Below are 103,337 nucleotides of genomic sequence, written 5' to 3'. Positions count from 1 at the left end.
TCCGTGAAGATGAAACGCTTCATCTTCGGGTTCCAACGACGGGTCTGGTGACCGAAGTGGACGCCGCTCTCCAGCAGCTCCCGCATCGTGACGACACCCGTGCCCCTTGGTGCCTGCGCTGTGCCTATTCCAGCCCGCATCTTCTGCACCATGGCCAGGCGGTCGCTGGCAGACTGCACGATCCTCCGCACAGCGGAGTCGATGTCCGCTGTGGGCGCGTTGCCCAAGCTGGAGGGCGCTGGCCAGACGATCTCACGGGCCAGTTCTCCTGAGGACTTCTTCCTTGGTGTATTGCGCGCCACAATTAGACCTTACCTATGTATAGTCGCGGGACTATCGGTTGAATTTGCCAGGGTTTGAGCAAACCCAGCAACAGGCCGCGTAAAGATTAATACGCTCAAGCAGCGCGTCGCGGGCAAAATTCTCCGCCTCCCTATCTGCCTCGAATACGGAAAACCCTTCCAGCGCCTTCCAATTACGCAAAACATATTCGACGGTACGCTTCCAGCAGTCTTTCGCCAGGGCGTCATTTCCCTGATGGCACTTATTTATAAAGGGATTGACGAAGGTGCTATCGCCTTCGTTCCTAAGCTCTAGCAGGCAGCGTAGCGCCATCATGGCCTGCCCATCGTCTCGAAGCCGTTGATGATTTCATTCTTGATCTCATCGGTATCTTGCGAGCGTCGACGATCCATTCTCCCTCCGATCATGGAACCCGCCACACCGCCTACAAGCGCCGGGACGAACAGCCATCCGCCTAGAGAGACACTCCACGCCCAGCCTGGCTCTGGTGAGCCAACTGGCGAAGAAATGCCCACCATGATCTCGTATGCCTTGCCCCAGCCAAGATGTTGACTTGCGATCGCCATCACTGTCGCCCAGATGCCGGTAAGGGGGAGGCCAAAGAGGGCCAACCACACAGTGACGTTACGGAATGCTCCTTTGGACACGCTAAAACGCTAGCCGGACCAGGGGCTGCCCGCACTTCGGCTACCGCGCAGCTTCGCCCGGGCGATCCGGATCGATCGCATCAGCAAGATCCTCCGCTGCAGTACAAGCACCTCAACAATCGCCGCACCAATGGGCGTTCCTTTGTGACATCAAGGCACTGTTCCCTACCAAGCGGCTCGGCGCCTCGGTTGTGCTGGACTATGAGCCCGCAGTTCGCCGCGCGCGCCGCGACGAGCTCGTCGTCCCGGCCCTGCAGGGTTTACCGGCAGGTGGTTCGACCACCCCCGTGACCGCTGGCGCACCCTGGTCACTGCCCGGCGCGGAGGAAGCAGGTGATAGCGCTCGTCCTGCCAGGTCGTCACCCCTGATCAAGGACCCCGACGGCGTCACCCACCGCGCCCGAAACCTTCACACCGACATCGACGCCGCAGGTCTCCCCTTCCTCCACCAATTCATAGAGCTCGCCCTCGCCTTCCACTACGCCGTCCGCAACGAGGACCAGGACCCGGCCGCCACCATCGACCGGCTGCGCGTGCTCACCGCCACCGGCGACTTCGCCCACTTCACCGACATCGCCCACTACATGGCCGGCCTGCGCCTGCCCGGTCCCACCGCCACGCACTGGATCGATAGCCCCGAGGCCGTACGCACCCGCTGGCAGCACCTCGTCCACGCCCGCCGTACCCACAGCGACCGATAGACCGGCGTACTCGTCCCCCGGCGTGGGCGGCATCAGCTCTGGGGCCGTGGCCGGCGCCGGGCACGGCGGCCACCACGGTCGTAAGAGGACCGCAGTCACGACGCTCCTCTACGGAGCCTGGGGACTGACGATGGTATGCGGCCGCCCGTGGTCAGGGGCGGGGCGTGTAAGGGTCGGCGTAGGGCTCGACGGCCTGCCGGATCTTCTCCTGTGCGCTGGCCATGCGAGGGCCTGGGGCGTAGTAGCGGGACCGTGCCCGGCCCTGGGCTTCGAGCCAGCCGAGGCGAATCAGTTCGCGGATGTCGCGGATGGCCTGCTGCTCGGACAGACCGGCGTCGGCCTGGTAGACCGTGCGGCGCACCTTGGATCCCCAGAAGGCCGGCAGCAGTGCGTAGACCACGCGCTCGTCCAGGCCGTCGCGCTCGGCGGCCTCGCCGAGGTGGATCCAGGCGCGGGAGAGCAGGTCGGTACGGCGCTGTGCCTGCTGGGCCTGGCGGTGGTGGGCCTCCAGGCAGAAGCGGATCCACGGGTGGGTGTCACGCTCGGGGGTCCAGCGGGGGCCGCCGACCTGCTGGAGGACGCGATAGTAGGCGTAGGTGTTCTGGGCACGGCCGAGCCATTCCTCGATGGAGGAGAACTCCGGCGGCAGCAGCTGCCCGGCCTCGCGGGCGAACACCAGCGTGGACACCGCACGGGACATGCGCCCGTTGCCGTCCTTCCACGGGTGGACGTTCACCAGGTTCAGGTGCGCCATCGAGGCCCGGACGTGGACGGGGGCGTCCAGGTCGCCCGTGTTGAGCCAGTCGATCAGCTCCCCCATCAAGGCAGGCACGTCCTCGAAGTCCGGAGCGGTGTAGGCCGGGACCAGAGGGTCGTCGGGGCTGGTGACGTAGACCGGGCCGTCGCGCCAGCGGCCCGGGCGTTTGTCGAGGTGGTGGCCCTGCAGCATGAAGTGCAGCCCGTTGAACAGGCCCGCGTCATAGCGGAAGCCCTCCCCGGCGTCGGCGAGGGCCTGGATGTAGGTCATCGCCCGCTGGTAACCCTCCAGCTCCACCCGGGTCCGCTCCGCCGTCTCCAGCGGCTCCTCGCCCGCCATCAGGGCCTCGACGTCATCGACGGTAGCGGCGTAGCCCTCGATGGTGTTCGACCCGGCGATCGCGCGAGCCGTGAGGTTGCGCCGCAGCTGACCGGACCAGCGAGGCTGCGCCCGCAGCTGGTGGCGCAGGCGCATCCGCATCTGCTCGATCTCTTCGAGCACACGGTGGTCATCGGCGTCCAGGGCCGGAGTCTTGTACAGCATACCCACATGCCACCATGACAGGATTATCCTGTCAAGCGATGTGGCGTCAGGCTACCGGGCACATGCCCGGCCCGCCCTTGAGCCGGTGATGGCGTTCAACGCGGGTGATCGGAGCCGGGGCGGTGCGCATCAGCAGCCAGACGGCACGGGTGTTGCCCGCGCACCTGGGCGCCCAACTACTCACACCCCCTGCGCGTCCGAGCCGGGCCAGCCCCGGAGAATGCCATGTTCGCAGAGCCCGGTCGTCCTCCGCGTGCCCGGGCCAGCCCCCCTCTGCCGAGGACGAGTGGGACGTGCGCGGTCGTCCCCCCGCACGTCCAGGCCGGACGCCACCAGCCCGCCTCCCGGGGATGCGTCTTCCGACACCGCCAAAACATAGCGACGCCGAACGTCTGGCCCCAAGACGAAACGCCAGGGCATGCTCTGGGCCCCGGCTTCATCGGCGAAGACAATCGTGGCATGGCGCTTCTCCGGTCAGCGGAGCACAGACAGGAGATGCCGGCTTGATGGCCGGGCGCCTTCTGACGCCTTCTGCTGCCATTGAGCTACCCACTGGAGTTGAGGTGGAGGCACGGTTCGCGTTGCTGGTAGCCGCCGGGTACGTCGGCGCCGACGGCGATCCAGAACGCCTGCGCCTCAGCGAAATGGCCGCCGAGGGTGTGCCACGCCAAGCCGGGGTTGTCAGCCCGCAGGGCGGCGAGGCCAGCGGAGGCCAGCCCACATCGCTGGTACTCCGGGTCGGTGTGTGGCTCCTCGACCCATCCGAGTTGGCAGTGTCGGCAGATCCGGTAGTCGACGCTGAAGATGCTCTCGCCATCCAGATTGGCCGCACGCTCACGCCAACCCCTGCGCAGAGGCGAGATCGTGTCCTGCCACGGTGTGTCCAACTGGGGTGGAATCTGCCAGCCGTGTCGCTGGCCGAGCCGCCCACGGCTGACCCACTCCAGTGCCTTGCGCCAGGGGTCACGTCCGGATACCCGTCCTACCTCGTGGGCCCGCTCAGCGAGGCGTAACGCCGCTTGCCTGTCGTCATTGTTCGCCATGCTGCCCATCGTGCCCACGCCGAGGGGGCCAGTCATCACCTGTGCCGCAGGTGGGCGCGGGCGTGCCGCAGCCATCTGGCTTCGGAGGTGAAGCCGAGCATCGCCTGCATCATCGCCAGGGTCACCAGCTCCGCGTCGCGTTGGTGGCAGGGGCTGCGACCGGGCGCCGGGGCAAGTCGGATGCGAGGGTCACAGGCCGAGCAACACGGGTCTGGCCGGGACCCCGCTGGTGATCAGCGCCGCCAACGGTGTGGCGAGGTCGCGGGGCGAGAACAGCTCAGAGCCGTGGTAGTCGGCGATGTCCCGTAGCGACCACCAGCGGAAGCCGTCGATGTTCTCGGCGGCGAGCTCGTCGTCGGACATCGCGCCGCGGGGACGGAACGCCGCGGCGCGGACAAGGAAATAGTCGTTGACCACGCCGTCGTAGCCAGTCGCGTGTCCGGGCGCGACGACTTGCTGGTGCCAGACATGCGGCGGGTCCGTATCGACCGCCAGCCCTACCTCTTCATGCAGCTCTCGGCGGAGCGCGGCGAGCGGCGTCTCTCCGAGCTCGACGCCTCCACCAGAGGCCGCCCATACGACCGTGCCGACCGGGTCTGGGATAGCGAAGCGACACAGCAGGATGCGGTCGTCCTCGTCGAGGACGACCGCACGCACTGAGTGACGCAGGTTCACCGAAGACATCCGCGCATGCTAGCCACCAGTGACCACCACGATCCCTTGGAACAGATCATCTAGTGGCCGAGGTACCGGCTGAGGATCATGGCGAGGGCGGGCAGGGTGCCGCTGAGAATGGCTGCGGCGATCTGGATCCGGTCCGCCCGGGACATCTGCCGCCTGCGGCGTGGAGGCCGGGAGTGTTGTTGGCGGAGCATTCGGGCCCTTCTCGGAATGGCGGACATGGCGGTGCCCTGCGGCTGGCGAGCGGCCGCAGGGCACGAGGGCGGGCCGGGTCAGTGGTGGCAGAGAAGCTCCTGTCGTTCGTGGGGGGTGGCGTCCTGGAGGTAGCCCTCGGGAATGGGGACCGAGCCGGCGCCGGGACCGGTGCGTACTTCGCAGATGTGCTCGTTGACTTCGGCCAGCCAGGTGCGCCTGGCCGGGGCCGTCCGGGTAGTGGGGGTTTCCCAGTCCTCGTCGCACAGGGGGTCCCAGCAGTAATCGCCGAGAAAACATCGGAGCAGCCCTGACCTGCGGCGACACGCCAGGGCTGGCCACGCCGGACCTGCAATGGCGTATCGGAAGCGCGTGGAACAAGATGGAAATTGTCAGACGGAGGGCAGATCCGCGTACGGCATCGGCGAAGCGGCGTAACGCGGCGGGTACCCAAGATGTGCGGGCCCCGCCTGAGAGCGAACAGGCCGTTCACTGGGCGGGCTCGGGCTCGTCGGCCACGGAATCCACGTGGCTGGTGGCACAGGCGGAACTGGTGCCGCGGCTGGTTGCGGTCTCCGCTCTCGTGACACCCATACGGGGGGAGAGGGAGCCAGGGCATGGATCCGATATCGGCGGCCCTGCTGGCTTCGTTGGCCGGCGGTGTCGGCGGCGAACTGGGTCGGCAGGTGTGGGCAGGACTGGGCGTGCTGGTGCATCGACCATTCCAGCGTGACGAGGACGGCGGGCAGCTCCCGGCAACGCGTCCGGGAGAAGCGGAGCTGGCGCGGCTGGAAGAGCGGCCCGCCGATCCGGTGCGGGCCCAAGCCCTGAGTGCTGCGCTCGCGATGGGGGCGGCGGTGGACATGGACTTCCACGCAGGACTGCAACAGTGGCTTGCGCAGGCAACAGCGTTGGTGCACAGCGTGGGCGGAGACACCCGTAACGAGATCAGCGGAGGGACCTTCCGCGGTCCGGTTCTCCAGGGCCGTGACTTTTCCGGGGCGTCGTTCACCACCCACACTCAGCCATCGCCGCCGACTCCTCCGGGAGGCGCCGACCCCGGGCAGCGGGACTGAGCGGAATGGCAGAGGTCAGCGGCCAAGGCCCTGTGCCGCGTAAAGAACCGGTGGCAGGGGTGGAGAACCGGATCAGCGGCGGGGTCTTCTTTGGGACGGTGATCCAGGGGCGCACCGTGAACGTGGACCTCCCCCAGTCGATCACCCCGGCGCTGAGCGGCCTGCCCCTGGTTTCGGCCGTCTTCACCGGCCGCGACCGGGAGATCGGTGAACTGCTCCAGGTTCTCGAACCTGGAGCAGCGCAGGCGGCGCCGGCCTCGCTGGTGGCCGGTCTGGCGGGGATCGGCAAGACGGAACTGGTCGTGCAGACCGCCAGGCGCGCCCTGCAGAAACAGGACTGGTTCCCCGGCGGGGTCCTGTTCGTGGACATGTTCGGCTACGACCCCGAGCGTCGGCTGCCGCCCGAACAGGCTCTGAGCGGCCTCCTTCATGCCCTGGGCATGCCACCCGAGTACATACCGCCGGGCCTGCAAGACCGTTCACGTCTCTATCGCAGTGCCCTGGCTGCTCTCGCGGGCGCGGGAAGCCGGATCCTGGTCGTGCTCGACAACGTCTCCAGTGCCGACCAGGCGCGCCCGCTCCTTCCCACCGACGGCCTCACCGCCACCCTCCTCACCTCCCGAATCACCCTGGATATCGGCGCCCGCCTGTTCGAGCTGGATGTCGTCGACGAAACATCTGCGATCGACATGCTGGATCGGGCTGTGCGCGAAGCGCGCGGCCCCGGTGATACCCGCGTGGCGGACTCGCCGGACGACGCTGCCGCCATCGCCCGGTCATGTGGGGACCTGCCCCTGGCGCTGCGCATCGCCGCCGCCCTCCTGGCCGACAGTCCTGCCCGCCCGTTGTCATCCCTCGCGCAGGCCCTGGCAGCCGAGCATCTGCGCCTGAACAGGCTGCGCAGGCAGGAGCGGGCCGTGCGGAGCGCGTTCGACCTGTCCTACGAGCGACTCGACCCCCTCCACGCGCGGGTGTTCCAGCTGTTGTCACTCAATGCGGGTCCTGACATATCCACCCAAGCCGCAGCCGTCATGGCCGACATCGACTGCTACGAGACCGAGGAACTGCTGCAGGATCTGGCCCGTGCCCATCTCATCGAGCCCGGGCGCACCTGGGGCCGTTGGCGGCTGCACGATCTGGTACGCCTGTATGCCGAGGAAATCGGAAAGATCCACACTGACGCCGACGACCGCGAGGAGGCCCACCGCCGCCTCTACAAGTACTACATCGGCACGGTGTCAGCGGCCGTCTATTCCAGGCCGACCTACCCCATCATGCGGGCAGCACCGTTCCACCCGCCCAGATTTTCCGGCGCACCCCAGTTCAGCAGCTCGGCGAACGCTAAAGAGTGGCTCGATGACGAACGCCCGAATCTGGTGGCCGCGGTCACCGCTCCGCCGCTGGAGGACCGTAGCGGCTGGAGCGTGGCGCTCGCCTGGTTCGTTGGCCTGTACCTCAGTTCCATTTGGCGCTTCGACGACTTGGTCACCGTTACCAAGACCGTGCTGGCCATATCGCACCTCTCGAACAGGTCGGCAGTCATAGATGCGAAGGCTCTGGCGGCCCTCGGCCGCGAGCTCGAGCACCACGGCAGCCACGAACAGCACGACGACCTACTGGCTTGTGCTGTCGAAGCCCAGGCCAGGGCGCTGAACATCTTCCGCGAGCACCACGCCCGCAGATGGGAAGCCTGGGCACTGGTCAATTTCAGCCGCCTACTCCATGAAGACCGGCAGTTCCGCAAGATGGGTGAGGCACTGGCTCAGGCCGCAGCAATCTTCCGCGACGTAGACGATCAAGAAGGCGTGGACACTGCACGGTACGTGAGGGACTGCCTCAGACCTTGGTGACCAGGGCGGACCTGACACCCGGAGGCCTGCGTGGGACAGCAGCGGGTCCTCGACGAGCACGACGACGGGGACAGCCGGACTCCACGCCGACACCGTCGTCAAGATGCCCCGCACCGCGGCGCCGAGAACCGTCTGGGGACGCAGGAACTCCGGTCACCCGCCTCGTCTGTGGGCGACGCGTGAATCGTGGCTCTGTCTCACATTCCGTGCCAGAGCCAGAAAAATGACCCCGACAGCGCTGGACGCCTGGGCCTCCTTTCACGGAAGCCACCAGAACAGACAACGCATGGTGAAGATGCACAACGGCTTCTGAGGTAGTGGACGGGGCAGTCGTCCCCGGGCAGTCGAACGGGTCTCCGTGAAGCGGCCAACAGCCCCTCGCCCAGGCATCGCTTCGGAGCAGTGCCGGCTCCGGTCAGTGGCTGCTCCCGCCCATCGCGGCGGCCAGGCCCCAGGCTGCCGCAGCGGTGCTGAGCAGTTCGGTGCTGCCCGGCTGGCCGAGGATGAGCAGGATGCAGCCCGTGACGAAGGCGATCGTGCCGCACACTATGAGCCCGCCGCGTACCGCGATGCTTGCCAGGCGGCGAGCCGCGCGGCGCAGGACTCGGCGGCGGGCACGGGCCTGACGGCGCCGGATCCGGCGCTGTTCGGTCCTGGCGGCCTGGTACTCGGCGCGACGCTAGGCACCGCACCGGGCAGGAAGAGTGGCCACGGTGCGCATCACGGCAGCTCAGACTCCTTGCAAGCCATATCCGTTGTTTTTGCGGCCGATGATCCGGCTACCCCTCAACGACGTGGGACCAGCACCTGTCACCGGTTTCCATCTCGATGATGTCGGCGAGAGCGCCGGGAACATCGAGCAGGCCGCCGTGTACGGGTGGCGGACAGCGCGAAGGTGTTCGCCGAACCGGGGCTTGGTCGTCAACCTGGTCCACCGCCTGCCTCAACGACCCCGACATCCCCACGAAGAGCGGCGGCCGGTGGCATCCGACCGTCGTCGCCCGGATCCTCAGCCCAGAAGCCCGCGCCGCCAGCAACGCCCGCAACCGCGCCCGCAAGAAAGTGGGCCCCGGCTGCAGCCCACCGAGAAGTTGGTCAAGCTTCACCGGGCCGCGCAGAACTCAGCCTTCGCCCAGGGCCTTGGATGAGATGCCGGACTTCGGGTGACCGCGCAGTGACGTTACGTCAATATTTTTGTGTTCCGGGCTGGACGCGGGAGGCGGTTGGTACGGCGTAGGGGGTGAGAGCGTCGTGTTCTCCCGGGCTGCAGGGGAGGCTGCCTGCTCCTGCGTACGAAGGAATCACAACGTGTGTGATGGCACTGCGCGCTTGGCGCGCTGTGCGGGGGCGATCTGCGACAGGCTCGTCTGTCATTGCGTGCCCCGCTCGGCCTGGTCCGGTCCCCTCTGCTGGACTCGGCTGTGAGCGGCGGGGAGGCGGTGATCGGAGCCGATGCCCAGGGCCGCCGGCTGCTCGTCTTCGAGTCGTTCGCCCGGCGCAAGCACGACAGCTACGTGATGGGCCTACTCCCGGCTGTTCGCCTGGGACGACGCCCTGGAAGCCGCGAACATCTCGCTGTTTCGGATCTTCGCGCGGTGGGATGCCGTGCTGGCCAGCGACAGCATCGACGCCTTCGCATTCAAGATCCTCAAGGACGCGGTGGTCGACGTGCTGCGCACCCGGGACCGCCGTCCGCTGCCGTTGGCGGCGCTGGAGGAGACCGTCCGCCCCATCGCCGGCATTCCCCACGACGAAGCCGAGCAGGCCGCCCTGCGCCTGGATGTTCACCGGGCGATCGCGGCCCTGCCCGACCGACAGCGCACCTGCGTCTTCCTGCACCACATCTTCGGCAGCCCGATCCCGGAGATCGCCGACACCACCGGGCTGGCCACCTCCACTGTCCGCTCGCACCTGACGGCCGGCCGGGCGGCCCTGGCCGCCGCGCTCCGCGACGGCCCCGCAGCGAAAGGAACCTCGTGATCATTGACGACATCCTGCGCGGCATGCAGATCCGCGCCCCCTTCCCTGTCCTGCTCCAACAGGCTGAGGACCGCCACCTGCTGGTGGAACGCATCGAGCGCACCGAGCGGACCCGCGCGGAAGCCAGCATCCGCCCCTGGGCGGAGCTGGCCGCGCGGCCAGCCCAGGGCCACACCCCACAGAGGTGGGAGCGGCAACGCCACCAGCTCCGGAACGACGTGCAGGCACTGTGCCGGTACCTGCTCACCGTCCCCAGCGTGCGCCGCCGCACCAGTCGCTTCGTCGCCGCCGAGCACCCGATCGACCCGGCCGGTGCCCGCGGGCTGGGCTGCCTGATCTACCTCACCGCCAGCAACAGCAGCGGCGCGCAGTTCTGGTGGCGGTACGCGGCTGGCATCGGCGATGCCACCGCCGCCTACCTTCTGGTCCTTGAAGCCCTCCTGCGTGGCGATCGGCGCGAGGCCGCCCACTGCTACCGCGCCTGGGGGGCCGCCGGCGCCCTGTACGACGAGGACCTCGAAGAGTGCGCCCAGGACGCCCGGACAGCCCGCCTGTCCTTCCCCGAGAACTACCTGCGCAATGTGCCCGGTGCCACCGACCAGGGTTGGAGCGCGACGGAGGACGACCTCGACCGCAAGGCCGGCGGAGGGTGCTGCCGGTCACGGCGGGCCGACAGCCCGGAGACCGCCGAGTGTCCGTTGGCCGAGCGGGGCGTCGTGGGACGCCTGTCCCGGGGCTGACGGGCCGCGAGCGGCTCAGTGCTCGCGGACGAATCGGCGGAGCCCTCAGCACCGCCGGCGGCATCCGGGTGACCGTGCACGTTCGCCGGCAGGCCGCCGCCAGACCTAGTCGCTGCGGGGCCGCCCTGACCGAGGTAGCGGTCGGGGCGGCCGTGCCAGCAAGACCAAGCACTCCGTGCGCAAGCTCCGTGCGCAACGCGCGGATCGCCTGCCAGCAGGACCCCGAGGTGTGCCCTGCGTGCGCCCCGACAGCGTCACCCGCGCCACCAGACGCATTTCCCGCCGGGCCGGATGCCCGATCGACTGGACCGGCCACCCCCTGCGCATCGGCCTGGCCTCCACCGGCCGCAAGAAGGGCAAGGACGCCATCGCCGAACAGGGCGGCTGGGCCCGCCACTCCTGCTCCATGCTCGGCTACATGCAGATCGACGGCGGCTGGGACGACAACGCCTCTGCAGCCCTCACCTGATTGGTTGTCACCCATCTGTGCCGGACAAACGCACCGGAAATCCAGTGAATTGACCTCTCGGCAGGTGACCACGGTCACATTCGGCGCGTGGTTGTGGATCCGGCCGACCGTCGAGTTGAGCGCGGGCAGCCTGTTCTGACCTGCGGCTTCCCTACCCAACAACCTCACGTACGGCGGTCAACGCGCGCCCCGGGTATCAGCGGTGGGCCGTATCGTGGTTGGACATCGAAGCCCCTTCGGCCTGACAGACGAAGGAGGCCCTCGGCGAATGCTTGGCGGCGCGCCGGAGCCTCCTTGTCGTGCCGACAGGGCTGCGTGTCCTCAGTGCTCAATGCCGAGAGAAACGAGGTACACCTATCCATGCGGCACATCGACCGTACCCCACCGGAGCCACGCCCGCGTAGGCGAGTATCTGAGCCGCAGGCTCCCGCACCGCTGCCGTCGATCCCATCGCAGACGGTGTCCCCTGCCAACGAAAACGCCCTCAGCCACCGGCCGGCGGTGGTGACTGCGGCGCTGGCCTGGACGCAGACCTCGATCCTGGCCGTGTGCATCATCACCGCGGTCGTCATCGGGTTCACTGGCCCCCTCCCGCTCGCCCTCGCCGTGGCTGCAGGCGGTGCCGCTGTGGCGGGCGGCATTCAGGTAACCATCCACATCCGTCACTAACCAACCCACGAAGCCCCGGACACGTCACGGTCCGGGGCTTCGCACATGGAACATCCGGCTCAACGAGGCAGGAGGAGCACCGGTCACCGACCCTCTGCCAGATCGGCCCGCCGAACGGAGGCCGAGTGGGAACGGAACAGGAACCGGTCGTGCTGTCAGAAACTGACGCGGCGTAACCGGTGAGTGAGGCTCGACTCAGCCGGCGCCGGGCCGGTTGCCCTCACCGAACCGCGGGGTGTCGGCCGGAGCCATGTCGGCACGCAGCCGCACCCAGCGCACCAGGTGCCTCCACTTCCCGGCGTCCACCGCCGAGTCGGCCCTCACCTCACCACGTTCTCAGGGACGGCCAGGGCAACGGTCAGCGGCTCGACCAGCCGGCCATGAAACTGCGCCCCTGCCACGGGTGCTCCGGCCCGGCCGAGGCCAGCTGGTCCGCCATAGATTGCGCCCCCTCGAGCCACTGAATCGCGCATGAGGACGCGACTGTTCCACCGCGGCCTCGGGCAGGGTTCACCAGTCGCCGGGCGGCCCGGCGCGAGAGAGGGAGAAACCTGATGAGCCAAGGTCTGAATGCTGAGCTGTCCCGCATCTACGAGCGCTGCATCGAGCAGGTACGCACGATCGCCGCGCTCGACCCGACCAAGCCCGTCGAGGGATGGAGCCAGTACACCTGCACGTGCGCCAACGAGTTCGCGTCGGACGTCGAGATGGCATGGATCGCGGCTCACCCCGAGCACGAGGCGCGTGAAACGTACTGGGCAATCATGGGCGGCGTTCCCAATGAGCGGGGTGAAAGCGTCTCCGGGGACTCGCCTACGCGATACATCACGTACGGTCTGACGTCCTTCGCCCGTGTCCTGCAGTGCATCGAGGCCATGCGCGTCGGCCGATTCGACCCGCACTTGCCAGGCGGCATCATCCGAAACGACGAGGACTGAACCAACCAGGGCTGGCACTCAGCACCTCCGGTGGCGGCACGGCCCGCGCGGTGAACCGATTCCGCCGGCTCCGTGGAGCGGGAGGCGCTGGTAAAGCGGCGCGGTCAGTCCTCGCGGAGCGCGACGAGGGTGTCGTCCTGCGGCCAGCTCATGGACAGGCCGGTCTTCTCCGGGGTGCCGAGATCGAGGGCGTCAGCCAGGACCGCCGCGAGCGCGGCTCGGCGCTTGTCCTGTGGCAGGTAACCCGGACCGATTGTCATCGAAGTTGGACCGACGGAATCGCTCCAGCTCTGGGCGTGGTGGGTGGACCGGCACTCGCCTCGGTATACAGCTTGTCACGCCTGGGCAGGCAGCTTGAGGGCCAGTACATCCAGCCCGCTCACTGCGCAGTTACTACACACGGGAGAGAGAGATGTCGAACGTTCCGGCGGAACTCAAGTACGCCACGTCACACGAGTGGGTACGCGACGAGGGCAACGGGGAGTACACCGTGGGCTTGACGGACCATGCGCAAGAGCTGCTCGGAGACTTGGTCGCCGTTGACCTGCCCGAAGTCGGCGCCAGCGTCTCCGCAGGTGAGGTTGGCGCGGCGGTTGAGTCGGTCAAGGCGGCCAGCGACACGTACGCCCCCATCTCCGGTGAAATCGTCGCTGTCAACGCAGCACTGGAGGGCTCCCCGGAACTGGTCAACGCTGAGCCCTATGGAGACGGATGGCTCTTCCGCGTCAAGACATCCGACACGAACGAGTTTTCGACGCTCCTAGGTGCCGACGCCTATCTCGCTTCCATCGACGAGTAACGGAACCGGCCAAACCGAGAGGCCGCCGCCTCACAGGAGGGAATGGCCGGCCGTCCTTGTGGAACTGAGGGGTGACGCGGTAGGTCGTCGGGTTTGGTGCTTACTGGTGGGCTCGCGCACCGGGTGCTCAATCGCGGTCAACGGGCTCGAACAGCTCGTCGCCCCACGATCGGACACCCGTGCAACTCGTCTCGGAAGCGTGAGCTTCCGCACACGCTTCCCTCCCCCCAGCGCACGGCAGCAAAACCACCCTCACGGCCTTCGTCTTGATGAGTACACCTTGGCCGAAGCGCATGATTAGACGAAGGGTGCCGCATTATTCGGCGCATGCCTGATTCAGCGACCCAGTTCGAGGAACATTTCGACCCGGGGGTGTAAAGGACTGGGCCACATGAGTGATACGACTTCCATTGCGCGAGCCTGGCGAACGCTGTAGCGTCAAGCTGGCCGATATCCGCCAGCAATTGAAGGGGAAATCAATGCCCCCGACCCCACTCCCCGTAATTCCGCTGACCCTGGCGAACTGGCAGAAATTGGGGGAGTTTTCGTTCCGGCGCGTGAATGAGATCCTCGACGTAAAGGAAATCCCGAATAGCGGCCGAACGAAGGCCCTGACCGAGGCGATGGACAACCGCATCGCCGACATCCCGGTGAGGCTGGAAGGCACCGCGGCGACCCCCACGGTGCAGGAGATCATCGATGCCACGGAGACCGACGGCCTGCTGGTGCTGCACCGCGACAATGTGGTCTTCGAGAGGCGCCCCGGTAAACGGCCGTACCCCGGTGAATACCCCGGCCAGATGCCAGCGGATACGCAACACCTGCTAATGTCGGTGACCAAGTCACTGACCGGGACCGTCGCCGGAATCCTGGAGCACATGAACAGTGAGAACTTCTCCGGGAAAGTGCTCAATCCCGACCTGCTGGTGACCGACTATGTGGGAGACCAGGGTCCTGATTGGGGCTACAACGGCGCCACAGTCCGGGATGTGCTCGACATGCGTAGCGCCATCGATTTCTCCGAGGAGTACTTGGACGAAACGTCCGCGGTGGCGAAGATGGAAGCCGCGTCCGGTGGGCGCCGCTGGCCTCTGGCGACAAAGACAACGTCAAGGACTTCCTCAGAGACCTGCGCGCGGTCCCGAAGCGTCCCCATGGTGGGCCCTTCACGTACCGTAGTTGTGAAACCGCCGTGCTCGGCTGGGTCTGCGAGGAGGCCTACGACAAGGCCATGCGCGGCCGGTTCAAGCCCTTCTGGGAACTGGTTTCGGAACTGCTCTGGTCGAAGCTGGGGGCCTCCGATTCCGGTGCCTACGTCACCGTCGACAGCCAAGGCACCTCAGCGTTCGACGGCGGCATCTGCGCCACTCTTCATGACCTGGCCCGGTTCGGGGCGATGATCTGCAAGGGCGGCACGTCGCTCACCGGAGTGGAAGTGGTGAAGCCGGAATGGGTGGACGGCATCTTCGCCGGCGCGTCCGACTCCGCGCAGGCATTCCGGGACGACCCCAATTACCCCGAGCTGGGGATGCTCGACGGCAAGTTCCGCAACATGTTCTGGTCCCGCGCGGGCGATCCCGACGTAGTGCTCTGCATCGGCGTTTACGGCCAGCTGGTCTACATCAACCGGCGAACCCAGGTGGTCGGAGTGAAGCTCTCCAGCTGGCCGAAGCCGAAAGAGACAGCCTGGAACGGCACCTGGAAGGGCTCCTCCGCAGTGAAGATGTTCGAAGCGATCAGCGCCTTTCTGTCCTGAGCTCCGAGGACTGCCACCGGGGTGACCCGCTGTTGAGCCGGTCACCCGGTGCCAAGGTCAATCTCAGCGCCAACCGCTGTACCGACGTACCAAGCCCGGTCGTCACCGGGCGGGCTCCGTCTGCTGCGGAGTGCGCGGGCTGGGGAGTTCGCAGCCTTGGAGGGCGGCGAAGTCGGCATGGGCCGCCTCGACGGCTTCGGGGTACGCCTCCCGCTTGGCGTGCTCGGCGAGCGCCCGGTAGAAGCTGGCCACCGACGGGTTCCGTCCCTTGCGCTTGCCGGTGGGGATGATCAGGTCGGGCTGGATCTGCTCGACGGACTCCCCGCCCGCACGGCGGCGGAGCACGGTGTGCAGCATGTCGTCGGTGATGACCGGCGGCCGGCCGCCGTGCTTGCCCTTGCGGGCCGCGGTGTCGAGCCCTTCCAGCGTGGACTCGCGGATGTTCTCCCGCTCGGTCTCCGCCATCGCCGCGAAGAACGCGAACAGCAGCTTGCCGGGGCCGGTGGGGTCGTAGATGCCGGGCAGGGGCCCGGCGAGCATCTCCAGGAGCACGCCGTGGGCGGTGAGGTGGTCGGCCAGCGCGGTGAGCTCGGCGGCGTCGCGGCCGAGCCGCTTCATCTCGTACACGGTGAAGATCACCCGGCAGTGCGGGGCGTGCGCCTTGACCTCCCGCGCCGTCCTCAGTGCCTCCTCGAACCGAGGACCGGGCTTGGGGAACGTCGGTACAGCCATTAACGCTAAGCATTTGATCATGGTCGGCGGACGGGCGGCGTCGTGTCGCTGACGAGCCGGAGGGCGGGGCGCTCTGGGGCGAACTCGCCGAGTTCCAGTGCTGCCTCGCGCCAGTTCGCGGCGAGCTTGAGCAGGCGTTCGCTGTCGTGGCGGTATCCGGGCGGCGGGGTGTTCGGGACGGTCGGCCACAGGATGGTGGCCGCAAAGCGGACGGCGTGCATGGCGGCGGTCGCGTGAGCGTCGACGTTTCCGCCTTCCAGGCGTCGCACCATGTCGAGCCGGGCGGCGGCACCGAGGAGTTCGTCGTACACCTTCGCGTACTCCTGCGCGCGGACGGCCTGGAGATCACCCACGAGAGGTACCTCCGGCGTTCGGGTGAGGCTGGGCCTGGAGCCGGTCGCGGAGGTCAATCTCCTCGGGCGTGAGCGGGCCCTCGGGCCGGCGGATGCGGACGGGCTTGGGCCGCAGCGGCAGGCCGTCGTCCACCGCGGTGGCCTCGGCTTCCGCGAGGGCCCGGTACAGCGAGGCGACCGAGGGGGACTTGCCCGCGTTCTTCCCGACCTTGATGGTGAGCTTCTTGGCGATCTCGGGGACGGGGACGCCCTTGTCCTTGAGGGCGACGGCGAAGGTGAGCATGTCGTCGTCGATGACCTTCGGGCGTCCGCCGTGGTTGCCCTTGGACGCGGCGATGACCTGGCCTTCGAGGGTCTTCTCCCGGATGTAGTTGCGCTCGATCTGCCCGGCCACGGCGAGGACGGCGAAGAACATGGCGCCCATGCCGTTGGGGTCGTAGATCCCGGTGAGCGGACCGGTGAGGAGTTCGAGCTGGATACCGCCGGCCTGGAGCTCAGCGGACAGCGTCATCAGCTCGGCCGCGTTCCTGGCCAGACGCTTCAGCTCATGCACCGTGAAGATCACCGGCGTCTCGGGCGCGGCCTCCTTGAACTGGTGGGCCAGCGCGAGCGCCTTCTCCAGCTCGGGCCGGACCTTGATGCGGGTGCTGATCTGTTCCTTGAAGACCTTGTGGCACTCCGCGCGGTGGAGGGCTTCGAGCTGGCTCGCCAGCTCCTGGCGGGCGGTCGAGGTGCGGGCGTACCCGATCCTCACCGGCCGCTCGGTGCGGGGCGCGGGCACGGCGGCGAGCGCCGGGCCCTGCTTCCACGCGCGGCCCGGGTGCCGGTCGGCGGGGACGGGGATCTCCAGTTCCTCGCGGAGCGCGGGGACGAGGACGAAGCAGGGGGTGTGGTACTTCGCGGCGGTCTTCCCGCCCCGGGTGCGGCAGGCGCTGCCGGCGGGCGCGTCACAGTTCGGGCAGTCGTGACGTTCTACCGCGAATGCGGCCTGATCGGGCGTCAAATCCATGAAGGCAGTCTCTCAGAAGTGCCTCGCACAACGCGCGGGTTTGGAGAGGGCTTTTGCGAACGGCGACCTGCGGAAATGTGATCGCGGTCGGGTCGTTCTCAGAACTCTCACAGATGGTCATTTGTGAGAGCGATAGCCGAGCCGGCAAAGGGTCAGCAGTACCCGGCATGGGCATGCTCGTGGGGTACGCTCAGCGTGATCGCGTCACTACACTCAGCGACGCGTAAAGGAGGCAGGAAAATGCCATCACAGCCGGACAATTACGATGAAAATGCGCGTGCCCAAATTCTTAAAGGCGTCAACTCTCTCGCTGACGACGTGAAGGTGACTCTGGGGCCGAAAAGTGCCATGGTGGCGCCCGTGGAGGAGCGAGTGCGGGAGCTTGGCGCCGAGGCTTCGCCCGAGGGGCGGCATGGAGTGACGTCGGAGATTTCTTACCCGGTGATCCGCGACAACCTGGGTGCGCTCCTGACCCACCTGGCGGATCAGGGCTACGCGGACCATGTGGGCTCGTGGGTCAGCGACAGCGTCGCCAACGTGCCAGTCACCGGCGAACAGTTGCTGAGCGCCCTGCCCGAGAGCGCCCTTGCCAAGGCTGCCGGGGCAGCGGGCCTTTCGGTACAGGAGTACGCCGATCAGCTCGCAGAGGCCCTGCCTGTTCTCGTGGATACGGCGACCCCGCACGGTGAACTGCCGCCGGAGGGCGAGTTCGAGAGTTTGGTGAAGCGGTTCGTCTCCATCGGCGAATAGCGTCTGTCCGGTGGGCTGGGTACCCGCTCCGCGAGTAGATCGTTCCCGTCGGTGCGGGGCAAGGCGGGTGTCAGGTCCGCCGCTCCTGCTCCTCTAGTACCGCCTGCGACCGGCGCTGCTGCTCTTCCATGAGCACCAGCTCGGCGGCGGCCGCGACCGCGGAGATGCCTTCGGCCTCCCGCTCGATGGCCTTTACCTAGGCCACGGCCTCCTCCTCGGGTCAGTCGGCCGCAGACGAAGCCCACCACCGCGGCAACCACCTGCTTCTCCAGCTCGGCCGCCGCCTCGACGTACTCCTCACCCCTCATACCCACGGACAACGAATCCGGCAAGAGCGGTGACACGGTGCCAGCCAGGGACAGTCAGGGGCGACCGCTGATCTCGTGCCCTACAGGCCCTCCGCCGCTCAAGATCAACTCATTGCCCCTTTGACGCATACCTGGGTCACACCCCCTGCAGGGGTGCACAGATGGCCAAGCACGAGGACTGGTCACGACGCGCTGACGGGGAGGGGAGGGTCCTGGGAGGGCTCTTTCCCTCCGCTGCTCTCCCTATTTGCGCAGGTCAGCGCTGGCAGCAACTTCGGGGCTTGCTAGAACTCTTCGTTCGGTGATATGGCTTCGCACTGAGAAGCCCATCTTTGACAAAGCCCGCCTCTTCAAAGGAGAGGTGGGCCTTGTCGCGTGTGCGGCAGGGTTCATGGAATCGGGGCCCGCCACGATGCCTCCGGGAGGGTGCTCCGTGGCAGGCCCCCGGGAACCACCGGAGTGGTCCAGCATGGATGCCCGCACCCTGCTTTTGCTCACCGTCGTGGCTGTGATCATCTGCTACGCCGCGTACCGCGATCCTGCGTTGGGGAGCGCAATTGCGATCGCCGCCGCCGTTGTCGGCTTCCTTTACGTCGTGCTGCGCGACGACGACAAGCCCCCGAAGTAGCACAAGGCCGTCGCCAGGGCCCGCCGGGTTCGCGGCCGTCGGCAGGGGAGGACCAGGCATGGACACCTCTTTGCCGTTCGAGACCGCCCAGGCCATCGTGACGCGTCATGCGGAGTCCGTCGGCGCATCGACACTGCTGACCGCGAAGCGGGAAGAGCACGAGCGCGAACAGGCGGCGGCCAAGTGGAAGGCGATCGAGGCGCGATACGACTCCCGCCGCCCCTCGCACCACGGCGACGAGCCGGACGATGAGCCTGCCGCCATACCCCGGCCTCTGGCCGTCGGCGAGTTCGTACCGATCCCCGCCTATCTGCGCGAACGTCTCCATCCGCAGAACAACAGCACAAGTCGCAGTCGGCGATACCCGATGGCGGTCCTGTAAGCGCTTGACTCCGCCGGGGATCTTGGGCGCCAGGCTCAGTGCCTATGGCGGCCGGTGGGCTCGTCCCGTGCCCACCGGCCGGTTCCGATGAGATTTACCAGCACTGCTCGACCGCCCCGAAGCCTCCGATGAGCGTGGCGACCGGTCGGGCCTAAGTGGGTCTTTCACAAGTCCGCCCTTTCCCACTCTGAGATACCGCCGTCCTACGTCGTCGGCCTGAGCGGACTTGCTCGCTTGTGCGGAGGGGTCTTCAAAGGTCCCGAGTTCGGATAGCTACGCTGGTCCGCACCTTGGAGGAGGTCGCGATCGGTATGTGTGACGGACACGGGCCCGGACGGTCTGAGCGGGAGGATTCGCTCGGGACCGGTTGGGAGCGGCACCGGCCTGCGGTTTTCGGTGTGGCCTACCGACTGCTGGGAAGCGTGGCCGATGCCGAGGACGTGACCCAGGACGTGTGGTTGCGGGCGGCCGGAGCGGATCTGCAGGACGTCGGTGACCTGGGGGCTTGGCTGGTGACGGTGGCCGCGCGGCGGTCGTACGACATTCTCAAGAGTGCCCGTTTCCGTCGGGAGAGCTATGTCGGGCCGTGGCTGCCGGAGCCGCTGCTGACGGGGCCGGACGCGTCGCAGCCGGTACTCGTCGATGAGTCCGTCGGCTCGGCCATGCTGCTGATCATGGAAGAGCTGAGCCCGCCGGAGCGGGTGGCTTTCGTCCTGCACGATGTCTTCGGTCTCGAGTTCGCCAGGATCGCCGAAGTGCTGGACGTCTCCGTGCCGGGCGCCCGGCAGCACGCCTCGCGGGCGCGACGACGGGTCGCCAAGGCCAAGCAGTCCGTGCCGCAGGCGTCGAAGGCGGAGCGCGAACGCGTCCTCGCGGTGTTCCGCGCCGCGTACGAGGCCGGGGACCTGGCCGGCCTGGTCAAGCTCCTGCACCCGGACGCCGTCTTCGTCACCGACGGTGGCGGCAAGGTTTCCGCGGCGCGCAAACTCATCCACGGCGGCGAGCGCGTCGCCGAGGTCATGGTGCGTGTGGGGCGCCGGTGGCGTCCGGACCGCATCGTCTTCGCCGAGGTCGGCGGCGAGCTCGCCCTGGTGTCCTACCGCGAAGGCCGGGTCCACTCCGTGGACACGGTCCAGATCACTGACGGTCTGATCACCGCGTACCGCAGGGTCGTCAATCCCGAAAAACTCGCGCGCGTCTGAGCTGTCACACCCGCGGGGGCTACCTCGTCTCCCTGATGAGAAAGCAAAAACGGGCGACGAATCGAAGGAACGATGAACGACCCCCAGCGCGTCAACATAGGCAAGCAGCACCCGGCCTCCTACAAGGCCCTCACCGCCCTGTCGTCGGAGGTGCAAGAGGCTGCTGCCGCAGTGGGCCTCGACCCGCTCCTGGTCGAGCTGCTGAAGATCCGCGCCTCCCAGATCAACGGCTGCGCGTTCTGCCTGCGCATGCACACCCGCGACGCCCTCAAGGTGGGCGAAAACCCCGACCGGATCGCCGTACTGCCCGGATGGGAAGAGACCGGTTACTTCTCCGAGACCGACCGCGCCGCCCTCCGCCTGACCGAGGCGGTCACCCGCGTGTCGGACGGGCACGTCAGCGACGAGGACTACAACGCCGCAGCGGCTGTCCTCACCGAAGACCAGATCTCGGCCATCACCTGGCTGGCCATCCTGATGAACGCGTTCAACCGCCTCGCGATCACCAGCCGGTACCCCGTCGAGAGCTGACCTCAACGCTGACACCGACGGTGATACGGGCCGGCGAAGCCCCCACCGTCATGAAATTGACCGCCTCGCGCCGCACCACGCGGCACGATCCTTAAGGAGCCCTGCCATCATGACCACGCCCGCCCCGACCGCTTCTTCCGCCGCTGCCGTCCCGCCGGTCGTCGCCATCGCCCATCACTCGGGCTTCGGCCACACCGCGGTGCTGGCCGAAGCGGTGCGCGAGGGCGCAGCCGACACCGGGGCGACCGTCCACCTGATCAAGGTCGACGAGATCACCGAGGAGCATTGGACGCTGCTCGACACCGCCGACGCGATCATCTTCGGCTCGCCGACCTACATGGGCACCGCGTCCGGCGCCTTCCACGTCTTCGCCGAGGCCACCTCGAAGCGCTGGGCGACCCGCGCCTGGCAGGACAAGCTGGCGGCGGGCTTCACCAACTCCGGTGCGAAGAGCGGCGACAAGCTGCACACCCTGCAGTTCTTCTCCGTGCTGGCCGCCCAGCACGGCATGCACTGGATCAACCTCGGCCTGCCGTCCGGCTGGCACTCCACCACCTCCTCCGAGAACGACCTCAACCGCCTCGGCTTCTACCTGGGCGCCGGCGCGCAGACCGACACCGACCGGGGCCCGGACGGCGTCCACAAGGCCGACATAGCCACCGCCGAACACCTCGGCCGGCGAGTCGCCGCCCAGGCCGCGGTGTACGCCGCCGGTCGCGCCGCGGTCGCCGCCTGATCCGCGCAGTACGTCGACGGCGAGGCCGAGGTATTGGGTGTGCCAGCACCGCATTTATACGGCGGTGCAGGTCAGCGGCGTCGTGCGTGTCGGCCATTACCCTGACGGAACAGCGACAGCAAGGGCCAACGGGTTCGGGCCCCGGGAGCTCGACCGACGCTTTGCTCTGCAGTTGGTGAATTCCCCTTCGTTGGCCAGATGAGGAGCCCCGAAGGGGCATCCTCAGTCTGGGGATGTGGCTCTGGCAGGGTGGCGCCCGTGGGGTGGCTGAGCAGTGGCCCGGCGAACGCTGGCCTGTACTCCCCGGGTGTCCTGTACTGGGCCGGGTAGATCACGGTGATCTCTACGGACGTCATAAGGAGACGCCGAGCCCTCATGGTGGCCGAAACACCTGCCGCATGGGAGGTGAGCAGCGTGCCGGGCGCGGCCATCAGGCGGTCATGTTTCGGCCTGACGGCCGCCAGGCGCAGTGGTCTTCGATGGGGAGGGTGGAGGCGCTGACCCCTATGTACAGCTCGCCCTGGTTTGCGTGCCTGCTGGGAGACAGCTTTTCGTATCCGGCCATGGACTCCCGACGGTCTTGGGTGACGTAGGGGCCGCATGGGCCGTAGGCGTGGCGCAGTTGGTCGGCGGTTGTGGTGGCGATGGTGGCCTGGGCGGAGGCGACGGTGGCTTCGGCTTCTTTGAGTACGGCGTCGGCGTGGGAGCGGTCGGCTTCTTCCTGGGCGGCGGTCAGTTCTGTGCGCAGGAGGCGGACGCGGTCCTCCAGCTGTCCTCGGCGTCGGCGTTCGGTATTGAGGCTGGCCCGCAGGATGGCCAACTGTCGCCTCGCAGCCTGCTGGAGGCGGCGCGACAGCGCGAGATGCTCCTGGAGCCGCTCATGTTGACGCGCCAGGGCTTCGGCCCGCTTCGCTCGCTCTTCGGATTCCCGCAGCGCCCTGCCGGTCTCTTCGATGGTGGCGTGGGCCTCGGTCTGACGGGCGTGGTGCTCGAGGTGTTCTTGGTGGTGTTGTTTGCGGAGGGCGGCGACCTCGTCTTCGAGGTCTGCTGCGTGTGCGCGGCATGCTGTCAGTTCGTCGTCCATGTACTGCTCGTACTGGGCGGGGGCGTAGTGGCGGAGTAGGACCGCATCAGGTCCTGGAAGTCCTGGGGGGAAGGGGCCAGGCCTTCTTGGGCCAGTACGTGGAGGAGTACGTCGAGCTCGTGCCGCTGGGGCGGGCGGATGCCGCCGGCGATGTTGGCGAGCGCACCCGGTGACATGCGGCTGCCGGCGTGATGAAGCCGTTCGCTGACGTCGGTCACGCTGGTCAGTGGGGCCAGGACGAGGGTGCGGAGCCGCGCGGTGAACGCTCGCGCCGCGGGGACGTCCGGCAGGGCGATCCTTTTGTTCTTCTCGCGGTCCGCAGCGGACCACAGGGACTCGAACTGAGCCAGGACCTCGGCCTCGGAGCCGGCCTGGGACTTGTCCATACGCAGGAGCTGCACCACGACGGAATGAAGCCTTGTCCACTGTGTCAGACGCCTGCCGCACAGGATGTCCGAGAGTGTCTGACGCGAGACGGTCGCAGGGAAGGAGTCATCCCGGTTGATCCGATCGCAGACCTTGCGGTACGACGGCGCGCCCGCGGCCCTGTGCAGCCCCTGGACGGCATCGGTCAGCCGGCGCAGTGCGCCGTCGGGGTCCGGGAAGAAGCCCGGCATCTGTGCGGGCACCGTCGGGCTCCCTGCTGTCATATCTGCTTAGACAGCCAGATAGTTCCACAGGTCCTAACTGTGTCACGCAATATCGGAAAACCACTTGACTGTCAGATGTGTCAGCCCCTCATCGCGGCACGGTCCACTGGAGAGGCGAGCCGGCAACTGCCAGTGGACTTCCGGATGGCCGGGCTGCCGTGGCCAGCGGGCAAGCAGGAACCACACAGCCCGGCCCTAACCCCCGAAGGGGCCACATGTCCAACCTTAAAGAACACGGTGACTACGCACCTGCCCTTGGCCGAATCCGCCGCCAAGGGGCACTCGGGCGTCGTGGCCGCCGCAGCGTGGCTCTCCTCGCCCTGCTCCTGGCCGTCATGGCTCCCGTCGATCGCGCCCAAGCAGAGTCGGCAGCCCCGGCGGCATCAGCCGGGCCCGTTCCCGGCACCGCTCCTGTGCTGGGGCCCCAGCTCACCGATTGGTCGGGCTACGGCCTCCTACGCGTCTGCTTCCCGCCCTTCCTCGCCTCCCTCGCCTCCGGCGGCGTCCTGGCCATCAGTAGCTGGGGCATCAGGAAGCTAGGAGGCCGGCAGGGCCCGCTGTGAGGCGGGCGCGCTGGAGAACTGGTGTGCAGGCAGGGAGCCTGTTCCTCGGGACCTTACTGGGCGGGCCACGGCACCTTCGTGACCAGCCAGGTCCACTCGTGGTCGCCACGGCCAGGAACAGCACGTCCGGCGGCAACCCAGTCGGCGGCCAACTTGTCGAAGACGGGCGCCCTCGGCGGACGCCTCGGGGCCGGCGGACCGCCAGAGGTGATGAGCGGCACCGAGGCAGCGTCACCGTCGTCACAGAACCTCCAACGCGCGGCGGGTAGCGAGGTCACGCCGTCGGACCCAACAGGGAAGGCTCAGCTGTCCCAACCTGCCCACCTGCCTCACCTATGAAATTCAGTCACGACTCTGTTGTGTGGCCGAAACCAGTGCCATGCTGAAACAGCGGTGATCTCCCGCCTCCCCTGGCAGAGATCCCCCATCGGCCCCGCCCGCGCCCCCCGCGCATGGGCGGGGCCGCGCCCTCCCTCCCGGCCTCCCCACGGGAGGCCCGACGCGCGCCCCGAGACCGTCGGCTGCCCGGCCTGGGCAGGACGTCTCTGGCGGCGGCGCCCGCCTACTGCCGTCCCGCCACCGGCCCGACGTCCCATTTCCCCTGGAGACGGGGACTCCGAGCAACCGAGTGCCTTCGTATGCTGCGCCCAGAACTTCCGAGGGGCTTCAGCTGACCGTCGTTCCGTGGCGCCGGGCGGACTACCGGTCGGTGGCCTTCGGGTGGCTCGTCGAGGCGTGGTCGATCCAGACGGTGCGGCGCTGGACGTCGAGCAGGTACCAGATGCGCCCGGCGGCGGTGACCTCGATCTGCCAGCGGTCCATCGTCTCGCTGCGGTGTGTGCCCCGGGCGAGCTCGCCCTTGAGCCGGTGATGGCGTTCGGTGCGGGTGGTCGGAGCCGGGTTCGTGCGCATCAGCAGCCAGGCCGCGCGGGTGTTGCCCGCGGCCTGGGTGCCCAGCTGCTCCCACCCCGTTGCCGCGTCGCCGTTGGCGAAGCGGACGTCCCACTCGTCCTCGGCCGGTGGTGGGGCGGCTCCTCTCCGCGCTTTGGACTCACGCGGCGGCGCCCGGCTCAGGCACGGGCCCAAGGTCTTCGCCGGAGTCGGTGGTCAGCGCGGCGTACAGCTCGGGGTCAGCGTGCACCTCGGCGGTGTGCCGCCACTCGGTGATCAGCTGGGCGACGGCGGCGGTGTTGTCCAGCTCCACGGCCGCCTGCAGGGCCTCGACCAGCTCCACGGAGAACTCGCGCACGTCGTGCGCGGGCAGGTAGTGCACCCACGGGAACGTCGCTGGCAGCACCTCCCAGGACCAGAGTGCGGCCCGGGGAGGTGCGCATCATCTCCACGAACAGGCGGCTGGCCGCGCCCATGACCTCGAGGTCCTGCTCGGCGCGCGCAGCCGTGGTCAGCACCAGGTCCTCGTCGTCCCGCCGCCGTAGCAGTATCCGCCGCGGGCCGCGCAGGGCGGCCAGCGTCACCTTGGGCTTATTGAGCAGCTCCGACAGGGACATCTCCAGCACGCTCATGACTTGAAGTTCAGTTGACAAGTCCGGCCCGTGCAGGTGATCACCAGCAGGACACGGCGGCGGACCAGATCCGTCCAGGTGGCTCATGTGCAGTCCGTCGAAGCCTGTCGCTCTCAGCGCGGGACCGGGGAATCCAGCAGAGACGTTCGCCTCGGCGAGCGCGAAGCGGCCGCCCTTCAGTTCCCGGCAGGTCCCCATCCAGCCGCCTCCGCGGAGGCTGTGAGGCTCATGGTGCTCACCGCAGCGGTTGCTGCGCCTCTCCGGCACGATCTCCAGCACATTCGGCGTGTCCCTGATCACTCCGAACTTCATGCAAGACAACCATGATCGTGTGCTTGCATCCTTGCTGCCCGGGCTCCGGGAACTTAGGACCCCTATGGCCTCTGGCTACCTCTACCTGTTGTCGCTGCTCCTTCTACTCGGCCACAGGATCCCGGATCAGGCTGAAGTCCATGAGCCCCTCAAACTGCTCTATGGCGTCGCGGGATGGATAGGGAGGCCGGCAGCCCTTGCGACCAGCGCATTCGTCGCCTACGTCCTCGGCAGCGTGCTGGAGGTACACGCCGCAAATCTCCCCAAGTTTTTCCGCAACGCTCGATCGCGGCTCGGGAGTTTTCACAGGAAGCTTTCCCGGCTTCCCCCCAAGGTGCAATACATGATGGAGCCTGACGAGCTGACGCGTGCCGAATCCTTCTTGCAAGTAGAGGCGGCTAGGGCAGAGCTGACCAAACCGGCAGTCGATGGGCTCTTGGTCTACATCGCGGACAGGCTCGGCTATGAGGGGGGAAGGAGAGGGCGGGCCCCTTTCGCGTTGCATCCCCTCATACAGGACCTGCCCCAGCTCCGTACGCGCCTGTACGGATCCTCGAAGGACCTATACGGAGACTACGACCGGCTAGCCGCCGAAGCTGACTTCAAGGTGAACGTCGGAGGGGCAGCAATCATCCTGTGCTGTGTAGCCGCCATCCTGGTAGAACCGTGGTGGGCCCTTCTCTCCGGCCCCATGGCCTTTCTCATCTATCGCGACCTCTCCACGACTCGCCAGGCCAATGACGTCCTGGTGCAAGCGATCGTCACAGGCGTCGTGAAGTCTCCCAAGTTCGAGGAGATCATCAGCGAAATGAAGGCACGGGCTGACAGACCGTGAATAAGCTGAGTATCAATCTCGAAGTTCAGGCGTCGCCGACAAGCGAGCGCGGAGCGCGGCCATTGAGCTGAACTGGGCCAGCAGCTGCCCCGGTGTGCGTGCGGTGTGTGACCTTACGGAAGTACCTCCTGCAACCCTGTGAGCATGGACCGTGCGAGCTCCAGCACACTGCCCGTGACGCCGGTGGCCAGTGCCGTGCCAAGGGCACTGATCACCGGCTCGGCAAGTCGGCGCAGGCGGGTCGGGTCGGGGGCGGGGACAGATGCTTCGTTGTGAAGGGCTTGGGCACCTTGCAGGACGACTGACTCGTCCTCGCGGGACAGGCCCAGGTCACCGGCTCGGGAGTAGATCAGCTGCGCTACTTCCCGCAGCCCTTCGATACCTATACCCGAGGCATGGTGCTGGGTCTGGCTGACATCCTGGTTACCCCAGGCAAGCTGACTTCCATGGACCGACCCATGGAAGACCGGGCCCTCTCCACCGATCATCACTCGTCCTCTCCCCGAGACCGGGCGGCGTCTTTGCTGAAGCAGGCCCGCAGGTCGGCCGTATCCTTGGTGATCACGTCTCGCACGTGCGCGGTTTCTTCGGCGATCACCGGCTGCAAACTGGCGGGAGTCCCGTTGAAAGCGGTCCGCAGGCCGTCAGCCAGCCGCGCGGCCTCGGGGCGGTGCAAAGTCCGAGCAGCGCTTTTCAGTCGCGCGACGATGACGGCGAGTTCCTGGCGAACGGTGTCTTGATCAGCGACTGGCTGCATCAGTTGCGCTTCAACGTTCGCGACAGCCTGACGCACGGCCCTGACCGTCACCTCGTCGAGACGCAGCATACGAAGTCGGCGCCTGAAGTCGTCCAGGACCGGGATCAGCTCGGCGGCCTGCGGAGCCACTACCGCCAGCCTGCGCATCGGGTCGGCAGAATCTGGTGCCTGATGCGGTTCGGGCATGGCGGTGTGAGGGGGCCACGAGGACAGGCTCCGTCCCGTGAAGGGACGCCATGCGAGCCGGTACGGCCGGAGGCCAGGCAGGTCCCTCATCTGCCACTGCCGGGCATTGCGATTACCTATCGCGATCTGCGACCCGATAACAGATTCGCGGAATTCGACCGTGTAGTTAAACAGGATGAACGTCCGCTGGTTCTTCGCCTTCGAATTACTCGGCACAGGAGGCACGGAAACGGCTCCGTTACACTTATCCGAGCCGAGATGATTGTGAGGTGGCGGAGGGTCCCGAATGACGGATGCCTCGTTGGTGTGAAGGAACTGTAGTGCGTCTTGCGCGACTAGTTCTTCCCACTCAGTTTTGGCCACTTTCTGCGCACGAGGCACTGAACTCCCGACGCCATGTTCCGTAACACGCCCCACTTGGTGTACCGGTGGAGACGTCGACTTCCTGGGATCATCTTTTGTGATCGTGTTCATCGCTGGAACACCACGTTGTGCCGAAGTCTCGGGCTCGGGGGCCGCGCCTATGTTCCTTGCCGACCTCTTTTGTGGCTTCACCTGCACCATGTGCGTCGCGGAGGCCGGCTGGGTGACGTTCCGATGCAGTGAAGGCATCAGCGATCCGATCTGCTGACCACTCTCAGGGGCATATGAATACCCATCCCGAACTCTTCCATTCCCGGAAGTGGGAACAGGTTCTTTCCTCCGATTACTGGAGTATGAGCATGCCTCACAGCACCACTCCCGCCACCGGCTGGCGGGGGGGCGCCGCCCGTACTCGTTCCGAACAACTGTTGGTCAACACCGGCGGCTGGTCTGACGTGAACGACCTTCAGCGAGGTGGCTAACACATGCTCGGCGCCCGCACATGCGAACACATCCCATTCGGCCGGGCGCTCCGGGGCCCCTGGCCTACTTGCGGAGTTGAATGTGGGCGCACGTGAACGTCTTCGGACCGGTTCTGGCTCGAGCGACGACTGCATGGCGGCGCCTTGGGCCACGATCGCGACGGGAGGGCACCACGATTCCGTTGGTGGATCAGGCTGTGGTGCGCAGTCCCCCGCACTGCACGCCACAGCGGCAGTAATTCCAGCTTGCTGAGCGAGGCACGCTCGGCCCGGGGCCTGGCGCTGCGCCAGGCCCCGGGCGTCTTCGAGCGCCGTCAGTCCTGCGGCCAGCTGGTCGTCGGCGAAGGACTGCTCCCGCTGTTCGCGCAGGGCGCGGTTCCGACGCTCCCCTGCGCTGATGCCGGGCAGCCAGCGCCGGTGTCCGGCCGGATGGTGGAGTCCCACCACTGGTCCAAGATGCGCTGGACTAGGCCCACCGGCCCGCGCTGAAGGCGTCGGCATCGGCCGAAGCAGAGACCGCCAACAGGGGGGAACTTTTACGGAGCTTCCCAAACAGGCAGTTCTTTCTTCGCCCCGCCCCCGCCCCCGCCCCCGGGCTGCGGCGCAGGCTGGTGACAGGCTTGGGAGGTGCAGGGATTTACTGTCCCGCCTGAGGGCGGTGGTGTGCCGCCGTCAGGGCCGTCAGCGGTGGCAGCCGATGCGCCTGCCAGAGTAGCTGCAGTGACAAAAAGCGTAGCCAGCGCAGTGGCCATCTGCCTGCGGAATTTCATGGCCGAGCTCCTTTCTCTCCGAAGAGATTGACATAACCGACCCTAAGGGAGGGATAATCTCTTCAAAAGGTAGGAGAAGTACGTATACCCCGCAGAGGTTTCTGATGCTAGGAACGCTGCTGGCCATCAGGAAGGGATCATGACTTCCTTGAACATGCACGACTACGAAGCTCTGCTTCAACTGGCTACCCAGATCATTGACCCTCGCGCCCCAGGGACGCCGCGCCTGCAGCTGGGCGAGCAGCTTGCGGAACTGTTCCAGGCCGAGGCGATCGCCATCACGGAAGTCAACTTCCGTAACTGCAGCAGCCGTTACTGGGGTGGCTACCCATCCTGCCTGTTTTTCGACATCGGCCCAACATTGCCTGGCTTTCACTCGTATGTCCTTGGTCATCCAGTGGTGCAGTGCTACCGAAGCTGCCGTATCGCAAGTAGCGTGCGTGTCAGCGATGTCCTGCCCCTCAAGGCATGGAAAGCGAGTTCAGCCTACGGTTTTCTGCAGGACAGTATCGGTATGGCGCACCAGCTGATCTTGCCTCTCTCTATTCACCCGGAGAAGCAATGTGCCGTCGCCGTTATGCGTACCAGCACCGACTTTTCAGATCGAGATCTGGAAGTTGCCCAACGTCTTGAACCTCTGCTGGCTGCAGCCTACGCGAATCAGCGGCTGCAAGAAGCCCAAGCGCCACAGAAAACCCTTCCTGATCCCGACGTACGGCTGACCCCACGGGAAATGCAAATCCTAAAGCTGTGGCCACTCGGACTAACTGCTGTAGCTATTGCTCGTCGCCTGGGCGTATCTGTACGGACAGTTGAGAAACACTCCGAAAATCTACGCAACAAGCTCAACGCCCGTGACCGTGTCAGCGCAGTGGTGCGCGCTCAGGCTCTGGGAATGATCCGCAGTAGCCTCGAGGAGCTTACGAACCATCACAGCATCTCCGACTGAGCTTGTTTTTGAACTCTTCAGTCGTTGCAGGTCGATGAGTGTCTTCTCGGGCAGACGGTCAGCGCAGGTCCCAGCACAGCCGACGACCGACCTGGCCGCCGTGACCACCGCCTTCCTTCTGCTGGGTCAGTCCCCCGGCGGCGCCCTGCAAGGCGCCGCCGGGGGACTGACCCAGACCGTCGGCGCTAGGAAGCCGTGAATCTCGACGGCTGGGCGCCTGTGCCGCGCACGCCGACTCCCACTCCTGGCGCAGGTCCACATACGCGCGGTTGAGCGACCGCAGGGCCTCCCACTCGTGCTCGCTGAGCGGTCCGAGCTCGGTCAGCTCGGGGAAAAGGCCCCCACCCTCATCCCCTCCCACTCCTGGCGTGCAGGCCCCCGCCTTCCCTGGACGCAGCCTCGCACCTCGAGTACGAGCAAAACGAGCACACCGCCCCGGCGAGATCATGCGGGCCGGCTCAGCGGCTCGGGTCGCCCGGAAGGCAGCAGACCGGCCCGCTCGGCCCGCGCCCGGCGCAGAGCAGCGGCCTCGGTCGCCGCGGCCTGGTGGCGACGCTGTGCACGAGACACCTCGATCGCGGTCAGCACTTCGTCCGGTACGGCCTCGGTCTCGGGGAACGCGCGGGCGCTGAGGGCACGCATCGCTCGGTTCTGCCGCTCCACCGCTTCCGCGAGGGCCGGGTCCACCCTGCGCGGCAGGGCCGCTGCCTGGTGTGCGGCGAGCGCGCGGCGGTAGCCGTCCCAGGCGTTCTCCCGGGCGCGTACCGGCCCGCAGGGCGCGGCGGCGGGTGCCGGATCGGCGTCGGCCGGCTCGGGGGCGGGCACCGTGCCGGGGGGGGCAGGATCCGTAAGGCGCGGACGACCGTGCGACTGGCTGTGGCGTTGGCGGCCACGATGACGCGGGCCTGCTCCAGGCGGGCCTTCGTCGCCCAGGCCGTCGACTCCGGGCATACGGTGAGCCGACCGGAGTCCGCGTCGTAGCCGACGGCCGCGACGTGCTCGGCGAGGTCGGGGGCGATGGCCGCCCCCTCCCGTAACGTGGCGTCGGCGGTTGGGAGTTCCCAGGCCCGCTCGGTGACCAGCGCGCCGATCGCCGCTGCGAGCCCCATCGGCTCGCGCCCGTCCCGCCGCACCGTGGACCGGCCGCGGCTTGTGCTGAGCCTTCTGTCCGCCGCCGTTCTGCCGTACCGCCTCCTCGCGGCCCGCAGCGCGACCCGGGCCAGGGCGATACCGGACATCTCGCCGCCGCTCATGCCTGACACCCCCAGGTGGTGTGCCCGAGGACCAGGTTGCGGGTGCCCGCCAGGCGCAGGACCTGGTGGACGAACCGGCTCAGCCGCCTCGCCGAGAGCTCGCCGTACTCGTCGATGTGGTCGAGCACCAGCTGGTGGTCGTGCTCGCGCGGGCCCGCCAGTCGATGACCTGCTGCCGAGTCAGATCTCAAGCACCAGCGGCACCTGGCCCTCGCCCACGTCCTGGCGCTCCGGCTCGAGTGGCGGGGCGTCCTGGACCGGACGGGGCGCGGGCAGCACCACCGTCACCGGCACGGCGGCCGGGATAGCCGAGCCGGCCGACGCCGGCCCGGTCTCGCGGGTACGGTCCTGCAGCGCGGCATGCTGCGCCTTACACCGGCCCGCTCGGCACGAGCCCGGCGCAGCGCGGCCGACGCCGGCCCGGCGGCCTGGCGGTGGCACTGGACGCGGGCCTGTTCGATCGGGGCCGGCGCATCGGCCGCCGCTGCCTCCGGCTCGGGGTACGCGCGACGACTCAGCGCGGCCGTTTCCACTGGAACGGACCCGGTGGCCGTCGGCACGGGAAGCAGCGGGCAGCCGGTGGTCGCATGGCCAGCGACCATCGCCTCCAGGACGGCCTGGCACTGGCACAGCGCCGGGGCTGGACACCGTCGGCCTACCGCAACTCGTTGTCCTCCAGGTACGCGCACCCCTCGGTCTGTCCCGCCAGTACTCCGAGGGCGGCCGTGATGAGAACCGCGGGCTCGTGCTGGCCGTCGGCCATCACTTGGTCTGGTGCCCACCAGCGGACATCAAGGACCTCGTCTTCCTGCCGGCGGATGCTGCGGAACTGGTCCGCGGGGACATTCATGGCGAACACGAAGTGCAGCGAGTCCCGCGTGCGCTGCAGTGGCCCGAACCAGGTGCCGGGACGTGCGTGGCGAACTACCAGGAGCCGTCCGGCCTCTCCGCGAAGTCCGGTCTCCTCGAGGACCTCCCGTACCGCTGCCTCCCTGAGCGTTTCCCCTTCCTCCACCCTGCCTCCGGGCAGGGTCCACAGCCCCGAGCGGGCATGGTGCACGAGGAGCACGTGCCCGTCCTGCCGCCGGATCAGCCCCCAGGCACCCGCGCCGAAACGCATCCGGTCGTCCACCACGCTCACGGAGCCCCCCACTGGCTGCCTCCCCTGCCGCCAGGACCCGTCCGTCGCGCCCTGCTGTCGCAGATCATGAAGCGCCCAGCCCCTCGGCGCGCCGCCGATGCCCCCGCCTGCCCGAATTCACCGCAGGCAATGGCCGAGAAGACGCTGTTGCCAGGAGGACGGGGCCTCGCCTGCTCGATGCGCCAGGCCAGGCTCCCGGTAAGTGCCCGTTTCCGATTTCGCAGTCCGTTGAGGTCAGAACGTTTGGAGCGTTCAACGGACGTGGTCGATTCCGATGATGAGGGTGTCGGGGGCCGAGGAAGCCGTCGGCGACGAGCTCGGCCTGGGCAAGGAAGCTGACGGACGAGGACCGGCGGGGCTGACGTGCTTCTGGTCGAACATCAACCCGATGCGGCGTCTTTCGCCGCGACGCGGACGATCACTTCGACCTGCCGCCTGTGATCGTTGCCAGCCCCTGTCGAGATGTGGGCCACGCGAGCAACACCGCACCGTCCCGCTGAACTCATAACGCCTCCCCCACCCCACACGGCCGTCATGGAAGCAAAAACGGCGGCATATTTAAGCCCCCGCGCCCTTTCGGCGCGTCGTGTCATTTCATCAAACTATATTCATGACCGAGGAATTCTCGATCACCCGTGCGCGACCGATACTTGGCGACCTCGCTCGCCGCGTCGCCACCACCCGTAAGCCGCTCATCCTCACCGACCACGGGCGGGCTATCGCCACTCTCATGCCGTTACTCCCGGAACAGCAGCAGGAGCTGGCCAATCGTGCCACCGGGTGCCCATGCGTCGGCATGGACTGACCCATGTCCGACGAACCACGGCTTATCGCCGGCCGCTACCAGCTCATACGCCCGCTTGCCAGGGGCGGCTTCGGCCGGGTCTGGCAAGCCCGCGACGATCGTCTGCGTGCCCCCGTAGTCGTCAAGGAAGTCTGCCTTCCCCCCCACCGGCAGCCCCGAGGAACGGGCTAAACGCCTCGCATACGCCGAGCGAGAAGCCCGCAACGCCGTCCGGGTGCGCCACCACCCGAATGTCGTCGCCGTCCACGATGTCGTCGTCGAGGATGGCAAGCCTTGGATCGTCATGGACCTGGTCGACGGGCAGTCGCTGGAGGAGCGGCTTGGCAAGGGCCCGCTACTGTTGACCGAGGCCGTTGAGCTTGCCGACTCCCTTCTCAGAGCCTTGGAAGCGGTCCATGACGCCGGCGTCGTCCATCGCGACGTCAAGCCCGCGAACGTCATGCTGGCCACCAGCGGCCGGATCCTGCTGACCGACTTCGGCATCGCCGCGCACCTGACCGATACCCAGATCACCACCGACAGCTCGGTCATCGGCTCCCTGGAGTACATCGCCCCCGAGCGTCTCAAAGAAGCTGCCGGCACCCCGGCAAGCGACCTGTTCTCCCTCGGGGTGACCCTGTACCGCGCCGTCGAGGGCATCTCTCCGTTCCGGCGCGACTCGCAGACCGCCACCATGGCCGCCGTGGCCCTGGAGAACCCCCGGCCGCCGGGCCGTGCCGGAAGGCTCACCCCGCTCATCCTCGCGCTACTCGCCAAAGACCCCGCTGCGAGGCCCACCATCCCCGAGGCATTCACACTCCTCGACACCCCGCACTCCCGTCAACGAGAGGGGATGGCGAGGTCGCAGGTGGTCCTGCCGTCCCTCTGGAGGGCGTACGACCTGCTGGGTTCCCTGTTTCCCGGGATAACGAGACCGAAGACCCCGTCGGCCGCGCCCACCACCGAGTCTGTCCCGGAGCACTTCGAAGAATCATGGACCGGCGACGAAGACGTCAGTGAGTTCAGCAAGTACAACACAGAGGGGGGTGCAGCGTTCTTCGCGGCCCTCTCCGCCGCGTGCTGCTACGTGCTCGGCTTCGCGGGGGTGGGCGACGGCGCTCTGGGGGCAGGGCTTGCCTTCCTCGGGCCGGCTCTTTTGTCGACGCTGTTCGCCGGAGAAGAGTGGAAAGGCTGGTTTTCGCGTCGAGCGCTGCGGAAGGGCATGCAGGCCAGAACTCTGCGTATCGACCGATACGGCATCACGGCCACTGACTCCTCCGGCATGCAACGCATTCCGTGGTCCGCGATCGCAGGGGTGACCGCCCGCCACACCGACACGGCCGTGCACAAGCACAATCCTCTTGCGCTCCACCTGGAGATGCGCGGGCCGACGCGCACCACATCTAACGTCCTGTACCGCCCCGCCGGATGGCCGATCTATGCGGAACTGCCGGACATCTGCCGCGGCACCCAGACTCTCTTCAACAACACCCAGACTCTCTTCAACGACTGGGTGCCGGTGTGTGTGCTCGGCCCGCTGCCCGGACCCCGACGCCTCGACCTGAAGAACGCGATCGCGGCCTACGCGAAAAAACCTATGACCAGTACAGAGAACTGGTGACCGACCCGGCGGACAACACCCGGCGGGCAAGCCGCCATCTTCATACGAGAAGTAGAGAATCGTCAGCCTGACGACGATGAGCTGGATGTTGCTCAGACCGCGGCCGGCATGACGGCGGGGACGGCAGGTGCCATCTTCCGGGCGGGTTTACGGGTGAGGCGGCGGGTCATCAGCGTGATGGACGCCCAGGTGATGAGCGATTCGCTGACCTGCGGCAGCCTCTCGTGGTCCCGGCAGTGCCGACGGGCCCGCATGATCCACGAAAGGGACCGCTCCATCACCCAGCGGCGGGGCAGCACGACGAATCCCTTGGTGTTCGGCGGCCTGCGGACGGTCTTCAACGTGATGTCTGGCTGTTCGGCCCGGCGGCTGGGGAAGAGCCATCGGGCGTCGGGGTTGGTCGCTGGCATGCAGCAGTCGTCTGAAGCCATCCCCTCTGACCGTGAAAGGCCCCGGCTACGACCACGTCAGCGTGGCCGTAGCCGGATCAAGACCGTGCAGGGAGTACGGCAGTTCTCAGCCTTCGAGCCAGGCCTGCCCAGGAGGGGTCCGGTAGCCGCGCCAGTTCGGAAGGCTGTAGCGGTTGACCAGTGTCCATGCGGTCCGGGTGGCGTCCTCCACCCATGCATGCCCTGCGGCAGGCAGACCGAACGCGCCGCGCAGACGGCTGGTGATCTGCTCCTGCGAGATGTGCTTGTTGCCCCGCCCGAGGTACTTCAGGACGTAGACCGCAAGGTAGTCCACGTCCGTTGCATGGCCCTGGCCGCGGAGGATGGCCTTGAGCCGGTACTCGAACTTGGACCCGATGCTGTCATCGCCTTCGCCCCAGAAACTTGAGTCCTCCGGGTGCGGCAGCATGTCGATCAGGTCGATCAGGTGGGCGAGGTCAGGGTCGTCAGCGAGGGTGATGTGATCGGACACGAGCGGCTACCTCCACAATGCTCTGGTCCGCCGATCATCACGCCACCCGCACAGCGCCGTGCCACGGATGGGAAGGACTGCCCGATATGCACTCTGGGAATGGCCGAGAACGTCACCAGTGCCCGGTACGGGGTTGTCGGTGGCTGTTTTGATCTCCCCGTAGGCGGCCAGGAGCACCCACTCCGGTTCGACGCCGAGCAGCACGCTGCCATCCTCGCGCTCACCGAGCTCGGCAACGACGAGAGCAACGCGGTGTCCTCTGCGAAGGCAGCCCCGTGAGCCACGCTGTTGAGGACCTGGTCGGAGAGATTGCTGCCACCGCGTCCCGGCTCGCGCAGCAGCAGGACGTTTTAGACAGCGAGGAGCCGCAGCAAGCGTTGTACGTGCCGGCCGGAGCCATCGGTTCGCTCGCTGTACCGGTTGCCGCTCTCTGGGCCGGCACTCCCGAAACGGCCGCAGCGGGCTGACGCCCTGCGTGCTGCGGAGCGGGCGTGCGCGCCGCACAGAAGCTCCTGCCGTGACGATAGACACCGAGCCGGCCGACATCATCGACGCTGAGGTCCTTCCTCCCCCGTGAGTACCTGGCCGCCGTCGCCAGCGCCCGCCGCTACGCGGACCACCATCTCGTGGCCCGCTTGCGCACCGCGCTCGACGAAGCCACCCGCGCCGACGCCCGTACCGGCCCGCGCCAGGCACTGCCCGCAGCCCTGGGCATCCTCGGCACCATCGACCTTTGTCTTTCAGGTGTTGGCCGCGGGATCCGTTTCAGCTGGCTCCGGCTGCCCCGCGTCCGGGGCGGGTCGGGCAGGTGGCACGGGCTGGCTCATGTCGACGAAGCGGCTGTAGTGGCCTTGGAAAGCGACGGTGATTGTCGCGGTGGGTCCGTTACGGTGCTTTGCCACGATCAGGTCGGCCTCGCCTGCGCGAGGTGACTCCTTTTCGTAGGCATCTTCACGGTGAAGCAGGATGATCATGTCTGCGTTGTCCTCCAGGGCCCCGGAGTCTCGCAGATCACTGATATGCGGCTTCTTGTCGACGCGCTGCTCAGGGCCCCGGTTGAGCTGGGAGATCGCGACGATGGGCACGCCGAGTTCCTTGGCCAGGAGTTTGAGACAGCGGGAGATCTCGGAGATTTCCTCGTACCGGGAGGAGAAGGGACGGGTTCCGTAGGTCAGCATGTGCAGTGCATCCACGACGATGAGCCGGATGTCCTGCTGGCTGCGCAGTCGGCGGCTTTGGGCGCGCAGATCAGTCAGGGTGGAGTAGGCGCCGTCTTGGATGTAGAGGGGGGCTGCGGCGATGTCGGGCAGCCGGCGCGCCAGGCGGGTCCAGTCGTCGTCGGCCATGGACCCGGAGCGCATGTGGTGGAGGGCGACGCGTGCTTCCGCGGCGAGCAGCCGCATAGCGACCTCTTCCCGGCCGGACTCGAGGGTGAACAGTGCTGCGGGCAGGTTGTTCTTGATCGAGGCGGCGCGGAGGAAGTCCAGGGCGAGGGTGGACTTGCCCATGGCGGGGCGGGAGGCGATGACGGTCAGGTGGCCAGGCTGCAGGCCGTTGGTCAGGGCGTCGAGGTCAACGAATCCGGTGGGCACACCGGTGAGCTCGGTCCGGAGGGATCCGATGGCTTCGATCTGGTCGAGGGCGTCTTCCAGTACATCGCTGAGCGAGTACAGCGGCGGCAGCACGTTGCTGCGGTGGGTGGTAGCGGCGAAGATCTCTGCCTGGGCCGCTTCGATGATCCGGTCCGCGTTGTCGGCGGATCCCTCGTCCACGAGGTTCTCGATGTGGACTGCGGCCACTCTGGTGCGACGCAGGCGGGCCAGGGCCTGGAGACGGGTGGCTTCCTTCACCCAGGCCGAGCCCCGGCTCGTGGAGCCAGCCAGGGCGGCCAGGTATTCGGCGCCGCCGGCTTTGTCGAGTTCCTTGCGCTGGGTGAGCCGCGCCGCGACTGAGGCAGGGTCGGGTGTGTCGCCGTCGGCGTAGACGGAGAGGATGGCGTTGTAGATCAGCTCGTTCCCAGGGCGGTAGAAGTCATCGCCGCGAAGGACTTCCACGACGTCGGCGATGGCCTCCAGCGAGCGCAGCATCGCGCGCAGGACAGCCTTCTCCGCTTCGACATCGTGCGTGCTGTGTGCCGACCCCGTCTCCTTCAGCGCCATCTGGCCGTCCCCCTCTTCCTTGCGCGGGAGCCCACCCCCACGTCATGGTCACCGGGTCAGCCTAAGCGCTGGTCGGCGTTGCGCTAGGGCGAAGGAGGGGCTCACCAGGTTGTCTCGGATCGCTGTGTGCGGGCCCTGAGCACGGCGCAGGCGTACGCCTCGTCCGATGCCGGCCGGTGCCTGGTGGCGGCGAGGGCGTGCACGGGCTCACGGGGGAGGCAGCGCGATTGCCGCTCGGCGGCGGCCTCGACTGCCCCGTTCACCGGGGTGGTTCTCTCCCTGGCCTGGTCTGGGCCTCGAACAACCGGCGATGGTGCGGCCGCGGCCGACGATCCGGCTCCGTAGCCAGAGTCCTGGTCCTCCGGCTCCCGAGAGGCTCTGGTGTCCGGATGGTGTTTTGCTCGCCCCGTGGATCCGGTGCCGCTGTCTGCCGTCGTGCGCAGCTGCGCCGTTCCGTCTGCCGAACCACTGTCGAAGTGCAGCTTCCCGTCGTGTCCAGAGCCGGCCATGAGGTCGCTCGCTGGCTGGGGCGGTGCAGCGGGTTCGGCTGCCCCATGGCCTACAGGCCGCGCGGGTTTGGGCACCAGGATGTTGATGGACCGTACAGCCTGGGCGTCCATGCGTTGGTTGAGGCGTTGAATGAGCATCGGTACAAGGAGCCGTGTCTGCGTCGCCCATGCCGGAGAGTCGGCCTGCACGGTCAGTTTCCCAGTATCTGGGTCAAAGCGGATTGCGCGGACTCTACGGGCGATGTCTACCCCGACGCTGTCGTCCCAGTGAGTCAGTACTGCGGAGCGGGCGAGAGCGCCTGCTGGCATCCGGGCTGCGAGGAGTTCTTCAAGTGCGACGGACAGGGCGACTGGTTGTGACCGTCCTCTGCGCACGGCGCGCGGCGTGGCCGTACGAGCCGACGACACCCTGCGGCGCCTTGCGTCCTCCTGGGCACGACGCAAGGCGATACGTGCCAGATCTGGTGTTTCGACCCGTTCGTTCAGCAGAGACCTCCTGGATGGATGCCCAGTATCCATGGCATCCGAGACTGTTGTGCAGTCCTGACCAGCATCGCGCCCGACCCTGTACGTGCTGGCTGTACGCCCCCGTTCGGCGGGGCTTATGAACAGACAGCGCGGCACAGGCGGCAGCCTTCGCCGTGGTCGGGGTCGTACGGGCGGCCGCAGGCGCAGCGGGGCCAGCCCAGGCAGGAGGGGCACTGGGTGTGGGGTGGGGCAACGGGCACTCCGCAGGTGCCGCCCTTGCCGACGCATTCGGCCATCGGCGGTCGGTAGGCGATGGCTTCGGCCGGGGTCCGGTCGGTGGCCGGCGCTGGGTCGGGCTCAGCTTCGTCGACTGCGGCGTGGGTGCTGTCCTTGCAGGCGGGGCAGGGCCAGTCGGGGTTGTCGGCGCTGAAGCCGTCCTCGCAGCGGGCCGAGCACGGTGTGGGGGCCAGCAGCCAGAGCACGACGTCGTCGGGCCCGTAACCCTCCTGCTTCTCATCGGTGGCCCGCTGGAGAGGGCGGCTGGCCCAGCTGTTCCACCAGCGGCGTTCGATGCGTGCGGTGATCTGTCGCGTGGTGCGGTAGCTCAGCTCGTCATGGATCATCTCCATCGCGGACCGCGGGATGACTCCACCACAGGCGCGCAGGAGTTTGTCCGGGATAGCGGCGAGGACGGCGCGGATGGGGTCGGTGGAGTTGCCTTGGTTCAAGCAGGCGTCGCATCGATCGCGTCCTGCGGTGTGGGGGGAAGTAGTGGCGGGGCCAGCGCCGTTTGCGGTCTTTGCGGTTCTCGGGCTCGACCACCTGGACCGCACTGGGAGGCCGCTCGGGCAGCGGGGCCTGGCAGGTGCGGCACTTGCCCTGACAGGTCAGGCACAGGCCGCCGGTGGATGAAGGAGCCTGGCATCCGGGGCATTCACGCCGACATACATTGCACAGGTGGTCTTCCGCGTGGGGCACAGGCAGCCAGCGGTTATCGCCCTGGCAGCGGATGCACTTGGCCGGGTTGGCCTCTTGGCTGAAGGTGGGCAGAACCGGATGGCCCGGGCACAGGTCACAGCGGATGACCGCCCGGTTTCCCGAACGACGGGTAATCATGCGGCGCTCCCGGTGTAGTGGGCGGCGAGGACGTCAGCGTAGCGATCGGTGATCGCGCCGAGAATGGCCATCGCAGCCGATACCCGTTCGGCATGATCAGCGTCGGCTTCCTCGTCGGATGCGGGGCCGTAAACCGTGCGGGCGGCCGTCTAAGCGATGCACCCGGCACGTGGATCAGCGGTGGCAATCACCCCGATCTGCTCCCGCACGATGGCCGGCAGGCACATCTCCCCCACGTCGGCGGTGACCCCGGCGCTGCTTTCCCCGTGCGGCAAGGAGCCAATGGGCATGCTGGCGGCAATACGCGCACGGAGCACATCGATGGGCGGTGGCGGCGCCACGTCACAGGCCGGCGGCCGACGGGTAGCCTTCTGCACAGCCAGCTCACAAGTGTCACAACGCACATCGTCCGTCGCCCGCCCCAGCACCAGACTCCCGCACCACCGGTTGCGGCAGGGCACCTGCGTCATCCCTCCGGGCCGGTACGGCAGACCGATACTCAGCGCCCACGACAAACCGTCACGACGAAACCGGTACGGACAGCTCGAGTCACCCGTTCACCAGCCGGTCCAGCCGGTCCCGCTGGTAGCCGTTCACTTTCCCGACAACCTCAGCCAGGAGTTGTGCCGTCCGCGGCACCCGGAGGGCTGTCTTGCTGGTGAGAGCGATGGGGGAATGCCGTTCCGCGCGAAGCGCGAAATCACCGGCCCCGCCCGTACGCGTCCGTACGCTACCGGGGCTTTCCACAGCCTCAGCGCCATCAACTACCGGTACCTCGCCTACGGCGGAAGAGAAGAACGCGCGCTCGTCATCGGGTGAGTCAGTCCTAGGTGATTCCTCATTCGCGAAGGATCCCTCACCAACCGGGGAACCCGACCCCTCACCAACTTGGGAACTGCACGACCCCTGCGAACCGCTGCCCACGGCCGCCTCCAGGACCCCACCGGCCACCGAGCAGGCACCAGCGGGGCGGGCCTCGGGGGCGATGTCGTACGCGATGTACCGGTGACGCCCCCGCTCCCCCGCCCGCCCGCCGCTGCACCGTCACCCAGCGCGCCGTCTCCACCTCGTCCACGACTGCCGACGCTGCCGGTACCGACTGCGGCTCGCCCGCCTTCTTCCCCGAGTGGTGACGCAGGCCGGCCGCCAGCTCTGCCTCTGTCAGCGGGATCCCCCGCACCTGCGCGTACGCGTACGCGATCAACGCATACGCTCGCAGCTGCCGGGGCGAGAGGTCCTCGGCGGCCGCCGCCGGCAGCCACACGAACTCCTTCGCACGCGTCATCGGCCGCATCGTCCGCAGCGCCGAATCACCCTTCCCGCACGAGGACGACGACCGGGTGACTTCACGGGGTGGCGGAGCCGTCCTCCGTCCGGACGGCCCGGCCCATGGCCAGAAGGGCCGGATACGGTCAGGCCCCGCACCCAGCGGGCGATGCTCACCGGCATCGACTCCGCCAGGGCCATGGCCGGCTCGCCGGGCCGAACATCGTGAACTTGTGGGCGGGGCTCCCCTCGGCCCGCCTGCGCGGGCCGGCACTAAGCGGCGGCCTGACGGCGGCGCTGTGTGCGGGCCTGCGCGATCGGGGCTGGCGCATCGTCCGCCCCGTCTCCAGCTCAGGAAACACGCAGTGGCTCAGTTCCGGCATCGCGGCGGTCTGCCGCTGTACCGCCTGGGCGATGGCCGGCTCCACCCGGCACGGCGGTACGGCCTTGCGGTGGGTGGCGCGCTCAGCAGAAGTGGGTGCGGCTGGAGTCGCATCTGTTGCAGAACACAGGGCCGGGCGGGTGGTGGGCGTGTCACCGCAAGGTGATCGACGGGCTCTTGTTCCGCTTGGGCGTTCACTGTGCGTCGGGATATTGGTGCACTAGGTGGCGCATAGGGGTGCGGAGCGGATGGTTGGCACGCCAGTCCTGCGCGGGGTTGGGGTATCGATCTGGCCAAGTGGCCGATACCTCTGGGCTAATGGCTGAACCGTGCACCACTGTCCCGAACAGTCATTAGGAGGAACCGTGCTCGCCGGCATACGCTCCCGGACCTTCGGCACCACCCTTGCGCTCGCTCTCGCGGTCAGCGGTCTCCTCGTCCCCACCACCGCCCACGCCGCCGTCGGCGACCTGGTCTGCAAGGGGACGCAGAAGACCACCTTCGACCCGCCCCTGACCAACACCACCCAGGACACCAAGGTGAAGGTCCGCGAAACGTGGTCCACCTGCACAGATCCGGTCGGCATCACGTCCGGCCACGGCGCTCTCGAGGTGACCGTCCCCTCGTCCTGCCAGTCCCTGGGCCTCGGCCCGGAGTCCACCATCGAGTACAAGTGGAACAACGGCCTGAAGTCCACCGTGCACTGGACCACCGTCTCAGTGACGAGGCTGACAGCCACCAGCGTGGTGACGAAGACGGGATCCGTCACCGACGGATACGGCAAGAACGACGCAGCCACCGAAACGATCACCCTGACCAACCCGGCCCCCCTGGCATGCGCGGGATCGGGGGTATCCCGCGTGGAGGGGACCACGACACTGACGTTCCAGTAGCCCCATACGCCGCACCACCGAGCGTGTCCGGTGTGAACTCGTCTGACCTCGCCGGACACGCCAACATCATCACCTCCCGGGGCCCGCTCGCCACCCAGACCCAGTTCCACCTGCACGCCCACGACGGATGGACCACCGTCGCTGTCGCCACCTACCGCGACGACAAGAGCGTCCACCTGCACGGCGAGAACCACCTGCGGCAAGTCGCCCTCGTCTACGACACCCCCGGCGAAGCCCTTACCGAGTTCGAGCGGCTGTACGGCGATGCCGTCCGCCCCGGCCCGGCCCGTGCCACCGACACCGAGCTGCAGGCCACCAAGGCCCTGGCCACCACAATCACAGGAGCACCACCTCACCCAAGACGTCGTCCGAGCCAACCGGGCTGAAATCGGAGACCGTCCCTGTATGCCGCCGACCCCGGCGACCACGAGGGGCTGCTGAAGGAATTCCTCGAGTCCCAGGGCGAGTGGGAGAAATACCCCAGCTTCCCTGTTGGATCTGCGTGTTGAAGCGGATCGAGAGAGATGAGCCCGTACCCGGCTGGTGTACGTTTTGGGTGCTGGAGTACCGGTCGGTCGATCCCCGGCGGGTGGCGGCAGCGGCTGGTTGGGAGCCTTGCCGCGCGCGAGGAGCGGGTTGGTTCATGCAGGTCCCGATCCTCTCCATACCGGCACCACGCGGCTCATAGGATCCATGGATCTGCGACAGATCCGTCCGCGTCCAACCCAAATCGGTTAAGTCGCTCGGCCCGCTCAATATCGCCGATTCCCTTCCACAATGCTGCAAGACTGGCCGTTCCTCCCATGTCTCCGGCATCGGCGGCTCGCTGCCACCAGATGGCCACCTCCACTGTCCGGCCCTTTTTCTCCAGCAACTTGGCCATGACGCCAAGACCGCGAACGTCCCCCTTTTGGGTTCGTTCATTCAGCCATCCCGCTGCCTTCTCCACATGCCCCGCGGCCACGAGCAGACCAACCGCACCTTCCATGGCCGCGGATCCATAGCCGCAAGAGCCATCGTCCAAAGCCGAGGCGCGCCGGTACAGTTGGACCGCTTCTTCCGGGTCCGCGTCCTGCAGCAGAGAAGCAGCCCTCCATAGGACGTAGGCGGTCTGTATGGAGGGGTAGCGTTCGCCCAGAGCAATCGCCTCGTCCGTGCGCCCGTTCCTCCGTAGTAGTTCGGCGGCAATGCCTGCGGCTCTGATCTCACCCTCGCTGATTCTTCTCTGCAACCGGGTGATTGCCTCCTCCGCCTGGCCAGCGTGCACCAGTCGTTGGGCGGCCTCGACCAGCGCGACGACGTCTCCGGCCTCGGCGCGGGCTTGCAACCAGGCGATCGCTTCTTCGGTTCGGCCCGATTTCTCCAGCAGATCGGCCGCACGACATAGCGAGCGGTGGTCATCGGTGTCTTCCTCGGCGGCACGCTGGTACCAGGCGATCGCGCCGTCCACCCGTCCCGTTTCCTGGAGGAGACCAGCCGCACTGGCGGCGCCCCAATCGCCTGATTCGGCCCCGCGTTGGTAGCACATGATCGCCTCGTCGAACCGTCCTGTTTTCTCCAACAAATATGCCAACGGAGTGAACGCATGGGCGTCTCCGGCGGTGGCACGGGACTCCAACCAGGAAAGCGCCTCCCGCGACCGGTCTGCCCGCACCAACAAATTGGAGGCCGATCTCAAGGCGTGTGCATCGCCTGCTTCCGCGCGCTCCTTGCACCAGGCGACGCCTTCACCCACTTGCCCCGTGGATTCCACGATGCCGGCCACTCGGTTGTAAGCATCGATTTCGCCGGCCTCGGCGGCGCGGCGATAGTAGGCGAGTGCCTCGTCCTCTCGTCCTGCTCGCCTCAGGATGCCGGCTGCCGTGTACAGGGCGTTGCCCCCTCCGCGTTCGGCAGCCGCCAGAACCATCCGCTCGCTGCCGGCTCGGTCGCCTGCGTCGTCGAGCACGCCAGCGAGTTTCACCAGCGCGTCGGTGTAGCCCATATCGGCGGCACGCCGGTACAGCTCAGCGGCATGGCGCTTACGTCCCCTGTTGGCCGCGGCGTAGGCGAGAGCCATACAGTCGACACTCGAGCGGACATGTCGGGCAGCAGCGCTCCAGAACGTCGATGGCGGGCAGAGCATACGGCGTCTGTCCCGGCCATAGTGGTCAAGGTAGTCGGCAAGACCGTATACGTCGGGAAGGGCACCCATACCGCCCGGGTCGGCCACGGGCTCCAAGGCCGAAACCACACCCTTGATCCTGGTGCGCGCGTAGCTGAGAGCATCAGCGAACCAGGTGGCCGGCGCTGCGGCTCGCTGTTCCTGGGTCAGATAGCCGGGAGCTGCGGCCTCCAGGAGAGCGGTCGGCAGGGGGCCCGTGTGGCCGAGGCGGCGGGCGTCCATGGCTGCCGTGACAATCGCCTTCCCATAGGGGCCGTGGGGTAGGGCGGCGCTTTCGTAGTAGTCGACCAGCTGCGGGCCGGCAGCCAGAGTCTGGGTGATCGCACCACGTGCTCGTGATGGTGGCCCTGTCGAGCGAGGGGTGGCACAGGGCACGCAACTCGTGGAGGTCCGCCTCGGTGAAAGCCTCAGGAACGTCCACTAGGGTCAAGGCGCCTAGCAGTGCACGAGCGTACGGATGTGGGTCGTCACCAGCACCGGGGGTTGCGGTCAGCGCCTGATAGTAGGCGGGCCAGAGGGTCGCCAGAATTGCGACTGGGCCGGGCTGTGCTGCTCCGTGACGGTCGCCGTCCGCTGAGCGCGGCTATCCGGCCAGCAAGCCAGGCACACTGCCGAATCATCGTGCGGCATGTCTATGGGCTCTGCCGTCGGTCGGGCTGCTTGACGCGGGCGGGCTTCGAGCTCTAGATATGGGCGGTCACGAGGGGCTTGGATTGGGTGTGGGTGAGCTCCCTCCCGGTAGGCCGAGCGGTGTGGCCAGGATCTGCAGGGCACTCTTGATCAGCTTGAGGGTTGATGACAGGCGTGCCCGGGTTGCTGGCTCGAGGCATTGTGACGCCTTGTCAAGGACCCCTTCGAAGTTGGCCTCCGCAGTCGTCAGAAGCTCTTTCAGCCTCTGCACTTCGGCTTGGTCGTAGTGGCCGGCCACGACCTGCTGGGCGACTGCGCGGGCCCCGTCGTCGATAGACTGGGCTACCACTGGGACGCAACGCCGCACCTGCTGGATGTCGTCGCGGTTCGGCACTCCCCACATCGTCAGGCCGACAACACTGGTCACAAGAGCCACCGCCGCAATGGCGAGCGAGATCTGTGAGCGGATGGTGGTCCGCCGGGAGCGCCAATCGGCACTCTTGGCAAGCTCCAGCATCCTGCGCATGGCGGATGGCGGGGCGGTCGGTACCTCTATGTCCTTGGACGGCTCATCCTCGTGCTGCACCTTCCAGGCCTCCTACGAGTGCCAGTGGCTCCGGCTCGTTCTGGGGTTCGGAACGGGGTCGTCGCTGTCCAGGGTGAGCCGCTGGTGGCTGGGGCGCAGCAGGAGTTAGCCCAGTGCGGGGCCCGCCGTTCCCTGAGCATGAGGGTCTCGGGGGCGTGGGGGCGGTCTGCTCCCCGATGGGTGCCAAATGCCTTGGCGTGTGGCGGGGTGGTTGTGCATGTGGGTGGCGCCGCTGGTGGGTAGAAGGCGCCGTCGCCCTTCAGGCGGCGGTCGCGGAGGATCCCCCAGGTCTTCACATCCGGGGCGCTGCTGCGGCTCTCTTCATCTTCGCCGCAGCGGCATTGGCTCCGGGTCGTTCAGTGACTTACCGTCCGGGAAAACGTCTCTGCAGACTGACGCAGGGTAACCGGTTGTGAAGCCTTTGTGATACCCGCTCGGCCTCGTTATGCGTCGGGTTTCATGACTGGAGTGCCGACTCCCGACCGTTCTGCCATCCGCGATGCGATCATGCTCTACTCGAATTTCGCTGCCATTCTCGCCGGATTCGCGTTTACGGCGGTGATCGTCATCATCTCGCACTTCCTCCCGAGGGAGCGATTGAGCGGAGCCAGGGATCAGGAACTCGGAGAAATTCTCACCGTCGGCATCTCGGCATTCTTCTCGCTGAGCATCACCGCCGTGACCCAAGGAACTGTGGTGGTCGCCTCCGACGATGTGTACAGAACCGCGCTGGGCGGGCTGCTGTCAGGTCTGTCCCTGTCCTTCTCTGCCCTCCTGCTCACCCTTTTTCTGGTGCTGCTGCTCGAGGCCCTATCCCCGGAGAGTGCCGCAGCTAAGTACACGCGTCACATTCTCGGCCAGGTCCTTCCATTGTTATGCTTCGCCAACCAGCAAGGACCGCTTGAGGAATGCCTGCACAACAAATTTGGGAACAGCGTTCCGATACCCGTCCGTATCGTCCTCGGTTGCTTCTTTGTGATCTTGGTGTCATGGAGCATCGTCGGATTCCTCGCCTACGGACGAGGGACTGTCGCGGCCGCCGCGGCCCGCTATGCCATTTCGCGAGCGGGTGTCCGCCGACTTGTCTTCGGCACCCTCTGCGCGTGCCTCGCGTCGACGACGGCCACGGCGCTATACATGAACTACAGCAAGCCAGGATCTGCTGTCGGTCTGGGCGTCATGATGGGGGTCATGACCCTCGCGTTCCTGGGCTTCCTCGGCTTCTCGGTCTGCACTTTCCTTTCGAGACCGACCCCGCGACCAGCTGACTGAGAGCGCTACCGCTCCTCCTGAACACTGGTCGTTCACGCCGGCGACCCGCCAGTGGACCACAGCGTCAACGACGAGGCGCCCAACGATAGGCAGCACAGAAACGCCCCCGTTCCGGCAGGGAGCCGGAACGGGGGCGCGTTGTTTCATCGGGCGGCGGTGGCTTGCCAGAGGGTGACGGCGAGGCCGAGTACGGCGACGAGTGCCGCAATGCTGGGCAGCGGCCATCGCGAGCGTTCAAGCGCTGTGAGGCGGGTTTCATGGTGGGAGAGCTGGCGTTCGCTCTGGTCAGAGCGTTGGACGAGGAGGGCAAGGGCCCCGTCCACCCTGGCCAAACCGGCCCCAGCTCCAGGGCCACAGTTGCCGTATCGGTCGTGGTGGGGGATCAGTCATGCCCCGCCCTCGGTACGAAGCCATGTCGGCATGAGGGCCTGCACGCCCGGAATGGCCATGGTGCGAGTGAGGCCCGCGGCGAAGGCGAGAGCGCCTGCCGCCCACGGAAGGGTCTCGGGGATACCGGCTGCCGAGATGATCGCGGGCAGGAGCGCGGCAACGCTGATTGCCGTCTGAACGGTCGTGCGGATGGTGCGACGGGTTGCGTCGGTCAAGACTTCTCCTCTTCTGGCGGGGGGGGCAGGGTGGCATCCCCCTGAAGCGGTACGACTCCGACCCTGTTGCTGTCGGTGATTGCGGCGTCGGAAGGAGCCGCGCGGTTTGTCCTAGTCTGCACTTTGGGCACCCGCCGTTGTGTCCTTGCCCACGGCCTCGCTGGCAGCGCGGGCAAGTGGGTACAGCCGATTCGGTGCCGGAGCAGTGTTATGAGTGCGGGCAGCGCACGCGGCGGGTCCTAGGTCGGATCAGCCCGTGGGATGCCCGGGCTTCTGCGCGCAGTCACGGAGATCCAGCGATAAAATTAGGAAGGACGCGTCCCCCGCTATCGGCTAACCCGAAGGGGGTACTGAGGTCATGCCCGTCCCACCCCGCACGCACCGCTATGGCGTGTGTCGGCCGTGCCTCGTCGCCGTGCTCACGCTCGCCTTGGCCGCCCCAGTTAGCACCGCGAACGCCGCTGTCGCCCAGCGTGCCCGCGCACCCTCAGCGATAGCCTCCACCGACGAGCTATGCAAACACTTCGAGGACTACAGCTGGCTCGATGAGAAGGCCGATAAGACCGTCATAAAAGGCGTCTTGAAAGGGCTGATTGAAGGGATCAGCAAGACCTCTTGGGGCCGTAATCATGGCCTCGGAAGCTTGAAATTGCCGCCCGCCACCTACGGTGCTGGGTCGACCGCGATCCTCGGGTTTGCGAAGGCATCCTGCCCAACCGAGACACTGCTTCCCGCCGCACAGTCCCTGCAGTATCTGGCCCCCGACCTGCCGCAGCAGCGGCCTGTCCTCGGCCCGCAGGACTACAACGCGATTTACCCCCCACGCACAGATGCCGACCGGTCCGCCCAGCAGGCGGCTCAAGGATTCAACAGCAGCGGATCCACCGGCATGACCGGGCAGCAAGTCCTCAACCTGTCTGACGCGCTGTGCGCCGACATAAAGCGCGGGGAGAAGAGAACCAACCTCAGCGCCTCCCTTGGCCGACCCGATCTGAACGCCACCGACGCCGCCAATATTCTCGTGTCGCTGACCCGCGACCGCTGCCGCCTGTCGCCGCCGGAGACGGATGCCGTGGCCGGACGACTGAACGACTTCCTGGTCGTCAATCAACAACTCGCAGAGCTGCCGCCGTTCCTTTCGAACCCCACCTGGGTCTGCGGCGCCTCTCCAGAGCAGGCCAAGCTGAGTTGGACAGCGGGCGGGGTGAACCCCATCACGCTGTATGAGCTGTACCGCCGAAACGCGGATGGCACCTGGAGCCCGTACCCCTACCCCCGAGATACCAGAGGGACCGACACAATCACTGTGCTGAACCTCGGACGAGGCATCCATGACTTCGCCCTTCGCGCCACCGACGATCACGGCAACCAGAGCGCCTGGGTATGGATCCGCACCAACCAGCAGCTCTGTTAGGCCTGCAACGCTTCCCAAATTGAGCCGGAGTTGCTCAATAGCAGTGAGATCAGACCACAGTGCTGTACGACGGCAAGGGGGTCGGGGCTGGGGTCGGGCCATCGGTAGGGGCGCCAGGCCGTCAGGGTGGCGGGACGGACTGGGCGACTCACGCCTGATCACTGGGGGATCTTCAGCAGGTCCCACTGACGCGGTCCAGGCCAGCCGTCGCAGTATTCGGGCGCGTCACCGAGTGCCCGCTGCCAGAGGCGGAAGGATTCGCGGTCGGCGCTGGTCCACTGGGGTCCGGGGCCTGCTTCATAGGCGGAGCACCCGACCTCGACGAGGCGCTCGCCCATGCGGGTGATGATCGGTGAGTTCGGCGCAGTGCGGAACCAGTCCGCACCTGGGAACCGCTCGTATTGACCGTCCTCATCCTTGTACTCGAGGTAATCGCTGTGCTCGTTGGCGCCGTCTCCGGGGATGTCGTCGGTGGTCGCCTCGTGCCCGAAGTAGATGACGCCCTTCTGACCGTGCCACGACGGATCGGCGAGGACTACGCCTTCTGGGTAGTCCGGAATCTTGTAGCCGTGGATGTAGGAGCTGTGGCGCGGGCGGGTCTTCAGGTAGACGCCGTCACCCTCCGACGATCCGTCGTCGTTTGTATTGCCCTCGACCGTGGTGATTTCGTCGTCGGTGTAGGCAATGACGATGCCGGTGTGGGAGCCGCCGCCGGGGCTGAAGTACACGACACCGCCGATCACGGGGTAGTCGGTGTAGCGGTCCTGGTCCTGGAACCACTCGACGCCCTCGGCACAGGACGCGGTGACGGGGACGAGGTCGGCGGCGCCGGCTTCCTGGAAGCACCAGGTGACGAAAGTGCTGCACCAAGGTTCACCCTGGGCCCACTCCAGCGCCGGCACAGCCGGGGCGTACTTCTGAATGTTGTTCCAGTGGCCACGGGAGCGGCCCTCCTGGTAGCCCACTTCGTCATGGGCGATGGCGATCACCTTGCGGGCAAGGGACATGCGGATAACTCCTGTAAGGCGTGCAAAAGCCCCGCGCCGTGGGCGGCGCGGGGCCGTGGTGGTCAGGTTTGGTGGGTGGCTACAGCTGGCCGTCGGCGACGGAGTACAGGCCGGAGAAATTGACTTGGTCACCGGCCTTGAAAGGGATGCCTTCGGCGTTCCAGTCGCCTGCGGAGCCGGGGTTCTGCTGGAGGTAGAGGCCGGCGGTGGTGCCGCCGTTGATCAGCAGCTTGCACCCGGTGATGTTGGGGTCGGAGTTCTGGTCGGCCTGCCAGCGGAGACCGTCGATGATCTTCCGCCCCGTTGTGGCCGCGGTGAATGGCAGGTTGGGGCGGAGGCTGCGGCCGGTGAGGGTGAACGATTTCTCGACGGTCATCGACAGTTCGATGTAGACGAGGTTGGCTCCCGCGATGCCATAGGACCCGGTGGCGCTGAGTTCCTCGAGGCCGGTGGCCACGCTGTACGGGGTGATGGCGGCGCCGGTGTCGGCGATCGTGCGCCAGGTGGCGTCCGGGCCTGCCGTGTCGTCGATGGTGGCATGGAGGCGCAGACGGCCGGTGTCGGATTCGTAGAGAAGCTGGCCCGAGTAACCGGGGACCGGACGGGACTGGCTTCGCGAGAGGATGATGCCCCAACCGGTATAGAGGCGCTCGTCGGATAGATCCGCCGGCGTGATGGCGCCGGCCTGGGGGCGGACGACGAGGCGGACCAGTGGGATGTCCCAGACACCGTTTCCCCTTGCGCCAATACCGGGGGCTGCGGCTGGGCGGTGGGAGTGCCCTGGAGGTAGGCCAGGGCTATGCGCTGGCCGGGCCGGTCCAGGCGGATGGTGATCCGGTCGATACGGGGCTGAGTACCGGTGCTTGGGTGCGATCACCGCGGCCTCCTGCTTCGCCGACAACCCCGCCGAGTCCGCCAAGGTCCCCGCCGGCGCCCCGAAGCTCGCCACCAAGGCCGTCATCGGCCGTACCGACCTGGCCACGACCTCCGGCGCTGAGCGCACCGTCGTCAAGCTCGTCCCCCGCGACGACCGGGACGTGGTGCTGGCCAAGCTCTCCGCCCCCGTCGCGAACGTCCGCCCCGCCCAGATCGCCGCCGCCTCCGCACAGGCCGGTGAGAAGCTGACCCTGACCGGTTACGGCCGTACCAAGGACGAGTGGGCCCCGCTCAAGGCACACAACGGGACCTTCACCGCGGCCGCCGCCGGCGCCACCGACGTGGACGTCACCGGCGACAACGCCGCGATCTGTTCCGGCGACGGCGGAGCTCCCCTGTTCCGTACTTCCGGGGACATCGCCCAGGCGCCGAGGCCCAGCAGGACCTGGTCGACCTCGGCGTGCAGATCCTCCATCGCTCCCTCGGCCGCGCGAGCACCAGGTATCGCGGTCTCACTCGTCCGGCGGGCACGCGGGACCGCCGTCTGGGCGGCGACGGAGGCGACAGTCTCCAGGCCGAAGTGGTCGGAGCCGAAGAAGCGGTAGCGGACCAGGTCGATGCTGCGCCGGTGCTCGCGGATCGCGTGGACGTCGTAGCGGGTGAAGTTGCCAGCGACGCAGATCAGCCTCCGTGCGCTCCACAGCACCTGGGCCGCGACCGCTGCCCCGAGCCGGTCGCGGAGCAGGTGCCCGAACTCCGCCTTGTGGTCCAGGAGCCACGACAGATAGAAGAGCCCCTGGTTGATCACGCCGGCATCAGTGGCTCGCTTGAACTCGATGACGACTGGGGCACCATTCTCGTCGATCCCCAAGGTGTCGATCCGGCCGCCGTGCACGGGCCCGGTGCTGTACTCGCTCGCCAGGAACCGCACACCGAGCATCGCCTCAAGGTTGGCCTCGACAAGATCCTGCACATCGGCCTCAACCTCAGCGAGGTGCGACTTGACCTCCGTCACGCCGCCCTTCGTGTGGAACAGCTTCAGCCCCGACACCTTCCCCTCCTCAGTTAACACGACCACAACGTCAACGAGGCGGAGAATTGTTTCCGCGAGGGAACGGCGGTCCGCGAACTGGGCATGATCGAAACCTTCGCCACACGGCAGCCCATGCAGGGGCCTACAGGAGAACAGCCAGGCGACCAGGCACACCACGCCCGCATGGGGAGCGGACACGCCATTGACACGAACTCCTCAGAGGGAATGCGGAACACTGCGCAGGAACTTAACCCGCCGGAAGGTGGCAGGAGCCCCATGGACTACTGGACACGGACGCGGCGTGCACTCGTCAGTTTGTGTTCGTCAGCTGCTACCGCGCCGGGTCAATCATCCTGCCGTCGGCAGCCTCACCACGCGGCGGACCGCCGAGATGCCAGACGGGCGGAAACCAGCTGCCCCAACCTCGGGCCCGGGCCAGCGACGAACACGGCCAGCACTCGCGTTGACACTTACACCGGAACCACACCCACGGACAAAGCCAGCTACCGGAGCTGCAAACGACCAGCCACTGCCGTCCTGCTGCGGAGACCCGGAGCTGTACGCCGGGACGGGCAGCAGCGGCCGTCTCAGCTCTCGAACCGAGTACAGCGGTAACGGTAAGTGTGGGCGTGTTATCGGGGACGGATTCTCGCAAGTACCTAACCGACGAAGGAGGTTGGCGTAGCATCTGATGCGCTGTCGCGTAACTGACTCCCAGCAGCACGTCCCGGGCGCCCAGCCAGGGGCAGGGGCCTTCACTGGTCCCACAGGCAGGGCCTTCACAGGTCCTTCTTCGAAGGGAGGCATGCTCCTATGGGCATGCGACAGCAGGTGCGGAAGGGGTGTCGCACGTTACAGTCCTGGGGCAGTAGGGCCCTCGACTGGATCGAACGGCGTCACCTGGCCTTGACGGTAGTCACAGCTTTCGTGACACCGTTCTTGGTGGCATTGACCATCAAGTAGCACCACCCCCCGAAATAGCGTCGGGGGGTGGTGGTCTTGAGGGCGCCGCGCTAGCGGCTGGTCCGGCCCCTTCCGGGCTGGGCCAGCCTGCTGCCCCGAAGATGGTCCCGTATGGGTAAGTCCATCGTAGTCACAGGTTCACAGCCAGCTCGGTCGGCGTGACACATAAGAGTCGATGTCCGTAGCCTTGCACAATCCCCAGGTGCTGTGCAGTCATTCGGCGAAAATGGGTACAGCCCACGTCGCAGGCAGCGTCGACGCTCCAGTTCGCACTGTCATCGTTCGCGACCTGTGACGCGAGCTGTACCATTTTTGCGCATCGTCGCCTACAGCGGTCGCGTAAAGGCCGCCTTCAGGGCAGTAACGCTTGACCACGCCCTTGAAGCGGCGCGGTCTGCGCGTCCCTGCGACATACCGACTTGGCGCAGAGGGGGTCTTGTTCGCGCCGCCGAGGTTGAGTCCGTGGCCGAGAGCACGGATCCGCCGCGCCGCTGCGGCCGGTAGGTGAATGCGTCGTTGAGGAGCCTGGTCCGGCGGCAGGGGCGCGTTCGCTACCGTGCTCAGCTTCGCGATGCCGTCACTGGTGAGGTGCACGTGAGAGGCGGCCTCGGCTGGCCGACGCAGCGGTCAGCCCGAGTAATCACCCAGCGCGCCCACGGAAGTGCTACCCCCTCGGCTCACCACCACCCCCAGACGGCGATTCTTGGGGAGAATCCGGGGAGTATGGGCGCTGCTGGGGAGCGCTGGGGGAGGACCGACCGCGTAATACGGCACAACGCTGAAAGATCCGTCTGCCCAGGTCAGCCCTGGTGGCAGCCGCATCACCACAGGTTTCACGCCACTACGTGGACAACTTCATGACGAACGTGACGTGCTGGGACGAGCACCCCGACGAACCACCATGTCCGTTCGGACAGACTTGATCACGGCCGATTGCGTCCCGATCACTCCCATCACCGGACACTGCACGCCGGCAGGCCAGCTACCTGGCCCGCCGCGACCAGGCCTCATATCCCACAAACTCTGACTTGCCCAGCCATCACCGTCGCAGGGGCTCTCAACCCTGGCTGCCGCACTCACGACAGCAGTCAGGGAGGTCTCCACCTGATGGGGCTCACTTACTGCGACAGCGGAGTCTCTCAGCGCACCGGCCTCAGTACCCTAGGCCCATCACGCTGAGTAGTGCGCCATTTGACTGACGAGCCGTCAGCAAAGTCAGCATTAGGTCAGCATCAGTACCGCCACAGACCGCCACCGACCGCCAGAGCCCGCCAAGATCAATTACTCCCTTCATTGCAGCTGACCTGCGGAAATGCAGGTCAGTGACCTAACCCTCCGTTACTGAAGGAGCCCGCTATGAAAATGCTCATCAACGTCCCCGAAACCGTCGTAGCCGACGCCCTGCGTGGCATGGCCGCCGCCCACCCCGAGCTGTCGGTCGATGTGGAGCGGCGTGTCGTGGTGCGGCGGGACGCGCCCGTGGCGGGGAAGGTGGGGTTGGTGTCGGGTGGGGGGTCCGGGCATGAGCCGTTGCACGGGGGGTTCGTGGGGGCGGGGATGCTGGACGCCGCTTGCCCCGGGGAGGTTTTCACCTCGCCCGTTCCGGATCAGATGGTGCGTGCCGCGGCCGCCGTCGACAGCGGCGCCGGTGTGCTGTTCATCGTAAAGAACTACACGGGTGACGTGCTCAACTTCAACATGGCCGCCGAGCTCGCCGAGGACGAGGGCATCCAGGTCGCCAGCGTGCTCGTCAACGACGACGTCGCCGTGACCGACAGCCTCTACACCGCGGGGCGGCGCGGCACCGGGGCCACCCTCTTCGTGGAGAAGATCGCCGGCGCCGCCGCCGAGGGCGGTGCGCCGCTGGAGCGGGTGGAGGCCATCGCGCGGCGGGTGAACGAGGCCTCGCGCAGCTTCGGGGTCGCCCTCGCCTCGTGCACCACCCCGGCCAAGGGCGGGCCCACCTTCGACCTGCCCGCCGGCGAGCTGGAGTTGGGGGTCGGCATCCACGGCGAGCCCGGCCGGGAGCGGCGGGCCATGATGACGTCGGGGGAGATCGCGGACTTCGCCGTGCACGCGGTGCTGGAGGACCTGCGGCCGAGCGGGCCGGTGCTGGTGCTGGTCAACGGGGCCGGCGGGACGCCGCTGCTCGAGCTCTACGGCTTCACCGCCGAGGTGCACCGCGTACTGCGCGAGCGCGGCGTGCCGGTCGCGCGCTCCCTCGTGGGCAACTACGTGACCTCGCTCGACATGGCGGGCGCCTCGGTGACCCTGTGCCAGGTCGACGACGAACTGCTGCGCCTGTACGACGCCCCCGTGCAGACCCCCGGGCTGCGCTGGGGGCGGTGACCCCCGGGGCCCCTCACCCCCCGCCCGGCTCCGCCCCGTGCCAGACCGTCGTGACGTTGCAGAACTCGCGAATGCCGTGGCCCGACAGCTCCCTGCCGTAGCCCGACCGCTTCACTCCGCCGAAGGGCAGCGCCGGGTGGGAGGCCGTCATGCCGTTGAAGAAGACGCCGCCCGCCTCCATGTCCCGTACGAAGCGGCGCTGTTCGGCCTCGTCGCGCGTCCAGACGTTGGAACTGAGGCCGAAGGGCGAGTCGTTGGCCAGCTCGATGGCCTCGTCCAGGTCGCGTACGCGGTACAGCGAGGCCACGGGGCCGAAGGCCTCCTCGTGGTGGATGCGCATGTCCGGGGTGATGCCGGTCAGGACGGTGGGTTCGTAGTACCAGCCCCTGGTCAGCTCGGCGGGGTCGGTGGGGCGGCGGCCGCCGCACAGGGCGGTCGCGCCGCGGTGGACCGCGTCGTCGACGAGCTCCTCCAGGTCGGCGCGGCCCCGTTCCGTGGCGAGGGGGCCGACGTCCGTGGAGTCCGCCATGGGATCCCCGACGGTCAGCCCCGCCATCAGGGCCGTGAAGCGCTCGGCGAAGGTGTCGTAGACGTCGGCGTGCACGATGAAGCGCTTGGCCGCGATGCAGGACTGGCCGTTGTTCTGGACGCGGGCCGTCACGGCGGTGCGCACCGCGCGGGCGACGTCGGCCGAGGGCATCACCACGTAGGGGTCGCTGCCGCCCAGCTCCAGGACCGTCTTCTTCACCTCGTCGCCCGCCACGGCCGCCACCGAGCGGCCCGCCGGTTCGCTCCCGGTGAGGGTCGCCGCGACGACCCTGGGGTCGCGCAGGACGGACTCGACCGCCCCGGAGCCCACGAGCAGGGTCTGGAAGCAGCCCTCGGCGAAGCCCGCCCTGCGGAAGAGGTCCTCGAGGTACAGCGCGGTCTGCGGCACGTTCGAGGCGTGCTTGAGCAGGCCGACGTTGCCGGCCATGAGGGCGGGCGCCGCGAAGCGCACCACCTGCCACAGGGGGAAGTTCCACGGCATGACGGCGAGGATCACCCCCATCGGGCGGTAGTGCACGCGGGCGTGCGCCGCCCCGGCGTCCTTCACCTCCGCCGCCGGCGGCACCTCGTCGGCCAGCAGCCGCTCCGCGTTGCCGGCGTACCAGCGCATCGCCTTCGCGCACTTCGCCGCCTCCGCCCGCGCCGCGGCGAGCGGCTTGCCCATCTCGGTCGTCATCGTGCGGGCGATGTCGTCCTGGTCGTCGTCCAGGAGGTCGGCGGCCCGGCCGAGCAGCCGCGCCCGTTCGGCGAAGTCCGTCGTGCGGTAGCTGCGGAAGGCCGCCGCGGCGGTGGCCAGGCGCCGCTCGGTCTCCTCCGGGCCGAGCGCGTCGAAGGTCTTGAGCGTCTCGCCGTTCGCTGGGTTCACCGTTGCGATGGCCATGCATCGACTCTGCGGCGCCGGGCCCCGCCGCGCAAGACGTATGGCCTTCCATAGCCGGCACTGGCCCGCACTGGCCGGCACTGGCCTGCGCTACCGGTAGCGCGCCACGCCACGCTCGGTATTCTGGTGGTCACCTTAGGGTCCGGATGCTCTCACCTGGAGCGGAATGAGGCCGAGGAGTCCACTGGTCGCGACCGTCGCACTGTTCGCGCTGGCCTCGCTGGTCTCCTGCGGCCGTCAGGGCGTTCCCCCGGGCAGCGTCGCCGCCCTGATCGGGGACGGGGAGCACCGGATGGCCTATCCGGTCAACCCGGATGTCACCGTCAGCGGGTCGCCCGCCCTGCGGCACGCCAGGGCCGCCCACCGGATCGTGATCGGGGTGAAGTCCGACCATCCGTTCCTGGGCTTCGAGGACCCCGTCACCGGCCGTCGCTTCGGCTTCGACATCGAGATCGCGAAGATGGTCGCGGCCGACCTCGGGTTCGGGCCGGGGCGGATCACCTGGAAGACCGTCTCCCCGCAGGGCCGCGAAACGGCCATCGCCAAGGGGGACGTCGACTTCTACGTCGCCGCGTACACCATCAACGACGAGCGCAAGAAGCACGTCTCCTTCGCCGGGCCGTACTACGTCGCCGGGCAGGACCTGCTGGTCAGACAGGGCGAGAAGAACATCCGCGGCCCCGGCGACCTCAAGGGCAGGCGGGTGTGCTCGGTCACCGGCTCCACGCCCTTCCACCGCATCGAGGACCCCGCCTACGGCGCCCGGGTGAGCGGGCACGACAGCTACGCCCAGTGCGTCCAAGACCTGATCAGCGGCGAGACGGACGCGGTGACCAGCGACGACACCATACTGAAGGGGTACGCCGCGCAGAACGGCGGCAGACTGCGCGTCATCGGCAGGCCCTTCTCCCGGGAGCCCTACGGCGTAGGGCTGACCCGCGGTGACAAGGCCCTGCGCGACGCGGTCAACGACGCGCTGGAGCACCACCGCCGCAACGGCGACTGGCTCAGGGCCTACGACGCCACCCTCGGCCGGTCCGGCGCGCCCGCCCCCGCCCCGCCGGAGGTGATCCGGTACTGACCCGGCGGGACCGCGGCTTCCCGCGCGGTCACCTCCCGCCCCCGAAGTACCCACCCGCCCGGGCCGGCACGCGGGCCCGCCGAGGCCACGGAGGCGACCGTGCACGTACTGCTCGACAACGTCGGCCTCTTCCGCAGAGGTTTCCTCGGTACCGTGGCCCTGACCGGGCTCAGCGCGCTGCTCGCCCTGAGCCTGGGCACCGTCCTGGCCCTCTGCCGGGTCTGCCCCGTCGCTGCGCTGCGCGCGTTCGGGGCCGCCGGGGTGACCGTGCTGTGCAACACGCCCCTGACGCTGCTGTTCTTCGGCGTCACCCTGGGCCTGCCGATGGTGGGGCTGTCCGGGCTGAGCTACTTCACCCTCGCCGTGCTGACCCTGGGCGTCTACACCTCCGCATTCGTCTGCGAGGCGCTCCGGTCGGGCGTCAACACCGTCGACGTCGGCCAGGCGGAGGCGGCGCGCAGCCTGGGCATGTCCTTCTCCCAGACGGCCCGTCTGGTCGTGCTGCCGCAGGCCGGCCGGGCCGTCGTCCCGCCCGTCGGCAGCCTGATGATCACGCTCACCAAGAACTCGGCGCTCGCCGGCGGCTTCAGCGTCTACGAGCTGTTCAGCGTGGAGAAGTCCCTCGTCGAGCGGGGCTACGCCATCCTGACGGTCTTCCTGTGGGTCTCCGCCGCCTACCTCCTGCTCATCCTCACCATCAGCGGCCTCTTCCGGATCCTCGAACACCGGCTGGCGGTGGCGCGGTGAGCTCCGTCCTCTTCGACACCCCGGGCCCCCGCGCCCGCCGCCGCCATGCCCTCATAGGCGTCCTGGCGGTCCTGGGCATCGCCGCCCTGGCCGGCTATGTGATCGTGCGGCTGCGCGACGCCGGGCAGTTCACGCCGGCGATGTGGGAGGCGTTCGCCTACGAGGGGGTGCAGCGGCGGATCCTGATCGGCGCGCTGGAGACGCTCAAGGCGTTCTCCCTGGCCGTGGTGCTCTCGCTGCTGCTGGGTGTGCTGCTCGCCTGCGGACGGCTCTCGGAGCACCGTCTGCTGCGCTGGCCCGCGACGGCGCTGGTGGAGTTCTTCCGGGCCATGCCGCTGCTCATCATGATCTTCGCGCTGTACAACACGGGCTGGCTGCGGTCCTGCGTCACCACCGCCGGGCGCTTCCTGCGGACGGAGCTGGGCCGCACCGGCAACTGGCTCGCGGACAACTTCGCCAGCCCCACCCTGTGGGCCCTGGTCATCGGCATCACGCTGTACAACGGGTCCGTGCAGGCGGAGATCCTGCGGGCCGGGGCGCTGGCCGTGCCCCGGGGGCAGCGGGAGGCGGCGTACGCCCTGGGGCTGCGCAAGACCCAGGTGATGCTGACGGTCGTCCTGCCCCAGGCCGTACGGTCCATGCTGCCCGCGATCGTCAGCCAGATCGTGGTGACCCTCAAGGACACCTCGCTCGGCTTCATCATCACCTACGAGGAGCTCCTCTACGCGGGAAAGCTCCTGGCCCAGAACACGGCGACCCCTTCCGGCTATCCCTACATACCCGTTCTCCTCGTCGTCGGCCCGATGTACATCGGGATGTGCCTGGCGCTCTCCGCCTGCGCCAAGTGGCTGGCGCGGCGTGGCAGGCGGCGCCGTAACGGGATACGGATCGGCCCGGTTCCGCGACCTTGACCGAAATCCCCCGCGCACGAGACGGCCGCGTTTTCGGGACCGTCCGCACGGGAAGCCATGCAGCGGATTTCCACGGTGTCCTTGGAAATTTCACAGCCCTTCGTCCCGGTATCCCCGATACTTCAGGAGTTGCGGCGATGTCCTCCTCCCCCGCGCCCGGCACCGCGCACGATCCCTATCCCACCCGCTATGTCACCGAGTCGGTCCCGGTCGGGCGGAGCCACCCGGTCGTCTGGGGGGACGACACGGACGGGCCGCTGGACGCCGGGCGGCTGGCGGCGTACGAGCGCGACGGGTTCCTCTCCTTCGACGCGCTGCTGAGCGAGGAGCAGGTCGCGCGATGCCGGGCGGAAATCGGGCGGATGACCGCCGACGGTTCCCTGCGCGGCAGCGAGCGGATGGTGATGGAGCCCGATTCCGACGGCATCCGTTCGCTCTTCGAAGTGCACGAGCTGTCCGAGGTGTTCGGCGCCGTCATCCGCTCCGATCCGCTCGCTTCGCTGGCGCGCCAGATCCTCGGTTCGGAGGTGTACGTCCACCAGAGCCGGGTGAACTACAAGGCGGCCTTCGGGGGTTCGCCGTTCGGCTGGCATTCCGACTTCGAGACCTGGCATTCCGAGGACGGCATGCCCGCGCCCCGGGCGCTGAGCCTGTCCATCGCGCTCACTGAGAACATGCCGTTCAACGGCCCCCTGATGATCATCCCGGGGTCGCACCGGACGTTCGTCCCCTCGGTCGGCGAAACGCCCGCCGACTACCACAAGTTGTCGTTGCTGGGGAAGAACCTGCCGGCCGGCTCGGCCGACCGGGCGGGTGTGACGGCCCTGGCCGAGCGGCACGGCATCCGGCAGTTCACCGGGGCGTCCGGTTCGGCCGTCATGTTCGACTGCAACTGCCTGCACGCCTCCAGCGGAAACGTCTCGCCCTTCCCGCGCACCAACCTCTTCGTGGTCTACAACAGCGTGCGCAACCCCCTCGGCGTCCCCTACGCGGCCCCCCGGCCGCGCCCCCGCTACCTGGCCAACCGCGACGTCATCCCGGTCCCCCGGACGGCCCCGGAGCCCGGCGGCCGATGAGGCGGGCCACCTCCCGCGTCGTATAGCCGCGTTCGAAGTGGCGCGGTTCGGAGAGCATGCGCGCCACGAGGCCGAGCAGCATCCGCGCGTACTCCCGCCGCGGGCCGGGCCACGCCGAGGCGTCCAGCATCCAGGGCTCGGTCGCCTCCGACAGGTCGGCCGCGCCCTGGCGGATGAGGGTCTTGGACAGCTTGGCGCCGGAGTCGGAGAGCACCACCGGCGTGAAGACCCGCGGCGGCGGCAGGGCGCCCGGGTAGCACAGGAACGCCTCGTCCACGAGGCGGCAGCCCGGCGCCCAGTCCGCCCCCTTGACGATCACGGGCAGCGCGTCCTCGCGGTCGGCCACCCGTTCCTTGACGAGGTTGCGGTGCAGGGTCGTCAGCCCTATGAACGCCTCCGCGCCCGGCGCGACCTCCACCAGGTACTTGCCGTGCTCGAGGCAGACCGCCGCGAAGTGCGCCTCCCGGGCGCCGGCCGAGAGCAGCTCGGTCTGCTCGCCGTGCTTCTGCGACCAGCCGCAGCGCGGGCACGGAAAGCTGACCGGCACCGTGCCGCTGGAGGGCGCGAGCACCCAGCGCAGCCGGTCCATCAGCTCCAGCGACGCCAGGAACTCCTCCCGGAAGGCACGCCCCGACTGCTGGTCCGTGTACGTCTCCACCTCGTAGGGGACGCCCGTGGCGGCGGACAGCTCGTCGAAGAACCCGCCGTAGTACCGCCCGACCAGTTCCCCGACGCGGGCCGCGCCGAGGACGTAGCCGAAGGAGCGCTCGTAGAGGCTGCCGGTCTCCGGGCAGCGGCGGGTCTCGTACGGGGCGTTGTCCAGGGCCCCGAAGCGTACGAGGACCCGCACCCCGAAACGTTCCCGCGCCGCCCGGGCGAGCAGGAAGGCGGCGGTCTGCATGACGTTGGTCCCCAGGTGGGGGGTGCCGTTGATCTGGACGCCCGCGTAGAGCACGACGCGGTCGTGGCCCGAGGCCAGCAGCCGCGGACGGATGAAGTCGGCGCTGTGCAGCACCGCGTCGGCGGTGACGCTGACGGGCGAGACGAGCGCCGGGAGCGCCGGATGCGCTGCGTCGTCGTTCACGTGTCCTCGTCTCCCCTCGGCTCACCAGTGGTGGCGGACCGCGGCCGCCGGCAGATCCAGGACCCGCAGGGGGCCTCTCCAGCCGTCCGGGCGCGGTCCGTCCAGGGCCTCCAGGCGGGAGGTGTGCGAGCGGGCGGCGATGCGCAGCAGCCCGAGCAGCCCGTCCCCGGAGAGCCTGTCGTGCGCGGTGGCCGTGCCCGGCCCCGTCCAGCGGCAGGCCAGGCCCACGATGAAGTAGGCGGGCACGCCGTCGCCGGGGCGCCACAGGACCGCCTCGCCCGCCTCTTCCAAAGCGAGCACCTGCTCCATGTTGGCCAGGGTGAACTCGCCCAGCGGCAGCGGGCAGAGCGTGACGGCGTGCACGCGGTAGCCGGCCGCCTCCAGCAGCTGTACGGCCTTGCGGGGCGTGGAGTAGCTGCCGATCGTCAGCCCCAGGTCGCTGCGGAGCGCACGGCCGTGCCCGATGATCGCCGGGGCCCACTTCAGTCCGTCCGGGCCCCCGCTGATGGAGCGGCGCCGCATGTCGGCCTGCGGGGTGAGCGGGACGTAGGGCGGGTTGCTGGTGACCACCAGCGGCCGGGGCAGCGGGGCGGGGGCTGTGGCCAGCAGTTCCCCGGTGGTCATGCGCGCGAAGTCGCCGCGGGCCACGGTGACGCGGCCGTCGCCGTTGCGGGAGGCGTAGTGCTCGCTCGCCCAGGCCACCGTCTCCGCGCCCGAGTCGACCCCGTGGACGCGGGCGGCCCCGGCGCGGGCCATCGCGGCGGCCGCCGCCCCGCTGCCCGATCCCAGGTCGAGGACGGAACAGCCCTCGGTGAACAGGTCCTGGGCCACCCACACCCCGATCTCGGTGTCGGCCGGTTCGAAGAAGACCTGCGGGCAGCTGGGCGGGACGAGGTCGGTCCTGGTCAGGTGCTCGTAGGTCAGGACGCGGGAGACGTTCGGCATGAGGACCCCTGTCGGTGAAGTGGTACGGGCTCGGTCGGGCGGGCTCGGGGGTCTCAGCCGTGCGGCGCGGCGGCCCACTCCAGCACCGCCATCGCGCTGGACAGCTTCATGGCCGCCTGGGTCCAGGCCAGCGACCGGGGGCCGTCCAGGACGCGGCCGGCGACCTCGTCGCCCCGGTGGGCGGGCAGGTCGTGCATGAACGACGCCCGGGGCCAGCGGTCCAGCAGCGCCTCGTCGACGTGGAAGGGGCGGAACGCCTCTCTCCAGTCGGGGTCGTGCTTGACCGTGCCGGTGGTCTGCCAGCGGGTGGTGTAGACGACGTCCACGTCGCTCGGGGCGGGCTCGAGGGCGTGGACCTCCTCGACGACCGCGCCGACCGTGCCCGCCCGGCGCTCCGCCGTGCGCAGTTCGTCCCGCGGCAGGCCGTATCCGGGCGGGGTGGCGAAGGTGACGTGGGCGCCGGGGACGGCGGCGAGGCCGTGCGCGAGGGCGACGGCGGTGTTGTTGCCCTCGCCGACGTAGAGCACCCGGATGCCGGTGAGGTCGCCGAAGGTGAGGGCGAGGGTGGCGAGGTCGCACATGCCCTGGCTGGGGTGCTCCTGCGCCGCCATGGCGTTGACGACCGGCAGCCCGCCCTGACGGGAGAGCTGCCGCAGTTCGTCGAGGGGGCCGGCGGTGCGGGCTATGAGCAGGTCGAGCATCGAGCCGAGGACCCGCCCGGTGTCGGCGACCGACTCCCCGGTGTTCAGCTGCAGATCGCCGGGGCCGAAGGCGACGGGGGCCGCGCCCAGCCGGATGGCGCCGACGGTGAAGGCGGTACGGGTACGGGTCGAGGATCTGGTGAACAGCACGCCCGCCACCTGGCCGTCCAGGGGGCGGTCGTGAGCCCTGGCGTCGTGGAACAGCTCGACCGAGCGCGCGGTGAGGCCCGTGATGAGCGGGGGTGGCAGCTCGGCCAGCGAGAACAGGCCGTGCTCCTGGCCGGGGCCTCGCGGGATGGGGGTGTCGCCCATCGGAAACCTCACTCCTCGGGTCGGATGGAGGGCCCGGCTCCTGGCCGCAACCCCTGGCGGGCCGGCCCGTGCCGGCCCCGGACCGCTCGTCAGCGCAGCAACTCGGCCGTGGCGAAGGCGTCCCGGCCTCCGGGCACGTCCAGCACCCCGGTCTCCTCGAACAGCCGTACAGCGTGCCGGGAAGCCCTCCTGACGTCCTCGTCGACCCGCCGCGCCGGATAGGAGTCCGCCACGACGGCGGCCACCGCGGCCGGGCCGAGGCCGGCGGCGGCCAGCGAGGCCCGCACCGGGCGCAGGTCGGGCAGCAGGCTGGAGCGGATCAGGCCGGGCAGGCAGCGGGCGACGCGGGCCCGCAGGGGTGCGGGCTGCTGGGCCCACAGCTCGCGGAAGAGCGCGGAGAAGAAGGCGTGGTGCCAGCCCTCGTCCCGTGCGTGGTCGCGGACGATGTCGCGGACGACCGTCAGGACGCGGGCGTCCTTGGGCACGTCGTTGAGGATCGACGTGATCAGCGTTTCGAAGACCACGACCTGCAGGAGCTGGGCCAGCGGGCCCTCGTCCGGAAGGGCCCGCTCCCCCACCGCGTCCAGCCGGGCCAGGAAGGGCCCGAAGTCGTAGGGGGCGGGCGGGATTCCGGACGCCCGGGAGACCTGGTCGATGACGTCGAGGCTGTAGAGGGAGTGGTACCCCTCGTCGACGTAGATGCGGTAGGCGTCCAGGCGGGTCGCGGTGGAGGCCCGCAGTCCGCTGCGGCCGCCGGCGATGCGGTCGGTGGCCCGGTTGACCACGCGGGTCTCGAACTGCGCGGTGAATCCAAGGTAGTGGTAGAGGTGCCGGGCGAGCAGGTCCCGCCGCCGGTCGGCGGGCAGGGCCCGTACCAGCGGATGGTCGAGGTAGGGGACGAGCGCGGGCGGGAAGAACAGCTGCCCGCGCTCCAGTTCGTCGCCGAGGACGCGGCGCGGGCAGGAGCGTACGCCGGCTCGTTCGTCCCACTCGCGACGGGGTTCGGCCGCGGTCATCACGACCGTCCCTTCGGGGGTTCGCCGGGTGCGGGCGCTCTGCGGGCCGCGGACCAGGCCGCGCCCGAGGCGGCGGGGTCGCGGGGCGGATGGTGCACGGCGACGATCTCGACGCCCCGGCCCACGTCCAAGGGCGCCAGGCCCTGGCGGTCCCGCCAGGAGGCGGAGTACACGCTGTCGAGGTAGCGGTCGGCGCCGTCGGGGCACAGGCAGGCCACGCTGGTGCGCCGGGAGGAGGACCGGAAGAGCCGCAGGGCCGTCGCGATCAGTGCGCCCGAACTGCCGCCGACGCCCACGCCGGTGGACTCCGCGAGCCACAGGCAGGCGCTGACCGCTTCCTGGGGCGTGACCCAGACGGTGGGGCGGTGGCCGTCGGGCAGGAACGCCGAGCGGCGGCTGGCGCCGATGCCGGACAGGACGCGTCGGCCGGAGCCGGCGCCGAGGGCCGCCGAGCCGACGACGTCGACGCCGACCAGCTCCCAGTGGGGCCGGGCCGCGAGCGCGTAGTCGCGGAAGCCCGCCAGGGTGCCGCCCGTGGAGACCGCCACCAGCACGCTCGTCGGCCCCTCCGGTATCTGCGCGCGTAGCTCGGGGGCGGTCTCGCGGGCGTGCACCGCGGGGTTGGCCGGGTTGGCGTACTGATCGGGCCAGACCAGCCGGGGCTGGGCGGCCAGCCGTTCCCGGATCAGGGCGAGCCTGCTGAGCAGGTAGCCGCCGGCGCCGTCGGGCTCGTCGACGGTGACCACGCGTCCGTCGAGCGCGCGTACGGCGTCCACGAGCGACGCGCTGCTCCGGGGGTCCACGACGGCGGTGAACGGCACCCCGTTGGTCGCCGCGACGGCGGCGAGGGCGAGGCCGAGATTGCCCGAGGTCGATTCGATGATGCCGAATTCCGGGTCTACCCGGGCGGCGACGTCCTGCCACAGGGCGAGCGCGGTACGGCCCTTTACGGATCCATGCGGATTGTGTGACTCCAATTTGAGCCACAGGACGGTTGGATATCCGTCGACGGACAGGTGTAAAGCGACAACCGGGGTGAGCGGCAACGGAGATCCGCCTTCCCTTGGCGGATTCGCGGGTCCGGTCGCAAGGCCCACCAAGACGCCTCCCCGAGACTGCCCGGCACCGGCCCCTTCGCCGACCCGGGAAACCTGCCCCCGGATCTTCGAATTTATGGGGCGGGCCGCACCTACTGCAAGGTAGTGAACGCGCCAGGTTCACCGGGGAGGATTCCATGACAGCCGCATAATTGCCTGCCCTGGAAGGGAAGTCAGCGCCTTCCGCCGACGGCCCGGGAGTCCGGCGACCGCGCGGTGCGCGGTCTTTTCCGTGGCCGGATCTCCCGGGAGGGCGAGGGCGAGCGGTGCCGGAGGCGTCCGGCACCGCTCGCCCCGCGGCCCGCCGCCGTCAGCGGGGTGGCTGGTCGGAGGTGTCGTCGGTGGCTCTGGCCGGGCCGGGCAGCCGGGCCGTGTCCGGGGGCCTGATGCCTTCGCTCGCGTTGGCCGCCGACTCCAGGGCGGGGGTGGGGCGCTGGGGGCCCTTCGCCGCCGAGGGGGTCCCCGGCGTCGCGGGAGCCATCGGGACGACGGGGGCCGCGGCCCGCTTGACGACCGCGGTGCCCATCACCTTGCCCATCGTCGCCGTGCCCACCACGGGGCCCTCGGCCACGGGTGTGCTGGACGGCACGGGCACGCCGGGCAGCATCCGGGCACGGTAGAGCATGGCCACCGCGCCCGCCGAGGCCAGCCCGAAGGACAGGCAGCACACCCAGGGCAGCCAGTAGAGGCCTGCCTGCTTGCCGATGTCCATGGCCCGGCCGACCACGGCGTTGCCGCCGGTGGCGGCGATGCCGGAGAAGACGTAGAAGAGCCCGAAGTACGTACCGGTCAGGCTCTCGCGGCCGAACTGCGGGATCAGCTCCATCGCCGTCGGGTGGGCCACCATGATGCCGAAGAAGAGCATGACCGATCCGGTCACCATGACGAGCGTCCGCGCCATCGCCTCGCTCGTGCTGCCCGGCGGCTCACTGCCGCACACCAGCAGGGGCGGCAGGAAGCTCACCCCCATGATGACGAGCCCCGAGCTCACCCACCGGGTGCCGCCGCCGTTGCGTTCCAGGGCTCTGGTGATGCGCAGCTGGAACATCATGTTGGCGATGGCCCCCGCGGCCAGCAGCACGCCCGCCGCGCCCTTCCAGCCCGAGGCGTCCAGCGCCCCTTCCGGCAGGAGCAGGTAGAGCTGGTTCTCCATGGTGAACATGCCGGTGGTAGCGAGGGAGAACAGCAGGAACCTGCGGTTGCAGCACGCTTCGCGCCAGTCCGCCAGGACCGTGGCGGAGGGGCCGCGCGGCGGAGCCCCGCGCGTGGGCAGGACCATGGCCTGGGCGATGGTCAGCAGTCCGAAGACCGCGGCGGCCACCAGGGCGCACAGCCGGAAGTCGGCGAGGAACAGCACGCTGCCCAGGAGGAGTCCGATGAGGGAGCCGCTGGTGGCGTAGACGTTGAGGAGCGCGAAGGCCTCGGCCTTGCGTTCGCCCGACTCCAGCGCGACGTAGGTGCGTACGGCCGGGTAGAACAGGGCCGCCGCCAGGCCGGTGAGCACGGAGGCGCACAGCAGCAGCCACAGCGAGCTCCCGAAGGCGAAGAGGGCGAAGCCCACGGTCCGTAGCGCGCACCCGGTGATGATCACCACGCGCGGGCCCAGCCGGTCGGCCGCGGAGCCGCCCAGGATGAACAGGCCCTGCTGGCTGAGATTCCGCGCTCCGAGCACCAGGCCGACAAGCGCGGCCGACATTCCCAGACCCTGTTCCAGGTATGCCGCCAGAAACGGCATCAGGAGATAGAACCCGATGTCGATTCCAAACTGGTTGAACAATAGCAATCGCAATGCGAGGGAGAAGTCGCGGGTCGCCCGAATGTTTCTCATGCGCGTTCCTGGATCCAGCCCGGGCAGGCGAGAGCACCCTGGAACCAAGGGCGCGCCATACGACCGGGGGGTTTGACGGTGCGCCAAGCGGCGGGGACGGCGACCGGGTCGACCTCAGGCTTCTTCCTGATCAGAAGCCTGATCAAGGGTCAGAGCGCCCCGGTATCCAGCTCGTCGGCTCGCTTGTCCGTTCGCAGGAACGGCCGCACACGCTGACTTTTGAGTGGGCGGTCGATCATATGCTTTTGCGATGCATCCTCACTGACCCCCGATTGCTCTCGGAAGATGAGCAGAGGACACTTTAGCAAAGCAACCTGTTTCCCAACAGTGCGGGAAGTCGTGCGGTATCACCACGGTGGGCGAAGCGTTGGCACCGAATTGCTTCCGGTTGTTTCTTCGAGCGCTGGAACGACCGTGCCTACGAACTGGCCTCCGAGCGCTCCTTTACGTACCGGGCGACTTCCGCGTGTGTGGCGAACCAGATGCCGTCGTGGCCGGCGATGTGCTCCAGCAGTTCGTCCAGGACCACGATGCGCGAGCGATGCCCGATCACATGCGGATGCATCGTCAACTGGAAGAGCCCGCCCTCCTCATAGGCGACATCGAACTCATCGCGCCATATTCCGCCGATGACTTGGCGCGGCATGCCGTGCGGGCGCAGCGGCGAGTACCGGTCCATCTCGAAGTAGATGTCGTCGTCACGGATCCACTCCGGCGGGAGTTCGACGATGCCGGTGGGCTCCCCGTCGGCGAGGATTTCGTAAGGGTCGTCGTCGGCCATCAGCGAGGAGTCGTAGAGCAGGCCGAGTTCGCGGGTGATGTCCAGGGTGTGGTCGCTGAAGTCCCAGGACGGGGTGCGGATTCCGACGGGTCGCGTGCCGCTGAGCCGTTCCAGGGTGTCCGCGCACCGGAAGGCGAGTTCGCGCTCATCCTTGGGTTCGAGCTCCATGTTGCGTTCGTGGATCCAGCCGTGGATGCCGACCTCGTGGCCCCGGTCCCTATAGCCGCGGGCCTCCTGAGGGCGCAGCAGGGCGGAGACGGCCGGCATGAAGAAGGTGGCGGGGATGGAGCGCCGCTCCAGCAGCGCGAGCACGCGCGGCACTCCCCTGCGGGCGCCGTACTCGCCTTGCGAGAGCTTGCCTGGGCCGGTCCGGCCGTCGCGCAGCGGGATGGTCTCGTGGTCGGCGTCGAAGGACAGCGCCACGGCCGCCCGGGCGCCCTGCGGCCACCCGTCGGGCTTGAGGCTGCGGCCCGCCCGGACGCGGTCGACGTGCCCGCGCCACTCGTGCTCCTCCCACTGCCAGGGGTGGCGCCGCGGCGAGGGTTCGCGACGGTCGGGTGCGGCCATGGTCGGCTCCTCGCTCTCGGGCTCGCTCACGCACGGGCCGGCGGCGCCGGGCCCCGCCATCCTGACAGTCCGTCAGTCGGCGGTCACGGGGGTGAACGCGCCACCCCGACGTTGGCCGGAAGTCCCGTCGCCCGTCCCTGACGGGCTGTCGGCCGCGCGGCGCCGGAGCCTAACGTGGGGCGACGCGGCCGGAATTCGACGCGCGCCCGGCCCGCCGCGACGCCGCGGTGATCCCTTGGGCGCGTCCCCGCAGCGGCCGCCCCACGAGGAGGGTCGACCATGACGGCCATCGACGGTCCGGGCGCGGGTGCCGCGCCCACCGGCGTACGCATCATCACCACCATCGCGGGCACGGGCGAGGCCCGTTCCGACGGCGACGGCGGGCCCGCGTCCCGCGCGGGCCTCGACCAGCCGCGGGCCCTGGCGGCGGACGCCGCCGGAGGCGTGTACGTGGCGGAGTGGAAGGGCCACCGGGTGCGCCGCATCGCCCCCGACGGCACCATCACCACCGTCGCCGGCACCGGCAAGCCCGGCTTCGGCGGCGACGGCGGGCCGGCCGTCGAGGCCCTGGTCCACGAGCCCGGGGGCCTCGTCGTCGACGACGAGGGCGGCCTGTATCTCGCCGATTACTGGAATCACCGCATCCGCAGGATCTCCCCCGACGGCGTCATCACCACCGTCGCGGGCACGGGCTTCGCCGGCCACGGCGGCGACGGCGGGCCCGCCCTCCTGGCCCGCTTCGCCGAGCCGCGCGGCCTGGCCCTCGACGGCGCGGGAAACCTGTACGTGGCGGAGTGGAAGGGCCACCGGGTGCGCCGCATCGCCCCCGACGGCACCATCACCACCGTCGCCGGCACCGGCGAGCCCGGCTTCGGCGGCGACGGCGTCGAGGCGACCGCCTCCGCGCTGCGCAACCCCATCGACGTGGCGGTCGGCGGCGACGGCGTCCTCTACATCGCCGACTGCTGGACCCACCGGGTCCGCGCGGTGTCCCCCGACGGCGTGATCACCACGGTCGCCGGCACGGGCCTGCCCGGCTACGACGGTGACGGCGGGCCCGCCGCCCGGACCCGGCTGGACCAGCCGCGCGGCGTCGACCTCGACGCGGCCGGGCGGCTGTACATCGCCGACTCCCTCAACCAGCGGGTGCGCGTGGTCACGCCGGACGGCCTGATCGCCACGGTGGCGGGCGGCAGCGCTCCGGAGCACGACGAGGACGGCGGGCGGGCCCTGGGCGCCGAGCTGTACTTCCCGCGCGCGGTCGCGGTGGCCGACGACGACCTCCTCGTGGCCGAGTGCGACAGCCACCGGGTGCGCCGGATCTTCACAGTCGCGGGCCTGTCGGACGCGGCCCGCACGGGCGGCGGCACGCGAGAGGCGTCTGTCGAGCCGGTCACCCCGGCGACCGTGCAGCGCAACCACGAGTTCGCCCTGGGCGCGAGGATCGGGACCGCCGCAGCTACGGAGGGGCTGACCGTCGAACTCGCCCTGCCCGAGGGCCTGGTCGGCGCGGTGGACGGCACGCGAGGGCCCCTGCGGCGTACGTACCCGGGTGCGGAGGCGGGTCCGGCCGGTGCCACGGCCGACGGGGTCTTCCGGGTGCGGGCGCCCGAGACCACGCCGCCCGGGCGCTACGACGCCACGCTCACGGTGCTACGCGGCACGGGCCCGGCGGCGCACCGCACGGAGCTCACCCTCTCCGTCGTGGTGGCCGCCCCGCTGCCGGTCTCCGACGAGCAGGCGCTGACCGTCCTGCAGGAGAACGTCCCCCAGGCCGCGCCCGGTGCGGCGGCGGTCCTCGACGTCGCCTACCTCGCCCCCGCGGGCCGGCCGGTGAACCCCGGGCGGATCGCTCAGCGCTTCACCGCCCCGACCGGCTTCGCCTTCGACGGCCGCCCGCTGTTCCGCTACCCGCACGCGCTCGGCGGCACGGTGGCCAAGCGGGTGGGGTACCGGATGGAGGACAGCGGCAGGACGCTCGTCGTGTGGGCCAATCCCCACGTCAACACGGTCGCGGCCGACAGCGGCCGGCTGGTGTGCACACTGCCGCTGCGGGCCCTGCCCAACGCGGCGCCGGGCCGGTACGAGGACGGCTCGGCCGAGGTCGGCGACCTGGCACCAGTGCCTCTGGTGGCGACGGTGGTGACGGCCGGGGCGCACTGACCGGAGGGCCGATCGGGCCGCTGGGCACCCTCTTCTGTCGACTTGTCATCAAATGGCGGATGTATTCGCTCTGTCCATTCGCCCGCCTATTTGCCCCGGAAGATGATGAATAGGCGCCATACGGCAAGCGACAAGTCGATGCGTCACCACATGACAGGAGAGTGCCTTGTCCCGGAGAAAGCGCCCCAGACACTCGGCGGCGAAACCCAGGAGGGCCAGGAGGGTGACGGCACGCCGCGCCCTCCTGGTGTCCGCCGTCACGCTCGCGACCTTCACGGCCACGACTCCCCCGGCCCGGGCCGACGCACCGCCCATGCCGCCGGTGGTCGCGGTCCGCTGACCGGAGCCCGGGCCGGGCCGGGCCGGCGGGAGCCGCCCCGGCCGCACGCCCTTCGACGTGCGGCCGGGGCGGTGCGCTGTAAAAGATCACTTCCATCACCAACTCACCGATAACGATTCCCAGACCATTGGGGCAAGCTTCACTCGGGCGCATCAATGCGATCTACCGATTGACCTACGAAGATCTTTGTCGGCATGGCTCGGCCCCTACGGAGCGCGAGTGGCCTCCGTCACTTCGGCAAAGGTTGTAGCCGAATGCGTCTCGATTCGATGGATCCGGGATTGCATGGAAGTCACGATCATGACAAAAAGCCCTCCCCCTTGATCAAAGGGTGGGTAAAGGCCGTATTTTCGGTGCTCCCAACGGAATCGGCGTCGTCACGGCTGAGTGAACTGCGCGCAGAAGACGTTGTTCACCGACCAGAAGAAAGCCTTTCCATGCGCCGCAACACCGTCCGCCGTACCGCCGTCGCCGCTTCCGCGCTCTCGCTGGCCCTGCTTGTCAGCGCCTGCGGCTCCGACAAGGCCGCCGACGCCAAGCCCGAGGGCAAGGAGAAGGGCAAGGAGAGCGCGGCCGCCGCGCCCGCCGGCAAGGCCCTCTCCCAGGCCGAGCTCGACAAGCGCGCCCTGACCGAGAGCGACCTGAAGGACCACAAGGTCGGCAAGGCCACCGAGGCGGACATGGCCTCGGTCAAGAACGTGAACGCCGACAAGGCCGAGTGCAAGCCGGTCCTCGACCTCATGACGCTCCGGCCCGTGGGCACGCCCGCCGCGTCCACGGCGCTCAAGATCATGTCTGTTCCCCAGAAGCCGGCCGAGAACGCCTCGCCCGAGGAGAAGATGAAGGCCGCCCAGGCCATGTTCGCCGGCACGATCACGGCCGACGTGCTCGGCTCGTACGACGACAAGGGTGCCGCGGACTCGCTCGCCAAGGTGCGCGCGGCGGGCACGGCCTGCGCCGGGGGCTTCAGCACGAACGCCAGCGGGGACCTGCCGAAGGTCACCAAGGTCGCCCCGGCCACCTTCAGCGGAGGGGACGAGGCCGTCTCCTTCACCCTCAGCACCGAGCTGGAGGGCACGGCCGGCACGGCCCACCTGGTCGTGGTCCGCAAGGGCAGCACGCTCGCGTCCTTCTACGCGCAGAGCGTCATGGGCAAGGCGGAGCTGCCGAAGGCCGTCATCGACGCCCAGCTGGCCAAGCTCGGCTGACCCACTGAATCTCGAACCCCCCGACCCGGCCCTCGGCCGGGACGGGGGGTTCGGTCTGTCCTGCCGGTGGAGCAGACCGGCCGCCGCGCCTCACGCCCGGGTCACCGCCGCCCGCCCCGGCGCCCCACGCGTGCCGGCCCGGCCGCGGCCGAGCCGGGCCGCCCCTGTGCGGGCCCCAGGACGCCCGCGGCGGCCACCAGCACGCTCGCCAGCACGGTGACCAGCCCGAACGACACCGTCAGCGAGGTCGCCTGCGCGATCGAGCCCACCGCCGACGGGGCGATCAGCCCAGCGGTGTAGACGATGGTCGCCACGCCCGCGATCGACTGGCTGGGCACGGGCCCCCTCCGCCCGGCCGCCGCGAAGGCCAGCGGCACGACGAGTGCGACGCCCAGCCCCATCAGCCCGAACCCGCCCACCACCGCGCCCGGGTGCGCGGCCGTCACCACCACCGCCCCGCCGAGCACCGCGAGCACACCGCCCGCGCGTACGGCACGTACCGGCCCGAAGCGCTCCACCAGCCGGTCGCCGGCCAGCCGGGCCACGGCCATGGTGCAGGCGAAGGCGGTGGTGGAGACCGCGGCGGCCCCGGGCGAAGTGCCCGCCACGTCCCGAAGATAGACCGCCGACCAGTCCAGGCTCGCTCCTTCCGCGAAGATCGCGCAGAACCCGACCGCACCGATGGCCAGCGCCGACCGCGGCGGCAAGGCGAAGCGCGGCGGCGGCTGCTCGTCCGGAGCGCTCCGCAGGTCCAGCACCCCCTGGCAGACGAGGACGCCGAGCACGGTGAGGACGGCCGAGACGAGGGGCAGATGCAGCCGGGCGTCGACGTCCGCGTGCGCGGCGGCCGTGCCCACCGCGGACCCGGCCAGGACCCCCACGCTCCACATACCGTGCAGACCGGACATGATCGAACGGCCGAGGCGCTGCTCGGTCTCGACCCCGAGCGCGTTCATCGCGACGTCCGCCATCCCGGAGGTGGCGCCGTACGCGAACAGGGCGAGGCACAGCGCGTACAGGCCGGGACAGAAGGCGGGCAGAGCGAGCGAGAGGCACCACAGGACGAGCAGCCCGCGCAGCGCCGCCAGCGCACCGAAGCGGTGGGTGATCCGCCCCGCCAGCGGCATCGCCACCGAGGCGCCGATCGCCGGAGCGGCGAGCGCGATCCCGAGCTCTCCGGCGCTGACGCCCGTGTGGTCCTGGATCCAGGGGACGCGGGTGGCGAAGCTGCCGGTGACCGCGCCGTGGACGGCGAACACCAGCGCGATGGCCCATCGCGCCCGCCGCAGTCGCCCCGCTGAGCAGCCCTGTCCTCCCGCGCCGAGGGCCGTACCCATGGCACCCCTTCCCTCAGTGCCGCAAGGCGTCGGTCAGTGACGTGTGCAGCCGGTCCGTCGCCGCCGCGACGACCGTGCGGGACCGGGCGGCCATCGCGGTCCCGTCCACGGTGGTCGCCGCTCCCCCGGCCTCGCGCACCATGAGCGCCCCGGCCGCGTAGTCCCAGGGGCCGCCGTCCACTTCGACCATCGCGTCCACCCGGCCCGCGGCCAGCGCGCACAGGGCGCCGGCCCCGCACCCGGTCATCCGCAGGGACCGGGTGGAGGGCCACAGCGCCAGCGCGATCCGCTGGGCCTCCTCCTGCCAGGGTTCGTGGGAGGCGGAGCACACGACGACGGCCGCGCTCAGCCGCTCCTCCCCGCTGGTGCGCAGGGGGGAGCCGTTGAGATACGCGCCCTCGCCGAGCCGGGCATGGTACAGCTCGTCCGTCCCGGGGGCGTAGAACATCCCCAGTTGGACCTCGCCGCGGTGGGCGTAGGCGATGCTCACGCCCCACGGGCCGTCTCCGCGGGCGAAGTTGAGCGTCCCGTCGAGGGGGTCGATCAGCCACAGGTGCTCGTCGCCGGCGCCCTGGGCGCCGCTCTCCTCCGCCAGGATGCCGTGGCCGGGGAAGCGTTCCCGGACGGCCTCGACGATGAGCCGCTCGGAGCGGACGTCCGCCTCCGTGACCAGGTCCCAGCCTGACTTGCTCTCCTGCCCGTACGCGCCGCTGTGGAAGAGGCCGGACAGGAGCGCGCCGGCGCGGCGTGCGACGTCCGCCATGAAGTCGTCCATCGCTGGCCCCTATCCGGCGCCGTGCACGTGCTGGGCGAAGAGCTCCGCGTGCTGGGCGCGGAACTCCCGCAGGATGGCGTTGTCCTCGTACGCCAGCTCGTGGCCGGCCGCCTGGGCAGGGGTGAACCAGGCGATGTCCTGTCCCTCCGTCAAAACGATGTCGTCGAGGTCGAACGCCGCCTTCGCCCAGAAGGTGTGCTCGGTGCCGTAGGAGCGGACGACGGAGCAGTGCGGGTGGACGTCGGCCGGATCGAGGGCGACGCCCAGCTCCTCCTCGATCTCCCTCCGTATGCATTCCCCGGGGCTTTCCCCTGCTTCCAGATGGCCTCCTGGCAGGCACCACCGGTTCGGGTAGGGGATGGTCGGCTTGTCGTCGCGCAGGTACAGCAGGACCTCGCCACGGTCGTTCACCAGGATGATGTTGGTGCCGTTGGTCGGCTCGGGCATGTCGGTCGCCCGCCCTTCAGCGCTGGACGGCGAGGGCCGTCTTGCGGACGGCCGCGATGACGCTCTCCACGTCGGCGGGGGTCATCTTCGGGAAGAGCGGCAGCGAGAGGATGCGCTCCGACATGGCCTTGGCCACCGGCAGGTCGTCGGGCCGCAAGCCCAGCTCCTCGCGGTAGTAGGGCTGCAGGTGCATCGAGACGAAGTGGACTCCGGTGCCGATGCCCTCGGCCTTCAGTGCGGCCATGAACTCGTCACGGGTGATCGTCAGCTGGTCGGTGCGCAGCTCGAGCACGTACAGGTGGTGGACATGGCGGGAGCCGGACCGCCTGGCGAGCGGGCGCAGGCAGGTCAGATCGGCGAACGCCTCGTCGTAGCGGTGTACGTAGCGCTCCCGTACGGCGATGAACTCCTCCAGCTTGGGCAGTTGGTGGAGGCCGACCGACGCCTGCACGTCCGTCATGTTGTATTTGTAGCCGGGCTGGACGAGCTGCCAGTGCGGAGAGCCGTCGCTCGCCATGCGCTTCCAGGCGTCCTTGGTGATGCCGTGCAGGCTGAGCACCCTGGCCTGGTCCGCCAGCTCGTCGTCGTCCGTGACGAGCAGACCGCCCTCGATGGTGGTCATGTTCTTGGTGGGGTAGAAGCTGAACGCGGCGGCCGTGCTGAGCTTGCCGACCTTGACGCCGCGGTGCTCGGCGCCCAGGGCGTGTGCCGCGTCCTCGATCACGGTCAGCCCGTGCCGCTCCGCGATGGCGTTGATCGCCGTCATGTCGCAGGGCTGGCCCGTCATGTGGACGGGCAGGATGACCTTGGTGCGCGGGGTGACGGCCGCCTCGATGAGAGAGGCGTCGATGTTCAGGGTGTCGGCCTCGACGTCGACGAAGACCGGGGTCGCGCCGAGGTGGATGACGACGTTGGCGGTCGCGGGCCAGGAGACCGGGGTGGTGATCACCTCGTCACCGGGGCCCACCCCGGCGGCCGCGAGCGCCACGTGCAGGGCGCCCGTGCAGGAGTTGAGGGCGACCGCGTGCTTGACCCCGAGGTAGGACGCGCACAGTTCCTCGAAGCGCTTGGTCTTGGGTCCCGTGGTCAGCCAGCCGGACCGCAGCGTGTCGAGAACCTCGTTCTCCTCCGCCGTGCCCAGGTCGGGCAGCGCCAGGGGGAGGAAGGAGCGGCGCACGGGCTCCCCGCCGAGGTGCGCGGGCTTGGCCAGTACCTCCTGCAGGGCCCTGACGGTGTGGTAGCGGGAGTCGTCGGTGTCCGGGAACACGCCGTCGGCGAGCGCCTTCTGGATCTCCAGGACGCCGTCGCGCGTGGTGTAGAGCGGGGTGAAGCCGGTCGCCCGCTCGAACCGCTGCCCGGAGACCTGGTAGCTGCGCCGGTCGACCTGGTCGGGTACGAAGCGCAGTTCCACGTCGTCGAACGCCTCCACCACCTGCTGGGCGATGTCGCTCACCCGGTAGTTGGAGCCGGCCACGTTGAACACCCGGCCGCCGGCGATCCGTTCCTGCGGCAGACCGAGGCACTGCAGATAGGCCCGCGCGGCGTCCGCGACGTGGAGGAGGGGGCGCCACTGCTCGCCGTTTCCGTGGACCTGCAGGGAGCCCTTGGTCGCGGCGGACATCGTCATGATGTTGACGACCAGGTCGAAGCGCATGCGAGGCGAGAGGCCGAAGAGGGTGGCCTTGCGCAGCGAGACCGGGTGGAAGGTCTCGGTCGCCAGGGCGATGAGGGCCTTCTCCGCCTCCAGCTTGGTCCGTGCGTACACGGTCAGCGGGCTGACGGCGTCGTCCTCGGTCCGCTGCTCGTCACCGGCGGGGCCGTAGACGCTGCACGAGGAGGCGAAGAGGAAGCGGCCGACCCCGCGTTCCCGTGCGGCCTCGGCCAGTTCGATCACCGCGTCTCGGTTGACCGCTTCCGTCCAGCCGGGGTGGAGGTCGCCGGCGGGGTCGTTGCTGAGGGCGGCCAGGGCGATGACGGCGTCGACGCCGTCCAGGAGCGAGGGGTCGAGGTCGCGTACGTCGGCGTGGACCAGGTTCAGCGCGGGGTGGTCGAGCACCGGCTTGAGCACGTCGGTGCCGAAGTAGTACGTGTCGACCGCGGTCACCCGGTATCCCGATTCCAGCAGCAGCGGGACGAGTACCGCACCCAGATATCCGCCGGCGCCGGTGACCAGCACGCTGTCCGAACGCTCCGAGGAATTCGCCGTCGATAAGCCGGTCATACCGCACTCTCCAAGGTCTCGGTGGGGGTGATTCGCCGCCCTGCGGCAGCGGTAGGGTTTCTTTCTTCGGGGGGTTGCTTCTTCCGGGGGTTGCTTCTTCCTAGCGACCGAGCGCCGCGAGGGCGCGCTTGACGCTGCGCACCGGGTCGTCGCCGACCGGGTGGAACATCACCGTGGTCGCACCGGCGTCCCAGAACGCCTCGACGGTTTCCGCGACCGACTCGGGCGTTCCGGCCGCCACGTTGACATCCGCCTTTTCCACTCCGAGGAACTCGGCGAATTCGTCGATGTACGGCCGCATCACCTCCTGGGTGCGCGCCGGGTCGTCGTCGACGTAGAGGTGGGTGATCGCGACGAGTTCGTGCGCCCGCGCCTGGTCGGCGGCCGCCCGGCCGCGCTCGATGTGGGCCCACGCCTCGCGCACGTCCTGCGGTCTGCGGCCCTCGATGATGATGGTCCCGTCCGCGGCCCGCCCGGACAGTTCGAGGGACTTCGGCTTGACGACCCCGGCCACGATGCCCGGCACGACGGCCGGCGGGTGCACGAGACTCACGCCGTCGATGTGCACGGCGCGGCCGTCCATCCGCACCGTCTCCCCTGCGAGGAGGCCGCGCACGGCCACGATGGTCTCCTCGAGGAGCGCCAGCGGCGACGCCGCCTTGACGCCGACCTGCGCCATCCACTCCTGCACGCCGTGACCGATGCCGACGAGCAGTCTGCCGGGGTGGAGCCTGGCCAGCGTGGCCAGTTCCATGGCCAGCAGGGCGGGGTTGCGCAGCGGGGCGGGCACGATGCCGATGCAGACCCGGATCCGCTCGGTCGCGCTCAGCACGGTGGCCGCGGCGGCGATGGATCCCGACCAGCCCAGGTCCTCGACCACCCATATGTCGTCGGCCCCTGACGCATCGATTTCGCGCGCGAACGGAACCAGTTCCTCAGGGGGGAGGTCCCGGTGGAACATCACGCCTATGCGCTTGGAGCTACGGCTTTCCTGAGGCATGGACCGAATTAACCTTTCCAGGGAATAGGGGCACGGCCGGGTGAAGATCCTAGGCAGGAACTCGGACCGAAGGGAACGACTCTTTACGTAATCCGACGGCGTGACATGGGACACGTGACGCCATCGGGTTTTCAGGATGAATACGGTGCGACGGCAGGACGAAATGGACCGTCCGCCGCGGCATGAATTCCGCCGCGCGGAAGGCCGGCACCGTCCCTTTGCGGTGAACGGCTGTGGACCACCAGGGGCCCGGCTCCGGTCCTACTCCGTCAACTCGTCGGGGCAGGGCGTGCCGCGCGGCAGCTTGTAGCGCGCCCCGATCCGGTACTCGCCGGCGCGCGGCGCGTGCAGCACCGTCCATTCACCGTGCGACTGGCCCTCGTTCGCCTCTTGAGCGGCCTTGGTCAGACAGCCCTGTATGTTGACGGCGGGTGCGCCCTTGTCGGGCTTCTGCGGCCGTTTCACGTTGTTGCCCCGGCTGTCTATCAGGCCGAGCCAGGGCGAGTACGGGATGCGGATGAGCACCCGGCCCGGCTTGTGCACCTGGAGGATCACCTCCTCGGCCCGCACCCGCGTCACCGTGGCCTCGGGCTCTGCCAGCGGCACGCGGTCGTGGACCTTGTAGAGCTTCCAGTTGGCGTCGGACCACAGCCGGTCCAGATAGGGCAGCCCGCGCGCCACCAGCTCGGCCTCCGCCTCGCCCGCGCCGTCGGGGTCCCCCTTGGGCAGGACGACGTACTGCACCGCCCAGTGGCGCAGCCACTGGTGATAGCCGGCCGGCGACAGCGGCTTGTCGCGGTCGTAGAAGACCGGGTTGCGTTCCATGTCGGCCTGGCGGTTCCAGCCGCGTGCCAGGTTGACGTACGGCGCGAGCGCCGAGGACTCACGGTGGCTGCGCACCGGGACCACCTCGACGCGGCCGCGGTCCGCCTTGACCCGGTCCAACTGGTCCAACAAAGGGGCGAGTTCGCGTGCCCATGACGCGGAGGGCGTGGTCTTGATGACGTCGTTGGCGGCCTGCGCGCCCTGCCACACCGTCACCACCACGACGGACAGGGCCAGTACGGTCCGCCATCGGCCGGTGGTGGGCATCCGGGCGGGGGACGGGACCTTGACCGCCGGCAGTGCGGCGACCAGCACCACCCCGCCGAAGATCAGGCCGAAGCGGGTCATGTTGGAGCCGATCTGCGAGGGGATCAGCCAGACCAGTACCACTCCGACCGCGTAGAGGACGGAGGTGAACCGCACCGTACGCCACTGCTGCGGCGCGAAGGCCAGGGCCGCCAGGGAGCTCAGGACGGGCAGGATCACCATCGTGAGGTCCATCGGCATGGTGCCCGAGAAGGGGAAGAGCCAGGACGAGAGCCCGACCACGAGGACCGGTGGGATCCCGAGGGCGTAGGCGGCGGGGCGCCGCCTGGTCAGCCACAGCGCCGCGGCCACGATCCCGACGTACAGGCCCGCCACCGGGCTCGAGGCGGTCGCGAGCGCCGAGAGCAGGGCGGCCAGCCCGGCCCGGGGAAGTCGGTGCGACCATCTGCGCGAGCGCCGCTTCGCCGGCCAGGAGAAGATCACGGCCACGGCCGCGAGGCCGAACATGAGGCCGAGCCCGAACGTGACCCGGCCCGAGACCGCGTTGCAGAACAGCGCGAACGCACCGTACAGGGAGGGCCAGAGCGGTCGTCGCACGGCGCGACTGCGCATCAGGAGCACGGCCAGCAGCCCGGCGGAGAGCGTGCCCACGATCACCATGGTCGTGCGGACCCCGACGGCCGCCATCACGAACGGTGAGATGACGCTGTACGAGACCGGGTGCATCCCGCCGTACCAGGCGAGGTTGTACGCCGAGTCCGGGTGCTGGAGCGCGAATTCAGCCCACGCGTCCTGCGCGGCGAGGTCACCGCCGCTGTTGGCGATCAGCAGCACCCACACCAGGTGCAGGACCGCCGCCAGGGCCAGCGAGGCGAGCACGGGGTGCAGCGCCAGGGCCCGGACCCGTCCGCGCCGGCTGCCGGGCCGCTCCTCGCGGCCCGCCGTCGCCGGCGGGCGCCGTAAGGATAAGTCGCTCTCCTCGGCGGCGCCCTCGTCCAGAGTGGTCACTTCGGCTCTCCCCCTGCTTCCCCGACACCATCGTCACCGCCCCACGAGCCCGGCACGGCAGGCCGTGCCGAAGGCGGTCCTCGACGCTAACACGCAATGTGTACAAGGAAACTATTGGGTGGGCCATCCGGTATGGCCGCCCGGCGGGCGCGTCAGCGCCGGCTCAGCTCTCGCCGATGCCCTCGAACCAGGTGGGTCCGCCGGCCGCGGCCTGCTTGATGCGGGTCACCGCGAAGTCCTCCATCTCCGGCAGCGCGTCCACCTCGAACCAGCCCACCTCCAGCGACTCGTCGTCGTTGACGCGCGCCTCGCCGCCCACCGCGCGGCACAGGAAGCAGATGTCCATGAACTGGCAGACGTCGCCGTTGGGGTAGGTGATCTGCTTCAGCGCCTCGACCAGCAGGACCTTCTGCGGGACGCAGCGGACCGCCGTCTCCTCGAAGACCTCGCGCACGATCGCCGCGGCGGGCTGTTCACCGGGCTCGGGGATGCCGCCGATGATCGACCAGCCTCCGGTGTCGGCGCGGCGGCCGAGCAGGACCCGGTCCTCGTCGTCGAGGACGATGGCGCTGACGCCGGGCATCCAGAGGAGTTGGCTGCCCGCGGTGGCGCGCAGATCGCGGATGAAGTCGGGAATCGGCATGTGGCGAGCCTAATGGGGCGCAGGACAGGAGGAATGACGAGCCCGGAGGCTTCGGGAAAGGGGCCGGGCGGGCGCGGTCAGGCGGAGGCGGCGCGACCAGCGCCGAGCAGGCGCAGGCGCGCGCGGATCACACGGACGGCCGCTTCGGCGTCGTCCACCGTGACCGTGAACGTACGGCCGTCGCCGAGCCGGACCACCAGGCCTTCGCCACGGCGTACGACCACGGCCGTGCCCTTCTCCGGACGCCAGCGGTAGCCCCAGCCGCCCCACTGGCGCGGGGTGACGCGCGGGTCGAAGTCGGCGCCGACGACATGGCTGAGCGGAATGCGCGTACGGGGAACGCCGATGTGGCCGCAGCGGACCTCGAGGGTGTCCTTGTCGACGCGGACGGCGACGTGCACGAAGGCGAGGGTGCCGTAGAGCATCAGCAGTCCGGCCGCGACGCAGCCGACGACCGCCATCAGCAGGGGGGCGAGGCCGGAGGTCCAGGTGCTGTCGACGGCCAGCTCGATGCCGAGTGCCAGGCAGGCGGCGCCGGCGCCGGCCAGCAGCCACTGCGCCCGGTTGGTCGCCCGGCCGGTCCAGACGGCGGGCGGCATCGCGCCCTGCTGGTCGTTTTCGGAGTTCTGTGAGCCCTCGTGACCCCGCGGGCCCTCGGAGTGGTCCCTCATACCGGGCAGCCTACTCACGTTCCGCCACCGTGGCAGGGGTGCGCGGCAGACCGACCCGGACGGGGCGCGTCAGGGGCGCGCGGCGCGGACGGCGGGGAGCGAACGGCCCTCGGCGTAGGTCAGCGAGGCCGGCTCCAGCTCCGTCTCGCGGCCGCCGAAGAGAACGGTCAGGCTGCCCGACGGCTCGGCGTCGGGGGCGGGGTAGGCGCCGATGCGGCGCAGCGCCTGGGCGGCGACGGCCGTGGCGGAGTGGTAGAGCTCGATGGGCGGCTGCGAGGGGTCCTGGACGGCCGCGCGGATGCGCTCCGCGACGAGCTCGTAATGGGTGCAGCCCAGGACGACACCCCTTACGTGGCGGGGGGTGGCGGCGGCCGCCGCCTTCACCGCGATCTCGATGGCGTCGGTGTCGGCCCGCTGCACGGCGTCGGCGAGGCCCGGGCAGGGCACTTCGGTCACCTCGACGTGGGAGGCGAAGTCACGGATCAGGCCGCGCTGGTAGGGGCTGCCGGTGGTGGCCGGGGTGGCCCAGATGGCGATGGGGCCGCCGTCGGCGGCGGCGGGCTTGATCGCGGGCACGGTGCCGATGACCGGCAGCTCCGGTTCCAGCTCGGCGCGTATCGCGGCCAGGGCGTGGACGGAGGCGGTGTTGCAGGCGATGATCAGCGCGTCCGGGCGGTGCGCGGCGGCGGCCCGGGCGCAGGCCAGGGCGCGCTCGGTGACGTCCTCGGGGGTCCGGGGGCCCCAGGGCATGCTGGCGGGGTCGGAGGAGAGGACGAGATCGGCGTCGGGTCGCAGCCGGTGCACGGCGGCAGCCGCCGCCAGTAGGCCATTGCCGGAGTCCATGAGCGCGATCTTCACCCGCTCACTTTAATCGATCCGCCCAGGGTGACGGGCTCGCGGGCTCCTGCCCCCGGCCCCCGCGGGCACCACCCGGCGCCGCCGGCCCGGTGACACCCTCCGCCCCGCGGTGGCCGCTTTCCGCCCGCGGCCGGCGTCCGTGCGGCAGACTGCGAGGGGTGAGCGCGCTGACGTGGATCACTGCCGGTTCCCTGGCGGCCTGGGGGTGGCTGCTCCTGGGACAGGGCTTCTTCTGGCGCACGGACGTCAGGCTTCCGGAGCGCACCCCGCCCGGGGACTGGCCGGCGGTCGCGATCGTGGTGCCCGCCCGGGACGAGGCGGCGGTGCTGCCGTCGAGCCTGCCGTCGCTGCTGGCCCAGGACTATCCGGGACGGGCGGAGGTTTATCTCGTCGACGACGGCAGTACGGACGGAACGGGCGAGGTGGCCCGTGCGCTCGCCGACGCGGGCGGGGGGCTGCCGCTGACCGTGGACTCGCCCGGGGAGCCCGGCCCGGGCTGGACCGGCAAGCTGTGGGCGGTCCGGCACGGCTTGGCGCTCGCGCGCGAGCGCATGGACGCCGAGTACCTGCTGCTGACGGACGCGGACATCGCGCATGCCCCGGACAGTCTGCGGGAATTGGTGGCGGCGGCCCGCTCGGGCGGGCTGGACCTGGTGTCGCAGATGGCGCGGCTGAGGGTGGCCACGTTCTGGGAGCGGCTGATCGTCCCGGCCTTCGTGTACTTCTTCGCCCAGCTCTACCCCTTCCGCTGGGTCAACCGGCCGGGCGCGCGGACGGCGGCGGCCGCCGGCGGATGCGTCCTCCTGCGCCGGGAGGCCGCGCAGCGGGCGGGGGTCCCGGACTCCATCCGGCAGGCGGTCATCGACGACGTGTCGCTGGCCCGGGCGGTCCAGCGCTCCGGCGGCCGGATCTGGCTGGGGCTGGCGGAGGGCGTGCAGAGCGTGCGCCCGTACCGGGGGCTCGGCCCGCTGTGGCGGATGGTCTCGCGCAGCGCCTACGCGCAGCTGCTGCACCATCCGCTGCTGCTCGCCGGGACGGTCGCGGGAATGGCCGTGATCTACCTCGCGCCGCCGGTGGCCGTGGTGGCGGGCGCGCTGTCCGGTGCCGTCGTGCCGGCGGTGCTGGGGGCGGGCGCGTGGGCGGTGATGACGGGGACGTATCTGCCGATGCTGCGCTATTACCGGCAGCCGCTGTGGCTGGCGCCGTTGCTGCCGGTCACGGCCCTGCTGTACCTGCTGATGACGGTGGACTCGGCGGTGCAGCACTACCGGGGGCGGGGGGCGGCCTGGAAGGGGCGTACGTACGCCCGTCCCGAGGCCCTGCCCTAGGTCCGCCGCGACAGGTGTCGGTTCACTTGCGGCCGGGTGTCCACTTCAGGCCCCAGCCGTAGGCCTGGTCCACCGCGCGCTGCGGGCCGACGCCGCGGCCGGGAACGAGGTAGCGGGCCTCGCGCTGGACCACGAGGTCGCCGCCCTTGTTGGTGATGAGGGCGAGCGCGCAGACGTTGGACTGCACGGTGCACTCGTCGAGCGAGAAGTCGATGGGCGCGCCGCGCTGCGGCTGGAGAGTGACGGTGGCGTGCAGGCCGGCGAAGCTGGTGGCGCCCTCGTAGATGGTGACGAAGACGAGGATGCGCCGGAAGTCGCGGATGTGGTCAAGGTTGATCGTGAGGTTCTCGCCGGACTCCACCGCGCCGGTGCGGTCGTCGCCGTCGAGGTGGATGTAGGGCGGCTGGTGGAGCGAGCCGAAGGCGTTGCCGAGGGCCTGCACCACGCCCTTGCTGCCGTCGCTGAGCTCGTACAGGGCCCCGAGGTCGAGGTCCAGGCCGCCGAGGGACGCCATGGCCTGGCTCAGTCGCCGGCCCCAGCCGGTGGCGGCCGGCCTGACCATCTGCCAGTTGAGGTTGACGCGCATGGCGCCGGAGGTGCCGCCCTGTTTGGCCAGGGAGACGGTCGGGGCGTTCTTGGTGAGCGTGACCTTGCCCGGCCCCGCGGGGCGGGAGGCGGCGGCCGGTGCGGCGGCCGAGGGGATGCCGCGCAGCGGGACGGTGGGCGACGCCGCGGCGGGCCGTGGCGCGGCGGGGGCCGGTGCGGGGGGAGGGGCGGTACGGGCCGGCGGTACGGGCGCCTGCCGCGGTTCGTCGACGGTGATGCCGTAGTCGGTCGCCAGGCCGGCGAGACCGCTGTCGTAGCCCTGTCCCACGGCGCGGAACTTCCACTCCCCCTGGCGTCGGTAGAGCTCGCCGAGGACGAAGGCGGTCTCGACGGTGGCGTCCCGGCTGTCGAAGCGGGCCAGCTCCGCGCCGCTCCGCGCGTCCAGGACCCGGATGTGGAGTCCGGGCACCCGCCCGAAGCTGCCGCCGTCGGCCGACGCCGCGAGGACGATGCTGCCGACGGCGCCCTCGACGGCACCGAGATCGACGGTGAGGGTGTCGGTCACTCCGTCGCCCGCGGGGCGCTTGCCGTCGTGCCGCACAGCGCCGGAGGCGTGGGTTGGCTGGTTATAGAACACGAAATCGGCGTCCGAGCGGACTCTTCCGGCCGCCAGCAGGAGGGCCGAGGCGTCGACGTCGGGCACACCGGGGCCCGTGCGCCAGCCGAGTTCGATCCGTAGCACCTGTGCAGGAATCCGGATATTGGCGCCTTTCAGCATGCCCATGCCCCACCCCTCCGTCCGGCTCCGAAATGAGCCGGTCTTTACACGATTCCAACGTACCTTGGCGACCGATTTTCCCGGGTTCGCTCGCATTGTTCATCGACGGTCCTCGCGACCTCCGGAATCAACCCCCATACCGGGCTCCCCAACCGGCACACCATGGGCTTAACTTATGGGCTATGACCTCCCCCCGCAGCACCTACGGCGGCGGCTACTACGCCTCGTCGTCTTTTCCGGACACCCCCATCTACGACAGCCTCGTCGCCGAGCGGGGAACCCCCCAGATCGCGCCGATCCGCGTCGCGTCGCCGTACGACTTCGGCAACAGCAACCTCCCGGCGCTGCCGGCCCTGCCCTCCGGCCCGTCCTCCGCGGGTCCGCAGGCTCCGCAGGGCGGCTACGCCGGCCAGGCCCCGCAGTACGGCCAGCAGGGCGGCGCTCTGCAGCAGGCGCCCGCCCCGTACATCCCGCAGCAGGCCTCGGCCCCGCGCGGCGGCTACCCGGGACCGCAGCAGTACCAGCAGCAGCGCCCGGCGCCCGGGGGATACGAGGGGATGCGCCCGGTGGCGCCCCGTCCGGCCTCGTACGAGGAGCCGTACGGCAACCGCCCCTACCCGGAGCAGGGAGGCTACTGACCGCGACTGGGGCGAGGTCCGTCGTTCCGGCGGACCGGCCGGTCCTGCCAACTGTCATATCCAGCTGGCAAGATGGGCTTATGTCCAATCCTGTACTGAACGCGGTCCACTTCTATCCGGTCAAGTCGATGGCGGGGTGTGCACCGGGCGAGGCGGCCGTGGAGCCGTGGGGGCTCGCCGGGGACCGGAGATGGATGCTGGCCGCGCCGGACGGCCGGTTCATCACCCAACGCCAGCAGCCGACGCTCGCGTTGGCGTCGGCCGAGCCGCTGCCGGACGGCGGGATCCGGCTCACGGCCCCGGGGGTCGCGCCGCTCGACGTCGCCGTGCCGGCGTCGGCGGCCGGGGAGCCGACGACCACCGTGGAGCTCTTCCACGACAAGGTGGAGACGATACGGGCGGGGGCCGCCGCCGACGCGTGGCTGAGCGCCTATCTCGGCACCGAGGCCCAGCTGCTGTACATGGACGATCCCGAGCGGCGCCGCCCGATCGACCCGGACTACGCGGATCCCGGCGAGACGGTCAGCTTCGCCGACGGCTTTCCGCTGCTGCTCACCACGACCGCCTCGCTGCGGGCGCTCAATTCCCTGATCGCCGAGGGTGACCACCCCGGCGAGGGCCCGCTGCCCATGGACCGCTTCCGGCCCAACGTGGTCGTCGACGGCACCGAGCCCTGGGCCGAGGACCACTGGCGCCGGGTGCGCATCGGCGAGGTCACGTTCCGCGTCGTCAAGCCGTGCGGCCGCTGCGTCATCACCACCACCGACCAGCACACGGCCGAGCGCGGCAAGGAGCCGCTGCGTACGCTCGCCCGGCACCATCGCATCGGCAAGTCGCTGGTGTTCGGCCAGAACCTGATCCCGGAACACACCGGTGTCGTACGGGTCGGGGACCCCGTGGAGATCCTCGACTGACCTCCCCTGCTCCCCTCACGCCCGGCGTCAACGCGTCGCCGCCGCCGACATCCGCGAGGGGTGATTTTGCTCTCTCCGCCGCCTTCCTCCGCATGCGATGCCCTGTGTGAGGTATTTACGGACGCGTAGGGGGTGAGCACCATGCGTGCGACGGCGTTCGTATGGCGGTGGCGGCGCAATGCGCTGCGCCGCCGGAGCGATGTCCTCGAAGCCTGGGTGGGGGTGGCCGCCGTGGTGCTGATGCTCCTGGTGGGACCGGCCGTCGGCTGGGTCACCGGCTCCCTCGCCAACGAAGCGCTGCGCCGGGCCGTGCACGAGCAGCAGTTGCACCGGCACCTGGTGAGCGCCACCACCGTGCGCTCGGTATCGGGCGGATCCGACGGCACCGACCACCAGTCCACCGCCGGCCGCGAGGACTACCGCAGGGTCCTCGCCCGCTGGCAGGACCCGGCGGGCCGGCTCCGCACCGGACTGGTGGCCGTCCGTCAGCCCGCCCGCCCCGGCGAGCGGTTCCCGCTGTGGACGGACGACCGGGGCCAGGTCACCGGCCGCCCCATGGACGACGCCACCGCCACCGTCCACACCGTCCTCGCCGGCCTCGGCTCCGCCGCCGCCGCGGCCGGCCTGCTGGAGGGGGCGCGCCGTCTGGTCGTCTGGCGCCTGGCGCACCGCCGGTACGCGCAATGGGAACGGTCCTGGGAACGGGCCGCCGACACCTGGGGCCGGGCGGACGCGGGCAGCTGAACGCGCCCTGCGGGGCGCGCCGGTTCGCGGTTCCGCCGCACGGGTGACAGGCCGGATCGATCCGGACGGCTTGGGCATGCAACAGACCCCAGACGTCGGGGCCATCCCGGGTGGCTCCCCTGACACGATCGGACGGACCGGCCTCATGAAGCGAATCGCCGCACGGGCACGCCGGGCTCTGCTGCGGACGGGCGCGAGCCTGACGGGCGCCCTGTCCCTCCTCACCGTCTTCACTCCCCCGGCCTCCGCGGGAGGCGGCACGTGTGCGGGGTACACCTGCCTCAGCGTCGAGGGAAGCGGACGCTATGTCGCCAAGGCCCACGTCACGCCCTCGCCGGGCAGCTCGTTCTTCGGTCATTTCCATCTCGTCGGCGGCGGGTTGAACGGCGACAGCGCGCTGCAGCACTGGCACGAGGGCTCGCGGTACACCATCGCCCTGGGCCGACGGGTCGAGCCCCGTACGACGATCTGCGCCGAGGCGTGGGAGCACATCGACGAGAAGGTCCGGTCCCGGGGACGGGCCTGCGTGGAGATCCGGGCCTGACGCCGGGCGTGCGGGGCAGCGCTGTGGGCGGGGCGCTCGGGACGGGCGCGGGCGCCGGTGTTCCGCTTCCCCGCCTTTCGTCCTTCGTATCCCGGCTCGTCGGCCCGGTGTCGGCCCCTATCCTCTTGAGCACGGAAGGTCAGGGCGGTCTCTCCCTCCCTCACGATCTTGCTGTTCCGAAGGAGGAGGTCCACCGGTGGGCGAACGTCCCGCGTCTTTCAACCCTCTGAGCGTCGGGAGCGGCGGGAGCGGCCCGCAGCCGGGAAGGTCCAAGGGCGTGGGAACCGTCCAGGTGACGCACACCGGCACGTCCCGCTGGCGGCGCCGCACGGGAGAGTACGACTCCCTCGCGTCCGCCCTCGAGGCCGCGGCCGACGGCGACGTGCTGTCGGTGGCGCCCGGCACCTACCGGGAGAACCTCGTCGTGGCCCGCGCCGTCACGCTGCGGGGCAGCGAGGGCGCGCGCGGCTCGGTGCGGATCGCCCCGTCCGAGGGCGTGGCCGTGACCGTACGGGCCTCGGCGACGCTGCGGGACCTGTGGATCGAGGGCCACGACGCGGCCGAGCCCGCGCTCCTGGTCGACGACGGCGCGGAACCGGACCTGGCCGACCTGCGGGTGGTGACGCGCTCGGCGGCCGGCATCGAGGTGCGCGGCGGGGCGCGGCCGACGGTGCGTCGCTGCACCGTCGAGAACCCCGGCGGCGTCGGCATCAGCGTGCTGGACCGCGCCGGCGGCGTCTTCGAGGAGTGCGAGGTCGTGGCGGCCGGGCAGTCGGGCGTCAGCGTGCGCGGCGGCGCCGAACCGCGCCTGGAGCGTTGCCGGGTGCACCACGCGCGCGGGGCCGGGCTGTCGCTGACCGGCGAGGGCAGCGCCCTGGAGGCGGTCGGCTGCGAGGTGTACGAGATCACCGGGACCGGGGTGCAGGTGGCGTCGCGGGCCACCGGGCGCCTGACGGACTGCCGGGTGCACCGCACGACCGCCGACGGCGTGACGCTGGACACCGACGCTGTGCTGACCCTGGCCGACTGCGACATCCACGACGTCCCCGAGAACGCGGTCGACCTGCGCTCGCGCTCGGTGCTGACGATGACGCGCTCGGCCGTGCGCCGGTTCGGGCGCAACGGCCTGTCGGTGTGGGACCCGGGCACGCGGGTGGAGGCGTCCGGGTGCGAGATCCACGACAGTACGGGCGACTATCCGGCGGTCTGGGTGAGCGACGGGGCGAGCGCCGACCTCGCCTCCTGTCGGGTGCACGACGTGCCGGACGCGCTGTTCGTCCTGGACCGGGGCTCGCGCGCGGACGTCGCGGACAGCGATCTGTCCGCGGTGCGCGGCACCGCCGTGTCGGTGAGCGGCGGCGCGGAGGCCCGCCTGGAGGACAGCCGGATCCGGGACGCCACCACAGGGGTGTGGTTCCGCGGCCACGGCAGCGGCGGCAGGCTGGCGGGCTGCACCCTCGACGCGACCTCGACGGGCGTCATCGTCACCAAGGGCGCGGATCCCGTCGTCGAGCGCTGCACGGTGACCTCGCCGACGGAGGCGGGCTTCTACGTCTCGGCGGAGGGCCGCGGCACGTTCGACGGCTGCCGGGTCACGGGCAGCGCCGGCTACGGCTTCCACGTCATCGACGGGTGCCGCACGACCCTGACGGGGTGCCGCACGGAGCGGTGCGCGCGCGGCGGCTACGAATTCGCCGAGGAGGGGCCGGTCAGCCACGGCTGCACGAGCGACGAGGGCGCGGTGCAGGGCGCCCCGGCGGCGGCCCGCGGCACGCCGGTGGCCGCCGTGCAGACGGCCGTGCGGCCGGCGGCCCCCTCGGTGCCGGTGCAGCGGCAGCCCGCTGCCGCCGGTGCTGCCGAGAGCGTGCGGGGCTCGGCGTCCGTGCTCGGTGAACTCGACGCGCTGGTGGGCCTGGAGAGCGTCAAACGCGAGGTGCGGGCCCTGACGGACATGATCGAGGTCGGCCGTCGCCGCCTGCAGGCGGGCCTCAAGGCCGCCTCCGTGCGCCGGCATCTGGTCTTCACCGGCTCCCCGGGCACCGGCAAGACCACCGTGGCGCGCCTCTACGGCGAGATCCTCGCCTCCTTGGGCGTGCTGGAGCGCGGCCATCTGGTGGAGGTGTCGCGCGTGGACCTGGTGGGCGAGCACATCGGCTCGACCGCGCTGCGGACCCAGGAGGCGTTCGACCGGGCGCGCGGCGGGGTGCTCTTCATCGACGAGGCGTACGCGCTGTGCCCGGAGGACTCGGGGCGGGACTTCGGCCGCGAGGCCATCGACACGCTGGTGAAGCTGATGGAGGACCACCGGGACGAGGTCGTGGTCATCGTCGCCGGCTACACCGCCGAGATGCAGCGCTTCCTGACCGTCAATCCGGGTGTGGCGTCCCGCTTCTCACGCACCATCACCTTCGGCGACTACGCGCCCGACGAGCTGTTGCGCATCGTGCGGCAGCAGGCGGACGAGCACGAGTACCGCATCGGCGAGGGCGCGGCCGAGGCGTTGCTGCGCTACTTCACGGCCATCCCCAAGGGTCCGGCGTTCGGCAACGGCCGTACGGCGCGGCAGACGTTCGAGGCGATGGTCGAGCGGCACGCGGGCCGGGTGGCGCAGCTGCCGGCGCCGAGCACCGACGACCTGACGCTGTTGTACCCGCAGGACCTGCCGGAGCTGCCGTCCGCTTGAGGGAAGGACCGCTGTCATATGTGCGTGGGAGGATGTGCGCACATGGTGAGCGGTGGCCGACCTGAAGGGACGGGCCGGGTGAGCGACAACCAGAACCTCCTGGCGGAGCAGCGACGTGCCCTGATCCTCGACGAGGTGAGGCGGCGCGGCGGGGTGCGGGTCAATGAGCTGACGAGGCGTCTGAAGGTATCGGACATGACGGTCCGCCGCGACCTGGACGCGCTGGCGCGTCAGGGGGTCGTGGAGAAGGTGCATGGTGGTGCGGTTCCGGTGGCCGAGGCGACCACGCACGAGCCGGGCTTCGAGGCGAAGTCGGCGCTGGAGCTCAGCGCCAAGGAGGACATCGCGCGGGCGGCGGCGAGGATGGCCGTGCGGGGCAGCGCGATAGCGCTGGCGGGCGGGACGACGGCCTTCGCCCTGGCGCATCAGCTGGTGGACATCCCGGATCTGACGGTCGTCACGAATTCGGTGCGGGTGGCCGATGTGTTCCACAGCTCCCAGCGGTCGATGACGGCCTCGGGTCCGGCGGCCAGGCCGGGGGCGGCGACGGTCGTGCTGACGGGTGGGGTGCGCACGCCGTCCGACACCCTGGTCGGGCCGGTGGCGGACGCGGCGATCCGGTCGCTGCACTTCGACGTGCTGTTCCTCGGGGTGCACGGCATATCCGTGGAGGCGGGTTTGTCGACGCCCAATCTCGCGGAGGCCGAGACGAACCGGCACTTCGTGCGCTCGGCGCGCCGGGTCGTGGTGCTGGCGGACCACACCAAGTGGGGGACGGTGGGCCTGAGTTCGTTCGCCGCGCTGGAGGATGTCGACGCGCTGGTGACGGATGCCGGGCTACCGGTGACCGTGCGCGCGGAGATCGCCGAGCGGCTGCCGGAGCTGGTGGTGGCCCATCCCGCGGAGGAGCCGGCGCCGGTGCGCCGTCCTGCGGACTGACGGGCGCGGGGTCAGCCGGACCAGTGGCCGGTCGCGAGGAAGGTGCTGATGGTCATGGCGTAGGGCTGGATGTCCAGGCCCTGTTCGGCCAGCCAGGCGTCGGAGTAGTACTTGTCGAGGTAGCGCTCGCCCGGGTCGCAGATGAGGGTGACCACGCTGCCCGTACGGCCCTCGTTGACCATCTCCGCGACGATCTTCAGCGAGCTCCACAGGCCGGTGCCGGTGGAGCCGCCCGCCTTGCGGCCGATGGCGTGCTCGAGGGCGCGTACAGCCGCGACGCTGGCGGCGTCGGGGACCTTCATCATCCGGTCGATCGCGCCCGGCACGAAGCTGGGTTCCATGCGCGGCCGGCCGATGCCCTCGATGCGCGAGCCCCTGTCGCTGCACGCGGCCGGGTCGCGGTGGCGCCAGCCGTCGAAGAAGCAGGAGTTCTCCGGGTCGGCGACGCACACGCGCGTGTCGTACTGCATGTAGCGGGTGTAGCGGGCGATGGTCGCCGAGGTGCCGCCGGTGCCCGCGGTGGCCACGATCCAGGCCGGCTCAGGGTAGCGCTCCAGCCGGAGCTGGCTGTAGATCGACTCGGCGATGTTGTTGTTGCCGCGCCAGTCGGTGGCCCGCTCCGCGTAGGTGAACTGGTCGATGTAGTGGCCGCCGGAGCGCCGGGCGAGGGAGGCCGCCTCCTCGTACATCGCCCGGGGGTCGTCCACGAAGTGGCACCGGCCGCCATGGAATTCGATCAGCCGGCACTTCTCGCGGCTCGTCGTGCGCGGCATGACGGCGATGAAGGGCACGCCGATCAGCTTGGCGAAGTAGGCCTCGGAGACGGCTGTGGAGCCGCTGGACGCCTCGATGACGGACGCCTCGGGCCGGATCCAGCCGTTGCACAGGCCGTAGAGGAACAGCGAGCGGGCCAGGCGGTGCTTGAGGCTGCCGGTGGGGTGGGTGGACTCGTCCTTGAAGTAGAGGTCGATGCCCCACTCCGGGGGCAGCGGGAAGCGCAGCAGATGGGTGTCGGCGGAGCGGTTCGCGTCGGCCTGGACCTTGCGGACCGCCTCCTTGAGCCAGGCCCGGTACGCCGGGTCGCTGCGGTCCACGTCGAGGGTCGGGGCGGCGGGGCCGTCCGCGGGCGGCCCGGCGGCGCCGGACTCCCCCGGGTGCGCTGTGCCGTTCACGCGGCGCTCCTCACGATTCCGGTGGCCGCCGGACCCGGTCCGGACGGGCTCATATGGATCACTCGGGCGTTTCGATCATAAAGGTGCACTGGTGCACGGGCCTGCTCGCGGGCAGACTGCGCACGAGAGGAGCCCATTCGGCCGGAGAGGCGGTGCGCCGTGGCGGAACCGGAGTTCAACGCGACAGGGGTGCGGATCGAGCGTTCCCGCCGCTCCCTCACCCGGGCCGGACAGGTGAAGATCCAGGACGGCAGGCTGGAGCTGTTGACCAGCTACGGCCGCGAGATCGACAGTGCGCCGGTGGACTCGGTCCAGGCGAGCAAGCCGTGGTTCTCCGCCCGTGACCGGGCGCGGGCGACGGTGAACGGCAACCGCTATGTGCTCACTCTCGCCGGCCCTGGTGCCGTCGCCGAGAACGGTGGAGCGGCCGCGGTCAACCGCTTCCTGGAGGTCGTGCGATCGGCGCACGGAAGCACGGCGAAGCACTGAGGGGTGCAGGAGTTGCGAAGGTCGCCGCGAGAGTCGACGCTTTATTCGTACCGGCATCACTGAGGGTTGTCGGCGGTCACGCTCTGGGCCAGTCGTGGCATCGGGCCGGTTTCCGCCGACCGGGCGGGCGGCCGGGCGCCGCCGGTCCGGTGGACAAGGCGCGTATCGCCACGCGTATCCGCGCGTATCGTCACGCGTATCTGCATCAGGCTAGCCCTACTTCTTCCAGGGAGTCGCAGCCGTGATCAGCCGAGTGAACAAGCACTGCACCGTGGAGCTCCAGGCTCTGCCGCCGCGGATCGGCCAGGTCCGCAGAATCGTATCTGCGCAGTTGCGCTACTGGCATCTCGATCCGCTCATCGACCTTGCCGCGCTCGGCGTCACCGAGCTCCTGACCAATGTTCACCAGCACGCGGAGCCGGACAAGCGCTGCACGGTCGAGATCGACCTCATGCTGGACCGGCTCACGGTCTCCGTGCGCGACCACGATCCCCGGCTGCCGACCCTCGGTGACGTGGGGACCGACAGCACCCACGGCCGCGGCCTCGCCCTCGTCGCCGCGGTCAGTTCGAGCTGGGGCGTCAAGGAGAGCCACGACGGCGGAAAGGTCGTCTGGTTCACCCTTCCCGTCCCGCAGACCGCCCCGGCACCCGCACCCAAGGTCGCGCGGAGCACCGAGGGCGCCGTCGCGTTCGACCGGCCGGCGCTCTCCCTGGCGACCCTCGACGAACCCGCCTTCGCGGGTGGTGCCCCCGTCAGGCTGCGGCCGACGGCGCTGCGCACACACTCCCCCGCCAGGTCCGCCGTCGGCGGCTGACCCGGCGGCGGGCAGGGACGACGGCCGGGCCCGGCAGGGCCCGGCCGCGCAGGTCTTCGGCCATCAGCTCAGCCAAGAGCCCCCAGCGGATCGTCCAGGACCGGCTGCCAGGCCGCCTCCGCGGCGCCGATGAGGCTGTTGAAGTCCAGGGTGCCGGACAGGATGGGAACGCTTCCGCTGCGCCCCCACAGACTGCGGTCGGCGACGACCGCGCGCAGCCGCTCGGGGTCGGCCTCGAGGAGCTCGCGGTGCAGCCCTCCCAGGACGATGCGGTCCGGGTTGAGGATGTTGACCAGTCCCGCCAGGCCCAGGCCCAGCCGGTCGATGAGAGTCCCGGCGGCGCCCCGGACGGCCGGATCCGCGTACTCCGAACGGAGCAGGTCGCGGGACTGCTGGAGCAGCGACACGGCCGGTCCCGGTTCACGGCCGGCGGCGGTGAGGAAGGCCAGCGGGTCGGTCTCGACGTCGAGGCAGCCGCGGCTGCCGCAGTGACAGGGCAGGCCCGCCGGGTTGACGGTGAGGTGGCCGACCTCCAGCGCGAGGCCGGAACTTCCGGTGTGCAGGCGGCCGTCGACGACGAGCGCGCCGCCGACGCCCCGGTGACCGGTGGCCACGCACAGCAGGTGGCGGGCCCCCCGGCCCGCGCCGTGCCGGTGCTCGGCGAGGGCGGCGAGGTTGACGTCGTTGCCGGCGACCCCGGTGACCAGGGCGCCTCCAGGGCCCAGGACCGCGGACTTGGCGAGGGCCTCGGTGAACAGCTCGCGCACGGGAGCGCCCGCGGGCCAGGACAGGTGCAGCGGATTGAGCGCCGTACCGTCCGGCTCGGCGACGGCCGAGGGCACCGCGAGTCCGGCGCCCAGGCAGCGCCGTCCGGTCTCCCGCAGCAGAGCGGCCCCGGCCTCGACGACGGCGTCGATGATGAGCGCGGGGTCCGCGGGCACCGTCATACAGCCGGGGGCGGTGGCGACCACCCGGCCGCCGAGGCCGACGAGGGCGGCACGGAAGCCGTCGAAGTGGATCTGTGCGGCGAGGACGACGGGGCCGTTCGGCGCGATGGAGAGCCGGTGCGAGGGCCGCCCCTGGGCACCGGCGGGGGCCACCGGGCGGGGATCGACCTGGATCAGTCCCAGCGCCTCCAGCTCGGCCGCCACGGCGCCGGCGGTCGCGCGGGTCACGCCGAGCTCGGCGGTGAGCACGGCGCGCGTGGGCGCGCGACCGGTGTGTACGAGCGCCAGTGCCGGGCCGAGGGCGCCCCGGCCCCGCTCCAAACGTGTTGTCCGAGTCTGGGTCACGCCCCTATTCTGACTTTGTGCCGACGCTAAACAAAATACGGACGGCCATTCTGCGGGGACAACGTCCGGTTTCGGACACCCTCGCTCTGAGCCGCCTCCGTACCGCCCTGACCCTTTTCTTCGCCCTCGACGGCTTCCTCTTCGCCGGCTGGGTGGTCCGCATCCCCGCGATCAAGGAGCAGACCGGAGCCTCCGCCGGCGACCTCGGCATGGCCCTGCTCGGCGTGTCGGCCGGTGCCGTCGCCACCATGATGGTGACAGGCCGCCTGTGCCAACGCTTCGGCAGCCATCCGATCACGGTCGCCGCCGCCTTCCTGATGTCCCTGGGCATCGCGCTGCCCCCGCTGACCCACTCCGCGCTCGCGCTCGGACTGGTCCTCCTCGTCTTCGGCGCCGCCTACGGCGGCATCAACGTCGCCATGAACAGCGCGGCCGTCGACCTCGTCGCGGCGCTGCGCAGGCCCGTGATGCCCGGCTTCCACGCCGCGTTCAGCGTGGGCGGGATGCTCGGCGCCGGGCTCGGCGGGCTCCTCGCCGGCCACCTCTCGGCCACGCGCCACCTGCTGCTCCTGACCGCGATCGGACTCGTCGTCGCCGCGGCGGCGGGCCGGGCCCTCCTCGCCCACCCCGCACCCGGCCGCGCACCGCGCACCGAGGCCGCACCGGAGACGACCGGCGGGCGCACCACCGGCCGGGAACGCCGGCTGATCGCCGTGTTCGGCGTGATCGCCCTGTGCACGGCGTACGGCGAGGGCGCCCTCGCCGACTGGGGCGCGCTCCACCTCGAACAGGACCTCTCCGCCCGCCCGGGCCTCGCGGCCGTCGGCTACTCCGCCTTCGCGCTCGCCATGACCATCGGCCGGCTGTCCGGCACCGCGCTCCTCGAACGCCTCGGCCAGACCAGAGTGCTGGTCGCGGGCGGTGCGACGGCGGCCCTGGGCATGCTGATCGGTTCGCTGGCGCCGACGGTGTGGGTGGCGTTCGCCGGCTTCGCCGTCACCGGTCTGGGGTTGGCCAATATCTTCCCCGTGGCCATCGGCCGGGCGGGTGAACTGGCGGGCCCGGCGGGGGTCGCCGCCGCCTCCACGTTCGGCTACGGCGGCATGCTGCTGGGCCCGCCGGCCATCGGCTTCCTGGCGGACTGGTTCTCCCTGCCAGTGGCCCTGACCACGGTGGCCGCCCTGTCGGCCATGGCGGCGCTGATCGCGTACACGACCCGGCGGGCGGGAGTGCCGGCCCGGCGGTGACGAGCGGCCCGACGGCGTTGTCAGTGCGGGCTGCCACCATGGACACACCGGCAGAAGGAAGGGGCGGGCATGGGTACCGAGAGCGGACTGTGGCAGTGCGCCGGACTGCGATGGAGCACCCAGGGCCCGGCACTGGTGTGGCGGCATCCGATACAAGGGGAGCGGCTGTCCGCGTTGCCACGGGGACGGACGCTGGCGTTCACCACGGGTGAACAACGGCGCTGCGTCGGAGTGCGCAGAAGCGGCAGGCACACCCCCTGCCCGGATCGGGCGGAGGTACCGGACAGCGCCGTGTCCGCGCAGTGCGCGGAGTGCGCCCGGCTGGACCGCGCGCACTCGGTGGCGGCCGACACCATCGCCGACGACCCGCGCCCGTACGACGTGTACCTGGCGTGGTTCGGCCCCGGCCTGGTCAAGGTCGGCATCACGGCCGCGGAGCGGGAGGGCGTGCGGCTGCTGGAGCAGGCCGCACTGTCCTACGCCCTGCTCGGCCGCGGCCCCCTGATGGCGGCGCGCCGCGCGGAGGCGGTGCTGGGCGCGGCCCTGGCGGTGCCCGACCGCTTCCCGTACGCGGCCAAGCGGATCGCCCGCGTCCCCGCACCCCCGCGGGAGAGCCGGGTGGCCGAGCTGGCGGAGCTGCACGAACGGGCGCGGGGGCTGGCGGGCCTGCCGGAGTCGTTGGCCGTACGGGACTTCGCGCCGGTGCACCACGACGAGGCGTTCCACCTGGACGGGATACGGCCGGGTCACGGCCTGGTAGAGCCGGCCGCCGACCGCACGGTGGCGGGCCGGGTGACGGCAGTAGCCGGACCGGACGTCTACCTGGAGGCGGCAAACGAACAGCCCCTGCTGGTCGACGCACGACAACTGGCGGGATGGACGCTGACGGCGGCCGCACCGGACGCACCGACAACAGCAAGGACAACGCTGATACCCGACCAGCCCCCAGCGCCGGAGGCCCTGTTCTGACCCACACGACTCCGCCGCCCCACCCCCCTGCCCACGTCCGGTGTGAGGGGGCGGGGCGGGGAGGGCCCTGGCAGGGGCGTAAAGCGTTATTTGCGGCCCAAGTGCGGGGCACGACAAGAAACACCGGGCAACGGGCCGTAAATAATGCAGCCCCAGAAGGGCCCTCCCCGCGCCGCCCCCGACCGGCAGGGACGACCGCACCGACGGACCCGGGTCAGCCCCGGTCCATGGCCGAGAGCGTGCGCCGAGCCAACGGATGGGTGCGAACGATCTCGGCGAGCGTGGTCGAGCCCCGGGTGATCCTGGCGAAGGCCCGCCAGGCCGGCCGGAAGCCGGTGACCGCGGCGTGTATCAGGCCGGGGCGCCGCTCGAAGAGCGTCAGCATGCGACGTCCGACGCCCATCTCCACGCCCAGCCCCGCCTTGATGGCGAAGGCGTAGTTCAGGGCCTGGCGGCGCGCGTCGACCGCGTCCTGCGCCTCGGCGATCCGTACGGCCCACTCCCCCGCCAGGCGCCCCGAGCGCAGGGCGAAGGAGATGCCCTCGCGGGTCCAGGGCTCCAGCAGACCCGCCGCGTCGCCGCAGACGATGACGCGGCCCCGGGAGAGCGGCGAGTCGTCGGAGCGGCAACGCGTCAGGTGGCCGGAGGAGATGCTCGGCTCGAAGCCCGCCAGCCCCAGCCGGGCGATGAAGTCCTCCAGGTACCGCTTCGTGGCGGAGCCCTCGCCGCGCGCCGAGATCACACCGACGGTCAGGGTGTCGCCCTTGGGGAAGACCCAGCCGTAACTGCCGGGGATGGGCCCCCAGTCGAGGTGGACCCGCCCGGCCCAGTCTTCGGCGACGGTGGCGGGCACCGGGATCTCGGCCTCCAGGCCGAGATCCACCTGCTCGAGCTTCACTCCGACGTGTGCCCCGATGCGCCCGGCGCTGCCGTCCGCGCCGACGACGGCGCGGGCGTGCACCGTGCTGCCGTCGCCCAGGACGACGGCCACGGTGCGCCGGTCGGGCACGGACGGCCCGTGCTGCTCGACGCGGGAGACCGGCACGCCGGTGCGCACCTCGGCACCGGCGGCCTTGGCGACCTCGACGAGGCCGGCGTCGAACTCGGGCCGGTTGATGAGCCCGAAGAGCATCCGCTTGGAGCGCCGGGTGCGGGTGAGCTTCCCGTTGAGGGAGAAGGTCACGGCGTGCACACGGTCGCGCAGGGGCAATTCGAAGCCCGGCGGCAGCGCGTCGCGCGAGGGGCCGATGATGCCGCCTCCACAGGTCTTGTAGCGCGGTAGCTCGGCCTTCTCCAGGAGCAGCACCCGTCGGCCCGAGGAGGCCGCCGCATAGGCGGCCGAGGCGCCGGCCGGCCCGGCGCCCACCACCACGACGTCCCAGACCCGCTCGCTGTCCCCGGCTGCGTCCCGGCCCGCTTCCCGGGCTGCGTTGTCGCTGCTCACCTGTGCTTCCACTCCCCGCTCGATCACCGGCTACCGCTATCGCCGCATCCTAAGGCCCGCCGTCCGGCGCACCGCCCGGGGGAACCACGTGCGGACCACGTGCGGACCACCAGGTGGATCCGAAGCCGGGTCATGACAGGATCGGTACCGCAATCGCCCGTACGTACGGACATAACGCCGCGCCCACAAGGAGCGTTCCATGGACACGTCCTCGATCCGTCAGCCGGACCCGGCCGCGCTCGCGACGACCGTCGCCTCGCTGCAGTCCCGCGCCAGGACCGAACTGGCCGAGCTGGTCGCCTTCAAGTCGGTCGCGGACGAGGCACAGTTCCCGAAGAGCGAGTGCGAGGGCGCCGCGAACTGGGTGGCCGACGCGCTGCGCGCGGAGGGCTTCGAGGACGTGGCCCTCCTCGACACCCCCGACGGCACCCAGTCGGTGTACGGCTACCTGCCGGGCCCGGCCGGCGCCCCCACCGTGCTGCTGTACGCGCACTACGACGTGCAGCCCACCCTGGGCGAGGCCGCGTGGCTCTCGCCGCCGTTCGAGCTGACCGAGCGCGACGGCCGCTGGTACGGGCGGGGCGCCGCCGACTGCAAGGGCGGCGTGATCATGCACCTGACCGCCCTGCGGGCGCTCAAGGAGCACGGCGGCGTCCCGGTCAACGTCAAGGTGATCGTGGAGGGCTCGGAGGAGCAGGGCACCGGCGGCCTCCAGGAGTACGCCGAGGCGCACCCCGAGCTGCTGGCGGCCGACGCGATCGTCATCGGCGACGCCGGCAACTTCCGGCTGGGGCTGCCGACCGTGACGGCGACGCTGCGCGGTATGACCCTGGTCCGGGTCACGGTGGACACGCTGGAGGGCAATCTGCACTCGGGCATGTTCGGCGGCGCCGCGCCGGACGCGCTGGCCGCGCTCATCCGCGCCCTGGACTCGCTGCGCGCCGAGGACGGCTCGACGACCGTGGACGGCCTGGAGGCCGACGGCGTCTGGGAGGGGCTGCAGTACCCCGAGGAGGACTTCCGCAAGGACGCGAAGGTCCTCGACGGCGTGGGCCTCATCGGCTCGGGCACGGTGGCCGACCGCCTGTGGGCCCGTCCGGCCGTCACGGTGCTCGGCATCGACTGCCCGCCGGTCGTCGGCGCCACGCCGTCCGTGCACGCGAGCGCGCGGGCGCTGATCAGCCTGCGGGTCCCGCCGGGCGTGGACGCCGCCGAGGCGACGAAGCTGCTGAACGCCCACCTGGAGAAGGCCACCCCCTGGAACGCCCGCGTCAGGCTCGAGCAGGTCGGTCAGGGCCAGCCGTTCCGCGCGGACACCTCCAGCCCGGCGTACGCGTCGATGGCCGCGGCGATGCGGATCGCCTACCCGGGCGAGGAGATGCAGACGGCCGGCATGGGCGGCTCGATCCCGCTGTGCAACACCCTGGCCGCGCTCTACCCCGACACCGAGATCCTGCTGATCGGTCTGAGCGAGCCGGAGGCCCAGATCCACGCGGTGAACGAGAGCGTCTCCCCCGAGGAGCTGGAGCGGCTGTCCCTGGCCGAGGCCGTCTTCCTCACCCGCTACGCGGAGAGCAAGCGCTAGCCCACCCGCTGCGCGGAGAGCAAGCGCTGGTCGCGGTGCCGGGGTTCCCGCGGGTCACCCCACGGGAACCCCCGCCTCGAGGTTGAGCGGGCGCCCCTGTTCACGGGCGCGCAGCGCCCACCGCAGCCTGCTGAGCCGTACCGGCGGCAGCATCGTGGCCGCCTCGTCCTCGGTGACGAACCGCCAGCCGCGCAGCTCCGAGCCGGGCAGCAGCAGCCGGTGGGCGTCGGCCGAGGTCAGCCGTCCGCCGTCGAAGAGGAAGCGCAGCCCGCCGAAGCCGGGTGGTTTCGGCGGCTCCCAGTCGACGACCAGCAGCTTCGGCACGGCGGTGAGTTCGATGCCGAGCTCCTCGGCGACCTCGCGCATCCCCGCGCGGGCGGGCGCCTCGCCGGGCTCGACGACGCCGCCGGGGAACTCCCAGCCGGGCTTGTAGGTGGGGTCGACGAGGAGCACCCGGTCGTGCTCGTCGAAGAGCAGCACGCCCGAGGCAAGGGTCTGGGCCGTCGGCTCGGGGGTCTGGACGATCGGGCAGAAGCCCGCGGTGCCGTTGCGCACGGCCTCGGCGATGCGCTCGGCGGTCTCGCGCGGCGTCAGGCGGCCGTTGTCGACGGCGAGGGCGTCGTCGCGCAGCCAGGGCAGCGCCTCGAGGTAGGGGTCGAGGTGGTCGCGGGCCCACTGCCGGATGGATTCGCTGCGCGCGGGGTCGTCCGGGTAGTCCACCCGGCCGTCGATACGCCCCCGCAGGATCGTTTCATCGGGGGTCAGCACCACATGCCGCACCGGGATCCGGCGGGCCGCGAGCGCCCCGAAGATCTCGTCCCGGTACTCCTGGCGCAGCAGCGTCATCGGCACGATCAGCACCCCGCCCAGCTCCGCGAGCAGCGCCGCGGCCGTGTCCACGACCATCCGCCGCCATATCGGCAGGTCCTGGAAGTCGCCGACCTCGTTCATCCTCTTCGGCGGCAGCAGGTACCCCAGCATCCCGCCGGTCATCTCGGGGTCGTAGAGGTTGCTGCCCGGGATGAGTTCGGCCAGTTCCTTCGCCGTACTGGTCTTACCCCCACTGAACGCACCGTTCAGCCAGACGATCACGGTTCCCCCTTCTCCGTAGCCCCGGTGACGTGCCCCGGACACAGTGCCCGCAACACCTTGCCACGGAAACGTGTACGAGCGGGATGGGGCCCTGTCCGAGGGCGGCCGGGAGGGGGAAGGGCTCAGGCGCGGGCCGTCCCCCACAGCCCCAGGTGCTGCGCCGCGGCGGCGGCCGCGCCGACCAGGCCCGCGTCGGGGCCGAGCCGGGCGGGCAGCACCTCGATGCCGGAGGCGAAGGACAACGTGGCGTAGTCGCGCAGGCGTTGGCGCAGCGGGGCGAAGAGGACCTCTCCGGCGCCCGCGACCCCGCCGCCCAGGACGGCCGCCTCGATCTCGACGAGTGCCGCGGTCGCCGCGATGCCCGCCGCCAGCGCCTGGGCCGCGCGGGCGAAGGAGGCGAGCGCGACCTCGTCGCCGGCGTGCGCGGCCGCGGCGACGGCGGCCGCGCTGGTGTCGCCGTCCGGGCCCGGGCGCCAGCCCGCTTCCCGTGCCCGGCGGGCGATGTTGGGGCCGCTGGCGATGCGCTCCACGCAGCCCCGGGCGCCGCACGGGCACGGGTCGCCGTCGAGGTCGACGCTGATGTGCCCGATGTGGCCGGCGTTGCCGGTGGGTCCGGTGTGCAGGCGGCCGTCGAGGACGAGTCCGCCGCCGACGCCGGTGGAGACCACCATGCACAGGGCGTTGGCCCGCCCCCGGGCCGCGCCCTGCCAGTGTTCGGCGGCGGTCATCGCCACGCCGTCGCCGACCAGCACCACCGGCAGCCCGTCCGTACGCCCCGCCACCTCGGCGACCAGCGGAAAGGCGCGCCAGCCGGGGACGTTGACGGGGCTGACCGTGCCGGCGGCGGCGTCGACGGGGCCGGCGCTGCCGATGCCCACGGCCCGTACCCGGGACCAGTCGGCGGACGCGGCCAGTTCGCCGAGGACGGCCGCCACCGCGGCCATGACCGTCGCCCCGTCCTCCCCCGCCGGGGTGGCGCGCCGGGCGCGGACGAGCAGCCGGCCCCCGCCGTCGACCAGCGCCCCGGCGATCTTGGTGCCGCCGATGTCGAGAGCGGCGACAAGGTCGCCGGGGACGGTGTGCACAGTGACGCTCGCTCCTGGTCCGGTGGGGGTGG

At 69.8% G+C, this 103,337-nt stretch carries 101 protein-coding genes and 7 pseudogenes; 50 read left to right on the top strand and 58 right to left on the bottom strand.

The window, feature by feature from the left end:
• On the bottom strand, nucleotides 1–140 hold a 140-nt coding region (locus ACIGXW_RS32855), incomplete at its 3' end, for a 30S ribosomal protein S2 (protein WP_399576582.1).
• A gap of 474 nt (nucleotides 141–614) precedes the next feature.
• On the bottom strand, nucleotides 615–950 hold the full coding sequence (locus ACIGXW_RS32850) for a DUF6313 family protein (protein ID WP_399576572.1): 336 nt from the start codon (nucleotides 948–950) through the stop codon (nucleotides 615–617).
• Between the two features lie 287 nt (nucleotides 951–1,237).
• Here ACIGXW_RS32850 and ACIGXW_RS32845 point away from each other — a divergent pair, with 287 nt between their 5' ends.
• Entirely contained in the window at nucleotides 1,238–1,651 is a 414-nt protein-coding gene (locus ACIGXW_RS32845) for a hypothetical protein (protein ID WP_399576571.1), read from the top strand.
• Between the two features lie 151 nt (nucleotides 1,652–1,802).
• On the opposite strand, the gene ACIGXW_RS32840 is transcribed toward ACIGXW_RS32845, so the two are convergent.
• The 4 genes and pseudogenes from ACIGXW_RS32840 to ACIGXW_RS32825 all read right to left on the bottom strand — a co-directional run bounded on the left by ACIGXW_RS32840 (nucleotide 1,803) and on the right by ACIGXW_RS32825 (nucleotide 4,678).
• A complete protein-coding gene (locus ACIGXW_RS32840; protein WP_399576570.1) occupies nucleotides 1,803–2,951 on the bottom strand; it encodes a Fic family protein in 1,149 nt (382 codons plus the stop codon).
• A gap of 545 nt (nucleotides 2,952–3,496) precedes the next feature.
• Entirely contained in the window at nucleotides 3,497–3,994 is a 498-nt protein-coding gene (locus tag ACIGXW_RS32835) for a hypothetical protein (protein ID WP_399576569.1), read from the bottom strand.
• 41 nt (nucleotides 3,995–4,035) lie between these two features.
• Nucleotides 4,036–4,137 (bottom strand): annotated as a pseudogene (locus ACIGXW_RS32830) (IS982 family transposase); the annotation flags it as partial.
• A gap of 46 nt (nucleotides 4,138–4,183) precedes the next feature.
• A complete protein-coding gene (locus ACIGXW_RS32825) occupies nucleotides 4,184–4,678 on the bottom strand; it encodes an NUDIX hydrolase (protein WP_399576568.1) in 495 nt (164 codons plus the stop codon).
• Between the two features lie 806 nt (nucleotides 4,679–5,484).
• Here ACIGXW_RS32825 and ACIGXW_RS32820 point away from each other — a divergent pair.
• Both ACIGXW_RS32820 and ACIGXW_RS32815 read left to right on the top strand, forming a co-directional pair.
• Nucleotides 5,485–5,943, top strand: a complete 459-nt coding sequence (locus tag ACIGXW_RS32820; protein WP_399576567.1) for a hypothetical protein — start codon at nucleotides 5,485–5,487, stop codon at nucleotides 5,941–5,943.
• 5 nt (nucleotides 5,944–5,948) lie between these two features.
• A complete protein-coding gene (locus ACIGXW_RS32815; RefSeq protein ID WP_399576566.1) occupies nucleotides 5,949–7,793 on the top strand; it encodes an AAA family ATPase in 1,845 nt (614 codons plus the stop codon).
• A 415-nt stretch (nucleotides 7,794–8,208) separates the two neighbouring features.
• Here ACIGXW_RS32815 and ACIGXW_RS32810 read toward each other — a convergent pair whose 3' ends face one another.
• On the bottom strand, nucleotides 8,209–8,340 hold the full coding sequence (locus ACIGXW_RS32810; RefSeq protein ID WP_399576565.1) for a hypothetical protein: 132 nt from the start codon (nucleotides 8,338–8,340) through the stop codon (nucleotides 8,209–8,211).
• Nucleotides 8,341–9,326: 986 nt separating this feature from the next.
• Here ACIGXW_RS32810 and ACIGXW_RS32805 point away from each other — a divergent pair.
• From ACIGXW_RS32805 to ACIGXW_RS32790, 4 genes are all read left to right on the top strand, one after another.
• Nucleotides 9,327–9,773 carry an RNA polymerase sigma factor gene (locus ACIGXW_RS32805; protein WP_399576581.1) on the top strand — a complete coding sequence of 149 codons (447 nt, stop codon included), beginning with the start codon at nucleotides 9,327–9,329 and terminating at the stop codon, nucleotides 9,771–9,773.
• Nucleotides 9,770–10,513 (top strand): hypothetical protein, encoded by a 744-nt coding sequence (locus tag ACIGXW_RS32800; RefSeq protein ID WP_399576564.1) that lies wholly within the window; start codon nucleotides 9,770–9,772, stop codon nucleotides 10,511–10,513. Before ACIGXW_RS32805 ends, ACIGXW_RS32800 begins: the two co-directional genes overlap by 4 nt.
• 238 nt (nucleotides 10,514–10,751) lie before the next feature.
• Nucleotides 10,752–10,982 carry a hypothetical protein gene (locus tag ACIGXW_RS32795; RefSeq protein ID WP_399576563.1) on the top strand — a complete coding sequence of 77 codons (231 nt, stop codon included), beginning with the start codon at nucleotides 10,752–10,754 and terminating at the stop codon, nucleotides 10,980–10,982.
• 459 nt (nucleotides 10,983–11,441) lie between these two features.
• Nucleotides 11,442–11,651: a hypothetical protein gene (locus tag ACIGXW_RS32790; RefSeq protein ID WP_399576562.1), complete on the top strand. Its 210-nt coding sequence runs from the start codon at nucleotides 11,442–11,444 to the stop codon at nucleotides 11,649–11,651.
• Nucleotides 11,652–11,846: 195 nt separating this feature from the next.
• Here ACIGXW_RS32790 and ACIGXW_RS32785 read toward each other — a convergent pair whose 3' ends face one another.
• A complete protein-coding gene (locus ACIGXW_RS32785; protein WP_399576561.1) occupies nucleotides 11,847–11,975 on the bottom strand; it encodes a hypothetical protein in 129 nt (42 codons plus the stop codon).
• A 230-nt stretch (nucleotides 11,976–12,205) separates the two neighbouring features.
• Between ACIGXW_RS32785 and ACIGXW_RS32780 the strand changes: the two genes are divergently transcribed.
• Nucleotides 12,206–12,589, top strand: coding sequence for a hypothetical protein (locus tag ACIGXW_RS32780; RefSeq protein WP_399576560.1), 384 nt, complete (start codon nucleotides 12,206–12,208; stop codon nucleotides 12,587–12,589).
• 104 nt (nucleotides 12,590–12,693) lie between these two features.
• Here the strand turns inward: ACIGXW_RS32780 and ACIGXW_RS32775 are convergent, their stop codons facing one another.
• A complete protein-coding gene (locus ACIGXW_RS32775; protein WP_399576559.1) occupies nucleotides 12,694–12,849 on the bottom strand; it encodes a hypothetical protein in 156 nt (51 codons plus the stop codon).
• A gap of 152 nt (nucleotides 12,850–13,001) precedes the next feature.
• Between ACIGXW_RS32775 and gcvH the strand changes: the two genes are divergently transcribed.
• From gcvH to ACIGXW_RS32760, 3 genes and pseudogenes are all read left to right on the top strand, one after another.
• The gene (gcvH, locus tag ACIGXW_RS32770) at nucleotides 13,002–13,388 is read left to right on the top strand and encodes a glycine cleavage system protein GcvH (RefSeq protein ID WP_399576558.1); all 387 of its coding nucleotides are present in this window, start codon (nucleotides 13,002–13,004) and stop codon (nucleotides 13,386–13,388) included.
• A gap of 479 nt (nucleotides 13,389–13,867) precedes the next feature.
• Nucleotides 13,868–14,470 (top strand): annotated as a pseudogene (locus ACIGXW_RS32765) (serine hydrolase); the annotation flags it as partial.
• A 2-nt stretch (nucleotides 14,471–14,472) separates the two neighbouring features.
• Complete coding sequence (locus ACIGXW_RS32760) at nucleotides 14,473–15,144, top strand: serine hydrolase (protein ID WP_399576580.1); 672 nt, start codon at nucleotides 14,473–14,475, stop codon at nucleotides 15,142–15,144.
• Nucleotides 15,145–15,246: 102 nt separating this feature from the next.
• Here ACIGXW_RS32760 and ACIGXW_RS32755 read toward each other — a convergent pair whose 3' ends face one another.
• From ACIGXW_RS32755 to ACIGXW_RS32745, 3 genes are read right to left on the bottom strand one after another with little or no spacing between them, the layout of a single operon-like run.
• Entirely contained in the window at nucleotides 15,247–15,876 is a 630-nt protein-coding gene (locus ACIGXW_RS32755; protein WP_399576557.1) for a recombinase family protein, read from the bottom strand.
• 17 nt (nucleotides 15,877–15,893) lie between these two features.
• Nucleotides 15,894–16,229 carry a hypothetical protein gene (locus tag ACIGXW_RS32750; RefSeq protein WP_399576556.1) on the bottom strand — a complete coding sequence of 112 codons (336 nt, stop codon included), beginning with the start codon at nucleotides 16,227–16,229 and terminating at the stop codon, nucleotides 15,894–15,896.
• Complete coding sequence (locus tag ACIGXW_RS32745) at nucleotides 16,222–17,238, bottom strand: recombinase family protein (protein WP_399576555.1); 1,017 nt, start codon at nucleotides 17,236–17,238, stop codon at nucleotides 16,222–16,224. The genes ACIGXW_RS32750 and ACIGXW_RS32745 overlap by 8 nt, the downstream gene beginning before the upstream one ends.
• Nucleotides 17,239–17,478: 240 nt before the next feature.
• On the opposite strand from ACIGXW_RS32745, the gene ACIGXW_RS32740 reads away from it, so the two are divergent.
• From ACIGXW_RS32740 to ACIGXW_RS32715, 6 genes are all read left to right on the top strand, one after another.
• On the top strand, nucleotides 17,479–17,988 hold the full coding sequence (locus ACIGXW_RS32740; protein WP_399576554.1) for a YidB family protein: 510 nt from the start codon (nucleotides 17,479–17,481) through the stop codon (nucleotides 17,986–17,988).
• A gap of 777 nt (nucleotides 17,989–18,765) precedes the next feature.
• On the top strand, nucleotides 18,766–18,924 hold the full coding sequence (locus ACIGXW_RS32735) for a hypothetical protein (protein WP_399576553.1): 159 nt from the start codon (nucleotides 18,766–18,768) through the stop codon (nucleotides 18,922–18,924).
• A gap of 58 nt (nucleotides 18,925–18,982) precedes the next feature.
• Complete coding sequence (locus ACIGXW_RS32730) at nucleotides 18,983–19,306, top strand: hypothetical protein (RefSeq protein WP_399576552.1); 324 nt, start codon at nucleotides 18,983–18,985, stop codon at nucleotides 19,304–19,306.
• Between the two features lie 311 nt (nucleotides 19,307–19,617).
• Entirely contained in the window at nucleotides 19,618–20,508 is an 891-nt protein-coding gene (gene sigJ / locus ACIGXW_RS32725) for an RNA polymerase sigma factor SigJ (protein ID WP_399576551.1), read from the top strand.
• Nucleotides 20,509–20,580: 72 nt separating this feature from the next.
• A complete protein-coding gene (locus ACIGXW_RS32720) occupies nucleotides 20,581–21,039 on the top strand; it encodes a carboxymuconolactone decarboxylase family protein (RefSeq protein WP_399576550.1) in 459 nt (152 codons plus the stop codon).
• Between the two features lie 109 nt (nucleotides 21,040–21,148).
• Nucleotides 21,149–21,775 carry a flavodoxin family protein gene (locus tag ACIGXW_RS32715; protein WP_399576549.1) on the top strand — a complete coding sequence of 209 codons (627 nt, stop codon included), beginning with the start codon at nucleotides 21,149–21,151 and terminating at the stop codon, nucleotides 21,773–21,775.
• A 430-nt stretch (nucleotides 21,776–22,205) separates the two neighbouring features.
• On the opposite strand, the gene ACIGXW_RS32710 is transcribed toward ACIGXW_RS32715, so the two are convergent.
• Nucleotides 22,206–22,859 (bottom strand): hypothetical protein, encoded by a 654-nt coding sequence (locus ACIGXW_RS32710; RefSeq protein ID WP_399576548.1) that lies wholly within the window; start codon nucleotides 22,857–22,859, stop codon nucleotides 22,206–22,208.
• Nucleotides 22,844–23,488 (bottom strand): hypothetical protein, encoded by a 645-nt coding sequence (locus tag ACIGXW_RS32705; protein ID WP_399576547.1) that lies wholly within the window; start codon nucleotides 23,486–23,488, stop codon nucleotides 22,844–22,846. Before ACIGXW_RS32705 ends, ACIGXW_RS32710 begins: the two co-directional genes overlap by 16 nt.
• 326 nt (nucleotides 23,489–23,814) lie before the next feature.
• Between ACIGXW_RS32705 and ACIGXW_RS32700 the strand changes: the two genes are divergently transcribed.
• Nucleotides 23,815–24,072 carry a hypothetical protein gene (locus ACIGXW_RS32700; RefSeq protein WP_399576546.1) on the top strand — a complete coding sequence of 86 codons (258 nt, stop codon included), beginning with the start codon at nucleotides 23,815–23,817 and terminating at the stop codon, nucleotides 24,070–24,072.
• Between the two features lie 699 nt (nucleotides 24,073–24,771).
• Here the strand turns inward: ACIGXW_RS32700 and ACIGXW_RS32695 are convergent.
• Both ACIGXW_RS32695 and ACIGXW_RS32690 read right to left on the bottom strand, forming a co-directional pair.
• Nucleotides 24,772–25,158, bottom strand: coding sequence for a hypothetical protein (locus ACIGXW_RS32695; protein ID WP_399576545.1), 387 nt, complete (start codon nucleotides 25,156–25,158; stop codon nucleotides 24,772–24,774).
• Nucleotides 25,124–25,369 carry a DUF6247 family protein gene (locus ACIGXW_RS32690; protein ID WP_399576544.1) on the bottom strand — a complete coding sequence of 82 codons (246 nt, stop codon included), beginning with the start codon at nucleotides 25,367–25,369 and terminating at the stop codon, nucleotides 25,124–25,126. Before ACIGXW_RS32690 ends, ACIGXW_RS32695 begins: the two co-directional genes overlap by 35 nt.
• A gap of 602 nt (nucleotides 25,370–25,971) precedes the next feature.
• Here ACIGXW_RS32690 and ACIGXW_RS32685 point away from each other — a divergent pair.
• On the top strand, nucleotides 25,972–26,742 hold the full coding sequence (locus ACIGXW_RS32685) for a hypothetical protein (protein WP_399576543.1): 771 nt from the start codon (nucleotides 25,972–25,974) through the stop codon (nucleotides 26,740–26,742).
• 113 nt (nucleotides 26,743–26,855) lie between these two features.
• On the opposite strand, the gene ACIGXW_RS32680 is transcribed toward ACIGXW_RS32685, so the two are convergent.
• Both ACIGXW_RS32680 and ACIGXW_RS32675 read right to left on the bottom strand, forming a co-directional pair.
• Nucleotides 26,856–27,230 (bottom strand): hypothetical protein, encoded by a 375-nt coding sequence (locus ACIGXW_RS32680; RefSeq protein WP_399576542.1) that lies wholly within the window; start codon nucleotides 27,228–27,230, stop codon nucleotides 26,856–26,858.
• Nucleotides 27,230–27,901 carry a hypothetical protein gene (locus ACIGXW_RS32675; protein ID WP_399576541.1) on the bottom strand — a complete coding sequence of 224 codons (672 nt, stop codon included), beginning with the start codon at nucleotides 27,899–27,901 and terminating at the stop codon, nucleotides 27,230–27,232. Before ACIGXW_RS32675 ends, ACIGXW_RS32680 begins: the two co-directional genes overlap by 1 nt.
• 244 nt (nucleotides 27,902–28,145) lie before the next feature.
• On the opposite strand from ACIGXW_RS32675, the gene ACIGXW_RS32670 reads away from it, so the two are divergent.
• The 3 genes from ACIGXW_RS32670 to ACIGXW_RS32660 all read left to right on the top strand — a co-directional run bounded on the left by ACIGXW_RS32670 (nucleotide 28,146) and on the right by ACIGXW_RS32660 (nucleotide 30,249).
• Nucleotides 28,146–28,316: a hypothetical protein gene (locus tag ACIGXW_RS32670; protein WP_399576540.1), complete on the top strand. Its 171-nt coding sequence runs from the start codon at nucleotides 28,146–28,148 to the stop codon at nucleotides 28,314–28,316.
• A 460-nt stretch (nucleotides 28,317–28,776) separates the two neighbouring features.
• Nucleotides 28,777–29,019: a hypothetical protein gene (locus tag ACIGXW_RS32665; RefSeq protein WP_399576539.1), complete on the top strand. Its 243-nt coding sequence runs from the start codon at nucleotides 28,777–28,779 to the stop codon at nucleotides 29,017–29,019.
• A gap of 420 nt (nucleotides 29,020–29,439) precedes the next feature.
• Nucleotides 29,440–30,249, top strand: coding sequence for a response regulator transcription factor (locus ACIGXW_RS32660; RefSeq protein ID WP_399576538.1), 810 nt, complete (start codon nucleotides 29,440–29,442; stop codon nucleotides 30,247–30,249).
• Nucleotides 30,250–30,307: 58 nt separating this feature from the next.
• Here the strand turns inward: ACIGXW_RS32660 and ACIGXW_RS32655 are convergent, their stop codons facing one another.
• The 5 genes and pseudogenes from ACIGXW_RS32655 to ACIGXW_RS32635 form a co-directional block, all read right to left on the bottom strand.
• Nucleotides 30,308–30,610, bottom strand: coding sequence for a hypothetical protein (locus ACIGXW_RS32655; RefSeq protein WP_399576537.1), 303 nt, complete (start codon nucleotides 30,608–30,610; stop codon nucleotides 30,308–30,310).
• 83 nt (nucleotides 30,611–30,693) lie between these two features.
• Nucleotides 30,694–31,074, bottom strand: coding sequence for a hypothetical protein (locus ACIGXW_RS32650; RefSeq protein WP_399576536.1), 381 nt, complete (start codon nucleotides 31,072–31,074; stop codon nucleotides 30,694–30,696).
• Between the two features lie 77 nt (nucleotides 31,075–31,151).
• Nucleotides 31,152–31,358 (bottom strand): annotated as a pseudogene (locus ACIGXW_RS32645) (DciA family protein); the annotation flags it as partial.
• Nucleotides 31,359–31,498: 140 nt separating this feature from the next.
• Nucleotides 31,499–31,693 (bottom strand): hypothetical protein, encoded by a 195-nt coding sequence (locus ACIGXW_RS32640; protein ID WP_399576535.1) that lies wholly within the window; start codon nucleotides 31,691–31,693, stop codon nucleotides 31,499–31,501.
• A gap of 464 nt (nucleotides 31,694–32,157) precedes the next feature.
• Nucleotides 32,158–32,643 carry an NUDIX hydrolase gene (locus ACIGXW_RS32635; protein ID WP_399576534.1) on the bottom strand — a complete coding sequence of 162 codons (486 nt, stop codon included), beginning with the start codon at nucleotides 32,641–32,643 and terminating at the stop codon, nucleotides 32,158–32,160.
• Between the two features lie 610 nt (nucleotides 32,644–33,253).
• On the opposite strand from ACIGXW_RS32635, the gene ACIGXW_RS32630 reads away from it, so the two are divergent.
• Together ACIGXW_RS32630 and ACIGXW_RS32625 are read left to right on the top strand one after the other, a co-directional pair.
• Nucleotides 33,254–33,448 carry a type II toxin-antitoxin system prevent-host-death family antitoxin gene (locus ACIGXW_RS32630; protein ID WP_399576533.1) on the top strand — a complete coding sequence of 65 codons (195 nt, stop codon included), beginning with the start codon at nucleotides 33,254–33,256 and terminating at the stop codon, nucleotides 33,446–33,448.
• A 193-nt stretch (nucleotides 33,449–33,641) separates the two neighbouring features.
• A pseudogene (locus ACIGXW_RS32625) lies at nucleotides 33,642–35,048 on the top strand (serine/threonine-protein kinase); the annotation flags it as partial.
• Between the two features lie 98 nt (nucleotides 35,049–35,146).
• Here ACIGXW_RS32625 and ACIGXW_RS32620 read toward each other — a convergent pair.
• Nucleotides 35,147–35,398, bottom strand: a pseudogene (locus tag ACIGXW_RS32620) (IS5/IS1182 family transposase); the annotation flags it as partial.
• Between the two features lie 166 nt (nucleotides 35,399–35,564).
• Nucleotides 35,565–35,969 (bottom strand): hypothetical protein, encoded by a 405-nt coding sequence (locus ACIGXW_RS32615; protein WP_399576532.1) that lies wholly within the window; start codon nucleotides 35,967–35,969, stop codon nucleotides 35,565–35,567.
• A gap of 99 nt (nucleotides 35,970–36,068) precedes the next feature.
• Here ACIGXW_RS32615 and ACIGXW_RS32610 point away from each other — a divergent pair, with 99 nt between their 5' ends.
• Both ACIGXW_RS32610 and ACIGXW_RS32605 read left to right on the top strand, forming a co-directional pair.
• Nucleotides 36,069–36,248 carry a hypothetical protein gene (locus tag ACIGXW_RS32610; RefSeq protein WP_399576531.1) on the top strand — a complete coding sequence of 60 codons (180 nt, stop codon included), beginning with the start codon at nucleotides 36,069–36,071 and terminating at the stop codon, nucleotides 36,246–36,248.
• On the top strand, nucleotides 36,245–36,436 hold the full coding sequence (locus tag ACIGXW_RS32605) for a hypothetical protein (RefSeq protein ID WP_399576530.1): 192 nt from the start codon (nucleotides 36,245–36,247) through the stop codon (nucleotides 36,434–36,436). Before ACIGXW_RS32610 ends, ACIGXW_RS32605 begins: the two co-directional genes overlap by 4 nt.
• Before the next feature lie 273 nt (nucleotides 36,437–36,709).
• Here the strand turns inward: ACIGXW_RS32605 and dnaB are convergent, their stop codons facing one another.
• The 3 genes from dnaB to ACIGXW_RS32590 all read right to left on the bottom strand — a co-directional run bounded on the left by dnaB (nucleotide 36,710) and on the right by ACIGXW_RS32590 (nucleotide 39,833).
• Entirely contained in the window at nucleotides 36,710–38,128 is a 1,419-nt protein-coding gene (gene dnaB / locus ACIGXW_RS32600) for a replicative DNA helicase (protein WP_399576529.1), read from the bottom strand.
• 101 nt (nucleotides 38,129–38,229) lie between these two features.
• Nucleotides 38,230–39,156 (bottom strand): DUF721 domain-containing protein, encoded by a 927-nt coding sequence (locus ACIGXW_RS32595; RefSeq protein WP_399576528.1) that lies wholly within the window; start codon nucleotides 39,154–39,156, stop codon nucleotides 38,230–38,232.
• An 83-nt stretch (nucleotides 39,157–39,239) separates the two neighbouring features.
• Nucleotides 39,240–39,833, bottom strand: a complete 594-nt coding sequence (locus ACIGXW_RS32590; protein WP_399576527.1) for a hypothetical protein — start codon at nucleotides 39,831–39,833, stop codon at nucleotides 39,240–39,242.
• 2,401 nt (nucleotides 39,834–42,234) lie between these two features.
• Between ACIGXW_RS32590 and ACIGXW_RS32585 the strand changes: the two genes are divergently transcribed.
• Both ACIGXW_RS32585 and ACIGXW_RS32580 read left to right on the top strand, forming a co-directional pair.
• Entirely contained in the window at nucleotides 42,235–42,762 is a 528-nt protein-coding gene (locus ACIGXW_RS32585; protein ID WP_399576526.1) for a hypothetical protein, read from the top strand.
• Between the two features lie 32 nt (nucleotides 42,763–42,794).
• Complete coding sequence (locus ACIGXW_RS32580) at nucleotides 42,795–43,148, top strand: hypothetical protein (protein ID WP_399576525.1); 354 nt, start codon at nucleotides 42,795–42,797, stop codon at nucleotides 43,146–43,148.
• A 296-nt stretch (nucleotides 43,149–43,444) separates the two neighbouring features.
• On the opposite strand, the gene ACIGXW_RS32575 is transcribed toward ACIGXW_RS32580, so the two are convergent.
• Both ACIGXW_RS32575 and ACIGXW_RS32570 read right to left on the bottom strand, forming a co-directional pair.
• Nucleotides 43,445–44,821, bottom strand: coding sequence for a tetratricopeptide repeat protein (locus ACIGXW_RS32575; protein ID WP_399576524.1), 1,377 nt, complete (start codon nucleotides 44,819–44,821; stop codon nucleotides 43,445–43,447).
• Nucleotides 44,822–45,623: 802 nt separating this feature from the next.
• Nucleotides 45,624–46,142 carry a hypothetical protein gene (locus ACIGXW_RS32570; RefSeq protein WP_399576523.1) on the bottom strand — a complete coding sequence of 173 codons (519 nt, stop codon included), beginning with the start codon at nucleotides 46,140–46,142 and terminating at the stop codon, nucleotides 45,624–45,626.
• A gap of 468 nt (nucleotides 46,143–46,610) precedes the next feature.
• Here ACIGXW_RS32570 and ACIGXW_RS32565 point away from each other — a divergent pair, with 468 nt between their 5' ends.
• The gene (locus ACIGXW_RS32565) at nucleotides 46,611–47,414 is read left to right on the top strand and encodes a hypothetical protein (protein WP_399576522.1); all 804 of its coding nucleotides are present in this window, start codon (nucleotides 46,611–46,613) and stop codon (nucleotides 47,412–47,414) included.
• Between the two features lie 143 nt (nucleotides 47,415–47,557).
• On the opposite strand, the pseudogene ACIGXW_RS32560 reads toward ACIGXW_RS32565, so the two are convergent.
• Nucleotides 47,558–47,752: pseudogene (locus tag ACIGXW_RS32560) on the bottom strand (hypothetical protein); the annotation flags it as partial.
• Between the two features lie 48 nt (nucleotides 47,753–47,800).
• The gene (locus tag ACIGXW_RS32555; RefSeq protein WP_399576521.1) at nucleotides 47,801–48,019 is read right to left on the bottom strand and encodes a hypothetical protein; all 219 of its coding nucleotides are present in this window, start codon (nucleotides 48,017–48,019) and stop codon (nucleotides 47,801–47,803) included.
• Nucleotides 48,020–48,377: 358 nt separating this feature from the next.
• Here ACIGXW_RS32555 and ACIGXW_RS32550 point away from each other — a divergent pair, with 358 nt between their 5' ends.
• On the top strand, nucleotides 48,378–49,433 hold the full coding sequence (locus ACIGXW_RS32550; RefSeq protein WP_399576520.1) for a hypothetical protein: 1,056 nt from the start codon (nucleotides 48,378–48,380) through the stop codon (nucleotides 49,431–49,433).
• 158 nt (nucleotides 49,434–49,591) lie between these two features.
• On the opposite strand, the gene ACIGXW_RS32545 is transcribed toward ACIGXW_RS32550, so the two are convergent.
• A complete protein-coding gene (locus tag ACIGXW_RS32545) occupies nucleotides 49,592–50,440 on the bottom strand; it encodes a peptidoglycan-binding protein (protein WP_399576519.1) in 849 nt (282 codons plus the stop codon).
• A 79-nt stretch (nucleotides 50,441–50,519) separates the two neighbouring features.
• Complete coding sequence (locus tag ACIGXW_RS32540; protein ID WP_399576518.1) at nucleotides 50,520–51,317, bottom strand: hypothetical protein; 798 nt, start codon at nucleotides 51,315–51,317, stop codon at nucleotides 50,520–50,522.
• Here ACIGXW_RS32540 and ACIGXW_RS32535 point away from each other — a divergent pair.
• Nucleotides 51,304–51,921: a trypsin-like serine protease gene (locus ACIGXW_RS32535; RefSeq protein WP_399576517.1), complete on the top strand. Its 618-nt coding sequence runs from the start codon at nucleotides 51,304–51,306 to the stop codon at nucleotides 51,919–51,921. The genes ACIGXW_RS32540 and ACIGXW_RS32535 overlap by 14 nt on opposite strands.
• Here the strand turns inward: ACIGXW_RS32535 and ACIGXW_RS32530 are convergent.
• Nucleotides 51,866–52,367: pseudogene (locus ACIGXW_RS32530) on the bottom strand (transporter); the annotation flags it as partial. The gene ACIGXW_RS32535 and the pseudogene ACIGXW_RS32530 overlap by 56 nt on opposite strands.
• Before the next feature lie 2,301 nt (nucleotides 52,368–54,668).
• On the opposite strand from ACIGXW_RS32530, the gene dhaK reads away from it, so the two are divergent.
• Entirely contained in the window at nucleotides 54,669–55,661 is a 993-nt protein-coding gene (gene dhaK / locus ACIGXW_RS32525; protein ID WP_071964473.1) for a dihydroxyacetone kinase subunit DhaK, read from the top strand.
• A 13-nt stretch (nucleotides 55,662–55,674) separates the two neighbouring features.
• Here dhaK and ACIGXW_RS32520 read toward each other — a convergent pair whose 3' ends face one another.
• Entirely contained in the window at nucleotides 55,675–57,090 is a 1,416-nt protein-coding gene (locus ACIGXW_RS32520) for an NADP-dependent succinic semialdehyde dehydrogenase (protein ID WP_399576516.1), read from the bottom strand.
• Nucleotides 57,091–57,256: 166 nt separating this feature from the next.
• Between ACIGXW_RS32520 and ACIGXW_RS32515 the strand changes: the two genes are divergently transcribed.
• The 4 genes from ACIGXW_RS32515 to thpD all read left to right on the top strand — a co-directional run bounded on the left by ACIGXW_RS32515 (nucleotide 57,257) and on the right by thpD (nucleotide 60,905).
• Nucleotides 57,257–58,171 carry a glutamate ABC transporter substrate-binding protein gene (locus tag ACIGXW_RS32515; protein WP_399576515.1) on the top strand — a complete coding sequence of 305 codons (915 nt, stop codon included), beginning with the start codon at nucleotides 57,257–57,259 and terminating at the stop codon, nucleotides 58,169–58,171.
• Between the two features lie 99 nt (nucleotides 58,172–58,270).
• Nucleotides 58,271–58,918: an amino acid ABC transporter permease gene (locus ACIGXW_RS32510; protein WP_399576514.1), complete on the top strand. Its 648-nt coding sequence runs from the start codon at nucleotides 58,271–58,273 to the stop codon at nucleotides 58,916–58,918.
• Nucleotides 58,915–59,829, top strand: a complete 915-nt coding sequence (locus ACIGXW_RS32505) for an amino acid ABC transporter permease (RefSeq protein ID WP_399576513.1) — start codon at nucleotides 58,915–58,917, stop codon at nucleotides 59,827–59,829. The genes ACIGXW_RS32510 and ACIGXW_RS32505 overlap by 4 nt, the downstream gene beginning before the upstream one ends.
• A 137-nt stretch (nucleotides 59,830–59,966) precedes the next feature.
• Entirely contained in the window at nucleotides 59,967–60,905 is a 939-nt protein-coding gene (gene thpD / locus ACIGXW_RS32500; RefSeq protein ID WP_399576512.1) for an ectoine hydroxylase, read from the top strand.
• Here the strand turns inward: thpD and ACIGXW_RS32495 are convergent.
• From ACIGXW_RS32495 to ACIGXW_RS32465, 7 genes are all read right to left on the bottom strand, one after another.
• Nucleotides 60,862–61,989: a hypothetical protein gene (locus ACIGXW_RS32495; RefSeq protein ID WP_399576511.1), complete on the bottom strand. Its 1,128-nt coding sequence runs from the start codon at nucleotides 61,987–61,989 to the stop codon at nucleotides 60,862–60,864. The genes thpD and ACIGXW_RS32495 overlap by 44 nt on opposite strands.
• Nucleotides 61,990–62,010: 21 nt before the next feature.
• On the bottom strand, nucleotides 62,011–62,934 hold the full coding sequence (locus ACIGXW_RS32490; RefSeq protein WP_399576510.1) for a methyltransferase domain-containing protein: 924 nt from the start codon (nucleotides 62,932–62,934) through the stop codon (nucleotides 62,011–62,013).
• Between the two features lie 53 nt (nucleotides 62,935–62,987).
• A complete protein-coding gene (locus ACIGXW_RS32485; RefSeq protein ID WP_399576509.1) occupies nucleotides 62,988–63,947 on the bottom strand; it encodes an ornithine carbamoyltransferase in 960 nt (319 codons plus the stop codon).
• An 89-nt stretch (nucleotides 63,948–64,036) separates the two neighbouring features.
• Nucleotides 64,037–64,963: a diiron oxygenase gene (locus tag ACIGXW_RS32480; protein WP_399576508.1), complete on the bottom strand. Its 927-nt coding sequence runs from the start codon at nucleotides 64,961–64,963 to the stop codon at nucleotides 64,037–64,039.
• The gene (locus ACIGXW_RS32475) at nucleotides 64,963–66,060 is read right to left on the bottom strand and encodes a pyridoxal-phosphate dependent enzyme (protein WP_399576507.1); all 1,098 of its coding nucleotides are present in this window, start codon (nucleotides 66,058–66,060) and stop codon (nucleotides 64,963–64,965) included. Before ACIGXW_RS32475 ends, ACIGXW_RS32480 begins: the two co-directional genes overlap by 1 nt.
• Before the next feature lie 310 nt (nucleotides 66,061–66,370).
• Nucleotides 66,371–67,888, bottom strand: a complete 1,518-nt coding sequence (locus ACIGXW_RS32470; RefSeq protein WP_399576506.1) for an MFS transporter — start codon at nucleotides 67,886–67,888, stop codon at nucleotides 66,371–66,373.
• Between the two features lie 418 nt (nucleotides 67,889–68,306).
• Nucleotides 68,307–69,236 (bottom strand): polysaccharide deacetylase, encoded by a 930-nt coding sequence (locus tag ACIGXW_RS32465; RefSeq protein WP_399576505.1) that lies wholly within the window; start codon nucleotides 69,234–69,236, stop codon nucleotides 68,307–68,309.
• 279 nt (nucleotides 69,237–69,515) lie between these two features.
• Between ACIGXW_RS32465 and ACIGXW_RS32460 the strand changes: the two genes are divergently transcribed.
• Nucleotides 69,516–71,399, top strand: coding sequence for an NHL repeat-containing protein (locus tag ACIGXW_RS32460; protein ID WP_399576504.1), 1,884 nt, complete (start codon nucleotides 69,516–69,518; stop codon nucleotides 71,397–71,399).
• Between the two features lie 777 nt (nucleotides 71,400–72,176).
• Nucleotides 72,177–72,947 carry a hypothetical protein gene (locus ACIGXW_RS32455; protein WP_399576503.1) on the top strand — a complete coding sequence of 257 codons (771 nt, stop codon included), beginning with the start codon at nucleotides 72,177–72,179 and terminating at the stop codon, nucleotides 72,945–72,947.
• Between the two features lie 101 nt (nucleotides 72,948–73,048).
• Here ACIGXW_RS32455 and ACIGXW_RS32450 read toward each other — a convergent pair whose 3' ends face one another.
• The 9 genes from ACIGXW_RS32450 to ACIGXW_RS32410 form a co-directional block, all read right to left on the bottom strand.
• Nucleotides 73,049–74,284: an MFS transporter gene (locus tag ACIGXW_RS32450; protein WP_399576502.1), complete on the bottom strand. Its 1,236-nt coding sequence runs from the start codon at nucleotides 74,282–74,284 to the stop codon at nucleotides 73,049–73,051.
• A gap of 13 nt (nucleotides 74,285–74,297) precedes the next feature.
• Nucleotides 74,298–75,059, bottom strand: a complete 762-nt coding sequence (locus ACIGXW_RS32445) for an inositol monophosphatase family protein (RefSeq protein ID WP_399576501.1) — start codon at nucleotides 75,057–75,059, stop codon at nucleotides 74,298–74,300.
• Between the two features lie 9 nt (nucleotides 75,060–75,068).
• Nucleotides 75,069–75,506: an NUDIX hydrolase gene (locus tag ACIGXW_RS32440; RefSeq protein WP_399576500.1), complete on the bottom strand. Its 438-nt coding sequence runs from the start codon at nucleotides 75,504–75,506 to the stop codon at nucleotides 75,069–75,071.
• A gap of 16 nt (nucleotides 75,507–75,522) precedes the next feature.
• Nucleotides 75,523–77,727 carry an aminotransferase class I/II-fold pyridoxal phosphate-dependent enzyme gene (locus ACIGXW_RS32435; RefSeq protein WP_399576499.1) on the bottom strand — a complete coding sequence of 735 codons (2,205 nt, stop codon included), beginning with the start codon at nucleotides 77,725–77,727 and terminating at the stop codon, nucleotides 75,523–75,525.
• 100 nt (nucleotides 77,728–77,827) lie between these two features.
• Nucleotides 77,828–78,727, bottom strand: a complete 900-nt coding sequence (locus ACIGXW_RS32430) for an LLM class flavin-dependent oxidoreductase (RefSeq protein ID WP_399576498.1) — start codon at nucleotides 78,725–78,727, stop codon at nucleotides 77,828–77,830.
• A gap of 261 nt (nucleotides 78,728–78,988) precedes the next feature.
• Entirely contained in the window at nucleotides 78,989–80,827 is a 1,839-nt protein-coding gene (locus tag ACIGXW_RS32425) for an MFS transporter (RefSeq protein WP_399576497.1), read from the bottom strand.
• A 163-nt stretch (nucleotides 80,828–80,990) separates the two neighbouring features.
• Nucleotides 80,991–81,470, bottom strand: coding sequence for an NUDIX hydrolase (locus ACIGXW_RS32420; protein WP_399576496.1), 480 nt, complete (start codon nucleotides 81,468–81,470; stop codon nucleotides 80,991–80,993).
• Between the two features lie 77 nt (nucleotides 81,471–81,547).
• The gene (locus tag ACIGXW_RS32415) at nucleotides 81,548–82,141 is read right to left on the bottom strand and encodes a hypothetical protein (RefSeq protein ID WP_399576495.1); all 594 of its coding nucleotides are present in this window, start codon (nucleotides 82,139–82,141) and stop codon (nucleotides 81,548–81,550) included.
• A gap of 69 nt (nucleotides 82,142–82,210) precedes the next feature.
• Nucleotides 82,211–82,999 (bottom strand): glutamate racemase, encoded by a 789-nt coding sequence (locus ACIGXW_RS32410; RefSeq protein WP_399576494.1) that lies wholly within the window; start codon nucleotides 82,997–82,999, stop codon nucleotides 82,211–82,213.
• A gap of 167 nt (nucleotides 83,000–83,166) precedes the next feature.
• Between ACIGXW_RS32410 and ACIGXW_RS32405 the strand changes: the two genes are divergently transcribed.
• A complete protein-coding gene (locus ACIGXW_RS32405; RefSeq protein ID WP_399576579.1) occupies nucleotides 83,167–84,327 on the top strand; it encodes a glycosyltransferase in 1,161 nt (386 codons plus the stop codon).
• Nucleotides 84,328–84,349: 22 nt separating this feature from the next.
• On the opposite strand, the gene ACIGXW_RS32400 is transcribed toward ACIGXW_RS32405, so the two are convergent.
• A complete protein-coding gene (locus ACIGXW_RS32400; protein WP_399576493.1) occupies nucleotides 84,350–85,657 on the bottom strand; it encodes a TerD family protein in 1,308 nt (435 codons plus the stop codon).
• Between the two features lie 176 nt (nucleotides 85,658–85,833).
• On the opposite strand from ACIGXW_RS32400, the gene ACIGXW_RS32395 reads away from it, so the two are divergent.
• The 6 genes from ACIGXW_RS32395 to ACIGXW_RS32370 all read left to right on the top strand — a co-directional run bounded on the left by ACIGXW_RS32395 (nucleotide 85,834) and on the right by ACIGXW_RS32370 (nucleotide 92,113).
• Nucleotides 85,834–86,289, top strand: coding sequence for a DUF6643 family protein (locus tag ACIGXW_RS32395; protein ID WP_071963221.1), 456 nt, complete (start codon nucleotides 85,834–85,836; stop codon nucleotides 86,287–86,289).
• 80 nt (nucleotides 86,290–86,369) lie between these two features.
• On the top strand, nucleotides 86,370–87,203 hold the full coding sequence (locus ACIGXW_RS32390; protein ID WP_399576492.1) for an MOSC domain-containing protein: 834 nt from the start codon (nucleotides 86,370–86,372) through the stop codon (nucleotides 87,201–87,203).
• Between the two features lie 141 nt (nucleotides 87,204–87,344).
• Nucleotides 87,345–87,947, top strand: coding sequence for a hypothetical protein (locus tag ACIGXW_RS32385; RefSeq protein ID WP_399576491.1), 603 nt, complete (start codon nucleotides 87,345–87,347; stop codon nucleotides 87,945–87,947).
• 145 nt (nucleotides 87,948–88,092) lie between these two features.
• Nucleotides 88,093–88,491, top strand: coding sequence for a hypothetical protein (locus ACIGXW_RS32380; protein ID WP_399576490.1), 399 nt, complete (start codon nucleotides 88,093–88,095; stop codon nucleotides 88,489–88,491).
• Nucleotides 88,492–88,768: 277 nt separating this feature from the next.
• Nucleotides 88,769–91,174 (top strand): right-handed parallel beta-helix repeat-containing protein, encoded by a 2,406-nt coding sequence (locus ACIGXW_RS32375; RefSeq protein WP_399576489.1) that lies wholly within the window; start codon nucleotides 88,769–88,771, stop codon nucleotides 91,172–91,174.
• 78 nt (nucleotides 91,175–91,252) lie between these two features.
• On the top strand, nucleotides 91,253–92,113 hold the full coding sequence (locus tag ACIGXW_RS32370; protein ID WP_399576488.1) for a DeoR/GlpR family DNA-binding transcription regulator: 861 nt from the start codon (nucleotides 91,253–91,255) through the stop codon (nucleotides 92,111–92,113).
• A gap of 11 nt (nucleotides 92,114–92,124) precedes the next feature.
• Here ACIGXW_RS32370 and ACIGXW_RS32365 read toward each other — a convergent pair whose 3' ends face one another.
• Entirely contained in the window at nucleotides 92,125–93,285 is a 1,161-nt protein-coding gene (locus ACIGXW_RS32365) for a PLP-dependent cysteine synthase family protein (RefSeq protein ID WP_071963216.1), read from the bottom strand.
• A gap of 159 nt (nucleotides 93,286–93,444) precedes the next feature.
• Between ACIGXW_RS32365 and ACIGXW_RS32360 the strand changes: the two genes are divergently transcribed.
• Both ACIGXW_RS32360 and ACIGXW_RS32355 read left to right on the top strand, forming a co-directional pair.
• Nucleotides 93,445–93,774, top strand: coding sequence for a hypothetical protein (locus ACIGXW_RS32360; protein WP_071963214.1), 330 nt, complete (start codon nucleotides 93,445–93,447; stop codon nucleotides 93,772–93,774).
• A 241-nt stretch (nucleotides 93,775–94,015) separates the two neighbouring features.
• Nucleotides 94,016–94,591, top strand: coding sequence for an ATP-binding protein (locus tag ACIGXW_RS32355; protein WP_399576487.1), 576 nt, complete (start codon nucleotides 94,016–94,018; stop codon nucleotides 94,589–94,591).
• A gap of 68 nt (nucleotides 94,592–94,659) precedes the next feature.
• On the opposite strand, the gene ACIGXW_RS32350 is transcribed toward ACIGXW_RS32355, so the two are convergent.
• Nucleotides 94,660–95,883 (bottom strand): ROK family protein, encoded by a 1,224-nt coding sequence (locus tag ACIGXW_RS32350; RefSeq protein ID WP_399576486.1) that lies wholly within the window; start codon nucleotides 95,881–95,883, stop codon nucleotides 94,660–94,662.
• A gap of 17 nt (nucleotides 95,884–95,900) precedes the next feature.
• On the opposite strand from ACIGXW_RS32350, the gene ACIGXW_RS32345 reads away from it, so the two are divergent.
• Nucleotides 95,901–97,130, top strand: a complete 1,230-nt coding sequence (locus tag ACIGXW_RS32345; RefSeq protein ID WP_399576485.1) for an MFS transporter — start codon at nucleotides 95,901–95,903, stop codon at nucleotides 97,128–97,130.
• 69 nt (nucleotides 97,131–97,199) lie between these two features.
• Nucleotides 97,200–98,099, top strand: coding sequence for a DUF2797 domain-containing protein (locus tag ACIGXW_RS32340; protein WP_071963210.1), 900 nt, complete (start codon nucleotides 97,200–97,202; stop codon nucleotides 98,097–98,099).
• Nucleotides 98,100–98,313: 214 nt separating this feature from the next.
• On the opposite strand, the gene ACIGXW_RS32335 is transcribed toward ACIGXW_RS32340, so the two are convergent.
• A complete protein-coding gene (locus ACIGXW_RS32335) occupies nucleotides 98,314–99,543 on the bottom strand; it encodes a geranylgeranyl reductase family protein (protein WP_399576484.1) in 1,230 nt (409 codons plus the stop codon).
• Nucleotides 99,544–99,742: 199 nt separating this feature from the next.
• Here ACIGXW_RS32335 and ACIGXW_RS32330 point away from each other — a divergent pair, with 199 nt between their 5' ends.
• Nucleotides 99,743–101,128, top strand: a complete 1,386-nt coding sequence (locus ACIGXW_RS32330) for a dipeptidase (protein ID WP_399576483.1) — start codon at nucleotides 99,743–99,745, stop codon at nucleotides 101,126–101,128.
• 54 nt (nucleotides 101,129–101,182) lie between these two features.
• Here ACIGXW_RS32330 and ACIGXW_RS32325 read toward each other — a convergent pair whose 3' ends face one another.
• On the bottom strand, nucleotides 101,183–102,220 hold the full coding sequence (locus ACIGXW_RS32325) for an NUDIX hydrolase (protein ID WP_071963209.1): 1,038 nt from the start codon (nucleotides 102,218–102,220) through the stop codon (nucleotides 101,183–101,185).
• A gap of 122 nt (nucleotides 102,221–102,342) precedes the next feature.
• Nucleotides 102,343–103,305: an ROK family protein gene (locus ACIGXW_RS32320; protein WP_071963208.1), complete on the bottom strand. Its 963-nt coding sequence runs from the start codon at nucleotides 103,303–103,305 to the stop codon at nucleotides 102,343–102,345.
• Between the last annotated feature and the right edge of the window lie 32 nt (nucleotides 103,306–103,337).

It is taken from the genome of Streptomyces sp. NPDC053079 (genome assembly GCF_044546695.1).
In the GTDB taxonomy this organism is placed as follows: Bacteria; Actinomycetota; Actinomycetes; order Streptomycetales; family Streptomycetaceae; genus Streptomyces.
The sequence above is the reverse complement of the archived record's forward strand: the minus strand, read 5'-3'. Positions and strand labels throughout refer to the sequence as shown.

Excerpts from the sequence above, each read along its gene's own strand:
- ACIGXW_RS32815 (WP_399576566.1), top strand. The coding sequence starts at position 5,949 with ATGGCAGAGGTCAGCGGCCAAGGCCCTGTGCCGCGTAAAGAACCGGTG.
- ACIGXW_RS32720 (WP_399576550.1), top strand. The coding sequence starts at position 20,581 with ATGAACGACCCCCAGCGCGTCAACATAGGCAAGCAGCACCCGGCCTCC.
- ACIGXW_RS32385 (WP_399576491.1), top strand. The coding sequence starts at position 87,345 with ATGCGTGCGACGGCGTTCGTATGGCGGTGGCGGCGCAATGCGCTGCGC.
- ACIGXW_RS32450 (WP_399576502.1), bottom strand. The coding sequence starts at position 74,284 with ATGGGTACGGCCCTCGGCGCGGGAGGACAGGGCTGCTCAGCGGGGCGA.
- ACIGXW_RS32730 (WP_399576552.1), top strand. The coding sequence starts at position 18,983 with ATGGACACCTCTTTGCCGTTCGAGACCGCCCAGGCCATCGTGACGCGT.
- ACIGXW_RS32835 (WP_399576569.1), bottom strand. The coding sequence starts at position 3,994 with ATGGCGAACAATGACGACAGGCAAGCGGCGTTACGCCTCGCTGAGCGG.
- sigJ (WP_399576551.1), top strand. The coding sequence starts at position 19,618 with ATGTGTGACGGACACGGGCCCGGACGGTCTGAGCGGGAGGATTCGCTC.
- ACIGXW_RS32490 (WP_399576510.1), bottom strand. The coding sequence starts at position 62,934 with ATGCCGAACGTCTCCCGCGTCCTGACCTACGAGCACCTGACCAGGACC.
- ACIGXW_RS32470 (WP_399576506.1), bottom strand. The coding sequence starts at position 67,888 with ATGAGAAACATTCGGGCGACCCGCGACTTCTCCCTCGCATTGCGATTG.
- ACIGXW_RS32390 (WP_399576492.1), top strand. The coding sequence starts at position 86,370 with ATGTCCAATCCTGTACTGAACGCGGTCCACTTCTATCCGGTCAAGTCG.
- ACIGXW_RS32575 (WP_399576524.1), bottom strand. The coding sequence starts at position 44,821 with ATGGCTCTCGCCTACGCCGCGGCCAACAGGGGACGTAAGCGCCATGCC.
- ACIGXW_RS32780 (WP_399576560.1), top strand. The coding sequence starts at position 12,206 with ATGAGCCAAGGTCTGAATGCTGAGCTGTCCCGCATCTACGAGCGCTGC.
- ACIGXW_RS32440 (WP_399576500.1), bottom strand. The coding sequence starts at position 75,506 with ATGCCCGAGCCGACCAACGGCACCAACATCATCCTGGTGAACGACCGT.
- ACIGXW_RS32380 (WP_399576490.1), top strand. The coding sequence starts at position 88,093 with ATGAAGCGAATCGCCGCACGGGCACGCCGGGCTCTGCTGCGGACGGGC.
- ACIGXW_RS32330 (WP_399576483.1), top strand. The coding sequence starts at position 99,743 with ATGGACACGTCCTCGATCCGTCAGCCGGACCCGGCCGCGCTCGCGACG.
- ACIGXW_RS32595 (WP_399576528.1), bottom strand. The coding sequence starts at position 39,156 with ATGGATACTGGGCATCCATCCAGGAGGTCTCTGCTGAACGAACGGGTC.
- ACIGXW_RS32825 (WP_399576568.1), bottom strand. The coding sequence starts at position 4,678 with ATGTCTTCGGTGAACCTGCGTCACTCAGTGCGTGCGGTCGTCCTCGAC.
- ACIGXW_RS32710 (WP_399576548.1), bottom strand. The coding sequence starts at position 22,859 with ATGGACGACGAACTGACAGCATGCCGCGCACACGCAGCAGACCTCGAA.
- ACIGXW_RS32465 (WP_399576505.1), bottom strand. The coding sequence starts at position 69,236 with ATGGCCGCACCCGACCGTCGCGAACCCTCGCCGCGGCGCCACCCCTGG.
- ACIGXW_RS32460 (WP_399576504.1), top strand. The coding sequence starts at position 69,516 with ATGACGGCCATCGACGGTCCGGGCGCGGGTGCCGCGCCCACCGGCGTA.
- ACIGXW_RS32485 (WP_399576509.1), bottom strand. The coding sequence starts at position 63,947 with ATGGGCGACACCCCCATCCCGCGAGGCCCCGGCCAGGAGCACGGCCTG.
- ACIGXW_RS32435 (WP_399576499.1), bottom strand. The coding sequence starts at position 77,727 with ATGACCGGCTTATCGACGGCGAATTCCTCGGAGCGTTCGGACAGCGTG.
- ACIGXW_RS32480 (WP_399576508.1), bottom strand. The coding sequence starts at position 64,963 with ATGACCGCGGCCGAACCCCGTCGCGAGTGGGACGAACGAGCCGGCGTA.
- ACIGXW_RS32775 (WP_399576559.1), bottom strand. The coding sequence starts at position 12,849 with ATGACAATCGGTCCGGGTTACCTGCCACAGGACAAGCGCCGAGCCGCG.
- gcvH (WP_399576558.1), top strand. The coding sequence starts at position 13,002 with ATGTCGAACGTTCCGGCGGAACTCAAGTACGCCACGTCACACGAGTGG.
- ACIGXW_RS32610 (WP_399576531.1), top strand. The coding sequence starts at position 36,069 with ATGGCCGAGAACGTCACCAGTGCCCGGTACGGGGTTGTCGGTGGCTGT.
- ACIGXW_RS32755 (WP_399576557.1), bottom strand. The coding sequence starts at position 15,876 with ATGGCTGTACCGACGTTCCCCAAGCCCGGTCCTCGGTTCGAGGAGGCA.
- ACIGXW_RS32840 (WP_399576570.1), bottom strand. The coding sequence starts at position 2,951 with ATGCTGTACAAGACTCCGGCCCTGGACGCCGATGACCACCGTGTGCTC.
- ACIGXW_RS32680 (WP_399576542.1), bottom strand. The coding sequence starts at position 27,230 with ATGATCGGTGGAGAGGGCCCGGTCTTCCATGGGTCGGTCCATGGAAGT.
- ACIGXW_RS32820 (WP_399576567.1), top strand. The coding sequence starts at position 5,485 with ATGGATCCGATATCGGCGGCCCTGCTGGCTTCGTTGGCCGGCGGTGTC.
- ACIGXW_RS32455 (WP_399576503.1), top strand. The coding sequence starts at position 72,177 with ATGCGCCGCAACACCGTCCGCCGTACCGCCGTCGCCGCTTCCGCGCTC.
- ACIGXW_RS32715 (WP_399576549.1), top strand. The coding sequence starts at position 21,149 with ATGACCACGCCCGCCCCGACCGCTTCTTCCGCCGCTGCCGTCCCGCCG.
- ACIGXW_RS32515 (WP_399576515.1), top strand. The coding sequence starts at position 57,257 with ATGAGGCCGAGGAGTCCACTGGTCGCGACCGTCGCACTGTTCGCGCTG.
- ACIGXW_RS32685 (WP_399576543.1), top strand. The coding sequence starts at position 25,972 with ATGGCCTCTGGCTACCTCTACCTGTTGTCGCTGCTCCTTCTACTCGGC.
- ACIGXW_RS32745 (WP_399576555.1), bottom strand. The coding sequence starts at position 17,238 with ATGGATTTGACGCCCGATCAGGCCGCATTCGCGGTAGAACGTCACGAC.
- ACIGXW_RS32735 (WP_399576553.1), top strand. The coding sequence starts at position 18,766 with ATGGATGCCCGCACCCTGCTTTTGCTCACCGTCGTGGCTGTGATCATC.
- ACIGXW_RS32395 (WP_071963221.1), top strand. The coding sequence starts at position 85,834 with ATGACCTCCCCCCGCAGCACCTACGGCGGCGGCTACTACGCCTCGTCG.
- ACIGXW_RS32400 (WP_399576493.1), bottom strand. The coding sequence starts at position 85,657 with ATGGGCATGCTGAAAGGCGCCAATATCCGGATTCCTGCACAGGTGCTA.
- ACIGXW_RS32630 (WP_399576533.1), top strand. The coding sequence starts at position 33,254 with ATGACCGAGGAATTCTCGATCACCCGTGCGCGACCGATACTTGGCGAC.
- ACIGXW_RS32545 (WP_399576519.1), bottom strand. The coding sequence starts at position 50,440 with ATGTCCCTTGCCCGCAAGGTGATCGCCATCGCCCATGACGAAGTGGGC.
- dhaK (WP_071964473.1), top strand. The coding sequence starts at position 54,669 with ATGAAAATGCTCATCAACGTCCCCGAAACCGTCGTAGCCGACGCCCTG.
- ACIGXW_RS32550 (WP_399576520.1), top strand. The coding sequence starts at position 48,378 with ATGCCCGTCCCACCCCGCACGCACCGCTATGGCGTGTGTCGGCCGTGC.
- ACIGXW_RS32420 (WP_399576496.1), bottom strand. The coding sequence starts at position 81,470 with ATGCCGATTCCCGACTTCATCCGCGATCTGCGCGCCACCGCGGGCAGC.
- thpD (WP_399576512.1), top strand. The coding sequence starts at position 59,967 with ATGTCCTCCTCCCCCGCGCCCGGCACCGCGCACGATCCCTATCCCACC.
- ACIGXW_RS32415 (WP_399576495.1), bottom strand. The coding sequence starts at position 82,141 with ATGAGGGACCACTCCGAGGGCCCGCGGGGTCACGAGGGCTCACAGAAC.
- ACIGXW_RS32430 (WP_399576498.1), bottom strand. The coding sequence starts at position 78,727 with ATGCCTCAGGAAAGCCGTAGCTCCAAGCGCATAGGCGTGATGTTCCAC.
- ACIGXW_RS32660 (WP_399576538.1), top strand. The coding sequence starts at position 29,440 with ATGACTTCCTTGAACATGCACGACTACGAAGCTCTGCTTCAACTGGCT.
- ACIGXW_RS32740 (WP_399576554.1), top strand. The coding sequence starts at position 17,479 with ATGCCATCACAGCCGGACAATTACGATGAAAATGCGCGTGCCCAAATT.
- dnaB (WP_399576529.1), bottom strand. The coding sequence starts at position 38,128 with ATGGCGCTGAAGGAGACGGGGTCGGCACACAGCACGCACGATGTCGAA.
- ACIGXW_RS32520 (WP_399576516.1), bottom strand. The coding sequence starts at position 57,090 with ATGGCCATCGCAACGGTGAACCCAGCGAACGGCGAGACGCTCAAGACC.
- ACIGXW_RS32340 (WP_071963210.1), top strand. The coding sequence starts at position 97,200 with ATGGGTACCGAGAGCGGACTGTGGCAGTGCGCCGGACTGCGATGGAGC.
- ACIGXW_RS32445 (WP_399576501.1), bottom strand. The coding sequence starts at position 75,059 with ATGGACGACTTCATGGCGGACGTCGCACGCCGCGCCGGCGCGCTCCTG.